Raw genomic sequence first — 115343 nt, forward strand, 5'->3', positions numbered from 1 at the left:
ACCTGCCCGAGAAACGGCTGGCTGCCGTCCAACGCGCGGAATTGGCCCTGGCCCAGCACTTGCCAGGCGCAGCTGTCGTAGTTGCCGATACGCCCGCCGCCAGCGGCGAAGACGGCGGTTTTCACCGTCTCCACATGGCTTGCGGGCACAAAGAAGCTGAGCTTGTACACCGCCTTAGTTCACCCACACGCGCGCGTTACGGAACATGCGCATCCAGGCGCCGTCTTCGTTCCACTCTTCCGGGCGCCACGAGTTCTGTACGGCGCGGAAAACACGCTCCGGGTGCGGCATCATGATGGTCACGCGGCCGTCGCGGCTGGTAAGGCCGGTGATCCCGCGCGGCGAGCCGTTCGGGTTGGCCGGGTAGCTTTCGGTGACCTTGCCGTGGTTGTCGACGAAACGCATGGCCACGCAGCCGGACAAGTCGGCTTCGAGCAGGGCTTCTTCGCTTTCGAACTCGGCATGGCCTTCACCGTGGGCGATGGCGATTGGCATGCGCGAACCGGCCATGCCTTGCAGGAAGATCGAGTTGGACTCTTGCACCTGCACCATGGCGACACGGGCTTCGAACTGCTCGGAACGGTTACGCACAAAGTGCGGCCAGAACTCGCTGCCCGGGATCAGTTCGCTGAGGTTGGACATCATCTGGCAACCGTTGCACACGCCCAGGGTGAAGCTGTCGTTGCGCTCGAAGAAGCCTTGGAATGCGTCGCGGGCACGGCTGTTGAACAGGGCCGATTTGGCCCAGCCCTCACCGGCACCCAGCACGTCACCGTAGGAGAAACCACCGCAGGCGACCAGGCCTTTGAACGCGTTGAGGTCAACGCGACCGGCGAGGATGTCGCTCATGTGCACGTCGATCGCATTAAAGCCGGCGCGGTCGAACGCGGCCGCCATTTCCACTTGGCCGTTGACGCCCTGCTCACGCAGTACGGCAACCTGTGGGCGAATGCCTTTTTTGATGTAAGGCGCGGCGATGTCCTGGTTGACGTCGAAGCTGAGCTTGGTGCTCAGGCCCGGGTTGTCTTCTTCCAGGATCACGTCGAATTCCTGTTCGGCGCAGTCGGCGTTATCACGCAGGCGCTGGATCTGGTAGCTGGTCTCGGCCCACTGGCGTTGCAGCAAGCGGCGCTGGCCGGCAAACACGGTGTCGCCGTTGAACGAGATGTTGATTTCGCCGTTGTTGATCGGCTGGCCGATCACCGCCACGCAATCGTCCAGGCCAGCAGCGCTGAACTGTGCGAGTACGTCCGGGGTAGCGTCCTGGCGAACCTGGATCACGGCGCCCAACTCTTCGTTGAACAGGATGCCGTTGATTTCGGATGCATCCTCGGCAACGCTGTCGAGCACGATGTTCAGGCCACAGTGACCGGCGAAGGCCATCTCTACCACGCTGGTCAGCAAACCACCGTCGGAACGGTCGTGGTAAGCCAGCAGGTGGCCGTCGGCGTTCAGGCCCTGGATCACGGCGAAGAAGGCTTTCAGGTCTTCGGCGTCATCCACGTCCGGCGCGTGCTTGCCGAGCTTGCCGTGGGTTTGCGCGAGGATCGAGGCGCCCATGCGGTTCTGGCCACGGCCCAGGTCGATCAGGATCAGATCGGTGGTGCCTTTGTCCATGCGCAGTTGCGGGGTCAGGGTCTGGCGGATGTCGGTAACCGGCGCAAAGCCGGTGACGATCAGCGACAGCGGCGAAGTGACGCTCTTGTCGGTGCCGTCTTCGTTCCAACGGGTGGCCATGGACATGGAGTCCTTGCCCACCGGAATGGTGATACCCAGCTCCGGGCACAGCTCCATGCCGACAGCCTTGACGGTGTCGTACAGGCGCGCGTCTTCACCGGGGTGACCGGCAGCGGACATCCAGTTGGCCGACAGTTTGATGTCGGACAGCTTGCCGATGCGCGACGCAACGATGTTGGTGAGGGTTTCACCAATGGCCATGCGGCCCGACGCCGGGGCGTCCAGCAGGGCCAGCGGCGTGCGCTCGCCCATGGCCATGGCTTCACCGGTGTACACGTCGAAGCTGGTGGCGGTGACGGCAACGTCAGCCACCGGAACTTGCCATGGGCCAACCATTTGGTCACGGGCCACAAGACCGGTGATGGTGCGGTCGCCGATGGTGATCAGGAAGCTTTTGCTGGCCACGGCCGGGTGGTGCAGCACGCGCTCGATGCTGTCGGTCAGGTCGAGGCTGCTTGGGTCGAAGTCATCGCCCAACTCGGTTTCACGCACGGCCGAACGGTGCATGCGCGGGGCTTTGCCCAGCAGCACTTCGAGTGGCATGTCGACCGGACTGTTGCCGAAGTGGCTGTCGGTCACCGTCAGCTGTGGCTCGGCAGTGGCTTCGCCGACTACCGCAAACGGGCAACGCTCACGTTCGCAGATGGCCTGGAAGCGCGCGAAGTCTTCAGGGCCAACGGCCAGTACGTAACGTTCCTGGGATTCGTTACTCCAGATTTCGTGCGGGGCCATGCCCGGCTCGTCGTTTGGAATGTTACGCAGTTCGAAACGGCCACCACGGTCGCCATCGTTGACCAGTTCCGGGAAGGCGTTGGACAAACCACCGGCGCCGACGTCGTGGATGAAGCTGATCGGGTTCTTGTCACCCAACTGCCAGCAACGGTCGATAACTTCCTGGCAGCGGCGTTCCATCTCTGGGTTTTCGCGCTGTACGGACGCGAAGTCCAGGTCCGCCGAGCTGGTGCCGGTGGCCATGGAAGAGGCTGCGCCGCCGCCCAGGCCGATCAACATCGCCGGGCCGCCGAGGACGATCAGCTTGGAGCCGACCAGGATCTCGCCTTTCTTGACGTGTTCTTCGCGGATGTTGCCCATGCCGCCGGCCAACATGATTGGCTTGTGGTAGCCGCGCACTTCATCGCCACGCGGGGTGGTGATGGACTGCTCGAAGGTACGGAAGTAACCGGTCAGCGCCGGGCGGCCGAATTCGTTGTTGAACGCGGCGCCGCCCAGTGGGCCTTCGATCATGATGTCCAGCGCGGTTACGATGCGCTCAGGCTTGCCGTACGGCACTTCCCACGGCTGTTCGAAGCCTGGAATCTGCAGGTTGGACACGGTGAAACCGGTCAGGCCCGCCTTTGGCTTGGCGCCACGGCCGGTTGCGCCCTCGTCACGAATTTCACCGCCGGAACCGGTGGCTGCGCCCGGGAACGGGGCAATCGCGGTTGGGTGGTTGTGGGTTTCAACCTTCATCAGGATGTGCACCGGTTCCTGTACCGCACCGTATTGGCGGGTTTCAGGGTCCGGGAAGAAACGGCCGGCGACGGAGCCGACGATCACCGAGGCGTTGTCCTTATAAGCAGAAAGAACACCTTCGCTGTGCATCACGTAGGTGTTCTTGATCATGCCGAACAGGCTTTTTTCCTGGCTTTCGCCGTCGATGTCCCAACTGGCGTTGAAGATCTTGTGACGGCAGTGCTCGGAGTTGGCCTGCGCAAACATCATCAGTTCGATGTCGTGGGGGTTGCGCTTCAAGCCGTTGAAGGCGTTGACCAGGTAGTCGATCTCGTCTTCGGCCAGGGCCAGGCCCAGTTCGGTGTTGGCCTTCTCGAGGGCGGCGCGGCCACCGCCGAGCACGTCAATCGCGGTCAGCGGTTTTGGCTCGGCATGGCTGAACAGACCGGCAGCCTGTTCCAGCTGGCTGACGATGATCTGGGTCATGCGGTCGTGCAGGCTGCTGGCGATCAACTCGGCGTCGGCATCGCTGAACTGGCCGGCGACGTAGAAAGCGATACCGCGCTCCAGGCGCTGGATTTTTTCCAGGCCACAGTTGCGGGCGATATCACTGGCCTTGCTCGACCAGGGCGAGATGGTGCCGAACCGTGGCAGAACCAGGAACAAGCGGCCATTAGGCTCTTGAACGGGAACGCTTGGGCCGTACTTCAGAAGGCGTGCCAGCACTTGCTGTTCGTCGGCGGTCAATACGCCGGTAACGTCGGCGAAGTGAGCAAATTCAGCATACAAGCCTGTAACCGCTGGAACCTTTTGGCTCAGTTGCTCAAGGAGTTTGCTGTGGCGAAAGGCAGAAAGGGCAGGAGCGCCGCGCAGGATCAACATCTTCGGGACAGCCTCGGGAAGGGGGTGTGCTTTGAGGCCGTGCATTCTAGCGTAAACCGCCGCCAACGGCACCCGAAACGGCACGGCTGGCCGTTGCCGAACGTCAGTTGGCACGCTTTGCACAGTATCGGGGCGTTTTTCACCGGGTTGCGCGCAGTTATTTTAACCGTCACAAACCCTCGTCAACCCGCGTTTCTGCGGGCTGCAGCCCAGTTTCAGGGGTGCTAGCAGACAAGTCCCCCGCTGTCGATATATGGCGCCGTGGGTCGTTTGCGTATACTGCGCAGATGTTCTCCCCTACTGCTTTGCGCCCGCGATGTGCCAAATGGCTCATCGCAACCGGACTCTTCCTGATGCTCAGCGCCTGTGTTGATAAGCCCAGCACGCTCGAGCGAATCAAGGAGGATGGCGTATTGCGGGTGATTACCCGGAACAGCCCGGCGACTTATTTCCAGGACCGCAACGGTGAAACCGGTTTCGAGTACGAACTGGTCAAGCGTTTTGCCGATGACCTGGGGGTAAAGCTGGAGATTGAGACCGCCGACAACCTCGATGACCTGTTCGGCCAGTTGGGCAAACCCAACGGTCCGGTATTGGCCGCCGCCGGCCTGGTCAGCAGCGAGCAGCGCGCGCAACAGGTGCGTTTTTCCCATCCTTATCTGGAAGTGACGCCGCAGATCATCTACCGCAACGGCCAGTCCCGCCCGACCACGGCGGCGGACCTGGTGGGCAAAAAGATCATGGTGCTCAAGGGCAGCACCCACGCCGAGCAACTGGCGGCGCTTAAAAAGCAGAACCCTGCGATTGAATACGAAGAATCCGACGCCGTTGAGGTGGTCGACTTACTGCGCATGGTCGACGAGGGGCAAATCGACCTGACCCTGGTGGACTCCAACGAAGTCGCGATGAACCAGGTGTACTTCCCCAACGTGCGCGTGGCGTTCGACCTCGGCAATGCCAGCAATCAGAGCTGGGCCGTGGCGGCGGGTGATGACAACAGCCTGCTCAACGAGATCAACAGCTACCTGGATAAAGTTGAAAAGAACGGCACCCTGCAGCGTCTTAAAGACCGCTATTACGGGCATGTCGATGTACTCGGCTACGTCGGCGCCTACACCTTTGCCCAGCACTTGCAGCAACGCTTGCCCAAATACGAGAAGCACTTCCGTACCTACGCCAAGGAAGAAAAAGTCGATTGGCGCCTGCTCGCCGCCATCGGTTATCAGGAGTCGCTGTGGCAACCGGCCGTGACCTCCAAGACCGGCGTACGTGGCCTGATGATGCTGACCCAGAACACCGCCCAGGCCATGGGCGTGTCCAACCGCCTGGACGCCAAGCAAAGCATCATGGGCGGCGCCAAATACCTGGCCAAGATCAAGGATGAGCTGGACGACAGCATCGCCGAGCCGGACCGCACCTGGTTCGCCCTCGCGGCCTACAACGTCGGCACCGGTCACCTGGAAGACGCGCGCACGTTAGCGAAGAAGGACGGCCTGAACCCGAACAAGTGGCTGGACGTGAAGAAGATGCTGCCGCGCCTGGCGCAGAAGCAGTGGTACAGCAAGACTCGCTACGGTTATGCGCGTGGCGGTGAGCCGGTGCATTTTGTGGCGAACATCCGGCGGTATTACGACATTCTGACTTGGGTCACGCAGCCGCAGTTGGAAGGCAACCAGGTGGTCGAAGGCAACTTGCATGTGCCGGGTGTGGATAAGACCAAGCCGCCGGAAGATAACCCGCAGCTGTAACCCCAATCTCCCCCACAACACATAACCCTGTGGGAGCCGGGCTTGCCCGCGATGGCGGCCGGCCAGTCAACCTATTCGTTACCTGACACACCGCTATCGCGGGCAAGCCCGCTCCCACATTTTGATCTGCGCCTGGCTTCAGAAGCCGATGAGCAGGTGCACCACGCCGCCCGTCAACACCATCACCCCTGGCACACCCGCCGCTTTCAGCGCCTGCGCATCCAGCCGCCCCGCATCCTGCAGTTGCACACGCACCCGTGTCAGCGCCACGCGCTGTTGTGACTTGAGATTATCCGCGCCACCCAATGCCTTCAGTACATCGGCCGACAACAGGCTCGGCGTCGGCGCCGTTACCGTCTCGGCAATCAAATCCGGGGTCAGGGCTTTCCAGAACGCGCGCTGTAATTTCTCGAACATGCTCAGTGCTCCACAACAGGTGAGGTTTCAACCGTAGCCGCGTGATACAGACGCAAGGCCTCGCGAACCTGGGCTGCTTCTTCCAGACCCAGTACCTGGCGGGCGATGCTTTGGCAGTCCGCCAGGTCCAGCTCGCGCACGGTGGCCTTGATGGTCGGGATCAGCGGTACGCTGACTGACAACTCATCCACGCCAAGCCCGATCAACACCGGCACCGCCAGCGCTTCGGACGCCAGCGCGCCGCACACACCGACCCATTTTCCATGGGCGTGCGCGGCCTTGACGGTGGTTGCAATCAGGCGCAACACCGAGGGGTGAAAGCTGTCGGCCTGGCTGGCCAGGCGCGGGTGGTCGCGGTCCATGGCCAGGGTGTATTGGGTCAGGTCATTGGTGCCGATGGAGAAAAAATCCACGTGCGGGGCGAAGACATCGGCCATCAAGGCCGCAGACGGCACCTCGATCATGATCCCCAGCTTCGGCAGTTCCTTGAGCCCCAGCGCCAGCGCTTCCTCTTCAAGAATCGTGCGTGCCAAGTGCAGTTCCGACAACAGGCTGACCATCGGCAACATGATATGCAGCCGCGCGAAACCGGCGCTGGCGAGGATTGCGCGGAACTGTTCGCGCAACAGTTCCGGGCGCTCCAGGCACAGGCGAATACCGCGCAAGCCGAGGAACGGGTTGGTCTCGCTTTCCATCGGCACATAGGCCAGCGGCTTGTCGCCGCCGACGTCCAAGGTGCGCACCACCAAATTGCGCTCGGAGCCCAGGGCGCGAGCGATGGCGCTGTAGGTGCCGGCTTGTTCTTCAGGGCTGGGCGCGCGGTTGCGGTCCAGGTAGAGGAACTCCGAACGCAGCAGGCCGACACCTTCACCGCCCAAGCTCAAGGACTGCTCCACCTCCTGCAACGAGGCAACGTTGGCCGTGACCTCGACGTGGTGGCCGTCGCGGGTGATGGCCGGCAAAGCAGCCTGCGCCACTTCCCGCTGGCGCCGCAACACCTGCTGTTGGCGGGCAGCTTGCAGCTGCTCGATTTCGGCCAGGTCCGGGTCCAGGTGCAGCTCGCCCTTATCGGCGTCGAGCAGCACCTGCTTGCCGTTAGCCAGGGTCAGCACGTGCACCGGCACACCGCAAATCGCCGGCAGGCCGAGTGCGCGGGCGAGGATCGCGACATGGCTGGTCGCACCGCCACCGACGGTGACAAACCCCAGCACCTTGCGCGTGTCCAGGCTGGCGGTTTGCGATGGAGTCAGTTGCTCGGCAATCAGGATGGCTTGCTCGGGCAAGTCCCAGGCACGGTCCTCGATACCGAGGATCAGCTTGAGCACACGTTGGCCGACGTCGGCCAAGTCCGCCGCCCGTTCGGCGAGCAGCGCGTTGCCCATGCCCTGGAACAAGGTGGCGGTGGCCAGCGTGGCGCGGTTCCAGGCAAAGGCAGCGCTTTTGCCATTGGCCAGTTGGGCGTGGGCTTGTTCAAGCAAGGTGGGGTCTTCGAGCAGTTCTTGATGGGCACGGAAGATCTCGGCCTGGGCAGTGCCAGCCGCCTTGGCTTGCAGGGCTTGCAGTGCCTCGGTGGCCGCCAGCAGGCCACGCTCCAGTGCGGCACGCTCGATCGCTTCGCCAGCGCCGGCTTCGGTAATCTTCAACGCTGGCTCGGCCACTTGCACCACCTGGCCAAACGCCGAACCAGGGGACGCACACACGCCACGCAGCAAGCTGGCCGACGACAGCGGCGCGACCGGTTCCGCCACCGCAGCAACTGCCGCGACCGTCTCGCCACAGCCTTCGGCCAACAACGCCACCAAGGCGTTGATCGCCGCGTCGGCGTCATCACCTGCCGCGCTCACTTGCACCGTATCGCCCCTCACGGTTTGCAGCGCCATGATCGCCACCATCGACTTAGCGTTGGCGCTCTGGGTTTGCTTGTGCAGGTAAATGCTTGCATTGAAACCCTTGGCCGCCTGGGCAAACACCGCCGCAGGGCGCGCGTGCAAACCGTTGGCGTTGGGCAGGGTCAGCGGCTTGGAAAACAGCGCTTCGCCCTCCTCCTCATTCGCCGTTTCAGCTGCTTCGCCTGTTGCGACTCGCAACAGCGGCTGGCCCACATCCACCACGCCACCGTCCGGCGTCAGCAGCGTAAACGGCTCGCCGCTGACCACCAGCATCAAGGTCAGCAAACTGCGTGCATGGAGCGCTACGTAGTCGGCATCGAATTCAATCAGCGGCTGCCCGACCGCCACGCACTGGCCTTCCTTTACCAACGGCGTGAAGCCTTGGCCTGCCAGGTTTACGGTGTCCAGGCCGATATGCATCAGCACCTGGACGCCGTTGTCATCGGTAACGCTGACCGCATGACCACTGTCCTGGATGCTGCTGATCACCCCGGCCAGCGGCGCGCAAAGCGTCTGCGAGGTGGGATCGATGCACAGGCCGTCGCCGATCATGCGACTGGCGAACACCGGGTCGGGCACCTGATCCAGCGCCAGCAGCACACCGGACAGCGGCGCGAGCAGTTCCAGGGGTTGAGTTGTGGTCATGACTTCACCTGCTGTTTTGTTCTGTAAAAATCATAGGGCGAACGAAGATCAAATGTGGGAGCTGGCTTGCCTGCGATGCCGGCGACTCGGTTTCTGAGTAAGACCGAGGTGTTGCTATCGCAGGCAAGCCAGCTCCCACATACAGCTCGTTCACTTAAATCCGAGCTATTTCCACCAGTATTCGACCTGCACACCCACATTCGACCCATGCCGCGCGGTGCCGTAGGCGCCGGTGTCGGACAACGCCGAGCCCGCCGCCAGTTCATTCGCCGCGCGTTTGGCCGCTTCGTTCCAGGTTGCGTAGGTGTAGTACAAACGCACTTCCGGCCGCGCCCAGAAATCCGGGCCGTTGGGCGACCAGGTCGGGGCGAAGGTAAATTTGCTCAGCTTGCGTGTTCCGCCAGCAGCGTCGACTTGATCATGCCCAAGTTCGGTGACCAGCTTGAACTGCTCGCTGATGGCATAGGCCGGGCGCACGCCGATGGACATCCAGGTCTGGTCCTGGCTGCCTGGGCGAATGTCTTTCTGGTACACCGCCTCGACCTGCCCGCCAAAACGCGGGGTGACCTGCCAGTCGAAAAACTCCACGGCGCGGTAGCTTTTGCTGCTGTTATCCAGGGCGGTATTACCGGTGTAGCCCAGGCCAGTGCCGGGGCCTTCGCCGTACTGCAAGGCGAATTTGTTTTTGCCGCCGAGAAACGGTTTTTGCACATGCTGCGCCGTGATCGCCCACCCGCTGTTGGCGTCGCGGCCGCCAGCTTTTTCGATATAGCTCAGGCCGAACTCCAGCTCACCGCCGGGGTTGGTCTTGAAGCCCGCAACGTTGAAGTCGTGACGGGTGGCGTATTCCTTCTGGTACAGGTTGTCCTTGCGCGACAAGGCGTAGCTGTATTTGAGGTCGCCGATTTTCACGTCCTCGACACCACCGCCGGTGGCGCTCTGGTTCCAGTAGTAGAAGTCGGAAATATGGATGTCGTTACGTTTGTAGTAACGCCGACCCGCCCACAGCGAGCCGCCATTAAGGCTGGGCAGGTTGGACCACTGCGCATACATCTGCGGCATGCGCGCCGAGCCGTTGTCTTCGCCCTGGAACTTCAGGGCGCGGTCGTACTTGTTATAAAGCGATGCCATCGCATCGACGCTGAGCACCGAGCCGTCGTCGAGGGTCAGAAGGTCCTGGCGCAATTCCAGTTCGGCGTATTGCTCGCATTCGTTACCCAAACGGTACTTCGTTTGCGCCCCCGGCAGTTGGAAGCATTGCTGCTTGCCACTGCCCGTTGAAGTGCCCGCGCCGCTGCGCAAGTAACCGGCAAACTCCAGCGCCTGAGCGCCAAAAGGTGCAGTCAGACATGAGGCAATGAGGCCCAGCTTTATTGTTGTTTTCATGAAGCACTCCAAATATTTTTATTATTGTTATTACGTGACGCGCCCCTTGTAGGAATCGGCTTGCCGACGCCTGCAAGGGAAGTGTTTCAGTCCTTGAGGTGCAGGACGAAAGATTCATAAGGGCGCAATACCACGGCGCCCGTACGTAATGGGCAGTCGGGGTAGTTGCTGATCAGCAGGCGTTGCTCGCTCGTCGCGTTGATGACGCCTTCGGGCAGTTGGATTTCGCAGGGCGTGCCATAGAAGTTGTTCAGCACCAGCAAGCGCTCGCCCTGCCCTTCGCGCAGGTACGCCCAAACCTGGCGATGGTCTTGCAGCAGTTGGCGATAAACGCCCTCCTGGATCAGCGGCTCGTGGCGACGCAACGCAATCAGCGCACGGTAGTGATGCAGCACCGAATCAGGGTCATCCAATTGGCTTTCGACGTTGATCTGCGCCGCGTTGGCCGGAATACCGATCCACGGTTCGCCGCTGCTGAAGCCGGCATTGGCTTCGCGGCTCCACTGCATCGGCGTGCGACCGTTGTCGCGCGACTTCTGCATGATCGCCGCCATGCTCGAGGCCTCGGGCTCACCGGCATCACGCTTGAGCCGGAAGATGTTCAAGGTCTCGACATCGCGGTACTGCTCGATCTTGTTGAAGCCAGGGTTGGTCATGCCCAGCTCTTCGCCCTGGTACACATACGGCGTGCCCTGGAGAAAGTGCAGCGCGGTGGCGAGCATCTTGGCCGAGACCACACGGTGTTCGCCGTCGTCACCGAAACGCGAGACCACCCGCGGCTGGTCGTGGTTACACCAGAACAGCGCGTTCCAGCCGCCACCGGCCTGCATACCCAGTTGCCAGTCAGAGAAAATCTGCTTGAGCTGCAGGAAGTCGAAGTCGGCTTTCACCCACTTCTGCAGGTTCGGGTAATCGACTTTCAGGTGATGAAAGTTGAAGGTCATCGACAGCTCTTTCGACGCCGGATTCGAGTAGCGAATGCAGTGCTCCAGGCTGGTCGACGACATTTCGCCGACGTTGATCAGGTCATGCCCTTCGAAGACTTCGCGGTGCATTTGCTGCAGGTATTGGTGCACGTTCGGGCCGTCGGTGTAGAAGCGACGACCGTCAGTGTTGTCCTCGGGGAAATCGGCAGGCTTGGAGATCAGGTTGATCACGTCCAGGCGGAAACCGCCCACGCCTTTGTCGCGCCAAAAGCGCATCAGCTTGAACACCTCGGCGCGCACCTTGGGGTTGTCCCAATTCAGGTCGGCCTGGGTGTGGTCGAACAGGTGCAGGAAGTACTGGCCGGTTTGCGCTTCGTATTCCCAGGCCGAGCCGCCGAACTTGGATTCCCAGTTGTTCGGCTGGTCGCGCCAGATGTAGAAGTCACGGTACGGGTTGTCGAGGCTGCTGCGCGCTTGCTGGAACCACTCATGTTCGATGGAGGTGTGGTTGACCACAATGTCGAGCATCAACTTAATGCCGCGTTTGCCCGCTTCGCTGATCAGCAGGTCGCAGTCGGCCATGGTCCCGTAGCTCGGGTCGATGGCGTAGTAGTCGCTGATGTCGTAGCCGTTGTCGCGCTGCGGCGAGCGCAGGAACGGCGTGATCCACAGGTAATCCACGCCCAGCCATTTGAGGTAATCGAGCTTGTCCACGATGCCAAGCAGGTCACCGGTGGCGTTACCCGCGTGGCTGTGGAAGCTTTTAGGGTAGATCTGGTAGATCACCGAGTGTTGCCAGTTTTGCATGGTGGGTTCCTTCAATTAAATTGTGTACTGGCCGTGCGGGCCTCATCGCGGGCAAGCCCGGCTCCCACAGGGGAAAGCATTTCAAGTGTGGGAGCTGGCTTGCCTGCGATAGCGATTGATCAGGCGACCCGGTATCCAGGCCGAACAATTTTCATGCTCAACGCACAGGTCAGAACAAACGGCACCACAATCGCGATGACCATCCCGATCACAAAAACCGGGATGTACTGCGGCAGGATTGAGATAAACGCCGGCAAACCACCGACGCCGATGGCCGAGGCGGTCACCTTGTTCAACGACAGGAAAATGCTGCCCAGCGCAGAGCCCAGCAGCGCGGCATAAAACGGAAACTTGAAGCGCAGGTTCACCCCGAACATCGCCGGCTCAGTGATGCCGAAGTAAGCGGAAATCGCCGAGGTCGACGCCATGCTTTTGTCCCGCGCATTACGGGTCATGTAGAACACGCCCAGTGCGGCACTGCCCTGTGCGAGGTTGGACATGACGATCATCGGCCAGATAAACGTGCCGCCCTGGGTGGAGATCAGCTGCAGGTCGACGGCAAGAAACATATGGTGCATGCCGGTGATCACCAGCGGCGCATACAGCAGGCCGAATATCGCCCCGCCGACCATCGGCGCCAGGTCAAACAGGGTGACCACGCCTTCGGTGATCAGGATACCGAGGTGACGCGTGACCGGGCCGATGACCGCCAGGGCCAGCACGCCGGTGACGACGATGGTGGTGATCGGCACCACCAGCAGTTGGATCGCGTTAGGCACACGTGCCCGCAGCCATTTCTCGATGACGCTCATCACATACGCCGCCATCAGGATCGGCAGGATCTGCCCCTGATAACCGACTTTCTCGATCTTGAACCAGCCGAAGATATCGAAGTACGGCAGGCTCTGGCCGTCGAGGCCGGCGACGGCCTTGCCGTAGTTCCAGGCGTTGAGCAGGTCGGGGTGTACCAGCATCAGGCCGAGCACGATGCCGAGGATTTCGCTGCCGCCAAACCGCTTGGCCGCCGACCAACCCACCAGCGCCGGCAGGAACACAAACGAAGTGTTGGCCATCAGGTTGATCAGGCTCCACAGGCCATCCAGGTTCGGGTAGGCCTCGAGCAGCGTCTTGCCCTCGATGAACATGCCCTTGGCGCCCATCAGGTTGTTTATGCCCATCAGCAGGCCGGCGATGATCAGCGCGGGCAGGATCGGCATGAACACGTCGGAGAACACCCGCACCAGACGCTGCATGGCGTTGGTCTTGTCGGCGCCCTTCTTCTTCACGTCGGCAATGGTGGCGGCGGCAAGGCCGGTCTGTTCGCGCAAGGCGGCGTAGACCTTTTCCACTTCGCCGGGGCCGATCACCACTTGGAACAGGCCACCGGTGAAGAACGAACCCTTGACCAGGTCGACCTGGTTCAACGCACTGCTGTTGACCAGGCTCGGGTCCTTGAGCGCCAGGCGCAGGCGGGTCACGCAGTGGGCAGCTTGCTCAAGGTTGTCGCTGCCCCCGAGGTTCTCGAGAATCTCGCGGGCAATAGCTGAATAGTCGTGGCTCATGCTTGGTTTCCACTTTGATTTTTTTATTTGGGGGCAGTCATTGGCAGCACGCCGAGGCCAAAAGTACTCGTCTGTACGAGTTAAATCAACAACTCGTCTGTACGAGTCACAAATTGTTTATATTTCTGAATTTTGAGTCAGGCATTTCCTTTTCTTCCACTGGGGTCGAATGGACAAACCTCACCTCTGCCACTAAGGTTCCTGCCTTGAACGCGCCGTTCACCTTCATCACGTCGGGCATAGAGCCAAACCATGAGCAAATACAACCAGATCTATACGGATCTGCTTGCCAGCATCACCACTGAACGCCTGCAACGCGGCACGCGCCTTCCCTCCGAAACCGAACTGATGGACGCCTACCAGGCCAGCCGTGGCACCGTGCGTCGGGCCATTGAGCAGTTGCAGGAACGTGGCTTTGCACAAAAAATCCACGGCAAGGGCACCTTTGTGTTGTCGCCAAACCCCATCGAGTTCCAACTGGGCGGCATCGTCAGCTTCCACGAAACCCACGCTGACCTGGGCGATGACGTACGCACCGAAGTCGTCGAATTCAGCCAATTCCCACTGGAAGGTTCACTGCTGCAACACGTCGAAGCCGAACCCGGCACCGTGATAACGCGGATAAAACGGGTACGGCGCATCGGCGGCAAACGGGTGATTCTCGACATCAACCACTTCGTCGCCGACCTGATCCCAGGCCTGGACCGCGACATCGCCGAACAGTCGATCTACGCGTTTATCGAACAGACGTTGCAGCTGCAGATCAGCTACGCGCAACGCACCATCGAGGCACTGCCGCGCAGCAAGGATGATCAGACCCATCTGGACCTCGAAGGTCAGAGCCATGTGATTGTGGTGAGCAACCAGACGTTTTTGCAGGATGGAAGGCAGTTCGAGTACACCGAATCGCGGCATACGTTGGATAAGTTTTACTTTTCGGATATCGCGCGGCGCTAGAAGACAAACAGAGATCAAATGTGGGAACGGGCTTGCTCGCGAATACGGTAGATCAGCCAATAAATTTATTGACTGACACACCGCCTTCGCGGGCAAGCTCGCTCCCACATTTTGATCGCACTTCAAAACACAAAACCCCGGCACATGGCCGGGGTTTTGTTATTCAGCGTTCACCTGCTATCGCAGGATCACTCCCACTCTATTATAAACAACCTATAAAAGTCTTTATATATCAATGGATTGGCATATGAGCAGCCTCTAAAGCCATGAAATATGCCATAACTGGTAACATAGACAGTCGTCTTGGTTCCCAATCGGAAAAATCTTTGTCCCGCGTCTTGCCCAAATGCATCAGCTATTTGCCGTAATAAGATGGCGAGCTCTCCAGAGTCTCCCTCTCGACCAATTTCAGCCAGCAGCTCGGCTACATAGTTCGGATCAGAGCAGAACGTCTCAGCCATAGCTTGATCGTGACTACGACTTTTCATTTGTAGCATCCTCATTGCTGAACGAACGCTCCAAGGATACGCGATACAACGTACAGGCGCGGAATTCGACTTTGCCATCACCCACATAGCGACGGACTCGTCAACTGAATCCGCGCCGACCAATTGGTTTATGCGGCGGCTTGACGACACCCGCAATATCATAGGCTAGAGAAAGTGCCGCATTTTTTTTCCTCTTCTATTCATATTGTGAGGGTCGTTATGCCTACTCGTTTATCTCTAGAACACGTGTGAGAGGATGACAGTTAGTCTCATGTCGAAGACCTGTTCTAAGAAAATTAAAACACTTTTTGGGTAGAGACTGATACCTAGCCACAAGATTGGTATTATTTATTTCATCTTCGACGGAAAGTGTCGTTTGCTTGAATACTCGAATCGTATCGAGATGATCAAATAACTCCTGCATAACTCCAAGATCTCTCAAGAAACCTCGAATTAGGTTCTTGTCTTGCTCGCCTATCCTGGTAGTAGAACCAAACAATGCATCGTCGCCAATATCCTTCCCGCAGATTAATTTGACTGATAGGTGAGGACCTATTAACTTCTTTAACTCGACTTCTATTTTTTTCACGCCAGCAGATGTGTATAAAATAGTACAGATATTTATAACACTTAGACCTTTGAGGCGTTTAACCAACTCTTCCTGCTGATGTTTAGCCACCTCAAAATTGTTTGAAGCAGACCTAGTCTCAACACCTAGAAGATAAAACCTCATCGAAGAAATTATTTGCGCACCCGAAATTATATTATCAGTAACTAAAGTGGCATGATTTGCACCTGGAGAAATATTTAATGGCGATAGCCGGTCAACATCTCTTCCAAGAGTCGTAAACTTAAATAGAACTCTGTGTGTTCCATTATAATCCCCAATACGCTTTATAAGGAACGGGTTAGAACCTTGATCTTGCAACAACCCCTCGACTTTTCTTGAAAAAGCATCTATGTCATCTTTTCGCATAACTACATGAGCAGATATCAAAGTTATCAACATCTGATGAAACTTTTTCGGTAGCGCTCCAAGCCACTTTATTAGGTTTTTCTGCGCCTCTATTCTAGTAACATCACGATGTTGCGAAATAACATCAATTGCAGAGTCAAAATTATTTAACGAAGAAATAGCAGCCGCATCAAAAGTCGAGGCCGGGTAGCTTCTTATTGTAATGCCAGTAGAAGTGGTCTTCCCTGCTCTTTTTACGACAGAGTCATAAACCTTACTGATTGAACTATTGATTGATGCAACGTAAATATCTGGCGAGCCTTCAAAAAAATAAATATGTTCCGAAGAGCTTATTGCGACTGTGTGCCTAGCTTCAAACGGAACCACCTCATTAGTGGTAATATTTATCAGCTTTATATTTTTGAACTTATAGTCCCTACCATTTATATTTAAAGATTCATTTAAAGGCGAAATCCTTGGATAGACACGTACAAACTTATCAATATCAAGAGCTGGTAACTCCGAGTCATGAAACTCAACCAACCTGCTCAAACGATATCTGTATTGTTCAATATCTTTATGAAGATATAGCGACAGAGATGGAGACACTTCAGTGGGTATGATTTTGAGGGAAGCCTCGACCGTTTCTAGTAATTGTATAGGGGTTTTGTCACGGGGCTTTGTGTTTTGATCTACCGCATAAATATGCCGATCTTCAGTGGACTGATTGCATCGATGATATTGATTTATAAATTTATCAATCCTCCTAACCGGTTCAGCTTCTTTCATACATAAATATAGAGCAGCTGCTGCGGCAATATCAAAATGAAAGTCATCTTCGATATCATTTATTTCTTCCAACTGAAGTGAGAAGTATTTTATAAAATTCACGACAACCAAGTCGTCATCAAGATTATCAATATATTTCTCTTTAATCGAAAGTAAGCTTTTTTTATCATCTGGCTCAGAGCGAAAATAGCTTCGAATGAAGTTTTTCTGATTATTAACGAGAGGCTCAACGTTTTCAGTTCTGTCTTCAAATATTATCGCCCTTGAATTCATCAGTTCGTTACTAAAAGGGAGCAAAGTGTTATTGCTTAAAATTCGATCACGGCAAAAGATATTGGGGTACGTGTCTCCGCTGCTACAGAAACTTATGATACTGAGCAATTGCTTCAATTTCTGCGATGTACTCTGGCCTGCAAGAAGTCCTGCTAAATTATTTAAGGACGATGAATTATACTCAACAATAACTTCACTGTAACCGTTATGTTCACTTGCTGGCATACTTGACGGATGGAAGTGGGCAGTGGGCTTCCTAAAAAGGACAAGATTGCCTTTTTTCAACATAATCGAGCTGTTCTCTATTATGTTTTTCTCGAACCATGACTTATTGGTCGTGGGAAATAACAGCGTATCGTCTTTCTCGATAAGCCACTTATAAAACACTGCTTTATGTTTTATTGCCTCAAGTGCTTTTTCGACGTTGGCACTCTTCAGACTTCCATCTTGAAAAGTTATGTAAATCAATAGCAAATTATGAAACTTTTCAAACACCTTCCTTTTATCATCAAGCCCGCGAAATATATTTCCATCTATAATCGCAGAAATTATTAGGAGAGCTTTTTCTTCGCTATACTCAATATCGACTATCTTGCTGAACCAGTCAGGAGACTTATGTGTAATTTCCGCATCACAACTATTAAAAACATGCGCACAGTACTTCCAGGCACTTGCTAAAAGCTCAGGTGATTTGTTTTTGCTAGAAATGGAGAACAGACAAAGCAAATAGTAATATTTCGAAGCGATTGAGGGAGAATCGATTTCTGGCGAAACTGTAGTCGATAGTTTTCCGTTACTTTCATCAGTCGAAAGCTTAGCGTAAAAAGTAATAGCTAAGTTATTAAGATCAGCACGACTTATTTTGGTACTAGCACAGAGAGGATACATCGCCTCAACAAAATCTGGCAGTGACTTTATATCATTAAGAGATGTATTTATCTGATTAACAAGCGGAGTTGTAACACTAAGAAGACTTACACTCTGCATTGCTTTAAGACTATTTATTATAACATTTGGAGATATATTCTTAATATCAATGTCAGCACCGAATACTATAGCAAGGTACGCTAGATTTTCGTTGGTTAGCTCACTAGGTGAAAGCTTACTTTCCAGGTCTACGATTAAGCGCTTTAGGGGCTCGGCAACCGATTTACTGGACTCTAGTACAGTAATGATGCAAGCGGTTAACACCTCTGATTGAAGTTCATCAAACCGTGCTACCTTATAAAGTTCAGCCCAGTTTTCCTGTGAATCCAAGACGAAATTGAATAAGTGCTTATACAAGCTGCCTCTACCAATTCCTTCTTTTAAAGTAGGCTCAACCTTTTCCCTTTTCCATGTATCTAGCTGCGGCACTCCAGCCAAATGAGAAAATATAAACGCCAGATCATTATCACAACTATCTGATTGAACAAGATTCATAAACTCAGTAATGGCTAGATTTTTTTGCGTATCGGTTGAGTCAGCATAGTTTTTCGAAACTTTGTCAACTGCGTACTTTGATTGCGAGCGATAGCTATCGAAGTCCTCAGAAAAGTTTTTTATCTGTGTTACTACTGTTTTTTCGTTGTTAATTTCCAAGCCTAGAAGGCTAAGCTCTGTTCGCAATTCGTTGAGTACACTTTTCGCCGCCTCCTCGTTAGGTGCAATGAAAAAAATATCATCGACATAACGTTGATACAGATATAACTCTTCTTTTTGAATTTTTGTATCGAATAACTGATCGAGGTTATCAAGATATATCTCAGCAAGATATCTCGCATAAGCCGGGCCTTGAGGCAACCCTATTTTAGAATCAACGGTTTTTTCTGTTATATCAAAAAGAGTATCAATATGTGCTTTATAAGAAGCTTTAGACGACTCGGATAATGCACTAGATTTAGCTTCTATCCGTGAGTTTGTTCCTCCAAGAAGCATCCTTTTTAGATTGTCATGCGGAATCATATCGTAAAAGCTTTTGATATCAGTTTTAACGATGTAGCATTCCTGGTTGCCTGCATCTTCGATAGCCTCGCTTATGTTAGATACAAACTTTATCCAAAGGTACAGCCATGGTTGAAATATATACCCTCCACTAAATCCCTTATTAGGTCTATAGCCATGAGAGTTAATACTCGGCTGGAAGTTTAAAAAATATATGAGTTGCTTAAGAATACACGAAGTAGCTATCCTCTCAGGCGCCTTCAACGTGACCAGTAATCTTATTTTATTTTTTTCATTTCTTAAGTGCTTATAAAACCCAGCCGCCCTAGGATTACTTATTACATCGCAAACCAGATTGTACAACCTATCATTGTCATCAGAAGCAAGTTCATTAATTATGTTTTTTGACTGAGCCTCGTCATTCAGAAAAAGATAGCTTAGCTCAGCCGCTTTGGTAATCTCTATATCAGCCCTCGATATTTCAAATGTAGCATCTTCATACTGAACAAATTTCGGTATACAGGCGGTTAATAATTCACCAACTGAAAGAGTGGTACTGAAGCTAACCTTTGTTGCTCTCTCTATTTGCTCTTGCGAGGGGAAGTTAAATGAAGAAAGCTTTTTTAATGCGCGGTTGGTTACATCCGAGTCATAATTCTCAGCCTTGCTAAAAATCTCATGCAAAATACACGACCCAGCATTTATTATATTTTTAGCTTGAATGTTACAGAGAAGACCGACCAACAGCTTTCTCTCCTCATGATTAAGTTTTGCGTTTTCTTCTATTTTTCTACCGAGTGCGTTCAGCGGCGCGTAGGCTTCCCAATGCGAAAGTAACTCACACAGCGAGAAGCCATTGTTCTGAACTTTTATAGATTTAATCCTTGCGGGATGAAACTCCTCGTCATGTGCCGTTTCAAAAAAAACCCCCATTGAGTTTTCAATTTCCGACTTACTTGTGCTTTTATGAGCTAATAGTATTTGTAGGTTTTTTCTAACTATCTCATCATCCAGCTCTGTGAACCTTGCAAGCGACGGCATATCATTCGGAGAACCCAATAAAGTTGCATATTGCTTAGACTTCGTATGCTTAGACAAAGGCGATTTGACACCCATGCCAACCCCATCGGTTGGCGTGGGTGTGCTCGGAAAAAGATCTATAGCTATTAGATCTTTATTAAAACTTAGTTCAGCAGCATCTAATAGGGCTTGTTCAATTTCGAATCCAGTGCGATAGCTTATTTTTTCCCTGAACGTGATCCATATGTGAAATCCTCTATTACCAGAAAACTCAAGCAGGTAGGGAACACCAAGAGAGTCTAGTGACTGACAAAAAACATCAACGCTCCGTTCAAGTTCGGCTTGAGCGGCTGATCGATTTTCATCATTCAAGTTAGACTTCAATATATCAAAGTCGAAGCATATCCACTTGATAGTTAAATCAGTGTTTTTCTGATAAATTGCAAGCGAAGCACCATCTTTTATATTTTTCTCTAATAGTTTTGAGGTAATTGCGCCTGCTCTTTTTCTATAAGTTCCGTCGGATTGTTGCTGTGCATGATAGCTTTGATCTGTAGCTAAGAAACCATGGAGCAACTTGGCTAGCTCGTTTAGCATAATCGACCTCACAAAAAATTCATGAAAAACGTTTGTTTACGTTCCTCGACTCAATAGAGTTATATTGCTACCAGCAGAGAAAAAACGAATCTAATGACATTAGCACTTAGCAACTTAACTGGCAGCAACTCAGTCACTTTTAAACTCCGAAAAATTCAGTTAAATATTGATTTTGATTAAAGCCAATAGCTGAGCCGAGCATAGTTATAGAACCGTACGTGCGTCAGGCACGATCTTAAATGACTGGAACGCTAACCTAGACCTAAATACGATGGCGCTGGGAAAATTCTGTTTAACTTTAAGCCTTACCGATTCGATAGGTTCTTCGCACAGTGCGCCCAAGATGACCTCTACCAGTTTAATATCCTCATTGAAAGACCAGAAATGAAGAAGTTCTTCAGCAGACGCCTCATTCAGATTCACGAAGCGGCGGTACTCTTCCTCATACCTCCATCCTGCGGACTTGGTACGCAGTAACTCTTGCTGCAACTCCTCACTCAAGTCGTGAGGAGTTGATGTTGATGTCAGAGCGGCGCGGATCCGATTATCTTGGTAGCTAACCTGCTGAACGGTGTCACGACTGACGTCGAATCCCAAACAGATTCCTGTGTGTTTCTCAGCATAATGGCTCCACATCACAGGTTCTGACCAGTCACCGGCAAAACACAGTAGGCCCATCAGCGAATGGCTCTTATCTTTCCAGTTCCTAACAACCTGGCGGGTTTTGTGTTCTTTAAAGTTAGCTGCAAGTAGCTCGAAGGGATCATTCAGATCGGCAAGCCTAGAAACTTTAATACGCCGAAGTTGTATGTTGCTAAGTGCGTGGCGGACACTAGTGAGGTTGTACAGGCGAATTGCCGAGGGATCGGCGGGCGGACTGCAGGCTATCGCGCTGCCCATATCTGATTTATAGCCTGCTGAGATCCATTCGTTTCTCAGTCTTTCATGAGTGGCCATACCTGCTTCCTTACCCTGATTTTTGTATTTTCCAGCTGCGCAATATGCACCTGACTCAATTTCAGCCTCCCATACAGATCGGCTCGACATTGCCACCCTAATATCCTAGACCACTCCGGCGTCTACTCTTGGCGTTTTCTGCCTTTTGCACAAAAACTCAATCAACGCCAAAGCGAATTTCGGTCCGGGTAGAAGGTAACATTCGCACCCGTCCCTCTCCCGCAAGATTCGATTTTTGCTTTTCAAATCGGCCGCGGCAGTCAGGTTAACAATCGGCCGCATAGGCATCGTCAAACCGGAGGGTCGAAAGTAGCCCATCCCCCCCGCCCTCTTAGCCGCGCTCGGTGTTCGACACCTTCCTCAGCAAACCAACACTCGATAGGCTTGCTGCTTTAGCGTGTCTTTTTTCGCCCATCAGGGGCGCTTCTGTGGTCGCTGTGTTTTGGCTCTCAGACGCGGCAGCGAATGCGCGCGTCGCGGAGCAAGATCCGTCGAGCCGCAGGCGAGTAAGGGTAGGTGGTGGAGGCCCTAGCTGCGGAGCAGCGTAGGCCTACAACACACATCTTGCCGTCCGATTCGACGCAAATACATGCGTATTTTTGCGAACGGTTCATATCTAGCATACCTACGCATATCTGCGCATCTTTGAGCTAGATTACGCATGGTAAGTAGACAATTTTTTGCGCATACTTGCGTAATCATGCTTAAGCGGAGGTTTGATGATGAGGACACCAAAAGAAGGGCTTACTGGCGCGGGGCGAGTGGCGTTTTTAGCGCGCCTCGATGAGTTTCGGGGTCTCATTCAAGCCGGGTGGCCGGTGACGGTCGTTTATGAGAACCACGGCGGAGATAACACGGGGCTGAGCTACAGCCAGTTCGCTCGGTACGTAGGAAAGTACATCCGCAAGCCGACCAAACGTGGCGCCCAGCAGCCCACAATTCCTGACGAAATAACAACTCCGGTAGCGCCGGTGCCAGAACAAATGCAGTCCGGCACCCCAACGGTACCAGCCCCTATGTCGAAGCCCCGACCTGGGTTCCGGCATGACCCAAGTAGCGGCAACAACCGTGATGATCTTATATAGCCTTCTAACGGTTTAGCCTTTTCGCTGCACATCTTTCAAGCGGCCCGAAGTACCTACTGGAAGTAGAAGCCCAATATTCGGTACATTCCGAACAGGTCGGATTGAACAAATAATCGCCACGAATTGATCTTCCCTATGTCAACCTAATTAGCCAATCATTCCATCGATGCAACCGGCATGTCCGGGCACGATCAGGCACTGACCCAAGTGACTGATAGAGGCCGGGAAATGCACCAAAAAATCACAACGTCCATTATCGCCAAAACGCCGCTGGCAACAATTCCCCTGCGCGAAACGACCATTTCTCCTGCTTGGAAACTCCGTCGTCAGGCGGCCTATGGTGCCAAAATTGCCGTATCGGTCTTTTTCGGATTGGCCATGTACATCGCTCCACCCCCGGCTAACGCCATCTATTGCTCGAACTGCTCGACGTTCTATCAGCAGATGTTCGAGTACGTCGAGGCCGTTAATACCGCCTTGAACACCGCCGAGACGTTACAGACGCAAATTCAGCAGTATCAGAACATGGTCACTCAAGGCACCGGCTTGCCTAGCTCAATGTTCGGCAGCGTCGCGGCCGATCTCAAAAAAGTGGCCAACATCTACACCCGCTCGCAGTCTCTAGGCCGCCAGATCCATAACATGGACTCGCAGTTCAATACGGCTTTTCCCGGCTTTCAATCCTACCTGAATCAAGCTGCAAACTCGGCAGAAGTACCGTCGGGCGAGCGCTATCAGAAGTGGTCAGAGCAAAACCGCGACAGCGTGAAAATGGCGCTTGAGGCGGCGAACCTCAACACCAGCACTTTCGAGTCTGAGGATACCCAGCTCGATCACATGGTGGCTCGCTCACAGTCGGCCGTAGGCCGGATGCAGGCCATTCAGGTAGGCAACGAGATAGCCTCTCAGAACGTTCAGCAGTTGCAAAAGCTGCGCGATCTACTGGCCACGCAAATAACCATGCAAGGTAACTATATGGCTCAGCAGGGCGACCGGAAGGCTGCTAGCGAAGCCGCCGAGCAAAAGTTTGAGGCCCGTAAAAATAACTGGGGGCCTTCCGAGGATTTCTAACCATGTTCATATCTAAAAATCTGATCGTTGGGTTATGCATCGCCTCTGCTCTTGGAGGCTCTGCTCTATCTGGATTCATTGTTTCTATCCGCACCGATTGCGTGGCTGTTGAGCGGTCGATGCAATCAGACACGGATAAGAACTTTGAAGCACGGAAAAACAACTGGGGCCAGTCTGAGGATTTCTAACTATGCAACGCTCAGCATTTGTAGCACTGATTATTGCAGTACTTTTGCTTTCGGCCGGTAGCGCGATGGCAGCAGGAGATGTAACTCAAAGCAATGAAATGAACGGGCTTTTGCGGATGCTCTATCAAGCCGCAAGCGAATGGTCACCACGGCTACAGGGTTATGCACTCAAATTACTGGCATCTCTCGCTCTCATCCAATTGGTTTGGACGTTCATGCCTTTAGTGATGAGACAAGCTGACTTAGGCGAAATTGTCGGAGAGCTGATCCGCTTCTTCATGACCATTGGCTTTTTCTACGCAGTCATCGAACATTCCGTGCCATGGGCGACAGCCGTAGTGGACAGTTTCCGAGAGGCTGCGGGCACGGCTAGCGGCTTGGGCCGTGCGCTTCAGCCCGGTGATATGTTCGCGGTGGCTGTCAACTTCTCACGCACCATCGTGGAAGGCATTTCACTTTTTTCTCCGGGTAAAGCAATTCTTATCGCGCTTGTTGGCTGCTTGGTTTTACTGTGCTTCGCCTTTATCGCGGCATTTATGTTTGTGACGCTTGTAGAGTCGTACGTCATCATTAATGCCTCCGTACTGTTCTTCGGTTTCGGTAGTTCGCAATGGACTCGCGATTTTGCAATTGCACCACTCCGCTTCGTTGTTGCAGTGGGTGCCAAGCTGTTCGTCTTAACATTGATCGTAGGAATTATTGTCACGTCGGCTAAGTCCTGGTTAGCCGCTTATACCAATGACGAAGCATCTCTGATGACATTGGCAGGTTTGGCTTTGGTATGCGCCTACCTGACCAAGACTATTCCCGAACTGATTGGCGGGATGATCAGCGGCACGTCAATGGGTGGAGGTTCGGCCATCGGTGGAATGGCAGCGGCTGGCGCTGCCGGTGCTGCTGCCGCAGTCGCCACCATCGCCACGGCCGGTGCCGCTGCGCCCGCTGCCGCTGGGGCGCTTGGCGCTGCCAGTGGTGGTGCAAGTGCCGCAGGGGCGGCTGGTAGCGGAGGATTGGCTGGCTCTATCAACTCCAGCTTTGCCGGTGCGGCAAACTCCGGTATCGGTGCATCGGCCTCAATGGGCAACGCCGCGTCCTATGGAGTGGGTGCCAGCAATGGTGGCGGTGCAGCCATCAAAGTCTCTACATCAGCAGGGTCGAGCGTGGGTGGCGGTACAACTAAAGCGACGCCCAGCCCTGCCCAGCCACTTAACAGCGGCGTGCAGCAGGCCGCCAAGCAGGCTGGAAAGGTAGTGCAAGACAACGGCGACAAAGACAAACAACAAGAGACACCCAAAAGGGGTACTGAAGTGTCGGAAAATTCCCTATCTAAAGCGGCGAATGGAGGTGCGAAGGTGCTCGGGGTGATGGCTTCAATGGCTGTACCGGGCATGGAGAATGCGCACGGCCTATCCCTTGGTGCTGGATCAACCCCACCTTCAAATAGCGAGGCCAATTCGGCCGCTCCAAACAGCGGCGGAGAGTTAGCCGCTGATTCCGAGCAGGGGGATTCCAACGTGATCCGTCCAGCCTCAGACGCAAGCCCTACTACTGGTCGCCTAGCCTCGCTGAGTGTGCCGGGTACGGCCTCCAACAACGAAAAAACGGAGAAATAATCATGATGGGCTTTCTGATGCTCGCTGGATTCGTAGTATTCGCCTTTACGTTCGCCGTTGGCATGTGGGCACTCGGCCGGTGGCTGCGAAGCAAAGGTTACGGGCCGCAGCTGGACAAGCTGGATCGGCAGTACACGGCGTTGCAGCTTCGCGTTAGCCCGCTCGCACTGTCCGCTTCATATCGCATGTTTGTCGGGGCAGAGGCTGTAAATCGCCTACCTTTGCTGGGCAGCAAGACTAACGCGAACTTGAACCGGCAAGTTTTGTTGTCCATTCGAAGCGTGCAGCAAGCACAGCAGCAGCAGAAATCTGATAAACGCTGATTACTACACGGTTTCAGAGATAATGCTGCTCAAGTGCAGGATTTGTTTGCCGTAACCTAAAACCGCCTCAGATATGCATTTGCTCCAAGACGAATTTCAACAGCTAGAGAAAATTATAAGCTTACTGCCTCCTACGATGCTTCATGCAATCGCAAGAGCCGGATGACTGCTCTCCCACCGCTCTCCCTTTTGGTGTCTAACAGCAGCAGGCCAAATTGTATGGATGTCCATCAAGCAGTACCCGCGTTATCACCGCTATCAAGACCAAAAACCAGATTCGTTGGAATACGCGCTCCGTCGACAAAGGCCGCGCTGTCCCACCTACCTTACGGTGTGATCAAGATATTTCACCATAAAAGTTGCTCCCTGCTGAGTAAAAGCATGGAGCGACTACTCTTTTCGCATTAGCTATGACCAGAAAATCACATTCGATTGTGTACTCACCCGACGTTTACAGCTGACGACCTGTACATGTGACAGGGGCCAATGACACATATAAATCACCCTCCTCAGTCGGCCATGGAAACATGCCCACCGTCCACAAGAGACGCTCAACATGTTGTGAAAGCGCAAGGATGCTCTCGATTGTGAACTGGTCATCTGCATCATAGAGCCGTCGTAAATCGCGCCCAAAAAGCTCAATCCAATCGCGAAGACCCTGGTTTTTCAAGTTTTCTGGAAGCGAGGATCCGGGGAACGACTCTTGCGATGGAAGCCCATCCCGGTGCCCAAGCCATTCGGCTGCATGATCGAGTACTGAAGATATATGCGTAAGGGCTACGTCTAGCAATTGGTCCATTGCTAGATCAACAAGGTATGTCTGCTTCGCGCATTGGATCGCTTGTTGTGCTGAGGACAGGCTATCCAAAAATAAAGTGGCAAATCGCTCACCGGCACCGTTATCGGCAAAAGCGCTAGTTTTCGCCGAAAAATACATGCCAGGACAGGAAGAAGAGGCTACATGCAGGCGCCCTGAGACGATGTCAAATTGGATATCTGACATGCTAGGAAGACCCTGCTCGTAAAGCGCGCTGTGTGCGACATTTGCGAGCATCCCCACAACGACGTGTAGAGCCCAAGCGTTGTTTTCATCTTCCGTATCAAATAGCGCTCTTGCAACAACTGCGCTGAGCACAATATGCTCTTTACGCTTCCCGTCGCGGATAACATGAACGCATTTGGCTATGGCTTGACCATAATTTCGAGGGCGGGTCCTGTCCGCGAGGAGCGCTGGATCTCCCCTATCTAGGCTCTCAAGAGCTGCCGCGTAGTCTGCCGCGAACGTAATACCATCTAGATTTGAGAGTGGTAAATCCCGGCTCATTTCCTTGGCTATACCCCGCATAACGTTACCAAGTTTGGTCGCAGTTTCGGAATCGGCAAACCCTTGGCACGTTAGAGAGAAGCTAAAGCTACTGCTGTGATTGGCTGAGACAACGGGATCCATCCCAGTCCTTGCGATTGACTGCGAGGAGTCACGTTGTCTAACTTCAGATATCGCCTCTGCGACAACTTTTTTTATTGATAGGGAGCAGCGCTGACCGATCAGGCTGGCAAAATCGGTAGAGTTGTAGGAGTTGCGGGCAATAAAGAAGCTGTCGCTGCAAGCAGCGCTTGCGGCGTTGATTTTTTCGATATTAATTTCTTTTATTTCTTCCTTGGATCCCACAAGTAAAAGATCGTGAGCGATGGGCAAAATTATGATGTTAGGTATTTTTTCTTCTCTCAAAGTTAGAGCGGTTATCGAGTCAGAGCCGCTCTGCGCCAAAGCAATGCAGTCTGGAAGAATAGCCCCCTCAACACTGTACGTTCGCCATGACAGCTGCGCTAGATCCGCCTCCCATTTACTCTCTTGGGATATTCTCAATGCCTTGTTATGACCGTCCCGGGTCATAGCGGGAAGCGCATTTATAAGTTTTGTGAAAGCGTCGGCGACCACTGGCATTTGAAATGAGTAGAACTCGTTGAACGACTCGCGTAGCGAGAAGGCTAGAGCTCTCTTGGCGAAAGGACGCGGAAATAATTCTCCAAGGGGAGACGAATTCAATTCTTCCTCGATTGCAGACAGGGGCAGACTCATGCCCACACTATCTATCCCCATCAATTTACGCAGTTGATCCGAGTCAGAGATTATTACGGACAACTGATCTAACAATTGCTCAGCGCCTTGAAGGAAGGTCGAGCGTACATGCGCCGTCCTTAACGTAAGGTGCGTCGTAACGCGGGCAGGAATTCGTGAGTCGGCGATAGGCCCTCGGGGAGCACGTTGGAGCTCTTGGAGACTGGTGTGGATATCCCACTCAATCGATGTAATGAGATCGTCTAGTCTTTCTTCGTCTGCAGGCCCTAGCTTCGAGTAGAAGAACTCGCCGACTCCGACATCTTTTATACCGACCAGTCGTGCTGCGGTACCTCGCCGATGCAGCCACGTCCGCTCAGCTTCGCCGGTTTGCTCAGCGAGAAAACCTCGCTGTAGGAATCTGGGAATGTAATGTTGCCGTTTTCCTGCCATGTCGCGCCTATAACGATCTCGTTCAACCGAAGACCGTTCCTCTATTGTTGATTATTTGCGCGCAGCATCGTGGCGCCCAAAAACATGTCGCATGTCATTCGCATAAGCGCCCTTTGATGCCAGTTCGAACGACTGCCTTTGCTACCAATAGCACATTCTGGCGCGACTTTTCGCGGGTAGCATCCGCTGCTACGCATTAATCAATCTGACTCATCGAGCTCCCGCTTTAGAGATTAGTAATACGCACGGACCTATGACACCTGCTGATACCTCCATTGCCAAACCTCAACCCCTTGGATCAGCGCGAACGGACGGACGTCAAAAGCGCGGAGGCTTCGCCATTAGTAATACGGACGGACCTGGGACACCTGTGACCGTCCCTCAGGACTAGACCCCTTCCCCGTAGGGCAACGCTAAAGGGGTATTGGCAAAAATGCAGATGCTTTGCCGTTCGTAAAATTCACGGACATGGGACGCTCACACAATCACTGAGATAGCGTCCTACCGCCGTCTTGCTTACTGCCATGAGGGCTGCAATAGCACGGATACTTAATCCCTCAGCTCGCAGCATTCGTGCTTGCGCACGGCGGCTCTCGGCCGCCTCTAAGAAAGTTTCTCTATCGACCGCCCCAGCGGCGCGCCTACGAACCTCGTGGCGCTTTCTATCACGCTCCTGGGCCACCCGCACACTGATGATCGTCTTGAGCTGCCGTTGCTCGTCTGCGGTGATCCTGAACAGGTTGATAAGGGTGTCATTCTTGGGAGTGTAGAGCGGCGCGTAGTCCTTGCCGCCGAAACTGACCCTTTCCCCGGACTCATAGGCCTTAGCCTTGCTGAACAGGGTCATCAGCTCTTTGGAGCGGCTATTCCATTGCGGATCTAGCTCGCGGGCCAGCGCCGAGGCTTCGTGGTACATCTGTTTGCTGTTGGTCGCGCCCGACAGTAGCAGGAAGTTCAAGCGCCAAAACAGGTGTTGCATCCGGCTGCCTTCGTTGACACCGCCGCGCAGGTAGGCGAGCTTGCGGAGGTCTTCGAGCCGATCCCAAGCAAGCTGGCGGCCGGAGAATCCGCGGAGATTGTCAGCTTTACCGCCGGGCACCAAAAGGAAGGGCTTAAGCTTGCGTTTGACCCGCTCGGCCTGATCCTGCCGCTGTTGCTCGATTGTCCAACGGGAAGTTGGTAGCAGGGCCTCGGCCATATACTCGAAGTTGTAGCGGACGGGCTGGCCATCGGTGTCGTTCGTGACGTGAACAACGCGACAGACTTCGCCACTCTTGCTGTTGACTGTCTGGATGGTTCGCAAAACGCGGCTTGCGTCTTTGGCCATCGGATCGGCCCCGACATGTGCGAGGCGATCCACTAGGTAGCGTTGGCACGCATTCCAGCGTGGCAATGCCTGACGCGGGATAGTACCGTCGAGTAGCCATTTCGCCTGGATACCCCGGCCGCTGTAGATCAGTACGGACGGTGCCGGTAATCCTTCTTCAGTGCAGAAATACAGCACCGACATCGCCAGTTGGTCAGGCGTGCGACCGGCGAGAGAAGGTATGCGGTAAGTGTCAAGATCGGTGAACAACAGCCCCAACCGGGCAAGGTTCACGACCCGCCGGTTGGGCCGGATGAACTCTGCCTGAGACATCCATGTGTCGCGGTTTTTATCCACCAAATTGAGAATGGCGGGCATGTCCGCTAACCGGTGGGAGGACTGGCGTTTTTCGCCACGTACGTCAACCAACAGCGAGAAAAACCCGCTCCTGTTGCTGTCGTGGTACATCTGCGCCTCGTCCTGAGAACTGAATAGCGCAAGCTGTGGACATTGGTGGCGACCGCAAGCCGTTCTAGCATGCTGCTGCGACATGGGCCCTGCGTCGGGCCCGATCTGCACCGCTCAGACTCCAATTCCGGGCCTGGGCGCAGGGCCGGAGTCCTTACATGCGTCAATCCAATCTTCGACCTCAGCCAAATCCCATACTACTTTGCGACTGCTGATCGCAATGCGACGCGGGAACTTACCTTTGATTTCAAAGTTGTAGATCGTCCGCTCACACAGCGGGATCATCGCTAGTAGCGTCTTTTTATCGATAAGCGTTCTGTTCGTTGATACCTGCATACCCTTGCCTCAATCAGTTACATTGGATGTGTGCCTGATCGTGCCCGGACGTGCCGCTTGCTTCGACGAGATGATTGGCTAAAATGGTTGACATGAAAAATAGATCAACCATCGCCATTTGGAAGGGATGCGACCCAACCGTCGCAGATGCCATTCGACGGTTTCGGGATTGCTGGGAGCCGTACTCTGCAGCATCCAAGCGCTACCCTATCGCTCGACTGGTAGAAGAACTCATCGACCCCGTTGTAGCTACGTACACGACAACACTCCCGTCGCGCTATTTGGGGCACGTGCCAGGAGCCGGTACCGGCGTAGCATTCAGTGAGATCATGCGATTGGTCGGTGCTGAAGCAATGGTCCGCGTACAGCGCCGATTGCTGCGAGCTTTTGTTCTAACAGAAGATCAGCAGTCCAAGAGAGACCAGCAATTTATCGCCACACTCGAAACGCTCATCGAGCTGGTATGGGCATGCAAGCGCAAGCAACCGGCGAACAGAAATGTTCGCGGCTTAAATGGCCAACGCTTAAAAGTTTTTTGTAGATTTTGCGGCTCGCTTGCGGAGCTGGCCTCGTTCGCTGAATCCGTCAAAGACGAAGGCCAACGCGGCATCGATGAAAAACTACGCTTAAGCAACCTGTACTGCGCGGCTCATCGCCCTAAGTTGCCGGATGACGATTGGAATCCCGAGTACAGGAAAGCAAAACGGTCTGTAGCGCAGTTTGACCTCGAACTAATTAGGCTCAGCCGACAATGCGCCTCGCGAGGCACCCCGCAAGCGAAATCAGGTGACGAGTTGGTTGACAGCTACATACACAACTACATGCTTGGCCAAACGCTAACGCTAGCAGAGGAAGCAGAGTTACGGGACCTAGCGCGGCTCATGGTGGACTCAAGATTATCTGATAGAAAAAAACAGATACTCATGCTCCAACGGCTTGGTTTCAATCAATCAGCGATTGCGCGCAGGCTGGGTATCGAACGCCAAGCGGTATCCAAAGCAATTGCCTCAATCCCAGAGATATTTTGGTTGAGTCAGCCACAACGATCCGGTTAGTGGCTCTTTTTAGTGTCAACCCAAATACACAATCAATAGAGGTTCACGCGGCCGAACCGGACTCTTAAATCAAACCTTCGCACGTGGTTTTTTTAGCGTCCATTCGTCAATCATATCCGCCCAATCCTGCAACATCGCCCGACGCTGATCGCGGTATTCAGCCTTGTTGTAAACGGCCCGTACCCCCTTCTGCTCGTGCGCAAGGCACTTCTCAATCCAGTCTGAGTTGTAACCCGCCTCATGCAGCAGCGTGCTTGCTGTGCGCCTCAAATCATGCGGTCCGAACTTGCTCAGCGGCTGTCCTTCTTTCTGCGCAAGCCGATAGGTCAGCGTCAGCACCTGATTGATCGTCGCGGTGCTCATTGGCAAATCAGAATCGTACCGGGAGGGAAAGACGTAATCTGAACCACCGGCGAATGTCTTTAGCGCAATGAAGAAATCCAAAGCCTGCTGAGATAAGAACACCAAATGGGGGTTGCGGCGCTTCATCCGCTCTTTCGGAATGGTCCACAGGGCTTCGGTGAAATTGATTTCGCTCCAGGTGGCATTGGTCAGCTCACTTTTGCGCACCATGGTCAGCAACAACAGCTTAGCGGCCACCCTCACGGAGGAGGCGGTGCCGATGCGGTCCAGGTACTGATACATCAACGCGATTTCGTCAGGCCCTAAAGCGCGGTCACGTGGCTCGAATTTAGCGATGCTTGCAGGACGCACCAGATCAGCCGGGTTCTCGACCTTCTGACCACGCTCAATCGCCCATCGAAACACCTGCATCACAATCTCGCGGGAGTGCACGGCCGTCGCTGGAGCTCCACGCTCCACGATTGCATCAGTCAGCGTTCGCAGGTCCTCATGATTGATTTCCACCAGTTTCTGATTACCGAATTGCGGCTTGAGCTCCCGCTCGTAAACAGATCGGCGCATGTCACGAGTCGAATCAGCCATCTGATACCCACGCAGCCATTTCTCAGCCCACGCATCAAACGTCTCTGCCCCTTTGGTGCGTGCCTTGGCACGGGCTTTCTCCTTGGCAGGTGACTTACCCGCCGAAACCATTTTTTTAGCCTCGCCCAGGCGCTCTCTGGCTTCCGCAAGTGTGATGCCACCCACGCCATAACGACCGAACGTGATGGTCTCCTGACGGCCGTTGACTGAGTAGTTGTAGCGAAATGAGATGGAACCGGCAGCAGTGACGGCCACATACAGCCCGTCGCGGTCGTTCACCTTGTAGAGCTTTTCTTTCGGTTTGAGGTTACGCAGTTTGGTATCGGTCAGCATGGCAGTCACGGATTCCATGGAAAAAATACCATGCTCAGAGAAGCACTCATCCATCACGGAAAAACCCAATGAAACCGGGCTTATGATGAGACTTGATACCATGTCCTTCCCTACTAAGGCGACATGGTATCGAGCACCAAGCATGGCATTTGGCTCAGTCAATGCCCCGTACCATGCCATATAAACACGGTGCTTGGCGATGCACAAAGCTGCCAGAATTTGCCAGACCCAAAAAGCCAAAAGCCCGAAATTACGCGGGCTTCAGGGCATTTCTTGCTAGATCGTGCCGGACAATGCCGGACGTCGGATCATTCCCACTCAATCGTCGCCGGCGGCTTGCTCGACACGTCATACGTCACGCGCGAAATACCTTCGATCTCATTGATGATACGGCCGCTGACAGTCTCCAGCAGTTCGTAAGGCAGGTGCGCCCAACGCGCGGTCATGAAGTCGATAGTCTCTACGGCACGCAGCGCAACAACCCACGCGTAACGACGGCCATCGCCTACAACGCCCACCGATTTAACCGGCTGGAACACCACGAAGGCCTGGCTGACTTTGTGATACCAGTCGGCCTTGCGCAGTTCTTCGATGAAGATGTGGTCGGCGCGACGCAGCAGGTCGGCGTATTCCTTCTTCACTTCACCGAGGATCCGCACGCCCAGGCCCGGGCCTGGGAATGGGTGGCGGTAGACCATGTCGTACGGCAGGCCGAGTTCCAGGCCCAGGCGGCGGACTTCGTCCTTGAACAGTTCGCGCAGCGGTTCTACCAGCTTGAGGTTCATTTCCTCAGGCAGGCCACCCACGTTGTGGTGGGACTTGATCACGTGGGCCTTGCCGCTCTTGGCGCCGGCCGACTCGATCACGTCCGGGTAGATGGTGCCCTGGGCGAGGTACTTGATGTTGTCCAGTTTGTTGGACTGGGCATCGAATACGTCGATGAAGGTGCGGCCGATGATCTTGCGCTTCTTCTCTGGGTCGGACTCGCCGGCCAGGTTGTTGAGGAACTGGTCCTCGGCGTTGGCACGGATCACCTTGACGCCCATGTTCTCGGCAAACATGGCCATCACTTGCTCACCTTCGTGCAGGCGCAGCAGGCCGTTGTCGACGAACACGCAGGTCAGCTGGTCGCCGATGGCTTTGTGCAGCAGCGCGGCAACGACCGAGGAGTCAACGCCGCCGGACAGGCCAAGCAGCACGTTGTCGGTGCCGACCTGGGCGCGAACCTGGGCGATGGCGTCTTCAGCGATTTTCGACGGGGTCCACAGGGCTTCACACTCACAGATGTCGAGGATGAAGCGCGACAGGATGCGGCCACCTTGTTTGGTGTGGGTCACTTCCGGGTGGAACTGTACGCCGTAGTAACGACGCTCGTCGCTGAACATGCCGGCGATCGGGCAGCTCGGGGTGCTGGCCAGGATGTGGAAGTCTTCCGGCATCTTGGTGACCTTGTCACCGTGGCTCATCCACACGTCGAGGCCGAACAGGCCATCGGCGTCGATGTGGTCTTCGATACCGTCCAGCAGGCGGCTCTTGCCGACTACGTCGACACGGGCGTAACCGAATTCACGCAGCTCGGAACCTTCAACCTTGCCGCCCAGTTGCTCGGCCATGGTCTGCATGCCGTAGCAGATACCGAAGACGGGCACGCCCAGGTCGAATACGGCTTGCGGGCAGCGCGGGCTGTTGGCTTCGTGCACGGACTCGGGGCCGCCGGCGAGGATGACGCCTTTAGGGGCGAATTCGCGAATCGCTTCGTCATCCATGTCGAACGGGTGCAGTTCGCAGTACACGCCGATTTCACGCACGCGGCGGGCGATCAGTTGGGTGTACTGGGAACCGAAGTCGAGGATCAGGATGCGGTGGGCGTGAATGTCGAGGGCCATGGGGTCAGTCTCGTCTATGCAATTCGGTGAAGAAAATCAGAAACAACTCGGGGCTGAAAACAGCCCCGGTTACTTAACGTTTTGCTGGAAGCCTCAACCTACGCGGTAGTTTGGCGCTTCCTTGGTGATCTGCACGTCGTGGACATGGGATTCAGCCATGCCGGCGCCGGTGATCCGTACGAACTCTGGCTTGGTGCGCATTTCTTCGATGTCGGCGCTGCCGGTGTAGCCCATCGAGGAACGCAGGCCGCCCATCAGTTGATGGATGATCGCACTGAGGGTGCCTTTGTACGGCACACGGCCTTCGATGCCTTCCGGTACGAGCTTCTCGGCGCCTGCCGAGGAGTCCTGGAAGTAACGGTCGGAAGAGCCTTGCGCCTGGGACATGGCGCCCAGCGAACCCATGCCGCGGTAAGCCTTGTACGAACGGCCCTGGAACAGTTCGATCTCGCCCGGCGCTTCTTCAGTACCGGCGAACATCGAGCCCATCATCACGCAGGAAGCACCGGCAACGATGGCCTTGGACAGGTCACCGGAGAAACGGATGCCGCCGTCGGCGATCAACGGAACGCCAGTGCCTTCAAGGGCAGCGGCAACGTTGGCGATGGCGCTGATTTGCGGCACGCCCACACCGGCGACGATACGCGTGGTGCAGATCGAGCCAGGGCCGATACCGACCTTGACCGCATCCGCGCCCGCTTCGGCCAGGGCCTTGGCGGCTGCGCCGGTGGCAATGTTGCCGCCGATTACTTGCACTTCAGGGAAATTCTGTTTGACCCAGCGAACGCGGTCGATCACACCTTTGGAGTGACCATGGGCAGTGTCGACCACCACCACGTCAACACCGGCAGCGACCAGGGCCGAAACGCGGTCACCGGTGTCTTTACCGGTGCCGACCGCAGCGCCAACGCGCAGACGACCTTGGTCATCCTTGCTGGCCAGCGGGTAAGCCTTGGCTTTTTCGATGTCGTTGACGGTCATCATGCCTTTGAGGGCGAATTTGTCGTCGACGATCAACACGCGCTCGATGCGGTGCTTGTGCAGCAACTCGCGCACATCGTTCTTGTCGGCGCCTTCCTTGACAGTCACGAGGCGCTCTTTAGGCGTCATCACTTCGCGGACGGTGACTTCAAGACGGTTCTCGAAACGCACGTCACGGGAAGTGACGATGCCGACCAGGTCGCCATCGTGCAGCACCGGAACACCGGAGATGTTGTGCAGGCGGGTCAGGTCGAACAGGTCACGCACGGTGGCGTCGGCTTCGATGGTGATGGGATCTTTCACCACACCGGCTTCGTAACGCTTGACCTTGCGCACTTCGGCAGCTTGCTGCTCGATGGTCATGTTCTTGTGGATGATGCCGATGCCGCCTTCCTGAGCCATGGCAATTGCCAAACGGGCTTCGGTGACGGTGTCCATGGCAGCGGAAACCAGGGGAATATTCAGCTCGATGCCACGGGTTAGGCGGGTCTTGAGACTGACTTCGTTAGGAAGCACCTCGGAATAACCGGGCACTAGGAGAATGTCGTCGAATGTCAGAGCTTCTTGGCTGATACGCAGCATCGCGGGGGCTCCCGAGCGGGAAAATGGAAGCGCGCCATTATATACATGCACCCTGTCGGGCTCAATGTAAAACTCTGACAAACTTGGTAATACTGATAGATGGGTAATTGATCGTTCCCACGCTCTGCGTGGAAACGCCTCCCTGGACGCTCCGCGTCCTGCCCCCGCGCAAGGGTGACGCGGAGCGTCACGGGGTGCATTCCCACGCAGAGCGTGGGAACGATCGGCGATCGGATTAAAGCTCGACTTTGACCCAACTCATCTTCTGGTCCAGCCAGTCGGCAAATTCGTCGATAAAGCTCTGCTTGAACCCCGCCTCCGCCCAGTTGTTGAAGATGAACCCCAGGTTGGAAAACCCGCATTCCTGCAGGAACAGAAACCCGTTGATGTCATCTTCGTGCCCACACAGCGGGCAGGTGAAGTTGTCGGTGTGGCCGGGCATCCAGTCTTCCAGGCTTTCGAACAGCGCCTCGCCGACTTCCTTGAGGCATTCCGGGCAGCCGGCTTCTTCGAGAAAGCCTTTGGCTGGCGTGTAGATACAGCGCTTGTAGATGATCTCCAGGCCATTGATCGGCTCGTTGAACGGCAGCGCTTCCGGGTGCAGCACCACGGCGCGGGCGCCATCGGCCAGGGCATAGGCCATGCGGTTGCCGGTGCGCCCGCAAGTGGTCAGTTCTTCCTTGATGATGTTCTTGCGCACCAGCCAACGCACGATAGCCCGCGCGCGGGGTTCGTGGACGGGCAAGGTGGAGATTTTCGGAACAAGGATGCTTTGGGAGTTCATGGGTGTCCTGCGGTGTGGCTACTGGCCCCATCGCGGGCAAGCCCGCTCCCACATTGAAATGCAATCACTTGTGGGAGCGGGCTTGCCCGCGATGAGGCCCTGAAGGCTGGCAGCTTAATCCCTGCCCCACACAGGTCAAGTGCTCAAGTACCGCCCGATCAACGCAATCCCACTGGCCAACACCAACCACGTCACCAACCGCACAAAGGCCTCACGCGACATACGCATCGTCAGCCTGCGCCCCACCCACAGCCCCAAGGCCATCGCCGGCAACAAGCACAGCGCCAATATCAGCAGCGGCAAATCCGCGTAAACCCCGGCGATCAGGAACAGGCTCAAGCGCACCACCGTGCTGCAACTGATCAACGCACTCTGGGTTGCCCGCGCCGCCTCCTTGGGCAAACGGCTGTTCAGGTAGATCGCATATAAAAAGCCGCCACTGCCAAACAGCGCACCAAACAACCCGCCGACGGTGCCCATGGGAATCGACCAGGCCGCCGCCAGCTGCGTTGGCCGCGCTTTCACCGCCAGGCTGTAAATCGCGTAGGCACTGATAAACAGCCCCATTAATAGCAACAACAGGTCCGAATGCAGGTTGAGCAAAAACACCACGCCCAGTGTGCAACCGATTGCCATGCACGGCAGCAATCGCAACAGTTCGGGCTTGTTCACGTCCCGCCGCGATTGCAGCAGGTTGCCAAAGGCGGCGACAAAATCCAGCAGCACCAGCAGCGGGATGATCTTCGACAGGGGCATAAACACAATCAGGATCGGCCCCGCGACCAGCGCCGTGCCAAAGCCTGCGATACCAAACACGATGTAGGCCACGACGATGCCGAGGCCGATCACCAGCCAATCAACGCCGCCAAACGACCACTGATTCATCAGCTCGACCGGGCTCATGGGCACTTCCTTGAAAGAGTTGGCAATCACTTTAGCGATGAGCGAGTGTTGCGACTAATATCATCAAAGCCCTCTACCCATCTCGAAAAGGCATGACGCGTGATCTCCACTCGCCAACTGCGCTACTTTGTCGAAATCGCCGACAGCGGCAGCTTCAGCGCTGCGGCCGAACGCCTGTTTGTGGCGCAATCGGCATTGAGCCGGCAGATAAAAGAGCTGGAAACCCAGCTGCAAACCCCGCTGTTCGAACGCACCGCGCGCCAACCCCGGCTGACGGCGGCCGGTGAAGCCTTTTACCCTCGGGCGCGCAACCTGTTGAGTGAGTTGCTCAAGGCGAGCGAAATGGCCACGCAAGTCGGCAATGGGCAATTGGGCACGCTGCGCCTGAGCCATTCGAGCACCGTGCCGATGAGCGGCGCCTTGCTGCAAGGCATCAGCACCTGGCTGGAGCACTGCCCCGGTGTGTCGATGGACATCGTCAAACTGTCTTCCGAAGCGCAGCTTGAGGAGATTGCCGACGGTCGCCTCGACGTCGGGCTGTTGCGCTTGCCGGTGCTGCGCCAACGCGAGGGCGTGCGGGTGGTGCCGATATACAGTGAAAAATTGCTGCTGGCGGTGCCGCCGAATCACCCGCTGGCACGCCGCAATACGCCGGTGGAGTTGGCGCAACTGAAGGACGAAGCGTTTATCTCGATTCCCCATCCGCAGCGCGGTGGTTTGAGTTATCTGTCAGCTGAATTGTGCATGCGTGCAGGATTCTTCCCCAAGGCGGCGCGGGTGATGTCGCGCAAGACCACGCAGTTGCAACTGATCCAGGCCGGTTTCGGTATTGCCTTGTTACCAAAGTCCATGCAGGACATTGCGCCCGCCAACGTGCACTTTTTGCCTCTGGCCGACCCGGACGGCCTCAGCACCGTGGCCCTGGCCTGCGCGCAGACGCCGAGCGCGCTGGTCGAGCAATTCTGCCAAACCTTGCACGAATGCCTATAAACTGCCGCCCATGATTAAAGATCGCTCCTCATGATTAAAGACCCGTTTGCCCGCCTGGGCCTGGACCGCGAAGTCCTGACTGTCAGCCAGCTCAACGGCCGCGCGCGGGTGTTGCTGGAAGACGTGTTCACCAATATCTGGGTCGAAGGCGAGATCTCCAACCTCGCCCGCCCGGCCTCCGGCCATGTGTATTTCACCCTCAAGGACAGCGGCGCCCAGGTGCGTTGCGCGCTGTTCCGCAACAACGCCGCGCGGGTGCGCCAGGCGTTGAAGGATGGCCTGGCGGTGAAGGTGCGCGGCAAGGTCTCGCTGTTCGAGGGCCGTGGCGACTACCAGTTGATCCTCGACACCGTGGAGCCTGCCGGTGATGGTGCGCTGCGCCTGGCCTTCGATGCCTTGAAGGAAAAGCTCAGCGCCGAAGGCCTGTTCAGCGCCGAGCGCAAGGTGCCGCTACCGGCCCATCCTCGACGCATTGGCATTATCAGTTCGCCGACGGGCGCGGTGATCCGCGACATCATCAGCGTATTCGGCCGCAGAGCGCCGAACGTTGAGCTGACATTGATCCCCACAGCCGTACAAGGCCGCGAAGCCGTGTCGCAGATCGTGCGCGCGCTGAAGCTGGCCGACGCGCGTGGTTTTGACGCGCTGATCCTGGCCCGTGGCGGCGGTTCGCTGGAAGACCTGTGGTGTTTCAACGAAGAAGCGGTGGCGCGTGCAGTCGATGCCTGCGTTACGCCGATCGTCAGCGCCGTCGGGCATGAAACCGATGTGTCGATCTGCGACTTCGTCGCCGACGTGCGTGCGCCTACGCCATCGGCCGCCGCCGAATTGCTCGCCCCCGACGCCAGCCACTTGGTGCGCCAAGTCGAAAACCTGCATCGCCGTCTGGTGATGCTGATGCGCAATCGCCTGAGTCATGACCGTCTGCGCCTGGAAGGCATGGCCCGCCGTCTGCGCCACCCCGGCGAGCGTCTGCGCCAGCAGGCCCAGCGCCTGGATGACCTGGACATGCGCATGCGCCGCGCCTTCGAGCGCAGCCTTAATACCCGCCGCGAACGCCTGATCCGCCTGGAAACCCGTCTCGCCGGTCAGCACCCCGGCCGTCAGTTGGCCCTGCTGCGCCAGCGCCTGGACAGCCTCGCCGAACGCCTGCCGCGCGCCATGCGCGAAGGCCTCAAGGCCCGCCGCCTGCAACTGCAAAGCCAGGTGCAGACGCTGCACGTGGTCAGCCCGCTGGCGACCCTGGGCCGTGGTTACAGCATCTTGCTGGATGAACGCGGCCAGGCGATTCGCAATGCCGCGCAAACCCACACCGGCCAGCGCCTGACCGCGCGCCTCGGTGAAGGCCAATTGCAGGTGCGGGTGGAAGATAACCACCTGACGCCCGTCACCCTTTCGTTATTGGATTGATTGATGCCTCGTCTATTTAGCCTGCTGATGCTGTTGTGCCTAACCTTCAACGCCCATGCCGACAGCTACATCACTCGGCTGTTGAACAAGCCGGTGCCGGGTGGCGTCGCAGTGGTCGACCTCGGCGTTTCAGCCGCGGCGCCAAAAGCCACCTACCAGAACAGGCCGGTGCTGGTCGTCAAGGAACAGAACAACTGGCTGGCGATTGTCGGGATTCCGCTGACGGTTAAGCCCGGCACCCAGCGCATCACCAGTGGCGGGCAAAGCCTGCCGTTTGTGGTGGGGTTCAAGAAGTACCCCGAACAACACATCACGCTCAAGAACAAAAGCCAGGTGAACCCGGACCCGGCACAGCTCAAGCGCATCGAGGGTGAACTGGCGGTGCAGCTCAAGGCTTACCGCAGTTTCAGCCCGAACACGCCGAGCAACCTGCTATTGGACAAGCCGGTCAACGGGCCGCTGTCGAGCAAGTTTGGCGTGCGCCGCTTCTTTAACGGCGAGGAACGCAACCCGCATTCGGGCCTGGACTTCGCCGTCGGTGCCGGCACGCCGATCAAGACTCCGGCGGCAGGTAAAGTGATCCTGACCGGCAACTACTTCTTCAACGGCAACACCGTGTTCGTCGACCATGGCCAGGGCTTTATCAGCATGTTCTGTCATATGTCGAAGATCGACGTGAAGGTCGGTGACCAACTGGCACGCGGTGCTGTGGTCGGCAAGGTCGGTTCGACCGGCCGGGCGACCGGGCCGCATATGCATTGGAACATCAGCCTCAACGACGCGCGGGTCGACCCGGCGATCTTTATCGGCGCGTTCCAGCCTTGATTTAAACATTGAACATACCGGCCTCATCGCGGGCAAGCCCGGCTCCCACAGGTGAGCGCGATTCCCTGCGGCAGCCGGGCTTGCCCGCGATGGCGCCAGGTCTGCCAACACAATTGCGCACCCAATAAAGGCCGCGCAATTAAAATCAACTCTCAGCTCGATAACCGCCATAAAATCTCGCCTTTGCGTCAGATAGCAGAACCTCTATCAATTTTTCTCGACTGCTTGCCATCTTTCACCCCTGCGGTTAGGGTTGAGCTTATGAAAACCTCTCACACCCTCATTCAGCTCCGCCAGCACCGCAGCCTGTGCCTTGTCAGCGCACGACTGCCAGGCTGAATCGATCTGCCTCGTCTTCCTGCTTTATCCCTAAAAACAGTTCTACGGCAGGCCGCCTTTTCTCGGCCCCTACAACAAAGGATTTCCCGATGAGCATGCTCAAAGACCCGTCTTCGAAGTACCGCGCGTTCCCGACCATCGATATCCCGGACCGCACCTGGCCTTCAAAAACCATCACCGAGGCGCCGATCTGGTGCAGCTCCGACCTGCGTGATGGCAACCAGTCGCTGATCGAGCCGATGGACGCGGTGAAAAAGCTGCGCTTCTGGAAGACCCTGGTTGCGGTCGGCGTGAAGGAAATCGAAGCCTCGTTCCCGGCGGCTTCGCAAACCGACTTCGACTTCGTGCGCACCCTGATCGAAGACAATCACATCCCCGAGGACACCACCATCCAGGTGCTGACCCAGGGCCGTGAAGACTTGATCGCACGCACCTTTGAATCCCTGCGCGGCGCAAAAAAGGCCATCGTGCACTTGTACAACGCGACCTCGCCGTCGTTCCGCCGCATCGTGTTCAACCAGGACAAGGACGGCATCAAGGCCATCGCGGTCAACGCCGCCAAGCTGTTCGTCAAATACGCCGCCCAGCAGCCGGAAACCCAGTGGACCTTCGAATACTCCCCGGAAACCTTCAGCGCCACCGAGCTGGAGTTCGCCAAGGAAGTCTGTGACGCGGTGATCGAGGTGTGGAACCCGACGCCTGAGCACAAGATGATCCTCAATCTGCCGGCCACCGTTGAATGCGCCACGCCGAACATCTATGCCGACCAGATCGAATGGTTCGGTCGCCATATCAACCGTCGTGACAGCGTGATCATCAGCCTGCACACCCACAACGACCGTGGCACCGGCGTGGCCGCCACCGAGCTTGGCCTGATGGCCGGCGCCGACCGTGTCGAAGGCTGTCTGTTCGGCAACGGTGAGCGCACCGGTAACGTCGACCTGGTCACCGTGGCACTGAACATGTACACCCAGGGCCTCGACCCACAGCTGGACTTCTCCGACATCGACGGCGTGCGCAAAGTCGTCGAGGAGTGCAACCAGATTCAAGTGCACCCACGTCACCCTTACGTCGGCGACCTGGTGCACACCGCGTTCTCCGGTTCCCACCAGGATGCGATCCGCAAGGGCTTCTCCCAGCAGAAAGACGATGCACTGTGGGAAGTGCCGTACTTGCCGATCGACCCGGCCGACATTGGCCGCAGCTACGAGGCGGTGATTCGGGTGAACAGCCAGTCGGGCAAAGGCGGCATCGCCTACCTGCTGGAGCAGGAATACGACATCAGCCTGCCGCGCCGCATGCAGATCGAGTTCAGCCAAGTGGTACAGGCCGAAACCGACCGCGTGGGTCTCGAGATGACCGCGCCACAAATTTACGCGTTGCTGCAGCGTGAATACCTGCAAGCCAACACGCCGTACGCGCTGGTCAGCCATCGCCTGCAGGAAGAGAACGGCAACAGTTTTGTCGAGGTGGAAGTCTCGGGTAAAGGCCAGGGCGAAACCAACCTGCACTGGAAAGGCAAAGGCAACGGCGCCCTGGAAGCACTGGTGGCCGGCCTGCCGATTGGCGTGGAGATCATGGACTACAACGAGCATGCCATCGGTGCCGGCACCAACGCCAAGGCGGCGGCCTACATCGAGCTGCGCGTGAATGGCGAGCGTCCGGTGCATGGCGTGGGCATTGATGAAAACATCACCACGGCCAGCTTCAAGGCGTTGTTCAGTGCGCTGAACCGCTCGTTGAGCCAGCAGGAAGCGAAGGCGGCGTAAACACTTACCGCTGAAATGCAAAAGGCCCCTGGGTGAGAATCCAGGGGCCTTTTTGTTGGGCTTTAAAAATGCGGGGCCTGGAAGGGCCTCATCGCGGGCAAGCCCGCTCCCACATTTTGATTTGTGAACACAGTCAAAAGTGGGAGCTGGCTTGCCTGCGATAGCGGTCTGTCAGACAAACTCAAACCTGTCGGCATCCAGATTCGCCGGGAACTTGCTGCGATACGCCGCCAACTCCGCCGCCTCCAGGCACACCTGAAACACCCCATCCGCCTCCCCGGCACTGAGTAACGTCTCACCCTGGAAATCCAGCACCTGGCTGTCTCCCGTGTAGGCAAAGCCTTTGCCATCCGTACCGACCCGATTCACCGCCGCCACGTAACACAGGTTTTCGATGGCCCGCGCCGGCAACAGCCGATTCCAATGTTGACGCCGCGCACCCGGCCAGTTGGCGGTATACAGCAGCAAATCCGTGTCCTGAGCATCTCGACTCCACACCGGAAAGCGCAGGTCGTAGCAAATCAACGGCCGAATACGCCAGCCCTTCAATTCGAACTGCACCTGGCGCTCACCCGGTGTGTAGTGGTCGTGCTCACCCGCCATCCGGAACAGATGGCGTTTGTCGTAATGCAACACTTCGCCGTCCGGCCGCGCCCACAGCAGGCGGTTGCGATGGCTGCCGTCGGCGGCCTGGATGATCACACTGCCGGTGATCACGGCGTTGTATTTCGCCGACTGGGCCTGCAGCCACTCATGGGTGGGGCCATGTTCCCGCTCGGCGAGCAGGGCCGATTCCATTGAGAAGCCGGTGGTGAACATCTCCGGCAATACAATCAGATCGGCGCCCTTGGCTTGCTCCAGCAGCAGTTCGAAATGCTCCAGGTTGGCCTGACGGTCATGCCACACCAGGCTGGTCTGGACCAGGGCAATGTTCAGGTCGGGCAGCGCACTCAAATCACGCATAGTTTCTCCGCCGCTTGTTGCAGCGTCTCCTCGCGTTTGGCAAAGCACAGGCGCACCAGGCGCTGGCCTTGGGGTGGGTGCTGGTAGAACACCGAGACCGGAATCGTCGCCACGCCGTGTTCGCGGGTCATCCACAGTGACATGGCGACGTCATTCAGGTCCGGGCGAATTTGTGAGTAATCCACCAGTTGGAAGTAAGTACCGGTCACCCGCGTAAAGCTGAAACGCGACGGCGCCAGCAGGTCGCAGAACAGGTCGCGTTTGGCCTGGTAAAAGGCCGGCAGTTCTTCGACGTGTTCCGGGTGTTCAGCCATGAAGTCCGCCAAAGCGTACTGCAAAGGCGTCACACCGCAGAAATTGACATATTGATGCACCTTGCGCAGTTCAGCCGTGAGCGCCGGTGGTGCGACCACGTAGCCGGTTTTCCAGCCGGTAACGTGGTAGGTCTTGCCGAAGGAGCTGACCACGAACGCACGCTGATACAGCTCTTCGTGGGCCAGCACGCTGACATGGGGCACGCCGTCGAACACCAGGTGTTCATAGACCTCGTCGCTGACCAGGTAGATATCACGGTCGCGGATCAGTTCGGCCAATTGGTCCAGTTCGGCCCGACTGATCAGTGCGCCGGTGGGGTTATGCGGCGTGTTGAGGATGATCATGCGCGTGCGCGGTGAGAGCGCGGCCTTGAGCTTTTCGAAGTCCAGCGCAAAGCCTTGCAGGCTTAGTTGCACGTGCACGCAGCGGCCACCGGCCAGGTCGACCGAGGGCTCATAGCTGTCGTAGCTGGGGTCGAAGACGATGACTTCATCACCGTTGCGAATCACGGCCTGAATCGCACAGAAAATGGCCTCGGTGGCGCCAGGGGTGATGGTCACCTCGCTGTCGGCATTCACCGTGGCGCCATAACTGCGGGCGATCTTGGCCGCCACTTGTTGGCGCAGCACGGGCAGGCCAGTCATCGGCGCGTATTGGTTATGGCCGAGGGCGATATGTTTGCCCACCGCATCAAGCAGCGCCTGCGGGCCATTGAAATCGGGAAAGCCTTGGGACAAGTTGAGTGCGCCGGTCTCGGCAGCGAGTTGCGACATGGTGGTGAAAATGGTCGTGCCGACATTCGGCAGCTTGCTGGTGATCATCGGAGGCCCCTGCAGGTGAGCCCCAAGTTTTAAGCTGCCGGCCGCGCGGGGTCAAGGCACAAACCGTCGCGCACAAAAAAGGGCTCCAAAGGAGCCCTCTCTTACAACGTGCAGCTTACAACGTGAAGCGGCGATTATTTCTTGTCGCGGCGCTTCTTGTCGGCCTTCTTGTGGTGAGTCATCAAACGACGCTTCTTGTTCACCTGACGGTCAGTCAAGGTGTTCTTGTTGCCTTCGTACGGGTTCTCGCCACCTTTGAACTCGATACGGATCGGCGTACCGACCAGTTTCAAGACACGGCGGTAGGTGTTTTCCAGGTAACGCACGTAGGACTTCGGCACCTTCTCGATCTGGTTACCGTGGATCACGATAATCGGCGGGTTGGCACCACCCAAGTGGGCGTAACGCAGTTTGATCCGGCGGTTGTTGACCATCGGCGGCGCGTGCTCGCCAACAGCGTCTTCGAGGATCTGGGTCAGACGGTTGGTCGGCCAGCGGGTGACCGCAGACTTGAACGAGTTCTGTACGGACGCGTAGAGGTTGCCCACGCCAGTGCCGTGCAATGCCGAGATAAAGTGGATATCGGCGAACTCAACGAAGAACAGACGACGCTGCAGCTCGATCTTGACGAAATCGCGCTCGCTCGGCGTCATGCCGTCCCACTTGTTGATCGCGATCACCAGGGCGCGACCGGCTTCCAGGGCAAAGCCCAGCAAGTTGAGGTCGTGGTCCACCACGCCTTCGCGGGCGTCCATGACGAAGATCACCACGTTGGCGTCTTTGATCGCTTGCAGGGTTTTGACCACCGAGAACTTTTCAACTTCCTCGTGGATCTTGCCGCGCTTGCGCACACCAGCGGTGTCGATCAGCGTGTACTTCTCGTCGTTACGCTCGAACGGGATGTAGATGCTGTCGCGGGTGGTGCCGGGTTGGTCATACACGATGACCCGGTCTTCACCGAGCATACGGTTAACCAGGGTCGACTTGCCCACGTTCGGGCGGCCGATGATGGCGATCTTGATACCGTCTTTTTCGCTCGGGCCAGGAATGCGCTTGGCTTCCTCACCTTCGGCAACGATCTCCTCTTCGCCCTCTTCTTCCTCGACGTCATCCTTGGGGAAGTCGCGCAGGGCGATTTCCAGCATCTGGGTGATACCGCGACCGTGAGCACCTGCGACCGGAATCGCATCGCCCAGGCCCATCGGGCTGAATTCGGCACGGGCTGCCTCAGGATCGATGTTATCGATCTTGTTGGCGACCAGGTAGGAACGCTTGTTGCGCTTGCGCAGGTGCTCGCCAATCATCTGGTCGGCAGCGGTGTAGCCCGCGCGGGCATCCACCAGGAACAACACGACATCGGCTTCTTCGATAGCGAGCAGCGACTGCTCGGCCATCTTTTCGTCCATGCCATGCTCGTCACCGGAGATACCACCGGTGTCGACAATAATGTAGGAGCGCCCTTGCCACTTTGCCTCACCGTATTGGCGATCACGGGTCAGACCGGACAAGTCGCCGACGATGGCGTCGCGAGTCCTGGTCAGGCGGTTGAACAAGGTGGACTTGCCGACGTTAGGTCGGCCCACCAGGGCGATTACGGGAACCATGCGGCTCTCCACTTCGTTATTTCAGAAAATACAAAAGCCGCTGCAAGGCAGCGGCTGGTGCTCGGGGCAGCATATTCAAATGCCGCATGCCCCGCCGAAGCGGGGCCGCCTGGGTTTTACCCCAAGCATAGTTCTTTACTTGATGGTCAGGGCTTCCAGCTTGCCGCTGTTGCCATACACGTAAAGCATGTTACCCACAACCAGCGGACGGGCACGCAGGCCGTCACTGTCGATACGCTCGCGGCCGACAAAACGACCGTCCACCTGACTCAGCAGATGCAGGTAACCTTCGAAGTCACCTACCGCTACGTAGCTGGAGAACACTTCCGGTGCCGACAGCTGACGGCGGGCCAGGGAGTCGTTGCTCCACAGTGCAGTGGTGGAACGCTCGTCGACACTTTCAACGGTGCCGGACGCCAGGCTTACGTAGACGCTGCCAAACCCTTGGGCGACACCGGCATAGCTGGAAGCATCACGCTGCCAGTTGATGCGGCCGCTTTGCAGGTCCAGCGCCGCAACGCGGCCCTGGTAGGTAGCGACGTAGATAGTTTCGCCCGACAGCAGCAAGCCGCCGTCGATGTCCACAACGCGATCCAGTTCGGAACGACCTTGAGGGATGGCCACACGGGTTTCCCAGGCCGGCACGCCGTTCTGGGTATCCAGGGCGACCACTTTACCGGTCGACAGGCCTGCAACGGCCAGGTTATTGGTCACAATCGGACCACTGGTGCCGCGCAAGGTCAGCACCGCCGGGGTGCTGTCGTACAACCAGCGCTGGTTGCCGGTAGCGGCGTCCAGGCCAATCACACGGTCATCCTGGGTCTGCACCACAACGATGTCGCCGTTGGTGGCAGGGGCCGCGAGCACTTCACTGGTCACGCGAGAGCGCCATTTCTCTTCACCCGTTGCCGAGTCCAGAGCAACCACGTCGCCTTTGAGCGTACCGACCAGCACCATGCCGTAGCCGACACCCACGCCACCGGAAACCGGCAGCTCGAGGTCTTTCTTCCACTTCACGTCGCCATTCATGCGATCCATGGCAATGATCACGCCAGTGGAGTCAGTGGCCACGATGTTGTCGCCGTCAATCGCCGGCTGCAACAGGTTGTACAGGTCACCCTGGCCATCACCCACGGAGCGGCTCCACTGCTTTTGCAGGACCACTTCTTCCTTGAAGCTGGTCAGCTCGGCAGGAGGCAGTTCTTTTTTACTGTTGCTGCTGCAACCCGCGGCCAGAACGGCCAGAGCCAGCAATGCTGCATGTTTCCAACGGATCACGTCACGCATCCCCTTTGGCCAAGTCGTCCAGCTTGATTTGTAAGCCACCGACCGCCGCTTCATCAGACAGCGCCGCCTTGGCTTTTTGGTACGCAGCATGGGCTTCGTCGGTACGACCCAATTGGACCAACAGGTCGCCCTTGAGCTCTTCACGAGTGGCCACAAATGCCTTGTCAGCATCGCCGTCGAGCAGTTTGAGTGCTTCGTCAGCCTTGTTCTGTGCCGCCAACACCTGCGCCAGGCGCTGACGTGCGATTTCACCCAGGGTCGGGTTGGTCGGCTTGTCGGCGATGGCCTTCAGTTCGGTCGCGGCGTCATCCAGCTTGCCGGTGTCGACCGCGACTTTCGCGACGAACAGGCTGCCGTATTGGGCGTAAGTGCTACCGCCGAATTCGCTTTTCAGCTTGCCGGCCAGGTCCGCCACTTGGGCAGGGTCAGGCTTACCGTCCGGCGTCAGCGTGGTTTCCAGCAATTGCTGATAGAGGATCGAGGCGCCTTGGGACTGGTTGGCCTGATACTTGTGCCAGGCTTGCCAGCCGAACACCACCACTAAAGCCAGCAGACCGCCGGTAACCAGGGGCTTGCCGTTACGCTGCCACCAGTCCTTGAACTCGGCCAGCTGCTCATCATCAGTACTCGACACCCCAATACTCCTTAATCGCTAAATTCGGCTGTTCGACAGCTTCAACCCTGCACGACGCAGGTGGCCAAGTGCGCGGCGAGCGCATCAAAGGCAATGTTCTGTTGCTCGCCCTGGCCACGCAGGGGTTTGAAACCTATCACTTGCTGGGCCAGTTCGTCATCGCCGAGGATCAGCGCATACAGCGCACCGCTCTTGTCGGCCTTCTTGAACTGGCTCTTGAAGCTGCCGGCGCCGGCATTGATCTGCAGGCGCAGGTTCGGCAGTTGGTCGCGGACTTTTTCACTCAAGGCCAAGGCAGCCAGTTCGGCGGCCTCGCCAAAGGCGCAAAGATACACGTCCACCTGACGGGAGATTTCTTCCGGGACTTGCTCAAGGGTCTCCAGCAGCAGAATCAGCCGCTCGATGCCCATGGCAAAACCCACGCCCGTGGTCGGCTTGCCGCCCATTTGCTCGACCAGGCCGTCGTAACGGCCACCGGCACACACGGTGCCTTGGGCGCCGAGCTTGTCGGTGACCCACTCGAACACGGTCTTGCTGTAGTAATCGAGGCCGCGGACCAGCTTCGGGTTGATCACGTACGGAATCCCGGCCGCATCCAGTCGAGCCTTGAGGCCTTCGAAGTGGATGCGCGATTCGTCGTCCAGGTAGTCGGCCATTTTCGGCGCGTCGACCAGTACGGCCTGGGTGTCGGCGTTCTTGGTATCAAGCACGCGCAACGGGTTGGTCTTCAGACGGCGCTGGCTGTCTTCATCCAACTTGTCCAGGTGGGCCGACAGGTATTCGACCAAGGCTTCTCGGTAGCGGCCCCGGGATTCGCTGGTGCCCAGGCTGTTGAGCTCAAGTTTGACCGCGTCGCGGATGCCCAGCAGGCCCCACAGGCGCCAGGTCAATACGATCAGCTCGGCGTCGATGTCCGGACCGTCGAGGTTGAACACTTCCAGGCCGATCTGGTGGAACTGGCGATAACGACCTTTCTGCGGGCGCTCGTGGCGGAACATCGGGCCGATGTACCACAGCTTCTGCGGCTGGCCACCACCGGTGAGGCCATGCTCGAGGACAGCGCGCACGCACGCGGCAGTGCCTTCCGGACGCAGGGTCAGGGAGTCGCCGTTGCGGTCTTCGAAGGTGTACATCTCTTTTTCGACGATGTCGGTCACTTCACCGATGGAGCGCTTGAACAGCTCGGTGAACTCGACGATCGGCATGCGGATCTGTTTGTAACCGTAGTTATCCAACAGACGCGCGACCGTGTTCTCGAAGTAGCGCCACAGTGGCGTCTGCTCCGGCAGGATGTCGTTCATGCCACGAATGGCTTGCAGAGACTTGCTCACATCTAATCCTTAAATTCGTTCTTAGCCGCGCGCGATCAGCGCTGCGTCAGCCGCGACCTTCTCGGCCGCTTTCTCGCGGATCAGTCTTTCGAGCTCATCCACCAGATTGTCATTCGTCAACTTCTGCGACGGCTTGCCGTCGATGTAAATCAGGTTCGGTGTACCGCCGGTCAAGCCGATGTGCGCCTCTTTGGCTTCACCCGGGCCGTTGACCACGCAACCGATCACCGCAACATCCAGCGGCACCAGCAAGTCTTCGAGGCGCCCTTCCAGTTCGTTCATGGTTTTCACCACGTCGAAGTTCTGCCGCGAGCAGCTCGGGCAGGCAATGAAGTTGATGCCACGGGAACGCAAATGCAGGGATTTGAGAATGTCGTAACCGACCTTCACTTCCTCTACCGGGTCTGCCGCCAGGGAGATGCGGATAGTATCGCCAATCCCCTCGGCGAGCAGCATACCGAGACCTACCGCAGATTTCACTGTGCCTGAGCGCAAACCGCCCGCTTCAGTGATACCCAAGTGCAGCGGCTGTACGATTTCCTTGGCCAGCAGGCGGTAGGCTTCTACCGCCATGAACACGTCGGAAGCCTTTACGCTGACCTTGAAGTCCTGGAAATTCAGGCGTTCAAGGTGTTCAACGTGGCGCAGCGCCGATTCAACCAGCGCGGCCGGGGTCGGTTCGCCGTATTTCTTTTGCAGGTCTTTTTCCAGGGAACCGGCGTTAACGCCGATGCGGATTGGAATGCCGCGATCACGGGCCGCATCCACCACCGCGCGCACACGGTCTTCGCGACCGATGTTGCCCGGGTTGATGCGCAGGCAATCGACGCCCAGTTCGGCCACGCGCAAGGCGATCTTGTAGTCGAAGTGGATGTCTGCAACCAGCGGCACCTTGACCAGTTGCTTGATGCGGCCAAAAGCTTCGGCAGCGTCCATGTCCGGCACGGAAACCCGCACGATGTCCACGCCGGCCGCTTCCAGACGGTTGATCTGGGCGACGGTGGCGGCCACATCATTGGTGTCGCTGTTGGTCATGCTCTGCACTGCGATGGGGGCATCGCCACCCACCGGCACCGAGCCGACCCAGATCTTGCGCGATACGCGACGTTTGATTGGAGATTCGCCGTGCATGACTATTGTCCCAACTTGAGGCGAGCGGTCTCGCCACTGGTGAACGGCGCTACGTCCACAGGCTGGCCGTTGTAGACCACTTGCGCGCCACGGGCAAAGCCCAGACGCAGCGTCAAAGGAGGCTTGCCGCCTTGGTCAAGCGTATCTCCCTTACGCTTCAAACCGCTGAACAGCACTTTGCCGTTGCCATCGGTGACTTGCGTCCAGCAGTCAGCGATGAAAGTAATCTGGATATGCCCGTCACCGGCGATCAACGCAGGCGTGGTCGGTGGCGAAACCGCTGGCGCTGCCGGAGCGACTGGCGCGGTGGTCGCAGGAGCCTGTGCCGCCGTTGCAGGTGTATGGGCCTGGGCAGTTGGGGCGGCCGGAGTAGCCGGCGCCGGTACGGCGGCGGTAGCAGCCGGCGCAGTGGCGGCTTCGGGTGCTGGCTGCTCGGCAGTGGTCGGCGTCTCAGGCGCGGCCTGACCTTCGACAACGGCCTGGTCTTCCGGCTCATCCAGCGGATGGATCTGGGTGGTGCCGTCGGCGCTTTCGACTTCGACGTGCTCCATGGCGTTGCTGGTCAGGTCCTTGCTGCGCTGGGAGGCCTGGTCTTGCCACCAGACAAAACCACCGCCGATTACGGCGATCAGCAATAACAGGCTGACAATTCGCAAAATCGTGTGGGAAACCCGCACCGGCTCTTCGATGCGACCCAGGCCATGCACATTGCTGCCCTGGGAGTCGGTGCCGGTGAATTGGTCGAATTCCTGTACCAGTACGGTCTGGTCAATGCCCAGCAACTTGGCATAGGCGCGGATATAGCCGCGGGCGAAGGTATGCCCAGGCAGCTTGTCGAACGCGCCGGCTTCCAGGTTGCCCAGCGATGTCGTGGTCAAATTGAGCTTGAGGGCCACTTCTGCCAGCGACCAGCCATTGCTTTCGCGGGCCTGACGCAAGGTCTCGCCTGGGTTTACGCGATTAGCTGCTACAACTTCCGGGTGCGCCGCTTTCATCATTGCTCCGACAGGTATTGCTGATATTCCGGCGTACCGGGATAGAGTCGTTCGAGTTGCTGGCCAAATCGTGCGGCCGTGTCGCGTTCTTCATGAACCGTCGCCAGGCGCACACCGAGCAATAGACTACGTGCATTTTGCCCGCTGAGCAGGCTAAAACGCTCGTAATAGTCACGTGCCGGCACATAATGCCTGTCTTCGTAAGACAACTCAGCCATTTCGAGCAACGCGCGTGGCTGACGACTGTTCAAATGCAGGGCTTTTTCCAGTTGTTGGCGCGCGCTGTCGCGCTGGCCAAGGCGCATCGAGGTGACCCCAAGGTTCTCGAACACCCGCGACCGCTCCGGGTAGAGGGCATCGGCGGAGGCTTGCTGGAAATAACGGGAAGCCTGGTCATAACGTTTCTGCTCGAACAGGAAGCTGCCGTAATTGTTCAGCAGCCGAGGGTCGGCAGGACGCGCGGCCAAGGCCTTGTGGAAATATTCATCGGCCAATGCAGGCTCGGCCTGCGCCTGGAACACCAGGGCCAGCGCCGCATTCGCGTCGGCATCGTCGCCGTCCAGCTCAAGGGCCTTTTTCAACGGCACCTTGGCCTGTTCGCTCATCCCTTGGCGCAGGTAACCCAAGCCCAGTTGCACATAGGCAACTCGCGCCTCATCACGGCCTTTATCAGTGTGCAAAGGGCTGTCGTGGCCCGATGAAACACAACCGGCCACGAGGCCGGTAAACAGTAAAAGCAGCGCAAGGCGCAAGGGCATAGAGATCCTCTCTCAGATTCGATTCACAGCAATCTGCGGCAAATCTTCGGCGGCGTTAAGTTCGCGCACGGCGATATAACGTTCGCTGCGGCGGGTGCGGTCCATCACCTGCCCTACCAATTGGCCACACGCGGCGTCGATGTCCTCACCACGGGTGGTGCGTACGGTGACGTTGTAGCCCGCCTGGTGGAGTTGATCCTGGAAACGGCGGATGGCGTTGTTGCTCGGCCGCTCGTAGCCAGAATGTGGAAACGGGTTAAACGGAATCAGGTTGATCTTGCACGGGGTGTTCTTGAGCAGCTCGATCATCTCGACGGCGTGCTCAACCTTGTCGTTGATGTCCTTGAGCATGGTGTACTCAATGGTCAACACACGCTTCTCACCCAAGGTCGCCATGTAACGCTGGCAAGATTCGAGCAGCATCTTAAGCGGATACTTCTTGTTGATCGGCACCAATTGGTTACGCAATGCGTCATTGGGTGCGTGCAGCGACAACGCCAGGGAGACGTCGATGTGCTTGGCCAGCTCATCGATCATCGGCACCACGCCGGAGGTCGACAGGGTCACACGGCGCTTGGAGATGCCGTAGCCCAGGTCGTCCATCATCAGGTGCATGGCCGCAACCACGTTGTCGAAGTTCAGCAGCGGCTCACCCATGCCCATCATCACCACGTTGGTGATGGCACGGTCGACGGTTGCCGGAACGCTGCCGAAGGATTTGTTGGCAATCCACACCTGGCCGATGACTTCGGCGGCGGTGAGGTTGCTATTGAAGCCTTGCTTGCCGGTGGAGCAGAAACTGCAGTCCAGGGCACAGCCTGCCTGGGACGAAACGCACAAGGTGCCGCGTTTGCCCTGGGGAATGTATACGGTCTCGACGCAGCTGCCGGACGCCACGCGCACCACCCACTTACGGGTGCCGTCGCTGGAGATGTCCTCGCTGACCACTTCGGGGCCACGGACCTCAGCAATGGCCTTGAGCTTGTCGCGCAGGGCCTTGCTGACGTTCGTCATGGCGTCGAAATCGTCGACGCCAAAGTGGTGAATCCACTTCATTACCTGACCGGCACGGAAACGCTTCTCCCCGATTGAGTCGAAGAATTTCTCCATTTCCGGCTGAGTCAGACCCAGCAGGTTGGTTTTTACAGTCGATGTAGTCATGGATTCACCCTCACTCTTTAAGCCGATGCTTAGCGAGCGGTTACTTCAGTAGCAGCGAAAAAGTACGAGATTTCGCGAGCAGCAGCGGCTTCGGAGTCCGAACCGTGAACAGCGTTGGCGTCGATGGACTCAGCGAAGTCAGCACGGATGGTGCCGGCAGCTGCTTCTTTAGGGTTGGTAGCGCCCATCAGCTCGCGGTTCAGAGCGATAGCGTTTTCGCCTTCCAGAACCTGAACAACAACAGGGCCGGAGATCATGAAGGAGACCAGGTCGCCGAAGAAGCCACGAGCGCTGTGCTCAGCGTAGAAGCCTTCAGCTTCAGCTTTGGACAGTTGCTTGAGTTTCGAAGCTACAACCTTCAGGCCGGCTTTTTCGAAACGAGTGGTGATCTCGCCGATGACGTTTTTTGCAACAGCGTCAGGCTTGATGATGGAGAAAGTACGTTGAACAGCCATGGTGTAACTCCAGAAACGGTAATTTACGAAAAATTAAACCCGCGAATTATACGCGGGTTATTGGGTATTGCCTAACTGCGTAAAAAGGCGGCTCAGTCGTCTGCTTCTTCGATCCACAGACCCTGAATCGCTTCCAGAACCTTTTCGCCACCCCGGTCCGGGATATCGTCGAATTCCGGCAGCGCCATTACGAGGTCGCGCAGCTTAACGAAGTTCACGGTAAGAGGATTGACCTCAGGATGAGCTTCAGCAAGTTGTATAGCGATTTCTTGTACATCAACCCATTTCAGGCTCATGACATTTCCTTGAATCAATGCGGCGCTTCGGCTGCATGGTTGAGGGAATATTTCGGAATTTCGACGGTGATGTCTTCAGTCCCAACCTTGGCCTGACAGCTTAGGCGAGAAGTCGCTTCCAGGCCCCAGGCGCGATCCAGAAAGTCCTCTTCCAGCTCATCGGCTTCTTCCAGAGAGTTGAAACCCTCACGAATCACGCAATGGCAGGTGGTGCAGGCGCAGACACCGCCACAGGCACTTTCGATCTCGATGTGGTTGTCATGGGCAACTTCGAGGATGGACTTGCCGGTCTCAGCCTCCACGACCATACCGTCCGGGCAATGCTCGGCGTGTGGCAGAAAAATGACCTGCGGCATTAATTATTCCTCGATTTCATTCAGATTGCGCCCGGCCAGGGCGGCTTTTACCGACTGGTCCATGCGACGGGCGGCAAAAGCATCGGTCACTTGCGACAGACGCTTGGTCTGTTGCTCAATAGCGTAGCCATCGGTGCCTTTCATCAGTTCGGCCAGTTCCTGCATCTGCAGGTCAATAACCATGCGCTCTTCGGCGTCCAACAGGCGCTCGCCGTCAGCATCCAGGGCGCCCTGCACAGCTTCAAGCAGGCGCTGGGCGTCGACTTGCTGCTCGCGCAGTACGCGGGCGACTTTGTCGTCACCGGCATATTGGAACGAATCCTTGAGCATCTTGGCGATTTCGCCGTCGGTCAGGCCATAGGACGGTTTGACCTGAATGCTGGCTTCAACGCCCGAGGCCAATTCACGCGCAGCCACACTGAGCAGGCCATCGGCGTCTACCTGGTAGGTCACGCGAATCTTCGCCGCACCGGCAACCATCGCCGGAATACCGCGCAATTCGAAGCGTGCCAGAGAGCGGCAGTCGCTGATCAGCTCGCGCTCACCTTGCAGCACATGAATCATCATGGCCGTCTGGCCATCTTTATAGGTGGTGAAGTCCTGGGCGCGCGCAACGGGGATGGTGGTGTTGCGGGGAATCACCTTCTCCATCAGGCCGCCCATGGTTTCCAGCCCCAGGGACAGCGGGATCACGTCGAGCAGCAGCAATTCGCCGCCGTCGCGTTTGTTGCCGGCCAATGTGTCGGCCTGGATCGCGGCGCCAATGGCGACCACTTGATCCGGGTCGATTTCGGTCAGCGGCTGGCGACCAAAGGCTTCACCAACGGCTTCGCGAACCCGTGGGACGCGCGTCGAACCGCCGACCATGACCACGGCGGCCACGTCTTCCAGCTCTACGCCGGAATCGCGCACGGCACGGCGGCAGGCTTTCAGGCTGCGGGCAACCATTGGCTCGATCAGCGCATCGAAGGCTTCACGGGTCAGTTGAGCCGACCAGGAACCGTAGGAAACATCGACAGCATTGGCGTCAGTCAGCGCTTCTTTGGCCGCACAGGCGGTTTGCAGCAGGTTGCGCTGCTCGCCCGGGTCCAAATCAGCAGACAAACCGGCGCTGGTGATAATCCAGCCGGCAATCGCGTGGTCGAAGTCATCACCGCCCAAGGCGGTATCGCCACCGGTGGCCAGCACTTCGAACACACCGCCGGTCAGGCGCAGGATCGAAATATCGAAGGTGCCGCCGCCCAGGTCATAAATAGCAACCAGGCCTTCAGCGTGCTGATCCAGCCCGTAAGCCACTGCGGCCGCCGTCGGTTCGTTGAGCAGGCGCAGCACGTTCAGACCGGCGAGCTTCGCCGCGTCTTTGGTGGCCTGGCGCTGTGCGTCGTCGAAATACGCAGGAACAGTAATCACCGCGCCGACCAGTTCGCCGCCCAAGGTCTTTTCCGCACGCTGGCGCAGCACCTTGAGGATATCGGCCGACACTTCCACCGGGCTTTTAGGGCCTTGGACGGTGTCGATAAACGGCATGTGGGATTCGCCGCCGACAAAGCGGTACGGCAGCTGGTCGCCCAATTGCTTGACGTCGGACAGACCACGACCCATCAAGCGCTTGACCGACAGCACCGTATTCAAAGGATCGGTAGACGCCGCCAGCTTGGCCGCCTCGCCGACTTCGGTGCGATCAGCGTGATAGCGCACGGCGGACGGCAGGATAACCTGGCCATCGGCGTCGGGCAGTGGCTCGGACAGGCCGCTGCGCAAGGCAGCAACCAGGGAATTGGTAGTGCCCAAGTCAATCCCGACCGCCAGGCGACGCTGGTGCGGTTGAGGGCTTTGGCCGGGTTCGGCGATCTGCAGTAGAGCCATGGTAATCAGGTCTTATCTGTCTATCAGGCGTGCACGGGCAGCACTGGGTTAATCGTCGAGGCGCTCTTCTAGCTGGCGCACTTCGTAGGTGAGCTTGTCGAGGAACTGCATGCGCCGCATCAGGCGCTCGGCCTGTTCACGTTGCGCTGCATCATCCCAACAGGCTGCGAAGCTTTCGTTGAGCTCATCCTGGGCCACTTTCAGACGGCGCTTGAAGACTGCGACACCGTCCACATCGGCCTCGTCCTGCAAATCTTCGAGTTCTTCGCGCCACTGCATCTGCTGCATCAGGAAGTCCGGGTCGTGCACCGTGACTTCAATCGGCAACTCGCCACCGTTCATCGCGAGCAGGTAGCGCGCGCGTTTAGGCGGATTTTTCAGCGTCTGATAGGCTTCGTTGAGGCTGGCTGATCGCTCCAGCGCCAAGCGTTGCTCACGCTCGGAAGCGTCAGCAAAGCGGTCCGGATGCACCCCACGCGCCAACTCTCGGTAGCGCGTGGCAAGCTGCTCGAGGTCCAGCCGAAAGCTCGGCTGCAGCTCGAATAAAGCGAAATGACAAGGAGTACCCACGAATAGCCTCAGATGTTGAAGCTTTCGCCGCAGCCACATTCACCGCGCACGTTGGGGTTGTTGAACTTGAAGCCTTCGTTCAACCCTTCCTTGACGAAATCGAGCTCGGTGCCGTCCAGGTAGGTCAGGCTTTTAGGGTCGATGATCACTTTCTCGCCGTGACTTTCGAACACCTGGTCTTCCGCAACCACCTCGTCGACAAACTCCAGCACGTAGGCAAGGCCGGAACAGCCCGTGGTGCGAACACCCAGACGAATCCCCTCACCTTTACCGCGCCCATTCAGGGAGCGGCGAATGTGCTGCGCAGCCGCTTCTGTCATGCTGATAGCCATCGTTGACTCCTTACTCGTCGCCAAATGCTTAGATCAAGCCTTTCTTCTGCTTGTAGTCGCGAACGGCCGCCTTGATGGCGTCTTCTGCGAGTACCGAGCAGTGAATTTTCACTGGCGGCAGGGCCAGTTCTTCAGCCAGCTGGGTGTTGCTGATGGTGACAGCCTCATCCAGGGTCTTGCCTTTCATCCACTCGGTGGCGAGGGAGCTGGAGGCAATGGCGGAACCGCAGCCGTAAGTCTTGAACTTGGCGTCTTCGATAACGCCAGCGTCGTTGACCTTGATCTGCAGGCGCATAACGTCGCCGCACGCCGGAGCGCCGACCATGCCAGTGCCGACATCAGGGTCTTCCGCGTTCATCTTGCCGACGTTGCGCGGGTTTTCGTAGTGGTCGATGACCTTTTCGCTGTAAGCCATGGTACTGAATCCTCACTCATCAGGGCCGCTCTGGAACCCTGTAAAAACGCCTGCGTTTTCCGCCACGTTCTTACAGAGCTTGGGTGGCGGCTTCTATAGTTAGTGTGCCGCCCACTCGATCTTGGAAATATCGACACCGTCTTTGTACATGTCCCACAGCGGCGACAGAACGCGCAGCTTGTTGACGGCTTCGCAGACTTTCTGCGCGGCGTAGTCGACTTGCTCTTCGGTGGTGAAGCGGCCGAACGTAAAGCGGATCGAGCTGTGTGCCAGTTCGTCGTTGCGGCCCAGGGCGCGCAGCACGTACGAAGGCTCAAGCGAGGCCGAGGTGCAGGCCGAACCGGACGAAACCGCCAGGTCCTTGAGTGCCATGATCAGCGACTCGCCTTCGACATAGTTGAAGCTCAAATTCAGGTTGTGCGGTACACGGGCGGTCATGCTGCCGTTGATGTACAGCTCTTCAAGGTTCTCGACCTGCTTGTAGAAGCGATCGCTGAGGGCCTTGATGCGGATGTTTTCGGCGGCCATGTCTTCCTTGGCTACACGGAAGGCTTCGCCCATGCCAACGATCTGGTGGGTCGCCAGGGTGCCGGAACGCATGCCACGCTCATGACCGCCGCCGTGCATGGTGGCTTCGATACGTACGCGCGGCTTGCGGCTGACGTAGAGGGCACCAATGCCTTTAGGGCCGTAAGTCTTGTGGGCAGAGAACGACATCAGGTCGACTTTCAGCTTCGACAGGTCGATGTCGACCTTGCCGGTGGACTGCGCCGCGTCAACATGCAGCAGGATGCCCTTGGAACGGGTCAACTCGCCGATGGCCGCGATGTCGTTGATGGTGCCGATTTCGTTGTTCACGTGAATCACGGAAACCAGGATGGTGTCTTCACGCAGCGCGGCTTCGATCATGGCCGGGGTGACGATACCGTCGGTGGTTGGCTCGAGGTAGGTGACCTCGAAACCTTCACGCTCCAGTTGGCGCATGGTGTCGAGGACAGCCTTGTGCTCAATCTTGGTGGTGATCAGGTGTTTGCCTTTGGTCGCGTAGAAATGCGCCGCGCCCTTGATTGCCAGGTTGTCGGACTCGGTAGCACCAGAGGTCCAGACGATTTCGCGCGGGTCTGCGCCCACCAGGTCAGCGACTTGGCGACGAGCGTTCTCGACCGCTTCCTCGGCTTTCCAGCCGAACACGTGGGAACGGGAGGCTGGGTTGCCGAAGTTTCCGTCAACCAGCAGGCATTCGCTCATCTTTTGCGCGACACGCGGATCAACCGGGGTGGTCGCTGAGTAATCAAGGTAAATCGGCAATTTCATGGACTTTCTCCTAAATCAGGCTGGCTGGCGTGCCGTTAGCTCTGCGGCTGTCACTCGACGGCGGACGCTTCGATCTTGTCCAGACGCGGCGCCTTGGTGTTGCAACGGCGCTGGTCCTGACGCTGGGCTACTTCTTGCACCTCACGGCGAGTCACAAGATCAGCCAAGCTGATACCACTCAAAAACTCATGGATCTGCAGGCTCAAGTCACACCACAAGTGGTGTGTCAGGCAGGTGTCGCCGGCGTGGCAATCACCCAAACCCTGGCATTTGGTGGCATCGACGGATTCGTTCACCGCGTCGATCACCTGGGCTACCTGGATACCCTGCATGTCGCGGGACAGTTGGTAGCCGCCACCCGGCCCACGGACGCTGGAAACCAGGTTGCTACGGCGCAACTTGGCGAACAGCTGTTCGAGGTAGGACAGGGAAATGCCTTGGCGCTCGGAGATATCGGCCAGGGACACCGGCCCAGTTTGCGCGTGCAAGGCCAGATCCAGCATGGCGGTTACCGCGTATCGGCCTTTTGTAGTCAGTCTCATGGACAAGTACCAAGGTGTTTCAGAATGGGAGCAAGTATGCGATTCCCGAGTATTTAAGTCAACTATAAGACCTAGTACTTTAGTCAGGATTACCCGTAAAAAGGGCGCGCGAATCATAGCAGGGTGGGGTGGGATCGAACAGCAGGAACAAGGCCACGACTCAATCTCAAGACCAATGGAGATCAAATGTGGGAGCTGGCTTGCCTGCGATTGCGGCGGGTCAGCCACTCAAAGGGTGGCTGGCGGACCGCTATCGCAGGCAAGCCAGCTCCCACAGGCGTTTTTTTACCGACTTTAAGAGCTAGCCAGCCTTGGTGGCGGTTTCGTTCTTGATCTCGGCGAAGTCTTCTTCGCGCAGCTCAGGCAGATCTTTCGCACAGTAGCTGCTGCCCAGCTCTTTCAGCGCACCACACATGCCATCCAGCTTGCCGTCGACCGCTTGCAAGTGGTCAAGCAACTGCCCAATGGCACGCGCCACAGGGTCGGGCATGTCTTCGCTGACGCCGTAGGCATCGAAGCCGATCTTTTCGGCCATGGCCTTGCGCTTGGCTTCCTGCTCGTCGCCTGCTTCCGGCTTGACGATAATGCGCCCCGGAATACCTACAACGGTGGCGCCAGGCGGCACTGCCTTGGTCACTACAGCATTCGAGCCGACTTTGGCACCGGCGCCGACGGTAAATGGACCAAGCACCTTGGCGCCCGCCCCCACCACCACGCCGTCACCCAGGGTTGGATGGCGCTTGCCTTTGTTCCAACTGGTGCCGCCCAGGGTCACGCCCTGATACAGCGTCACATCGTCACCGATCTCAGCGGTCTCGCCAATCACGATGCCCATGCCATGGTCGATAAAGAAGCGACGCCCCACCTTGGCCCCCGGATGAATCTCGATCCCGGTCAGCCAGCGGCCGAAGTTCGACACCAGCCGCGCCACCCATTTCCAGCCCATACCCCATAAGGCGCCGGACAGACGATGGATCCAGATCGCGTGCATGCCGGGGTAGCAGGTCAGCACTTCAAAGGCGTTGCGCGCCGCCGGGTCACGGTGGAAAACACTCTGGATATCTTCTCGCAAACGCTCGAACATTTTTAATCCTTCCGCTTAAGAAGCTCGCCACGGGCCGCTTTTTGGGTTTCCGTGAGGATGCCACGCAATATATTCATTTCCGCTCGGCTCACCGAGCTGCGCCCGTACAGGCGACGCAGGCGCGCCATCAAGTGCCGTGGTTTTTCCGGATCAAGGAATTCAATGGCCACCAGGGTTTGCTCCAGGTGTTCATAGAATCGCTCGAGCTCGTCCATGGTGGCTAACTCGCCACTTTTGGTCGAGGCAACTTCATCCTTTTCAACCTTGCTCGGCTGACCTTCAGCGGCCAGCCAGGCCATGCGCACTTCATAACTCAACACCTGCACCGCCGCCCCCAGGTTCAGCGAGCTGAACTCAGGGTCTGATGGAATGTGCACATGGTAATGACATCGCTGCAGCTCTTCATTGGTCAGGCCGGAATCTTCACGGCCAAATACCAGGGCAATTTCAGCACCGCCGGCGGCCTCTTCCACCACCTTGGTGCCGCACTCGCGCGGATCCAGCAGTGGCCAGGGGATGCGCCGGTCACGGGCGCTGGTACCGAGCACCAGATTGCAGCCGACCAAGGCGTCTTCCAATGTGGCGACGACCTGGGCTTTTTCCAGGATGTCATTGGCGCCGGATGCGCGGGCATCGGCCTCGTGGTGCGGGAACACGCGCGGTTCGACCAGCACCAGGCGCGTCAGCCCCATGTTTTTCATGGCTCGCGCCACCCCGCCGATGTTGCCGGGATGACTGGTATTGACCAAGACGACACGAATGTTTTGCAGCAAGGGAGGCGCTCTCGGACACGGGAAAGGGGAGCAAATCTTACAGAACAGCCTAAGGTTATGCCATGAAAGCTAACGTCGTCCTTCACCTGAAGAAAGTTTCTGCTAGAATGCTCGGCTTTCTTTAACAACCTTAGGTGACACATCCATGCAGCCCATGCTGAATATCGCGCTGCGCGCCGCCCGCAGCGCCAGTGAATTGATCTTCCGCTCCATCGAGCGCCTGGATACCATTAAGGTCGACGAAAAAGACGCCAAGGATTATGTATCCGAGGTGGATCGCGCCGCCGAACAGAAAATCATCGACGCCCTGCGCAAGGCCTACCCTACCCACGGCATCCTCGGTGAAGAAACCGGCTTGCACAAAGGCAGCGGCGAAGGCGAAGACTACCTGTGGATCATCGACCCACTGGACGGCACCACCAACTTCCTGCGCGGCATCCCACACTTCGCTGTGAGCATTGCCTGCAAATACCGTGGCCGCCTGGAACACGCTGTTGTGCTGGACCCGGTTCGCCAGGAAGAATTTACCGCCAGCCGTGGCCGTGGCGCCCAGCTGAACGGTCGTCGCCTACGCGTAAGCGGCCGCACCAGCCTCGACGGCGCCCTGCTGGGCACTGGCTTCCCGTTCCGTGACGACCAGATGGACAACCTGGAAAACTACCTGGGCATGTTCCGCGCTCTGGTTGGCCAGACCGCTGGCATCCGTCGCGCTGGCGCGGCAAGCCTGGACCTGGCTTACGTAGCCGCCGGTCGCTTCGATGCGTTCTGGGAGTCGGGCCTGTCCGAGTGGGACATGGCTGCAGGCGCCCTGCTGATCCAGGAAGCAGGCGGCCTGGTGAGCGACTTCACCGGTGGTCACGACTTCCTTGAGAAAGGCCACGTGGTTGCCGGCAACACCAAATGCTTCAAGGCAGTACTGACGGCGATCCAGCCGCACCTGCCGGCTTCGCTGAAGCGTTAAGCGAGCGAGCACAAAAAAAGCACCCCGAGGGGTGCTTTTTTTATGCCTGGGATTTGGGTAAACCCAATCCCACTGACTCAAACACAATCTAATGTGGGAGCTGGCTTGCCTGCGATAGCGGCCTGCCAGCCAGCTGATTAGCTCCTGACCCACCGCTATCGCCGGCAAGCCAGCTCCCACATTTAGACCGAAGCCAGGCTTTGGATTTACTGCTGGTTCTGGCCCAGAATCAAACGACCTTCCTTGTCGACTGGAATCTGACCACCTGGATCACGGTCCATACGCACCGAACCTTCTTTACCATCCAGGGTGTACCGCACGTCATAGCCGACAACCTTGTCGCTGATGTCGTTGACGGTGTTACAACGGGTTTGCGTGGTGGTGTAGGTATCGCGGTTCTGCATGCCTTCCTGAACCTTGTTACCGGCGTAACCGCCACCGACCGCACCGGCTACCGTAGCCAGCTTCTTGCCATTACCGCCACCGACCTGGTTACCCAACAGGCCACCAGCCAGCGCACCGACCACGGTGCCGACGATTTGGTGTTGATCCTGCACCGGCTTCTGCCGGGTTACGGCGACGTCTTTGCAGACTTCGCGCGGGGTTTTAATCTGGGTTTTCACCGGCTGTACCGCCAGCACTTGCGCATACTCAGGGCCGCTTTTTACCAGGCTGTAGGTGGCAACAGCACCCCCGGCAGTCACACCGACAGCACCCAATACCGCACCAACCAGCAACGACTTGTTCACGTTGAACCTCCTGACCATCACAAACGGACCGAACGATCCGCGCTATACCCAGCCTTGGAGCAAAAAAAAAGGCGCGAGTTCAATACTCGCGCCTTCTTTGTAACAGCGTGTCAACAAACGCCCATCAAGGGCGGTCGTCGACCTCCTTGCCGGTAGCGGCAGGAGGGATCAAGTCTTCGCTGTTGAGGTTCAGCCAAATCAGCACCACGTTGGCGATGTAGATCGACGAGTAGGTGCCCGCCAGAACGCCGATGAACAGCGCCAGGGAGAAGCCCCACAGGTTGTCGCCACCGAAGATCATCAGCGCCGCAATCGCCAGCAAGGTGGAGATTGAGGTCGCCATGGTCCGCAGCAGGGTCTGGGTCGTGGAAACGTTGATATTCTCGATCAGCGACGCCTTGCGCAGTACGCGGAAGTTCTCACGAACCCGGTCGAATACCACGATGGTGTCGTTGAGCGAGTAACCAATGATCGCCAGCACCGCCGCCAATACCGTCAGGTCGAAGGTGATCTGGAAGTACGCGAGGATACCCACGGTCACGATCACGTCGTGGATCAGCGACACAATGGCGCCGACGCCGAACTTCCACTGAAAGCGGAACGCCAGGTAAATCATGATGCCGGCCAGCGCCATCAGCATGCCAAGGCCGCCCTGGTCGCGCAGCTCTTCACCCACCTGCGGGCCGACGAACTCAACGCGCTTGACCGACGCCGGGTTGTCGCCGCCGACCTTCTGCAAGGCCTCGGCTACCTGGTGACCCAGTTGCGGGTCTTCGCCAGGCATACGCACCAGCAGGTCGGTGGTGGCACCGAAGCTCTGCACGATGGCTTCGTGATAGCCGGCCTTGACCAGCTCGTTGCGCACCAGGGTCACGTCGGCGGGCTTCTCGTAGGTCAGCTCGATGAGCGTACCGCCGGTGAAGTCCAGGCCGTAGTTCAGGCCCTTATGGAACCAGCTGAACAACGCCAGAACGGTGAGCACCATGGTGAAGCCGAACGCAACGTTGCGAACGCCCATGAAGTTGATTGTACGTAACATGGCAGCCCCTTAAATCCACAACTTCTTGAAGTCACGCCCGCCAAAGATCAGGTTGACCATTGCGCGGGTCACCATGATGGCCGTGAACATCGAGGTAAAGATACCGAGGGACATGGTCACCGCAAAACCTTTGACGGGGCCTGTGCCCATGGCAAAGAGAATCCCGCCGACCAGCAAAGTGGTCAAGTTGGAGTCGAGAATCGCAGTAAATGCCCGGCCGAAGCCTTCGTTGATTGCACGCTGTACGGTCATGCCCGCCGCGATCTCTTCACGAATACGCGAGAAGATCAGTACGTTGGCGTCTACCGCCATACCCATGGTGAGCACGATACCGGCGATACCTGGCAGGGTCAGCGTAGCGCCCAGCAGCGACATCAAGGCCAGCAGCATCACCATGTTGCCCGCCAGGGCCACGGTGGCAATGATGCCGAAGAAGCGGTAGATGGCGATGATGAACAGCGACACGAACAGCATGCCCCACAAGGCTGCGTCGATACCTTTGGTGATGTTGTCGGCACCCAGGCTCGGGCCAATGGTGCGTTCTTCAGCGAAGTACATCGGCGCCGCCAGGCCACCAGCACGCAGCAGCAGTGCCAGCTCGGACGATTCGCCCTGGCCGTTCAGGCCAGTGATGCGGAATTGAGCACCCAGCGGCGACTGGATGGTCGCCAGGCTGATGATCTTCTTCTCTTCCTTGAAGGTTTGCACCGGCACGTCTTTCTCGACGCCGTCGACCACTTGCTTGGTGTAAGTGGTGACCGGGCGCTGCTCGATGAAGATCACCGCCATGCTACGGCCGACGTTGCTGCGCGTGGCGCGGCTCATCAAGTCGCCGCCGTGGCCATCCAGACGGATGTTCACTTCAGGCGTGCCGTGCTGCGAGTCAAAACCCGCCTTGGCGTCGGTCACCTGGTCACCGGTGATGATCAAGCCACGCTCGATCAACGCTGGAGGACGGTTACCTTCACGGAACTCGAATTCTTCGGCAGTCGCGCGGGAAGCACCCGGCTCAGCAGCCAAACGGAATTCCAGGTTGGCGGTTTTACCCAGGATACGCTTGGCTTCAGCGGTGTCCTGTACGCCCGGCAGTTCAACCACGATGCGGTTGGCACCCTGACGCTGAACGATCGGCTCGGCCACACCCAGCTCGTTGACGCGGTTACGTACCGTGGTCAAGTTCTGCTTGATGGAGTATTCGCGGATTTCCGCCAGCTTGGCCGGGGTCATCGCCAGACGCAGTACAGGTTGGCCGTTCAGGTCAGCCGGTACGATGTCGAAATCGTTGAAGTTCTTGCGCACCAGCGCACGGGCCTGTTCGCGGGTAGCTTCGTCAGAGAAGCCCAGCTGGATGGCACCGTTGAGCTGCGGCAGGCTGCGATAACGCACCTTCTCTTTACGCAGCAGGCTCTTCACGTCGCCTTCGTAGACCTTCAGGCGTGCGTCCAGGGCCTTGTCCATGTCGACTTCCAGCAGGAAGTGCACACCACCGGACAAGTCCAGACCCAGCTTCATCGGGTGCGCGCCAATGCTGCGCAGCCATTTTGGCGTGGTCTGTGCCAGGTTCAGTGCAACAACGTAGTCGTCACCCATGGCCTTGCGCACAACGTCCTTGGCCGGCAATTGGTCTTCTGCCTTGGTCAGGCGCAGCAAGCCGCCCTTCGCATCAGATGCCAATGTTGCCGCTTTAACCTGGATGCCCGCGTCGGTGAGCGCTTTGCTCGCGCGTTCCAGGTCAGCCTGATTGACTTGCAGCGAAGTGCTGGCGCCAGTGATCTGGATCGCAGGGTCATCAGGATAAAGATTGGGAGCGGAATAAATAAAACCGATCGCCAGCACCGCCAGGATCAGTACGTATTTCCACAGAGGGTATTTGTTCAGCATCACGCCGCCCGCTTATAACGCGGGGCGCCTTGCGCGCCCCGTCGATTGGTAAAGGTTGTTACTCAGATCGCTTTGAGCGTGCCTTTTGGCAGCGTGGCGGCGATGGCGCCCTTCTGGAACTTCATTTCTACGGTGTCGGAGACTTCCAGAACCACGAAAGCATCGGAAACCTTGGTGATCTTGCCGGCAATGCCGCCAGTGGTCACAACTTCGTCGCCTTTTTGCAGGCTGCCCAGCAGGTTTTTCTGCTCTTTGGCGCGCTTGGCCTGTGGACGCCAGATCATCAGGTAGAAGATGACCAGGAAGCCGACCAGGAAAATCCACTCAAAACCACCGCCCATAGGGCCGGCAGCGGCAGGCGCAGCGGCGTCAGCCATGGCATTAGAGATAAAAAAGCTCATTTAGCACTCCAGTTGCAAATAGTGAATCTTAGGGTCGGAAAACTCAGTCCAAGGGCGGCACAGGGAGCCCGCGCTTGGCATAGAAGGCATCGACGAAGGCGGCCAATGTACCCTGTTGAATAGCCTCGCGCAAACCAGCCATCAGGGCTTGGTAGTGATGCAAATTGTGGATGGTATTCAACATGCTACCCAGCATTTCCCCGCACTTGTCCAGATGGTGCAGATAAGCACGCGAGAAGTTCTGGCAGGTGTAGCAGTCACAGGTGGGATCCAGCGGCGAATCATCATGGCGATGGAACGCGTTACGGATCTTCAGCACGCCTGTATCGATGAACAGATGCCCATTGCGGGCATTACGGGTTGGCATCACGCAATCGAACATGTCCACACCGCGGCGCACACCCTCTACGAGATCTTCCGGTTTGCCAACGCCCATAAGGTAACGAGGTTTGTCAGCCGGCATCAGGCCTGGCAGGTAATCCAGCACCTTGATCATTTCGTGCTTGGGCTCGCCCACCGACAAACCGCCGATGGCCAGGCCGTCAAAGCCGATTTTGTCCAGACCTTCCAGCGAGCGCTTGCGCAGGCTTTCGTGCATGCCGCCCTGGACGATCCCGAACAGCGCCGCGGTGTTGTCGCCGTGGGCGTTCTTCGAACGCTGGGCCCAACGCAACGACAGCTCCATGGAGATACGCGCGACGTCTTCGTCCGCCGGGTACGGCGTGCATTCGTCGAAGATCATCACGATGTCGGAACCCAGGTCGCGCTGCACCTGCATCGACTCTTCCGGGCCCATGAACACCTTGGAACCGTCGACCGGCGAGGCGAAGGTCACGCCCTCTTCCTTGATTTTGCGCATGGCGCCCAGGCTGAACACCTGGAAGCCACCGGAGTCGGTGAGGATCGGGCCTTGCCACTTCATGAAGTCATGCAGGTCGCCATGCTTCTTGATCACTTCCGTGCCCGGGCGCAGCCACAGGTGGAAGGTGTTGCCGAGGATGATCTCGGCGCCGGTGGCGACGATGTCACGCGGCAGCATGCCTTTAACGGTGCCGTAGGTGCCCACCGGCATGAACGCCGGGGTTTCGACGGTGCCGCGCGGGAAAGTGAGGCGACCACGACGAGCCTTGCCATCCGTGGCCAACAGTTCAAACGACATACGACTCATAGTTGTTCCTCAGGGCCCGCTTCTTTAGGAGCAGTCGGCGCAGGGTTACGGGTGATAAACATCGCATCACCGTAGCTGAAAAAACGGTACTCGTTGGCGATGGCGGCTTGATAAGCGGCCATGGTTTCCGGGTAACCGGCAAATGCCGACACCAGCATCAACAGCGTGGATTCCGGCAAATGGAAGTTGGTGACCAGGCAATCGACCACGTGAAACGGCCGGCCTGGGAAGATAAAGATATCGGTGTCGCCGCTGAACGGCTTGAGCACGCCATCACGCGCCGCACTCTCCAGCGAACGTACGCTGGTGGTGCCCACCGCCACCACGCGCCCGCCGCGCGCCTTGCACGCAGCCACTGCATCGACGACTTCCTGGCTGACTTCCAGCCACTCGCTGTGCATATGGTGGTCTTCGATGTTATCCACACGCACCGGCTGAAACGTGCCGGCCCCCACGTGCAGGGTCACATAGGCGCTTTCGACGCCCTTGGCGGCAATCGCGTCCAGCAGCGGCTGGTCGAAATGCAGGCCCGCAGTCGGCGCGGCCACAGCGCCAAGGCGCTGCGAGTACACCGTCTGATAGCGCTCGCGGTCCGCGTCTTCGTCGGGGCGGTCTATATAAGGAGGCAGCGGCATATGGCCGACGCGCTCCAGCAGCGGCAACACCTCTTCGGCAAACTTGAGCTCGAACAACGCGTCATGGCGCGCGACCATCTCGGCCTCGCCACCGCCATCGATCAAGATGCTCGAACCCGGTTTCGGCGACTTGCTGGAGCGCACATGGGCCAGCACGCGATGGCTGTCCAGCACCCGCTCCACCAGAATTTCCAGCTTGCCGCCGGAGGCTTTCTGGCCAAACAGCCGTGCCGGAATCACCCGGGTATTGTTAAACACCATCAAATCGCCTGGGCGCAAATGCTCAAGCAAATCAGTGAATTGACGGTGTGCGAGGGCACCGCTGACCCCGTCCAGGGTCAGCAGTCGACTGGCGCGACGCTCGGCCAAAGGGTGGCGAGCGATCAGCGAATCAGGGAGCTCAAAAGTAAAGTCAGCAACGCGCATGATGGGGTTCGTCTAGCAGGGCCGGGAAGTCTAGCGGAAATAGTGAAAATTGACCATGAAACGTGATTGACCAACGGTAATCTCATCTCTATACTTCGCCGCCATTGAGCCCTGATGGCGGAATTGGTAGACGCGGCGGATTCAAAATCCGTTTTCGAAAGGAGTGGGAGTTCGAGTCTCCCTCGGGGCACCATCTTAAAGAAAGACCTTGAAATTCAAGGTCTTTTTTTTCGCCTGTAGAAAAGTGAGTAAACACAGGCGAACGCAGACGTTGAGGAGCCGGGACCATGGAATTGATGCTGGAAGCTGTTGCGCTTTTTGCTCTCAAGCTGGTGCATGAGACCGAAGGTGCGAGCACGATTCTGCGGGACGATCTGGTCATGGATGGGTATGAGCGCGAGGTGTTTGGGTTGTTGGTGCGCCAAGGGGATCTGGCTGCGATTCAATTCAAGCTTAATGAGTGCATTGCGTTAGCACTGGAATCCTTGGGTGGCGCCGATACCGTCATGGGCCGCGAGCTGCAACGGCTCGCGGAGGACATGCGCCAAGCGTCGACACTTGAGGAACTAAATACCTCACTCAGCCCACTCAAGGATTACTTGAAAGCTATCTTGTAGAGCCCGACTTACCGCCGCCCTTCAACCGCCATACGCACCGCCAACCCCATCAACACCGAGCCCATCACCCAACGCTGTACCACCTGCCAACTCGGCCGGGTGACGAAGAACACCGCGATGGAGCCTGCCATTATGGCAATGACCGCGTTTACGCTCACGCTGATAGCAATCTGCGTAAAGCCCAGGATCAGCGACTGCGTCAGCACACTGCCATGGCCGTTCGGGTCAATGAACTGCGGCAACAATGACAAATACATCACCGCCACCTTGGGGTTCAGCAGGTTGGTCACAAAGCCCATCATGAACAGCTTGCGCGGGCTGTCCTGGGGCAAATCGCGAACCTGAAAGGGCGAACGGCCACCCGGCTTGACCGCCTGCCAGGCCAGGTACACCAGGTACAACGCACCACCGAGGCGCAGCGCGTCGTACGCAAAGGGCACCGCCATCACCAACGCGGTAATGCCCAACGCCGCGCAAAACATATAAACAAGGAAACCCAACGCAACACCGCCCAGCGAAATCAACCCGGCCGTGCGGCCCTGGCAAATCGAGCGGGAAATGAGGTAAATCATGTTCGGCCCGGGCGTCAGCACCATGCCAAGTGAGATCAGGCCATAAGCAAGCCAGCTGGACAGTTCGGGCATGGTGTCGCTCCTTGAATAGTGTGCTGGGCGCCATGGTAAGGCGCTGAACAGCAGCCCGTTAGATACAGATCCACGAGCAAAACGTCATACACACACGCCGGCGGATACCGCCCCCTTCACCCAAGGACAGGCACATGATCGACTTCAACAACAAAGGCTTCTTCAAACTCAAACAAAACAACGAATACGCCGAACGCGTCTCGGCCCTGCTGCTCGACGGCGAAGAAGTGATCGACGCCTATAAAGCCATGCGCGACGGCGTGGTCTTCACCACCAAACGCATCATCGCGGTGAACGTGCAGGGGATTACCGGCAGCAAGAAGGACTTCACCTCGCTGCCATACAAAAATATCGTCGCGTATTCGGTGGAAACGTCCGGCACGTTTGATCTGGATTCGGAACTGGAGATTTACTTTTCGTCGCTGGGGAAAGTGAAGTTTGAGTTCACCGGGAAGACTTCGATTGTGGAAATTTCGCGGATCATTTCCAAGCACCTGCTGAGCTGATCAGCAGGCAAAAAAAGACCTTGGCGTCCCAAGGTCTCTTTTACTGCTTAACGATTTACACGGATGTACCAAGATCAAAATGTGGGAGCTGGCTTGTCGGGTCGCCGCATCGCTGCGAAGACGCCAGCCCAAACACCATCACCTCACCCGCCTACACACCAACAGCCTCCCCCTCCTCCATCACCCCATTCGGCAACATCCCATTCGCCAAATCATCCACCACCGCCTTCGCCATCTCCCCCAAATAATGCGCCGCCCAGGCATAACGGTCCGCGCTCTTGTCCATGGCGGCATCCAGCGCGAGCATTTTGGAACAGTGCAGCAGCTCGGAGGCATGTTCCAGGGCATCGCGGATGGGTACGCCGGAGTTGACGCGGAATAGGCGGTGGAGGTCGGGCTGTTGGCCACAGGTGGAGAAGGTGATGATGCCGAGGGTTTTGTTGAGGGGTGGGTTGATCATTGGGCACCTCCGGGCTGTGTGGAGGTGGTGACGAGGGCGCTGCGAGGGTACGACCTATCAGAAACGCTCATTGCTTAAGCTCCTAATGTAGTGAGCTGCCACGTTCGTTTCTCATGCGAATGGGTGGCAGCTATGCGCGGGCTGAGAAACCGGGACAATAGGAACCCGGCAGACCCGAAGGTCTCCCACGCATAGCCGCCATGACACAGACATACGAGCACAAAAAAGCGCCAACAGTCTAATGGATGGTGGCGCCTATGCGCCTATTGTTTCTCGGATTCTCAAGTCCGGTCGCTGCGTTGGTAGCGACTGCGGGACGATATCTCGAGCAGGTAGAAATGAGAAAGCACGAGTTTGTTGCGGTAGGTTTCTAGGCGCGGAGAGCAGGGAAGACACCGTATAGCCGCTAAAGCCTCAGACTTCACGCATCAAGTGCTTGCTGCTGCCTAGCGCTGCTTCACGACCGATGCCACTATGACACCACCAATAAATGTAGCGCGTAAAGCACGCTCACAGATCGCTCCCAAAAAATCGGATTATGGATATTTTAGATGTCGTTTAAGAACGAAAAATTTTCAACGCGAGAGTGGATTTTCTTAATATTAATTCTACTATTAATTCAATTCCTAATACATTGGCTATCAATGAAATATGGAGGCAGCTCAAGCGCCCTTGGGTATGTATCTTTTGCCGGAACCGTCGTATCTATTCTGCTCGGTCTGATCGCCATCATTTACTCATTCGTCCAATCAATTTCTCAAAGTAGTTCCGCAGTCGAGATACGAGAACAAATCGAGAGACTTATCAGCGCCGGAGAAAAAATAACTGATTCAAAAAATGAAATCCACAAATCAGCCCAAGAGCTTCGCGAAATAACAACTCATCTCGGCGGACAACTTAACGAGAACACTACCGCCACTAATAAGATCACAGACATCCTGTCAGATGTTTCCAAGACCTCAAGCGTTTTTTCAAAGCCCGAAGACAAAACGGATGAAACCTCATACTCGTTATTTAACAGCAATAAAATTTGGTCCAGCATATCTCTAATCATTATAGGGGAAGCTATAAAGCGTTCTTGGTCAGTAACAGATCTAAAAGAAAATATATTAACACCGCTCTCATCCGAACTTAAAATCTCCTTCGACCTTACAGTGGGAATGACTCTTGGCATGTTGTTTTGCCTAGAAAGCGAAGGCTTTATTGAATACTTAAACGATGACGACAACATAAACTCTCCTATCGTCGACGTGGGTGTATTCCAAACTAAGTTAGAGTCTATAATTCGAGTGACACAAGCGACAAAAGCAAAACAATTCACCTGCCTCTGGAAAATAATTAAAAACATCGACTCAAAATAATCACACCCCAAAAATGGCATATCCACCTATCAAAGTGGACTGCCATTCTTCATTGACAATGCTTCAGTATTTTTAACATCCCTTATGCCCACAACTCCAATTTTTTCAAAGAGATTGCTCGTCAACGCCGAGTCTCGGCCCCTTCACATTGGAAATAACTTGATTATTTAGGCGCAAGCTTCCTTTCCTAAAACGATTTTTATCCCCCTCAAACTAACAACCTCAAAATCATTAATTACACGGATACAAACTAACGAAACCCCCATATTAAGAGGCGGATAAACAACTTCAACTACCCATTTGGAAGCCGCCAGAAACAAGCTGACTCTTCCCACACACACCATCGAACAAAGCCGACATCAACCTCTGCGTCCCCCTCGTACGCTCACTCCCTCGCACAAGGAAGTGAGCCCGTCATGCCAGAACGCTCGTACCCCATCACCGAAGAAGACCAACTCAAACGGCGAATCCTGACTCCGCAGCCGAAACGGGAGCCCTATTCGCCGCCGATAGACTTATTCGACCCAACACCTACCCCAGCGCCTACGCCCGCAACGCTTCCCGGCTGCACCTTCGCCAAGCCTTGCCAGCTCCCCGACGGCATCATTCGCTACAACAACCCCACCGGTTACGTACCGCTGGAGCTGATCAAGGACTACGGCCATTTCAGCCTGTTAGGCGGCCGTGAGGTGGACAGCCGAGGCACGGTTGCCCTGCGCAAGATCAGCGGCAGCGCACTGCCCGCTGGCTTGGGGCAGTTGGCGTTGCGTTCGGCGGTAGTGGAGTCTGCAGCTGCCGCCGCTGGCTCTGTAGCCGGTGGCCTGTTGGCGGGGTTGGTGGCGTTGGCTTGGCCGTCTGAGTTGGGCGACAGCGCGCTTTACAGCGAGGAGCAATTGCGTTCGCTGCAACGGGCGCGGTCGCAGATGCGTTTGCATGTGGAGCAGCGTGAGGACGGCACGCTCAAGGGGTATGGGTTTTACACGGGCAACCATGCCGACTGGCAGATGATTGATGTGGTGCAGTTCCAAAGCCGTGGCGATCAGTTTGTGGCGGATTTGGGTGAGGGCGTGGAGCTGATCTGGACGCCTGCGGTTGATCCGGGCGACACGCTGGGTATTCCGGCGTTGGAGGCTGCGCCGCAAGCGCCGGTGATTTGGATTTATCCGCCGACGGAAAAGGCGGCGCAGATTCTGGTGAACCCGGTTTATCCGCCGGAGTATCGGGATTTTATTCTGGTGTTCCCGGTGGAGTCGGGGGTTCGGCCGCTGTATGTGGTGGTTAGCGTTCGGGCTGGGGATCACAAGTACCACAAGGCGCCTAAGGTGCAGCAAATAACCGGTTTTTTGAACCTGACAAAAGCAAAGCCTAAAACTCCAAAACAGGGAGGCGGTGGATTAAGAGAACGTTGGATTGATGAAAAGGGGCGGACAATCTATGAGTGGGACTCACAGCACGGCGAGCTGGAAGCTTATCTAGCAAGTGATGGAAGTCACCTCGGGGCCTTCAGCCATGTAACCGGCGAGCAGCTCAAACCGGCGAAGAAAAAACGAAATATCTCTAGATACTTGTGAGGCTACATGGGACTTAAAGTGAGATTGGAATGGTTCGACAAAACCACGGAATGGTTGGGTGGCGCGGAAGACTCAAAAGACATGGGAGACAACTACTCCATCGTTACAAAGCTAGGGCTTTCGAAGGAGGAGGCAGTCAATAACGGCATGTTTGAACTGCGCCGGGATTGGCTATCGCATGTGCAACCATTCTTCGCTCATGAAATCGCTTTTTCACAGAGCGACTATTTCATAGCACTCGATTACGAAGATGCACAAATGTGACCTCACTTAAGAGAAATAGGATTCCATGCGCAGACTTTCACTCACAAACAAAAAACTCCGCAACATCCCCAGGCACCTCAGGGCCCTAACCCGCTGGGCCAACAGCTTCGAAGGCTGTTTCTACGAAGAGTTACCGCCACAACCCGACTACGTAACCGAAAGAATCCCCGTCATCGAAAATCTTGTTGAGGGCAAACAAACCACACCAGAAATTCAGGCGCACTGTGCTCAACAGTTAATCAATGTCTCAGGCCATCTGCTTGAAGCACGACCAGACGACGCCCCTGAATGCTGGGTTGTCGCCTGTGTCACGGTTCCGGACATGTTCTCTAGCCGAGTCTGTGTCTACACCGATAAAGCTCGCTATCTTGGGCACACTCAACCTTTCGACTATGACTACTTCTGCCAAACCCGAATCACAGGCAGAAGCCTGGCCAAAGAATGGAAACTGACTATCCCCCCAGGGCTTAACGAAGTCGGCTTTCAGTTCATCCACGAGAATGAAGACGGAGATATTTTCGAGTCAGAGCATTGGTACTTCGGCGAGGTCAGCGCGACCGACGACGATCCAGGCGGTGAGCGCTGGAAGTACCAGACCTTCAGGTCCTTCCAAGCGCAGCACCCACATTTGTTCGGCCCGGCCTCTTAGCCCGCCTTCCCCTCACTCCCCGCCCCCTCAACCACCACCCGATTCGCCGGATCCGTCACATCAAACACCTGCTGCACACACCTATCCCCTTTGAACTGAAATTCCACCAGATACACCTTCGCCCGCTCCGGCACGAAGTTGCTGAACACCGGCCCGCAAACGGAGTAAATACCCGGTCGCGAGGCTCTGGCGGTACTGGATACGGTCAGTTCCTTGCCTGGATCGGCCTGAATTTCCAACTGTGGAAAACGCTTGAACCCGGCACTGGCGACCGTCTGGTTGAGTTTGGCGATCCAGTTGAAAACCCGGCCTTCGCCGGTGTCCATCACGGTGCCGAGGGTTTCCATGCGTTGGTCGGCGTCGCCTTCGCGGCGCACCGCGAATTCCACGGGGGCGGTGCCGCCGTAGGCTTTCATCACGACTTTGGCGTGGTCTGCATCCACGGCCACGGTTTTTTGGCGCAGCTGGATGCCGTCCTTGAGCAAGGTGGGCGATGAGTCGCGCTGGTTGGATTGGCAGGCGCACAGGGCCAAGGCGAGAGAAAGCAGCGCGATTCGCTTCACGGGGGATGTCCTTATCGAGGGTGGGTTTGATGGCAGGAGCGGAGTTTAAACGAATGTTGTGTAACGGAGCAGCGATGCGGGCGCTTGGGTTGGGCAGGTGCACCGAGGTGATGCCATCGTAGCCTCGCTGGGGCTCGACAACTCCCACCGTTGAGCCGGGGTCGCTTCAGGTTTGGTTGAATACCAGCCGTGCGCACAAGCCGCCCTGCGCCAGATTGTGCAACGTTAGCCTGCAGCCGATCTTGCCCACAATCATCTCCACAATCGCCAACCCCAACCCTGCGCCATTGGCGTTGTCGCGGCTGTAAAACCGCTCGAACAAACGGCCCAGCTCCGCCTCATCAATCCCCGGGCCTTGGTCTTCCACGCTCAAGTAATCAGCACCGATGACCACCCGTACTTCACTGCCGGCCGGGGAGAAATTGAGCGCATTGGTCACCAGGTTCTGCAACGCAATCGCCAGGGCTACCGGCTCGGTTTGCACCCAACATTGCTCTTGGCCTTCCAGCACCAGCTCCACGCCCTTCTCCATCGCCAGCGGCGTCAGCTCAGCGAGTTCTTCGCGCACCAGTTCCGTCAGTTGCACAGGCTTGCACACGGGGTTGTTCAGTTGCGGTTCGATACGCGCCATGGTCAGCAATTGGCTGCCAATGCGCGTTGCGCGGTCCACGCCACTCACCAGAAAATCCAGCGCTTCGCGCCGTTGCTCTTCAGTGGCGGCGCTTTGAGCGTTTTGCGCGTGAATGCGCAGGATCGCCAACGGTGTACGCAGTTCATGCGCTGCATCCGCGATAAAGCGGCGTTCGCGCTCCAGCAAATCATCCATCTGCACCAACAGCCGGTTCAGCGCGGTTTGCATCGGTTCCAGGTCACTCGGCAGCGGCTTGAGGTGCAGCGGTTGCAAGGTGTCAGTGTTGCGCCCACGAATCGACAGCACCATGGCGCGCAGGGGTTTGAGGCCCCAGCCGATGGTGAGCCAGATCAACACGGCCAGCAGCGGCACGCCGATCAGGGTGGGCCAGAGGGTGTGGCGCACGATGCGCTCGATCAGGTCCTGGCGAATGTCATCACGCTCGCCCACCCAAATCAGCAAACCCTGTTGCGGGTCGGCGAGGAGGAAGGCGCACCAGTCGTTGCCGTTGTCGATGATGTCGTGGGCGCCAAGGGTGGTCGGCGGTGCCGTCAGTACGGGCGCTTCGGCGGAGCGCACCAACAATTCACCGTCGCTGCGCCATACCTGGAAGGTCAGGCGGGTTTCATACGGGTGGGCGACGCCGTCTTCACCGACGCGGCTCATGGCGTGGTCAAAGGCTTGATACAGGCGGTCCCAATCCGCTTCGCCAGGGTCGCGCTGGCGCAAAACACCTTGCAGCAGGCGCGCACTTTGGGCGAGTTGGGCGTCGTAGACTTCTTCGATCTCGTGGTGGCTGTCACGCAGTACGAGCCAGCTGATCAGCGCGTCGCCGAGCAAAATCAACACCAGCACCGGGATGAGGATGCGCGCGCGCACCGAGCTCATGGTTTAAGCGCCAGCACGTAGCCGACGCCGCGCACGGTGCGGATCAGCTCGGTGGATAACTTTTTGCGCAGGTTATGGATCAGCACTTCCAAAGTGTTGCTCTCCACTCGATCCTGCCAGCCATACAGCGCGCGGGCCAGGCGCTCGCGGGTCACGACTTTGCCGGGGCGCACCATCAGTTGGTGCAGCAGTTGGTATTCCATCGGCGTGACGATGATGTCTTCATCCTGGTAGCGCACTTGCTGGGTGGCCGGGTCGAGGCTGACGCCGGCGTGTTCCAGCATCGGTTGCGCGCGGCCCTGGCTGCGGCGCAGCAGGGCGCGCACGCGGGCCTTGAGTTCTTCGACGTCGAAAGGCTTGATCAGGTAGTCGTCGGCGCCAGCATCCAGGCCGGCGATGCGCTCGGCGGTGCCATCGCGGGCAGTGAGGATCAGCACCGGCAGGTCGTGCTGCCCGGCGCGCAGTTGCTGCAGCAGGTCGAGGCCGTCGAGGCGCGGCAGGCCGAGGTCGAGCAGCAGCAAATCGAAGTTTTCAGTACGCAGGGCGTGCAAGGCACTGAGGCCATCGTGCAGCCAATCCAGCGTGTAGCCTTCGGCGCCCAATGCCACGCGAATGCCCTGGCCGAGGGCACGATCATCTTCGACGAGGAGTAGGCGCATTGCGAAATCTCTGTAGGAAACGGCGGCATCATGCCGGGTTCTAGTGCGGGCTATTCCAGTAAAGATGTTACGGCGCATTGCCAACTAAGGTTGCGCTAAGGTTGGTTTTGCACTGTGAAATCTCCCACATCTGCTGAGAGCTTTTCCATGCGCAAAATTCTCCTGCTGTCTTTGATCATCGCCAGCCCCATGGCCCTCGCCGGCCCGCAGTGCACCACCGCCGAGCGCTCGCAGTGGCAAGACGAAAAAGCCTTCCAGGACAAGCTCAAGGCCGAAGGGTACGAGATCAGCAAGTTCAAGGTCACCGACGGCAACTGCTACGAGATCTACGGTTTCGACAAGGACAAGCGCAAGGTCGAGATCTACCACGACCCGGTGACCGGCAAAGCCGTGAAGACTGAGATAAAAGGCTGATGCCAGGCGAAACCCTGCGCCTGTGGGACCCGTTGGTCAGGCTGTTTCATTTGTCTATCGCCGGAGTCTTTATCGCCAACTACTTCTTCAACGAAGCAGGCGACGACTGGCATGTGTGGCTGGGCTATTACGCCATGGCCTGGCTGCTGGTGCGAGCGGTGTGGGGTTTTGTCGGACCGCGCAGCGCGCGTTGGTCGGATTTCTGGCCGACGCCTGCGCGTCTCGGCGCGCATGTGCGTACGGTGTTCAGCGGGCGAGCGCTGCATCGCCTCGGCCATTCGCCTATCGGCGCGTTGGTGATGCTGTTGATGTTGTCGGCGCTGCTGACCCTCGGCATCAGTGGCTTCCTGATGCAGGAAGTCGACGCGTTATGGGGTGCCGACTGGCCGCTGCAAGTCCACGAAACCGCCGCCAATGTGCTGCTGGGTCTGGTCTGTGTGCATGTGCTGGCCGCCGTGTTTGAAAGTATCCAGGTCAAGGACAACCTGCCGTTATCCATGCTCACCGGTCGCAGGAAGCGCCTGCCGGATGAGCGTGCGCAGTAATCCTTTTCTCTGACAGGTTCTCTATGCGCTCCGCCCTACTGATCTGCAGCCTGCTCGGGGTATTCATCGCCGCCTGGCTGAGCCATCCGCCCCATGTGCTGGCGCCGTTTGCCCAGGCGAGCCCGCCCCCCTCGAAGGTCGCGACGGCACCGCAATACACTAGCCGCTTCGTGTCCTCGCAACTGACTGACTTTGTGCACTCATCTTCCGTCACCGCGCTACCCGGCGGCGACTTGATGGCCGTGTGGTTTGCAGGCTCGCGCGAAGGCGCCGCGGATGTGCAGGTGCGCACCGCGCGCTTTGATGCACGCAGTGGTGAATGGGGCGCCGAACACGTGCTGGCCACGCGGGAAAGCACCCGCGACGGCACCCAGCGTTACATTCGCAAACTCGGTAACCCGGTGATTGCACTGGGGCCGGACAAGCGCCTGTGGATGTTTTATGTGTCGGTGTCGGTCGGCGGTTGGGCCACCAGTGCGATCAACGTGATGGTCTCCGATGACCTCGGCGCGAACTGGTCGGCGCCTCGGCAATTGGTCACTTCGCCGTTCTTCAACATCAGCACCTTGGTGCGTGCCGCGCCGGTATTCCACGCCGACGGCTCCATCGGCTTGCCGGTGTACCACGAGTTCATGGGCAAGTTTGCCGAGTACCTGTACTTGAGCGCGGACGGGGCGGTGATCGACAAATTCCGCATCAGCCGTGGCAAGCATTCGCTGCAACCGACCATCGTGCCGCAGGACGGCCAGCGCGCCGTGGCGATGTTGCGTTATGCCGGCGAAACCCATCACCGCGTGCTCGCCAGCCGCACCGAAGATGCCGGGCGAACCTGGAGCGAGCCGTACCCGTTGGAGCCGGCCAACCCCAATTCATCATTGGCGGCAGTGGCCACCGAGGACGACGGTTTGTTGGTCGCCCTCAACGACCTGCAAGACGGGCGCTTCAAGCTCAGCCTCTACGGCACCAACGCGCAGTTCAGCCAATGGCGCACGGTGATCGAGCTGGACCAATCGCCCGACCCGCTCGGCCAGCCCTTCTCCCACGAGGCGTACAAAGAAATCATCGGCGAAAGCTTCCGCGCTTCCAGCGGCGCCAAACGCCTGCCGCTGGAACAACGCTTTTTGAGCAACCTGGACTACCGCGTGTGCAAACCACGTGGTTGCGATTTTGAGTACGAGTACCCGTATTTCAGCCGCAGCCCGGACGGCACGTACCACTTGGTGTACTCGTGGAATAACACGTTTATCAAACATGTCAGCTTCAACGAAGCCTGGCTGGCGGAGCATCTGTGATGGTTTCTGTGTGGCAAGCCCATTTGAGTTTTGTGCTGCTGGGGTTTGTGCTCTTGAGCATGTTTCGGTTTACCACGCCGTGGCGCCCGTGGCTGCTGCCGCTGTTGGTGGTGCTGAGTGTTATCCCGGTGAATGAACTGCCATTGGCGGCGTATGTGCGCAGCTTTACCGATGACCTGGCGATCAGCACGTTGGTGTTGTTGGCGTGGGTAAGCCTGTGTCGATTGGGGGTGGTGCAGCCGCTTGGTCGTCCACAGCAGGTGCAAGTGCTGGTGCTGTTTGGCGTGCTGAGCCTGTTGTTGTACCCGGCCACGATGGGCCTGACGTATTACGACCCCTACCGCTGGGGCTTTAACCCTCGGCCGATGATTGTGCTGGTGGGCGCGGCGGCCTTGTTGATGCTGTGGCTGCGTAATGCGCTGGCGGTGTGGATGCTGGCGCTGGGCACCTTGGCGTTCGCGCTGCGGCTGAAGGCTTCGGAAAACTATTGGGATTACTTGGTGGATCCGCTTTTAACGGGCTACTGCGTAATCGCTGGATTAATGCAATTCAACCTGTGGGAGCGGGCTTGCCCGCGAATGCGGTGGGTCAGGCGGCACATCTGGCACTGAACCAGCGCTTTCGCGGGCAAGCCCGCTCCCACATGGGCTTTGTGGTGTTTTAGAGATCGAGTCGAGATCAAGGATGGCGCGATCAGACACGCTCGCCACTGGATGAATGCAACTCAAACTGTGGGAGCGGGCTTGCTCGCGAATGCGGCGGGTCAGGCGGCATATCTGTGACTGAACCAGCGCTTTCGCGGGCAAGCCCGCTCCCACATGGGCTTTGTGGTGTTTGTGAGATTGAGTAGAGGTCAATGATGGGTGTGTTGCAATCACGCCGCCTGCGCTACGGCGTGGGCGCGATTGGGTTGGTGTTTGCGTTGCTGGCCGCACTGCGGCTGGTGTTTTTAATCAGCTTTTCCGGTCTGGATTTGAACACGCCGGCGCTGCTGGAAACCCTGGGCATCGGCTTGCGTTTCGACTTGCGCCTGGCAGTGTTGATCCTGCTGCCGCTGGCGCTGCTGGCCTGGTTCCCGCGCTGGAACCTCACCACCTCGCCCGCCCTGCGCTGGCTGGCGCGTGGCTATCTGGTGGTGGCACTGGCAGTGGTCGGCCTGGTGTACATCATCGACTTCGGCCACTACGCCTACCTCGGTGTGCGCATCAACGCGACGGTATTGCGCTACCTGCAAGACGCACAGATTTCTCAGCAGATGGTGTGGGAAACTTACCCGGTGCTGTGGATAACTGCCTGTTGGCTGGCAGCCGTGGCTCTGTGGGTATGGGCGTTGGTGTGCCTGGAACGATTGACCCTGGACCGCGAAGCCAAACCCATCGGCAGATGGGCGGTGGCTTCTGTGGCCGTGGTCGGTGTTGTCGCCGTACTGCTGGCGTTGCTGGGCCGCGTGGCCAACCTCAACCTGGAAAACCCGGTGCCGCTGCGCTGGAGCGATGCGTTCTTTTCCGGCAACAGCCAGGTCGCCGCCGTGGGCCTGAACCCGGTGCTGTTTTTGTACGACACGCTCAAGGTCGGCCAATCGCAATTCGATGAAGGCAAGGTGCGCGAGCATTACTCGCAAGTTGCCGAGTATTTGGGCGTTGATCAACCCGATCCCCAGCGACTGAACTTCACCCGCGAGCAAGGCGTGCAGCCCTATCGCCTGCAAGGCGAGCGCCCGCCGAACGTGGTCTTCGTGATGCTCGAATCCCTCGGCACCAGCGCCGTCGGTGCCTACGGCAACCCGCTGAATCCCACGCCGAACCTGGACAAACTGGCGACGCAAAGCTGGTTCTTCAAACACTTCTACGTGCCCGTCACCGGCACCGCCAAAACCGTGTGGGCGAGCATCACCGGCGTGCCCGATGTCACCCGCCAGGAGACCGCCACACGCAACCCGCTGATCACCCGGCAACATACGTTGATCAATGCCTTCGAGGGCTACCAGAAGTTCTACATGATCAACGGCAATGCCGGCTGGGCGAACATCAATGCGCTGATCCGCCAGAGCATCGACGGTGTGCAGCTGTTTGACGAAAGCCACTGGCGCTCGCCACGGGTGGACGTGTGGGGCATCTCCGACCTGGACCTGTTCAAGGAAAGCGACCAGTTGCTGCGCGCGGTGCCCAAGGACCAACCGTTCTTCGCCTACGTGCAAACTTCCGGCAACCACCGCCCGTTTACCATCCCCAAGCACAACGACGGGTTTGAATTAAGCAACGTAACCCTGGAACAAGCCCAGGCCGCCGGTTCGCGTAGTGTCGAGCAATACAACGCCGTGCGCCTGCTGGACTTCAACATTGGCCGCCTGATGGACATCGCCAAGGCCGGTGGCTGGTACGACAACACCATTTTCGTGTTCTTCGGCGACCACAACACGCGGATCAGCCAGATCCCGCACATGGCGCCGGCCTTCGAGCAACTGGGCCTGGAAAGCAATAATGTGCCGATGCTGATCCACGCCCCGGGCCTGCAACCACGGGTGATCGAAGAAGCGGTGGGCCTGGCGGATTTGCTACCGACCGTGGCCGGCATGGCGGGCGTCCCGTTTCGCAATGGCGCGATGGGCCGCGACATCCAGCAGCCGGCGCCGGAAGGCGAACGCGTGGTGCCGCTGGTGCTGCACGAGGGCACGTTCCCGATTATCGGCGGCGTGACCAAGGACTTCCTGCTGCAGATGCAACACGACGGCAGTTCGCCGACCCTGCATGACCTGGCTTCGCCAACGCCGCGCGACGATGTGGCGCAGCAACACCCTGAAGAGTTTCAACGCCTGCAGGGGCTGACGCGCGGGCTGCATGAGAGTGCGCGGTTGATGCTGTTCAGAAACGTGCGCGAGTGATCATTTGGGCTGGAAGGTTTCGAGGTAGGCCAGGATGTTTTCAATTTTTTCCTGATCACTGATGCCCCAGAAGATCATGCGCGTGCCGCTGACCACTTTCTTCGGCGCCTCTATATAGGCGGCGAGTTTGTCGCGGGTCCAGACCACGCCGGAGTTTTTCATCGCGTCGGAGTACTGGTAATCCGTGGTGGTGCCGGCGGGGCGGCCGATGATGCCGTTAAGCTCTGGGCCGAAGCCGCCGCGCGCGCCTTCGCCGATACTGTGGCAACCGCCGCAGGTCTTGCTGAAGAGCTTGCCGCCCGCCTCGGCATCGCCCGCCGCAAAGGCCGGTGCGGTGTTGAGGATCAGGGCGAGGGTCAGTAAGGCGTACTTCATGGCGGGCTCCACGGCAGGTGTTGCGGCGATTATGCCTGTTTGTCAGGAGCGCATGCCCATCCAGATCACCGTTTCGGTCCACGCCGTGACCACCGGCGTGAGCGCCCTGAACCACGGGTCACGCACATCAATCTGCGCGGCCGAGTGGTCATGGTGGTGCTGTTCCTCTTCGACGATGGAAGCAATCGCCGCCACCGCCAACGGGTCGATGTCGTGCAAGGTGTGAAGCTGATGGGCCAGGTGCTTGAGTACCACGCTTTCAACCGCCACCGTGGTGGCGACAATAGCCTTGCGCCCGCAAAGCCCGGTGAGCAACCCCAGCACCAGCCCACCCAGCCCGCAGAGCCAATAACTGCGGCAACGGCGATAACCACGGCGCTGCAACTCGGCCTGGAACACCGCGCGGTGGCGGCGCTCGTGGGACAAGAACTCCTTCAGCTCGGCGACCATGCTCGGGGCAAACCAGCGCGCCATGAACAGTTGGCCGCTGTAGATACAGATCGCACCATGCTCGCCAGCGTGGTCGACTTTGATCATGCGGTTGCCCAGGTTTGGGTCCAGCAGCAGGGCGGCAGGAGCGTTCATGATTGACGGCCTTGTTCGTTGGCCTGTGTTAGTAAGGCCGGTCCTTGGATGGAAAGCGTCGGTATCGTGCAATATGCCCTGCAGAGGCGCAACCCAGACCCTCTAAATGACCATCCATCGCCTCAGAAACATCCAATCGAACCTATCACCGCGCGCCCCACTCCACCTTACTGAACCCTGATGGTGGAGTAAGGATCATGGCTCAGCCATCGATTTTAGTGCTGGAAGACGACGAGATCATTCGCTCGTTAATGGTGGATGTGCTGGAGGATTTCGGGGCGCAAGTGACGTCGTTTCCTTCGGCGGATGAAGGGATGATTTACCTGGAACGCGGCGATGACCCTGTGGATTTGATTGTCAGCGATATCCAGATGCCAGGTTTGCTCAACGGCTATGACCTGAGCAAGGTGGTGGCGCATCGCTGGCCGTCGGTGCCGGTGGTATTGACCTCCGGTAATACCAAACTGGCAGCACAGCTGGGCGGTTCCGTGCGGTTTTTGCCCAAACCGTGGAGTACCGAACATTTGGTCCAGTGCGTGCAAACGGCGCTGAGCCAGCGGGGATCTTCGCTGCATTGATAGCGCCGCAATATCACTTAAAGCGAACTTGAGGCGCTGCCCCGTGGTCATTAATTACGCAAGGAGCGACTTTTCTGATCCGCCGGTCAGCCTTTTCGCCTTGTGCGTACAGTTGACGGCAATGAGTTGTGTAGAATCGTCGCTATTTACTCGCGTCATTCATGGCCGAAAGGCCCACAGTTCGAGCTCATTGAATGCAGTCACAGGCCCCTGACGTTGGTGCGCCCTCATTACTGGAAGCGTTACGCGCCGGCACCGGCCTGCTGCATGTTGCGCTGGAAGAACGCCTGCCGTTTTTCGCGCCAGACCTGGATGCCGATTGGTATCGGCGCTTGCTCCAGGCGTACTACGGCTTTTACGCGCCCATCGAAGCGGCACTGCACGACAGCGGCTTGATCGCCGGTGGATACGACGCCGTGTTGCGGGTGAAAACGCCCACGCTGCTGAGCGACCTGCACGCCCTCGGCCTGAATGACCTTGCGATCAGTGCCCTGCCCCGTTGCACCGAACTGCCCATTTTTGACGCCCCCGCCGCCTGCCTCGGCGCCCTTTACGTGCTCGAAGGCGCCACCTTGGGCGGCCAAGTGCTGCGCCGGGAAATGGCCCAACGGCTGGGCATCGACGCGAGCAACGGCGGCGCGTTTCTCAATGTTTACGGCGCCAAGACCGGTCGGCGCTGGAAAGACTTTCTCGATTACCTGGGCCGCCAGCCACTCGATGCGCACGCCAAACAGCGTGCCGTGGCGGCGGCCTGTTCGACATTCAGTGGCTTTGAGCAATGGCTCGCCAGCCAGGAGGTACTGCTATGAAACCCGACGATTTTGAAGAGTTGCTTGCCAACTGTGCCGACGAACCCATTCGCTTTCCGGGCGCAATCCAGCCCCACGGTGTGTTGCTGACGCTGTCGGAACCCGACCTGCACATCATCCAGGTCAGCGCCAACGTGGGCACTTTATTCGGCCACGCGCCCCAGACACTGCTGGGTCAGCCGCTGCACACGTTAATTGGCGCAGAACACGCCCAAGCCGTGCGAGCCATGGCTGAACAGAACACGTTTTTCGATGCGCCGCCGCTGCATATCAGCCTCAACGGCGCCCAGTTTGAAGGCCTGTTGCATCGCCATCAAAACGTTCTGGTACTGGAATTCGAGCCGCGCCTTGAAGATTTCAAACCGCGCGCCCTGAATGGCCGCACCAGTGACCTGGGCAAAATGCTGCAACGCCTGCAGTCGGCGAAAACCCTGCAGGCGCTGTACGAAATCAGTGTGAATGAAATCCAGGCCATGACCGGCTATGACCGGGTGCTGATCTATCGCTTTGAAGACGAAGGCCATGGCCAGGTGATCGCCGAAGCGTCGGCGCCGGCCATGGAGCTGTTCAACGGGCTGTTCTTCCCCGCGTCCGACATCCCCGAGCAGGCTCGCGAGCTGTACCGCACCAACTGGCTGCGCATCATCCCGAATGCCGCCTACGAGCCGGTGCCACTGTTGCCCAAACTGCGCCCGGACACCGGCCAGCCGCTGGACTTGAGCTTTGCAACGTTGCGCAGCGTGTCGCCGATTCACTGCCAGTACATGCAGAACATGGGCGTGTTGTCGTCCATGAGCATCTCGTTGATGGCGGGCGACAAGCTCTGGGGCCTGATCAGTTGCGGTAACCGCGAGCCGCTGCTGGTGCCTAACGACCTGCGTGTCGCCTGCCAAACCATCGGCCAAGTGTTGTCATTGCAGATCAGCGCCATGGAAGCGTTGGACCTCAGCCGTCAGCGCGAAGAAAAAGTCGAGGCCCTGGCCCTGCTTGATCGCGCGATGAAAGCCTCTGAGCAAAACGTGTTCGACGGCCTGGCCCAACAGCCGCAAGTGCTGATGGACCTGACCCTGTCGGGCGGCGTGGCGATCATTGAAGACAAACAACTGCACCGTTACGGCAACTGCCCGCATCCGGAGCAGATTCGTGCGCTGCACAAGTGGCTGCAAGCCAGCGGCGAACCGGTGTTTTCCAGCCACAACCTGGTGGCGGTGTACCCGCCCGCCGCCGAGTTCCAGCAAGTCGCCAGTGGCGTGTTGGCCATGAGCCTGCCTAAGCCTGTGGATAACGGTGTGCTGTGGTTTCGCCCGGAAGTGAAAGAGAACATCAACTGGAGCGGCGACCCGAACAAACCCCTGAACCTGGAAACCTCCGACGCCGGTTTACGCCTGCGCCCGCGTACCTCGTTTGAAATCTGGAAAGTGGAAATGGCCGGTATCTCCACCAAGTGGAGTCATGGCGATTTGTTCGCCGCCAACGACCTGCGCCGCTCCGCCCTGGAAAACGACCTGGCCCGCCAAGTGTTGCGCGAGCAGCAAGCCGTGCGTGCGCGGGATGAGCTGGTGGCCGTGGTGTCCCACGACTTGCGCAACCCAATGACGGTTATCTCGATGCTCTGCGGCATGATGCAAAAGGCTTTCAGCTCGGACGGCCCACACACCTCGCGGCGGATTTCCTCGGCCATCGACACCATGCAGCAAGCTGCCGGGCGCATGAACGTGCTGCTGGAAGACTTGCTCGACACCTCGAAGATCGAGGCCGGGCGTTATGTGGTCAAACCGGTTGCGCTGGACGTCAGCCAGATGTTCGAGGAGGCCTATTCCCTGCTCGCGCCACTGGCGATGGAGAAAGGCATCGACCTGTCGTTCAACACCGAGCCCGGCCTGCAGATTCACGCCGACCCGGAGCGCCTGTTCCAGGTGTTGTCGAACCTGATCGGCAACGCCATCAAGTTCACCCCGCGCCAGGGCAACATCGGTATCAGCGCCATGAGCAATGGCGAAGAGATCGTGTTCTCGGTGCGCGACTCCGGCGAGGGTATTGCGCCTGAACAGTTGCCGCATGTGTTTGACCGCTACTGGACGCAGACCGAGAACAACCCCACTGGCAGCGGGTTGGGGTTGTACATCACGCAAGGGATCGTGCAGGCCCATGGCGGGCGGATAGAAGCTGAAAGTGAAGTGGGCCGAGGCAGTGAGTTCAGGTTTACGGTGCCAAAGCCTGCCTGAGAGACGCCCTGATCCTACAATCCAAACATGCGGATACCTATGGCCGGGAACGTAAACCCGGCCAATGCCACTGAAACGATGCGTAATCAAAGGGAATATTGATGCGAGAACACTCCTTCAATTGAGCAAGAGGTTTTCCCATGATCATTGGTAGCCCATTCCACACCCATAACATCAACCAAGCCATACAGCCCGTCGAGCCGCCCGCCAAGCCTCAGGAAAAACCTGCGAATGACGTCAGCGACCCCCAGCAGCAAAACGCCCAATCTCAGTCGAAAAATAGCTCGTCCCTGGATTCCCTCGGGCAAGGCCGCCTGACTTAACGCCGCAAGCGCCGGCGGATGGCCTGTTAACAAAACACTGACATCCGCTGCGCTACGCTTTCAGTTCTTTCTTCTGTGAGCTGCTTGCTTCATGCCGCAACCCGACACACTGCCCGCTGTCATTACCGGCCCACTGCTACGTCGCCTGGAACCCCGGCGCCTGGTGATCTGGCTGGTGGGCAGCCGTGTCCTGGCGTTGTCCTTGAAGCTGATTATTCCCCAGGGCGAAACGCGCACGATTGATCTGGACACAACGCATTGCCAGGTCGTGCCCGTTGGGCGCCATGCGTTCATCCACCTAATCGACGTACAACTGGACGACGCCCTGCCGTTGGACCTGGCGATCGGCTATGACCTGCTGATCGACAACATCGGCATTGCCGAGTGGGCGCCGCACCTGCTGTACGCCGAAAACCAGCCACCCAATTTCGTGCTGCACAGCCGCATCCGCCAGTTGGTGCACGGCTCCTGCCGCAAGCCCCATCACCGCGCCGACGAAGGCCTGCTGTGCGTCGACCGCCTGCTGGCCGAGGCCCACACGCCGACCGAACGCCCAGCCTTGCTGATGATGAGTGGCGACCAGATCTACGCCGACGATGTTGCCGGGCCGATGCTGCGCGCCATTCATGCGCTGATCGCCCGATTGGGCCTGTTTGACGAATACCTCGAAGGCGCGGTGGTGGATGACAGCGCCAGCCTCTACGGGCATCGCGCCAGTTATTACCATCGCGCCGACCTGCTCCCCGCGCTGGACAGCAACGAGACGCTGCGCGAGCGGTTTTTTGGTGGCGTGAAAAAGCCGATTTTCACCAGTAGCACCGCCGACAATCACTTGGTGACCTTTGCCGAAGTAATCGCGATGTACATGCTGGCGTGGTCGCCGACGCCCTGGACGCTGATCGCACCGCAAGCGCCGCAGCTGAGTACCGAGGAACACCAGCGCTATACCCGCGAGCAGGCGCACATCGATAAATTCCGTGACGGCTTGCCAGGCGTTGCGCGGGTGTTTGCTCACCTTTCGACGCTGATGATCTTCGACGATCACGACATCACCGATGACTGGAACCTCAGCGCACAATGGGAAGAAACCGCCTACGGCCATCCGTTTTCCAAGCGCATCATCGGTAATGCGCTGCTCGCGTACATGCTGTGCCAGGGTTGGGGTAACCAACCGGATGTGTTTGGCGAGTTGCTGAGCCAAACCCAGGCCCTGACCGCCCGCGTGCAAGACAACCATCTGCAGGCGGGTGCACACGATGACCTGCTGGAAACGCTGTTGAAGTTCCAGCGCTGGCATTACGTACTGCCCACCACGCCCGCCCTGGTGGTGCTCGACACCCGCACCCGGCGCTGGCGCAGTGAGCTCGCACTCAAGCAACCCTCCGGCCTGCTGGACTGGGAAGCCTTGAGCGAGCTGCAACAGGAACTGCTCGACCACCCTTCGGCGATCATCGTTTCGCCCGCGCCGATCTTTGGCGTCAAGCTGATCGAGACCGTGCAGAAGGTGTTCAGCTGGTGTGGCTACCCACTGCTGGTAGACGCCGAAAACTGGATGGCCCATCGCGGCGCCGCCCAGGTCATCCTCAACATCTTCCGCCACTCGCGCACGCCGGGAAACTACGTGATCCTTTCGGGCGATGTGCATTACTCGTTCGTCTACGAAGTGCTGATCCGCCACCGCAACGGTGGCCCCAGGATCTGGCAGATCACCAGCAGCGGTATCAAGAACGAATTTCCACCGCGCTTGCTGGAATGGTTCGACCGCCTTAATCGCTGGCTCTACTCGCCGCGCTCGCCGCTCAATGGGTTCACTCGCCGCCGCAGCATGCAAGTGGTGCCGCATATTCCGCAGCATGCCGAGGCAGGTGAACGGCTGTGGAATTCAGCCGGCATAGGCCAGGTGTATTTCAATCAGCAGGGCCAGCCGGAGGCGATTTACCAGCACAACGCAGATGGGAAGCCTCGCACGCGGATGGTGGCGCCGGAGTAAACCAACGCTCACACTCAATTTTTCGCTCGAAATAATGGCTCATAGCCACCAAACTAAAGCCGCACAGCCGCCCTATTCAAACCGCGCAAGCCCCGATGTACAGTAGCGCCAGCCACGGAGTATTGGCGTCAACGAAGACTGGCTGTACAAGCCAGCGCACGCAGGGAAGCGCAAAGATGGACGATCACTCCGGCAATAAACCGCTACGCAATGACTTTTCCGAGCTCAACGCCGACATGTTGCATGCCGTCATGGAGCTGGTCAGCGACGGCATCTGGGATTGGAACGCCAACACCGGTTTTGTCTACCGCAACCCCGGCTGGTACGAAATGCTCGGCTACCCGCGCCACTCCCTGGAGAACAGCGTGTTCACCTGGGAGAACGTGATTCACCCCGAGGATTACCCCCGCGTGATGGTCGTGTTTGATGACTACATCAGCCAACGCGCGCCCCATTACCAAGCCGAATATCGCTGCCAAAAAGCAGACGGCACCTACTTGTGGATCGAAGACCGGGGCTACGTGATTGCCCGTAACCCGGATGGATCGGTGGCGCGCATGGTCGGCGCGCACCGCGATATTCATAGCCGCAAGAATTCCATCGAACAGCTGCAAAAGCGCAACCAATCCCTGGAAGCGCTGGTGGCCGATCGCACCCGTGAATTGTCACGGGTCAATCAGCAACTGCAATTGCAGCTCAATGAAAACCGCCTGCTGGCCGAACAGGACGCCCTGACGCGCATCGCCAACCGTTACCGTCTGGAAAAAGTGCTGCTGGAAGAATGCGAGCGTGCTGAGCGTTTCCGCTTGCCGTTGGCCCTGGTGGCCATGGACATCGATGACTTCAAGCCGATCAATGACCAGCATGGCCATGGCATCGGCGACAGGACCCTGGTCCAGGTGGTGCAAGGCCTGGAAGATTGCGTGCGCCCCGGTGATTTACTGGCACGCTGGGGCGGTGATGAGTTTATGGTGATCCTGCCCAAAAGCACCTTGGACACAGCCAGGCAAATGGCCGAAAGGGTTCGGCTGAAAATCACTGAGATCCCCGCCGTGGGCGATTTCAAAGTGACCCTGAGCCTGGGTGTGGTGGAGCGTCGTATGGGCGAAGCCCCGGCCGCCCTGATGGCCCGCGCCGATCAAGCGCTGTACCGGTCCAAGGCAGCGGGGAAAGATGCCGTGTCGGATTAACCACATTCCCACAGCTGCCACAGTTGATCTTCACTGCCCCCTGAATCATCGGCGTGTTTCCCAATGATCAAGCGGCTAACCGCGATTTAATCAACACAGGTAATCCCCTGTGGGAGCTGTCGAGCCTTGGCGAGGCTGCGAAAGCGGTGGGTCAGGCGACCACTCTCCCAACAGTGCCGCCGCCTTCGCAGCCTCGCTGAAGCTCGACAGCTCCCACAGTTGATCTTCATTGCCCCCTGAATCATCGGCGTGTTTCCCAATGATCAGACGGCTAATCGCAATTTAATCAACACAGGTAATCCCCTGTGGGAGCTGTCGAGCCTTGGCGAGGCTGCGAAAGCGGTGGGTCAGGCAACCACTCTCCCAACAGTGCCGCCGCCTTCGCAGCCTCGCTGAAGCTCGACAGCTCCCACAGTTGATCTTCATTGCCCCCTGAATCATCGGCGTGTTTCCCAATGATCAGACGGCTAATCGCAATTTAATCAACACAGGTAATCCCCTGTGGGAGCTGTCGAGCCTTGGCGAGGCTGCGAAAGCGGTGGGTCAGGCGACCACTCTCCCAACAGTGCCGCCGCCTTCGCAGCCTCGCTAAGGCTCGACAGCTCCCACATTTGATCTTCACTGCGCCCTGAATCATCGGCGTGTTTCCCAATGATCAAGCGGCCAACCGCGATTTAATCAGCACAGGTAATCCCCTGTGGGAGCTGTCGAGCTTTGGCGAGGCTGCGAAGGGATCACCGCGCTGTACCTGTCAAACCGCAGCGCCTGCATCGCAGCCTCGCTGAGGCTCGACAGCTCCCACATCAACGCACAGGCGGCGCGTACTGGATGCCGCCGTTGCTCCACAACGCATTGAGTCCGCGCTTGATCTTCAGCACGCTGCCCTGGCCGATATTGCGCTCGAACACTTCGTCGTAGTTGCCCACCTGCTTGACGATTTGCACCACCCAATCCTTGCGCAGCTTCAGGTCTTTGCCGTAATCGCCATCGGCACCCAGCAGTCGTGCCACGTCGGGGTTCTTCGTGGACTTGGCCTGCTCTTCAACGTTCTGCGAAGTGATGCCCATTTCCTCGGCATTGAGCATGGCGAACAAGGTCCACTTGACGATGCTGAACCACTCATCGTCGCCCTTGCGCACCAGCGGCCCCAGCGGTTCTTTGGAGATCACTTCCGGCAGCACCACGAACTCGTCCGGGTGGGCCATCTTGATACGCTGGGCGTACAGGCCGGATTGGTCGGTGGTCAGCACGTCGCAGCGCCCGGCCTCAAGGCCCTTGGCGCTTTCATCGGCGGTGTCGAAGGTGATCGGCGTGTACTTCATTCCGTGGGTGCGAAAGTAATCGGAAACGTTGAGTTCGGTGGTGGTGCCGGCCTGGATGCAAATGGTCGCGCCATCGAGTTGCTTGGCGGCGGTCACGCCCAGTTTGTTATTCACCAGAAAGCCAATGCCGTCGTAATAGGTCACGCCGGTGAACACCAGGCCCATGCCCGAGTCACGGGAACTGGTCCAGGTGGTGTTGCGCGAGATCAGGTCGATTTCGCCGGATTGCAGCGCGGTGAAACGCTCCTTGGCGGTCAACTGGCTGAACTTCACTTTTGAGGCATCGCCGAATACCGCCGCCGCGACGGCGTGGCACACGTCCACGTCAATGCCGGTCATTTTGCCCTGGCTGTCCGGTACACCAAAGCCTGGCAAACCATCGCTGACGCCGCACTGGATAAAGCCTTTTTTCTGGATCGCGTCCAAGGTCACGCCCGCCTGGGCACTGCTCGCCAGGCCCAGTGCCGCAGCGGCAGTGAGGGCGGCCAAAGTGGTCTTGAGGTTGTTCATGCGAGGCACTCCCTGTCGATCTTTATTATTCGGCGCCGCACAGCCCGCGCCGGTTTATAGTGGTGCCGCGCAGTATCGACGGCTTTACACCCCTGCCACAAACGACCTTTAGGCAAAGGCTCCTTCCGATTTGGAATGAACTGCATGATCTCAAAACGCTTGACCCCTTCGATGACTGCCCTGCAGTGCTTCGAAGCCGCCGCCCGCCACCTGAGTTTCACCCGCGCCGCCGAAGAGCTGCACCTGACCCAAAGTGCGGTGAGCAAGCAGGTGGCGCAGCTCGAAGAAATGCTGTGCCACAATCTGTTCGAACGGGTGCGCCAGCGCCTGTACCTGTCGCCGGCCGGCTCGCTGTACCTGGCCGAAGTCCGCAAGATCCTCACCCAGGTCGACATCTCCAGCCGCTACATCCTCACCTATGGCGGCGAGACCGAAGTGTTGCGCATCGCCACCCAGCCGACATTCGGCGACCGCTGGCTGGTGCCCAAACTCAAGGATTTTGCAGCCAGGCATCCGAACATCCACCTGGATGTGCGCAACGAACTCGAACCCTTCGACGTGTTGCAGGCCAAGGCCGATATCGCGTTTTTCTTCGGCCAGGGCTCGTGGCCGGGGGCGACGTGCATTGAGCTGTTTCGCGAAGCCGTGGTGCCGGTCTGTGCGCCGGGCTTTGTCGCCGAAGGCAGCGATGCTTCGTCGCGCCACACTTTGCTGCAATGCACCTCGCGCCCGGAAGCCTGGCACGAATGGTTCCTGGAACAAGGCCTGCATTCGCAGAACAGCTACCACGGGCCGCGTTTCGACACGTTCTACATGTGCATTCGCGCAGCGCAATCGGGCTATGGCGTCGCGTTGGTGCCGCAGTATCTGGTCGCCGAAGAACTGGCCAACGCCAGCTTGATGATTCCGTGGAATTACACAATGTCCAGCGCCGGCGCGCATTTTATCGCCCACGCCGAACATGCCGGCGAAGTCCCTAAAGTCAAAGCCTTCCTGAACTGGATGGTGGACTACGTAAAAGCACATCCCGACTTTTAATAATGACCCGGCGACTTTATTTCGTTTGCGGCAAGGCCGGGTGCGCGACTTAGATAAAAACACGCCCGCCATTGCCGAGTCCGAGATTCATGAGCCGCGAAACCATCAGCCAGTCGATTTCCATCGTTCACCCCATCAGCCTCAGCCACGGCAAAAACGCCGAGGTCTGGGACACCACGGGCAAGCGCTACATCGATTTTGTCGGCGGCATCGGCGTGCTCAACCTCGGCCATTGCCACCCTGGTGTGGTCGAGGCGATTCAAACACAGGCAACCAAACTGACCCACTACGCGTTCAACGCCGTCCCGCACACGCCCTACCTCGAACTGATGGACCGTCTTGCCGCGTTTATCCCGGTGGACTACCCGGTGAGCGGCATGCTCACCAACAGCGGCGCAGAGGCGGCGGAAAACGCCTTGAAGATCGTGCGCGGCGCCACTGGCCGCACGGCGGTGATCGCCTTTGACGGCGCCTTCCACGGCCGCACCCTGGCCACGCTCAACCTCAATGGCAAGGTGGCGCCCTACAAGCAAAAGATCGGCGTACTGCCCGGCCCGGTGTATCACTTGCCTTATCCCAGCGCGGACAACGGCGTGACCTGTGCCGAAGCACTCAAAGCCATGGACCGCCTGTTCAGCGTGGAAATCGACGTTGAGGATGTGGCCTGTTTCATCATCGAGCCGGTGCAGGGCGAAGGCGGTTTCCTCGCCCTGGACGTTGAATTCGCCCAAGCCCTGCGACGTTTCTGTGATGAGAAAAACATCCTGCTGATTGCCGATGAAATCCAATCCGGATTCGGGCGTACCGGCCAGCGCTTCGCCTTCTCGCGCCTGGGCATTGAGCCGGACTTGATCCTGCTCGGCAAAAGCATCGCCGGTGGCGTGCCATTGGGCGCGGTGGTGGGGCGCAAAGCCTTACTCGACAACCTGCCCAAAGGCGGCCTGGGCGGCACGTATTCCGGCAACCCCATCGCTTGCGCAGCCGCATTGGCCACGTTGGATGCGATGACCGATGAACACTTGAAAACCTGGGGTTCACACCAGGCAGAAGCCATCGTCAGCCGTTATGAAACATGGCGTACGCAAGGTTTGCCCTATGTGGGCCGCCTAACCGGCGTCGGCGCCATGCGCGGCATCGAGCTGGCCAACGCCGATGGCACGCCCGCGCCCCAGCAACTGACCCAACTGCTGAGCCTGGCGCGGGACGCCGGCCTGCTGCTGATGCCCAGCGGCAAGTCGCGGCACATTATTCGGCTGCTGGCACCGCTGACCATCGAACCTGCGGTGCTGGAGGAAGGCCTGGATATTCTCGAGGCCTGCCTCAAACAGCTGACTCAGTAGCGTGCGTCGGCGGGCTTGCCGCCGTTAGGCCAGTCTTTGACCTTGTCGGGGAAATCCGGACGCGGTTGAGTGGAGAAGTACGCCGCCACGTCCACCGCTTCCTGGTCCGACAACCCGCCCTGCCCCAACGGGAATTTCTCGTGGAAGCCGATCGGCATGTTGCGTTTGACGAACGCCGCCGCCGTGTAGGGCCGCGCCATGCCGGCGCCGATGTTGAACGACTGCTCGCCCCACAACGGCGGGTACACCCACTCGCCATCGGCACGCGCCAGGCCCTGGCCGTTGTCGCCATGGCACACCGCGCATTGCTTGGCGTACACCTGTTTGCCGTTCTCAAGGTCCGGTTTGATCGACGGGTCAATCTTGCCCACGCCACGCCCGGCGACTTTGTCTTCGGGGCGGGTGTTGTTTTTCATCCAGTCGAAGTACGCGACCATCGCCTGCATATCCGCCGATTGCGGCGGCAGGGGTTTGCCATTCATCGAACGGCGGAAGCAGCCGTTGATGCGTTCCTCCAAGGTGACCACCTTGCCCGCGCGCGGCGCATAGCTGGGGAAGAACGCCGACACGCCCACAAACGGCGAGCCGTCCGCCACGGTGCCGGCGTTGAGATGGCAGCTGGTGCAATTGAGCGCGTTGCCGACGTTGTTCGGCAGCAGCGCTTTGGTTTGCAGGTGCAGGCGCATGCCGCGAATCACTTGGTCGGCATTCGGCGCAGCGAGTAAATCGGCCAGGCGTGGGGTTTCGAAAGCCGACGAATCAGTGGTGGCGGGGTTGAGTTGGTCACGCAGTTTTTTCACTTGGGCGGCGCTGATCGGCGTGCCCTCGTTGCCCCAGCGGGTGCGCACGAAGCTCAGGATCTCGGCGATTTCCTGGTCCGCCAAGCGGCTGAAACCCGGCATGGTGTAGACCCGCGGGTGGGTGGCGGTTTGTGCGGTTTCCCAGCCGGTCAGGGTGATGTGCAGCAGCGAGGTCGGGTTGTTGGCCGCGATGCTCGGGTTGCCGGCCAGCGGTGGGAACAAGCCTTTCACGCCGCCGCCGTCGCTGCGGTGGCAGTCGCTGCAAAACTGCATGTAACCCAGGCCGCCACGGCTGGTAAACAGGTCCGCCGGTGGCGCAGCGGGGCCGTGGGCGACCGACGGCATCGGCAGATCATCTTTGCCTGGCGGCAGGGATTTGAGGTAGCTGGCAATGGCGGTGAGGTCGTCGTCGCTGAAATGCTGAGTGCTATGGTGAATCACGTCAGCCATATTGCCGGCCACCGTGGCAAAACGGTTCTGCCCGGTCTTGAGCAGTTGCACGGTGTCTTCCACCGTCCACAGGTTGCGCAGGCTCAAGGCACGCCAGTGTTCAACGGTTTCGCCGGCCAGGTAATGCTGGCCGCTGCGGCCGTCATCACGCATGGCTTTTTCCTGGAAGGCAATGCCGCGTGGCGTGTGACAGGAGCCGCAATGGCCCAGGCCCTGGACCAGGTAGGCGCCACGGTTGAGCACCTCGTTACGGTTCGGGTCCGGCTGGAACGGCTGCTTGTCGAGAAAAGCAAAATTCCACAGCGCCAGGCCCCAGCGTTGGTTGAACGGGAAGCCCATGTCGGCTTCGAGGTTGGCCTGCTGCACGGGCTCGACGCCCTGCATCAGGTAGGCGTAGAGGGCGCGCATGTCCTGCTCGCTCATTTTGGCGTAGGACGGGTACGGCATCGCCGGGTAAAGATTCATGCCTGTCGGCGTCACGCCTTCACGCATCACTTTGTCGAACTGCTCGAAGGTGTAGGCGCCGATACCGGTCTCACGGTCGGGGGTGATGTTGCTCGAATAGATCGTGCCCATCGGCGTGCTCAGCTCCAGCCCGCCGGCCATCACCTTGCCTTGCCTGGCGGTGTGGCAGGCGATGCAGTCGCCCAGTTGCGCAACGTATTGGCCGTGTTCGATGTCGGTGGGAGCGGCTTGCAGAGGTAGCGCCAGACACAGCGTCGCCCCCAGCAAGGCCAGGCGTGGCAGGGAGAAGGCCATGGCATTAATCCTTTAATAACCTGGCGTGGAGTGGTCTCCTCGGCGCAGGTAGGTCATCGTTTTTATGGGTTTATCAGGCCTGCGTGTTGTAACGGGTTTTGCGGCGTGGGGTGTTGATGTGGGTCAGGGTCGAATTGATGGACATAACCGTGAAGACTCAAGGATTATCCACCGCCTACCCACACTGCAAGGAAGCACCCCATGCTCGATATCCTCCAAGGCACGCCCCTTTGGGTGTACGCCGTTTACCTGTGGATTTGTTATTACGGCATCAAGGCCGGCCTGGGCGGGCGGGAGAATCGTCGCTCGTTGATGATCCTGCCGGTGGTGTTGGTGGTGTGGTCGCTGATGTCACTGGCGCCGTCGATGCTGTCGAGCAGTGCCTGGGTCGGCGGCGCGCTGGTGGGCAGCCTGGTGGGCATACTGCTGTTCAACGCCGACGGCGCGCAGCTCGCTGCCAATGGCGAAACGCTGGTGTTGCCGGGCACCTGGAAAACCTTGCTGATCTCCCAGCTGTTCTTTGCCGTGAAGTATTACTTCGGCTATCAGCAGGCGGTGCATCCGCTGTTTTTGAGCACGCCAGAGATGCTGGTGGCGGTGGGCGCTGTGTCGGGGTTTACCGTTGGTCTGTTCTGCGGGCGGGCCGTGCGGTTGCAGCGGGCGTTGACGGCGTTGCGCCGCGATAAGGGCGTTGTGCTGCCTTGACCTGATCTGCCTGCCCACTGAAAATGCGCGACGCTTTTTTGTCCCGTTTACTGAAGTAGTGAAATTTCAATGTCCGATTCTTACACCGAACACTCCACCGAAGAATCCGTAACAGCCCTGCGATCCAAGGCTGAATACGAAAACGCCATCAATCTTTCACAGCATGTGCCGGCGGCCAAGATCATCAGCGAGATGGTGCTGGACGCGTTCCACACCTCCAAGGAAAGCGACCAGATCCGCGAGTTGCGCGTGGCCATCCGCCAGGCCCACGACGCCTTTGACGACGACAAGGCCTACGACCTGATGGGCCAGCTCAAGCAGCTCAAAGACGCCGAGGCCGCCGACAACATCGCCCTGGAAGACCTCAGCAGCAAATTCTCGATCAGCCGCATCCTGTCCAGCTTCAAGGACGACCCCGAGTTTCAGGAGCTGGTCTACGGCCTGGCGCTCAAGGTGCTGAACCAGTCCCACCAGGCGATCAGCAACCCAAGCGCCGGCAAGAGCAAGGCCTCGCGGCCGAAGAAAGAAGCCGAAGTGTTTGTGATCAGCAAGGACGGCATCAGCGTTACGCTGCCGCTGCGCACGCCGCGTTCCAAGTTGAACGTCGACCGTGAGGCGTTGGAGTTCCTGGGCTTTACGTTTGTGGGTGAAGGCAGCGAGGCGGAACTGGAAAGTGAAACCTTCGTCGACAACAGTGGCGAAGAGCAGCCGGTCACGCGTAAAAGCATCGTCACCGCGCTGCAACAGCAAAGCGCCTTTGACGGCTACGCCATCGCCGCGCAGTAAGCGGCTGACGCAATAAGGCGCGCGCGCAATGCGTTGCGCCTGGTGGCGTTTACGCCTCCTTGTTCCATAACACCGCCGAACCTTTCATCACGCCCACCGCGACCGCGAACAGCAGCAAGACAAACCCTGCCAGCAACCACGGCGACGGCAAGGATGGCTGCGAGACCAGCATAAACGCCAACGACGGCGCGACCATCACGCCGATATTCACGCCCGCCGCGTAATAACCCAGGTTGCGGTCCACGGTATGGCGGCTGGAAATGCTGCTGACGTAGTGGGTGATGCCCGGGAACACGATCATCTCGCCCAGGCTCCACAGCACCGTGGCCAGCATCAACAGTGCCCCGACCTGACCAAACCCCATCAAGAAAAAACCGACGCCAGCCAGCAGGAAACCGGCGATCAGCGCGCGGCAGCTCGACAGGTGCGCCATGCGCAGGTTGATCGGCACTTCGAACACAATCACCAGCAACGCGTTGATGAGGAAGATGATGCCCACGTAATACGCCGGCAGTTCGGTGTAGTTGATGATGTACGCCGACAGAAAGGTCGGTGGCAATGCGTAGGCCACGTGAACCGGCAGTGCCGCCAGCAGAATCACCAGCAGCCGCGAGCGCTCATGGGGCGCGGCCTCCGGTAAGCCCTCGCCTTTGCCGGCCACCGGCGCGCCGTGTGCCACGGGCTTGGAGCGCGCGAGATACAGGCAGGCGGCGAAGGCCAGCAGGGACAACAACGCATTGATGTAGAACACCGCATCGGGATGGCTCAGGAACACCAGGCTGCCCAGCAATGGCCCGATGGCCATGCCGACGTTGATCGCCAGGCGGTTGCAGGAAAACGCCACTTTGCGCGTCTCCAACGTGCTATGGGCCACGGTTTCGGAAAACGTCGCCGGCGTGAAGGCCTCGTAGCAGGCGCCCCACAGAAACGACAACACCAACAGTGCGAGCGGGTTTTCCACCGACGGGATGACCAGCAGCAGCAAGGCATTGAGCAGCAATGCGCCGAGGATCACGCGGTTGGCGGAAAAGCGCTTGATCACCGCACCGATGATCAGGTCGGTGCACAGCGCCCCCGCACCGTACACGCCCACCAACACGCCTGCGGTGGCTGCCGACACGGCGTGCTGGTGAATCAGGTACGCCGCGTAGAAAGGAAACGCCAGGGTGCCCATGCGGAACACCAGCGTAATCACGAACAAGGCCTGCAGCCGGGCATTCAGGCCGCGTAATGCGCGATAGGTGCCCATCAGCAAGGCCCGCTGCAACGGATGTCGACCAAGGCTGCGTAACGTTTCATGCGGCTGTCCCTTCGCAATGGTGATGCCGGTTGATCCGGCGTCACACTCAAGGCTTGGGAACGTAATGCAGCACTGCCGGGCCAACAAGCTGCCCATAAGGACAGGTAAGGTCAGGACGGGTGGCGGATATAGCCCAGTTGCAGAGCCTTGCGGATCGCCGATTTACCATTGGTAACGTCCAGCTTGGCAAAGATGTTCTTCATATGAAACTTGACCGTGTGCGACGTCATCGACGTCAACAGCGCCACTTCGTTGTAGGTCTTGCCCAGGCTGGCCCAGGTCAGCACTTCGGTTTCGCGTGGCGTCAGCACCGTGTGCGGCTCAACGGCCGGGTGCTGCTCCAAGGCCTCGTCATACACCGAGACCAGCAGCATCTGCAGCTCACTCTGGAAAGCCTGCACGGTTTCGCGAAACTGTTGTTCCTCGCCGAAGCTGCACAGGTTGAGGACCGAGTAGAACCCCCGATTGCCATGCACGATGAAACTTGCGCCCTCGCCCACCGGCTTGCACGGGCCTGGCACCGGCCGCGCTTCGTCGGCCGGAGCGAGCAGGTTTTCATCGCTCCAGAAAAACGGTTTGATGCGCTTACGGGTCAGGGCAACCAGCTCGCCGCGCCGGTAGAAATCATCCGCGGTATCGGAAGGTTCCAGGGCATCGGGGTAATTGGAAATAATCTGCGCTTCGTCCAGCGGCGGCCCGCACTGGTAGACCTCAAAGTGCCCCAGGCCACGGCGGCTCAGCTCGGTATCGAGCAATTGCCGCACCTCTTCGGGTTCCAGGGGCGTGGGCGTGTCGGGGTGTCCATTGCGTCGCATGCGTATCGTCCTTGATCATTCAACACGGTCGAGAATGCGGCATGCCTTGCGCGCCTGTCCAGGCCTTAAGCACTCACCACCTGCGCCGCGAACACCTCGCGAAAGCGCTGCATCTCGTGCTTATTGCCCACCGTCACGCGCACCCAGTGCGGCCAGTCCTTCCAGACTCGCCCGATCAACACGCCGTGTGCGGCGAGCTTCTCGATCACCTGCTCGGCCGGTTGCTTCACATCGATCATGAAGCAGTTGCTCTGCGACGCGGTACAGGTGAACCCCCGGCCCTTGAGCCACGCCACGGTCTCGTCGCGCAACTGGGCATTGAGCGCCTTGCGCTGTGGCAACAGCTTGATGTCTTCCAGACTCGCTCGGGCGCCCAGCAGCGTAGAAGCCGCCGGCACGTTGTCGCCGCCGAACACCGCCAGCCGCTCCAGCAGCGTCTGGTGGCCGATCGCCAGGCCCAGGCGTGCACCGGCCATGCCGTAGATTTTCGAGAAGGTACGCAGCACCAGCAAATCGTCGTGGTCCTTGACCCAACTGACCACGCTTGGCGTGTCGGAAAAATCGATATAGGCCTCGTCCACCACCAGCACACAGCCTTGGGGTTTGTTCACCAGCGCCTGACGGATCGCCTCGGTCGGGGTGATCGTGCCGGTCGGGTTGTTGGGGTTGCACAGGTAGAGCATGCCCGCGTGTGGATCGGCAGCGAGCATCGCCGGTACGTCATGGGCGTGGTGGGCGTCGAGGCTTACTTCATGAACCTGTGTCTTGCAGGATTCGGCGGCCTGGCGCGGCACTTCGTAGGACGGCGTGGCCATGACCAGGCCGCGGGTTGAGCGGGTGAATGCCAGCACCGCGTAGCGCAGGGCGGCCATGGAACCGGCAAACACCGCGACGTTTTCTTCGGTGATGCCTTGCTGCTGGGCAAACAATGCGGCTAACGCGTACATGTCCGGGTAGGGATAACGCCCCGACGTCGCGACCCCGCGCTGCATGGCCTCACGCGCGGCGCCTGAAGGGCCGTAGGGGCTTTCGTTGTAGTTGAGCCGCACCTTGTCAGGCGTCGCCGGGGCAGCGAGCGCCCAATCCAGATGCCCGAGCACGGGCAGGGCCGCACCGAGGGCGAGAAGGGACCGACGACTTACGCTGACCATGGGGCTACTCCTTGTAGACGGGTGATCGATTCGCACAGTGCGTACAAGGAAGTATGACGAGGAAGGTGGCGGCTGATTTAACCGGCTGCTGGGAATCAGGGCTCCGGGGAATCAGCTCTCCAGGTAGTCGGCAATGGGATAGCGCGCGCACAGGGCTTCAACCTCTGAACGCGTCTGCTGGCAAACTGCAGGCTCCAGGTGGTATTCCTGCTCGCCCAGCGGTGTCACACCGTCCAGCACCCGGCAAACCAGCTCGATCACCTGGCGGCAGCCTTCACGATCCAGCCTGCGCTGCGCCATGGAGCCGGTGCCGATACACAACCCGCTGGTCACCAACGACGAGCGTGTCTCGCCCGGCACGCGATGTTTGTTCACGACGATGCCGCACTGCTCCAGCGCCGACTCGGCGATAGCCCCGGTCATGGCGCCTTGCAAGCGGATCAACAGCGTATGGTTTTCACTGCGCCCGCCGACCACGTCGTAGCCATTGGCCTGAAACGCGCAGGCCGCTTCATCGGCAAGTGTACGAACCCGGCCCATGCAGGCGTCGAATTGCGCCGATTTCGCGTAACCCAGCGCGGCGGCTTTTGCCGCGATCAGGTTGACCGCCGGCGCGCCCTGCATGCGCGGGAACACGGCCTGATCGAGTACGCGACTGAAGGTCGAGCGCAAGCCGGGGACTTTGGTGTTGGCGTCGCGGCCCGACAGAATCAGCCCGCCGCGAGGGCCGCCGAGTTGTTTGTGCGTGCAGGTGACGGTGACGTGGGCGGCGTTGATCGGGTTCGGGTGACGCCCCGTCACCACCAGCCCGGCGATATGGGAAATGTCCGCCAACAGGATCGCGCCCGCCTCATCGGCAATCGCGCGAAACCGCTCGAAGTCCACCACCCGCGAGTAAGCCGACGCACCACAGATGATGATGCGTGGTCGATGTGCCAACGCCAGGCTGCGTACCTGCGCGTAATCGATCAGGCCATCGGCATCGGTGCCGTAGCGAATGGCCTTGTAGTAGGCGCCCGTGAACACCGCCGGGCTGCCAAGGGTGAGATCACCGCCGTGGTCGTGGGCCATGCCGAGCAAGGTATCGCCAGGCTCCAGCAGCGCGCTGAGTACTTGGGCAATTGCGTTGGAGGCCGAGTGCGACTGCACACTGGCGTAGTGGGCGTCGAACAGTTCGCGGGCGCGGCGAATGGCCAGGGCTTCGACCAGGTCGACGTTTTCGCAGCCGGCACGCTGACGTTTGCCGGGCATGCCTGCGGCGCTCACATTGACCAATGCCGAGGCACACGCCACCAGCGTCCGTGGTGTGACCGCGCAGGAAGAGGAAACCAGAGACAGGGTGCGGTGCTGGCGCAAGACCTCGGCATCGAGGAGGCTCGCCAGCTCGAAATCTTCAGCGTGCAGATCGGCCAGGCCACGACGCAGCAAGTCGGCCTGGTCTTTGAGGTGTGCGGTGTTGACTGCCATCAGTGCGGGTCCCTTCCTGGGCGTTGCATGCCGGTCCATCCTGAACCGCGGGCTTTTATTAAACAGGAAATTAAACAGGAAATTAAACATTTTCCAAATTTAATGTGCTTTTTTGCCCAGCCGGAACCGAGCGTCGGCGCAGCAACAGCGCACCCGGGACTTTATTGTTAGGGCCCACGCATGCAACACTCCCGCCGCCGCGACGCCGCACGCGCCGCGCACAGGGATGGCATGACTAAAAGGAAGTGGTGAGCACGTGATACACAGACGGGAAAAAACCGAGCACTTGAAGAGCAACATCAAGTACTTGATCAAAAGCCGCGGCGAAACGCAGCTGTCGTTATGCAGTGCCGCCGGCCTGACCAGGACCACCATCTACAACATCCTGGAAGGCAAGGTCGTCAACGTCCAGCAGTCCACCATTCGCAAGATTTCGGATTTCTTCGGCGTCTCTTACGACGAGATTGAAACCATCGATTTTGAAGCCAAGGAAATCATCGAGAGCAGTGTTTCCCCCCAGGGCAACATGAACCCGGCGGCGGTGCCGATCCTCACGGAAAGCCTGGTGATCCAGAACCTGGACAAGCGCATTGGCGAACTGGCGACGCTGTACCCGCTGACCTACTACTTCGGCACCTCGCATAACCTGATCGCGGTGCGCCTGGAACACGCGATCCCCGGCATCAATGAGCCGGGTGATCTATTGATCGTGCAAAAAGGCTCGTCGAGCGACGGCAAAGAAAAGCTGGTGTACGACCGCGCCACCAAACGCATGCTGATCACCCTTGAAGCCTCTGCCTACTCGGACCGCCTGTGCGTGGTCGGCGATATCATCGAGGAGCGCTTCAATGACCACGTCTGAAGCGGGCATCGAAAACAGCAAATACAAACTGCTGGGCTTTGAAAATGACAAGCGCCTGGCCGTGATCATGGTGATCGCCACGGGCAAGGTCATCAAGATGAAACTGAGCGAAGTACTCAACAGCGAAATAATGGACAACCTAAACAAAATGGAAGTTAAGAACATGTACAAGAAGTTTTATTCGCAGGGCGGGGCACTCACCGCCTACGATATAAACGACCGCAATGAAAGCTCCTGGATGATTTACATCATTCTGAACTTGCTGCTCTTCACGTTTTATATCTTCACCAGCATTGCCGCGACTAAGCCGCTTTACCTGGAATCGCTGGGCATCATCGTTACGCCGGGCACGTTTCTGTATCCGTTGACCTTTTTGATCGTGGATTTGCTTAACGAGCAATTCGGCCTGCGCCTGGCCAGAAGGGCCATTTTGTTTGCGTTTGCCAGCAACGCGATGATCATCATCTTGCTGTATGGCTCGACCTTTCTGCCGGGGCTGCCGGGCTGGAAACTGGACGGGCCGTATAACGACGTGATCATTCAAGTGTCTTCGGTTCTGGTCGCCTCCTCGGTGTCGTTCCTGGTGTCGGAGAATATAAACTCGTACTTGCTGTGCAAGATCAAGGAACTGACCAATTCCAAATACTTGTACCTGCGCATTTTCTTCAGCACGTTCTTTGCGGTGATTATCGACAGCTTCCTGTTTTGCTTCATCGCCTTTTATGGCGCGATGCAGACCAGTGACATCCTGAGCATGATCTACGTGCAGATTGCGATCAAAGTGGGTTTTGCGTTTTTCAACATCGCACCGGCCTACGGGGCGCGTGCGTTGTTCAAGCGCTGGATTACCGGTACTGCCAGCTGATGTAATTCGCTCCCACACAAGCCAGCTCCCACAATTGACCGAGTATGGTCCCTACACGCTAGCCCAACTGCAACTTACCTTTCAGGCTCTGCATCACAGCCGCCTTGTCCTGCAAATACTCATTCAAACCGCGTGCACGCAGGTTGCAAGCATCGCAGTTACCGCAGCCACTGCCGATAACGCCGTTGTAGCAGGTCAGCGTCTGGTGACGCACCAGCTCCAACTGGTTGTGGTAGTCGGCCAAGGCCCAGGTTTCGGCCTTGTTCAGCCACATCAACGGCGTGTCCAGGCGCAGCTTGTATTCCATGCCCAGCTCGAGTGCCTTGTTCAACGCTTTGACGAATTCGTCGCGGCAGTCGGGGTAGCCCGAGAAGTCGGTTTCGCACACGCCGGTGATGACGGTTTCGGCCTTCACCTGGTAGGCGTAGATCGACGCCAGGGTCAGGAACAGGATATTGCGGCCCGGCACAAAGGTGCTTGGCAGGCTGCCACCTGAGCTGTCCACGGTCGGTACGGGAATGTTGTCGCGGGTCAGGCTGCTGATGGCCAGCTCGTTGAGCAAGGACACGTCCATGACTTTGTGGACGGTGGCGCCCAACTGCTTGGCGAGCTTCTGGGCCACTTCGATTTCCGCCACATGGCGCTGGCCATAGTCGAAGGTGATGCAGTGTACTTCGTCGTACAGCGGCAGTGCCTGGATCAGACAGGTCGTGGAGTCCTGCCCGCCACTGAACACCATCACGGCTTTTTTAGTCATTACGTTGCTTCCTGCAGGTTAAAAATGTGGGAATAGTTTAAAGGCCCAGCCATAAAAAACCCCGCGCTTCTTTCGAAGGCGGGGTTTTTTAATGCTCGATGACTCAGTGTGCGTAGGTCAGCAACAGCTCTTTCGGCACTTGGAAATCCAGGGACATCATCACGCTGAGCGCGGTGATGGTGAAGATCGAGAACACGAACAGCTTGCGCGCCCAGACGGTGTCGTCCACCGCCTTGTAGCCGGTCCAGGCCATGTACAACCAGTACATGCCCATGGCCGCCGCGACGGCGAGGTAGCTCATGCCGGCGTAGCCACTGAAGGTCAACATCAAGGTCGCCACGAGGAAGGCCAGGATGTAGAGCAGGATGTGTTTCTTGGCTACCTGGATGCCACGTTTGACCGGCAGAACCGGAATCGAAGCAGCCAGGTAGTCATTGAAGCGGAAGATCGCGATGGCATACGAGTGCGGCATCTGCCACAGGCTGAACATCACCAGCAGCACCAGCGCGGCCATGTCGAAGCTATTGGTCACAGCCACATAACCAATCACCGGTGGCATCGCACCCGACAGGCTGCCGACCAGCGTGCCGTGAACCGACTTGCGCTTGAGGTACAGGCTGTAGAGGCCGACGTAGATGACAAAACCGATCACGGCAAACAGCGCCGCCAGCGGGTTGGCCACCTTGTACAACAATGCCACGCCGGCAACACCCAGGACGGTCGCGAACAGCAGTGCCAGTTTCAGGGAGATCAGGCCCTGGACCAGCACACGGTTCTTGGTGCGTTCCATCTTGATGTCGATGTCGCGGTCGATGCAGTTGTTGAACACGCAACCGGAAGCTACCACCAGGGAAGTGCCGATCATTGCAGCCAGGAAAATGGCCAGATCGACATGTCCCTTGGAGGCCAGGAAAAAACCGCCTGCCACAGAAAGCACGTTACCGAAAATGATCCCCGGTTTGGTGATTTGGATAAAGTGCTTAAGCGACATCGGGTTTTACCTCACTTCGCCATCATGAACGTATGGATGCTGAACATGATCCAGATCGACAGACCAACCAGCAGCAGGATCACAAGGCCTGCGAACACAAATGCAATCACGTTATCGCGCTGCTCTTTGGAACGGTCCAGGTGCAGGAAGTACACCAGGTGAACCAGAACCTGAATCACCGCGAATGCCAGAACGATCATCAAGGTGATCGACTTCGGCAGGGTCGGGTACATCACCAGACCGAACGGGATGAGCGTCAGGATTACCGACAGGATGAAGCCGATGGCGTACGACTTAACGCTGCCGTGGCTCGCATCATGGCTGTCATGGTCATGGGAGTGTGCATTAGCCATTACAGAGTCCCCATCAGGTAAACAACGGTGAAGACGCAGATCCAGACCACGTCCAGGAAGTGCCAGAACAGGCTCAGGCAGCTCAGGCGAGTCTTGTTGGTGTTGGTCAGGCCGTGTTTATTGACCTGATACATCATCACCGCCATCCACAGCAGGCCGGCAGATACGTGCAGACCGTGGGTACCTACCAGCGTGAAGAACGCGGACAGGAAGCCGGAACGGTGCGGGCCGTAGCCTTCGGAGATCAGCAGGTGGAACTCGTTGATCTCCATGCCGATGAAGCCCAGACCGAACAGGAAGGTCAGTGCCAACCAGCTCAGTACGCCTTTCTTGCTGCCCTTGTAGAAGGCCAGCATGGCGAAGCCGTAGGTGATCGAACTGAACAACAGCAAGGCGGTTTCGCCGAGCACGTAAGGCAGTTCGAAGATGTCGTGGCCCGACGGGCCACCCGCTACGTTGTTTACCAGTACCGCGTACACCGCGAAGATCGACGCAAACAAGATGCAGTCGGTCATCAGGTAGAGCCAGAAACCGAATACGGTCATTGGCCCCGAGTCGTGGTGATGGTCATCGTGCCCATGGTCATCGACATGGGCGTGTCCAGCATTGGTCACTAAGTTCGACATGGTTTAAGCCTGTTCCAACGAGGTTTCTACACGGTTGGCCGGGATTTTCTTCTCGGCTACCAGGCGAGCGTGTTGCTCGGCTTCGATGCGCTCGATCGTCTCGACCGGCACCATGTAGCCTTGATCATCACGGGCAGCGTGAATGATGAAGTAACCGATGGTGCCTACCAGGCCCACGATTGCCAGCCACCAGATGTGCCAGATCATCGCGAAACCGAACACGGTCAACAGCGCGCCCATCACCACGCCAGTGGCGGTGTTGTTCGGCATGTGGATCGGCTCGTAGTGCTTGGGTTGCTGGTACGCAGTACCGTCTTCCTTGGCTTCGGTGAACGCATCGATCGTGTTCGCAGTAGGAATCACAGCGAAGTTGTAGAACGGCGGAGGCGACGAAGTCGACCATTCCAGGGTGTGGCCATTCCATGGGTCGCCGGATTCGCAAGCGTTCTGCTTACGGTCACGGATACTCACGTACAGCTGGATCAGCTGGCAGGCGATACCGGCAGCGATCATCAACGCACCGAACATGGCGACGTACAGGTACGGCACCCACTCAGGGTTGGTGGTGGCGTTCAGACGACGGGTCATGCCCATGAAGCCCAATGCGTAGAGCGGCATGAACGCGACGAAGAAGCCCGAGATCCAGAACCAGAATGCAGCCTTGCCCCAACCTTCGTGCAGCTTGAAGCCGAACGCTTTCGGGAAGTAGAAGCTGAAACCAGCGATGTAACCGAATACAGCACCACCGATGATCACGTTGTGGAAGTGAGCAATCACGAACAGGCTGTTGTGCAGTACGAAGTCAGCACCCGGAATGGCCAGCAGTACGCCGGTCATGCCGCCGATAGCGAAGGTCACCATGAAACCCAGGGTCCACAGAACCTGGCTGGTGATGCGCAGACGGCCGTGGTAGATGGTGAATAGCCAGTTGAATAGCTTCACCCCCGTCGGGATGGAAATCAACATGGTCGCCAGGCCGAAGAAGGCGTTGACGCTGGCACCCGAGCCCATGGTGAAGAAGTGGTGCAGCCACACCATGAAGCCCAGTACCGAGATTGCGCCCGATGCGTAAACCATCGAGTGGTGACCGAACAGGCGCTTGCCGGTAAAGGTCGAGATCACTTCAGAGAAGATACCGAACGCTGGCAGGATCAGGATGTACACCTCAGGGTGACCCCATGCCCAGAACAGGTTCACGTACATCATTGGATTGCCACCAAGTTCGTTGGTGAAAATGTGGAAATCCAGGTAACGGTCAAGCGACAGCAGCGCCATGGTAGCGGCCAGGATCGGGAACGAAGCCACGATCAGGACGTTGGCCCAGGTGCAGGTCCAGGTGAAGATCGGCATGTCCATCAGTTTCATGCCAGGGGCGCGCATTTTCAGGACGGTGGCCAGGAAGTTGACCCCCGTCAATGTCGTCCCGAGCCCTGATAACTGTAGCGCCCAGATGTAGTAATCCACACCCACGCCAGGGCTGTACTGAATGCCCGACAACGGCGGATACGCAACCCAACCGGTCTTGGCGAATTCGCCGACGCCCAGGGACAGGTTGATCAGTACCACGCCGGAAACCAGCAGCCAGAAGCTCAAGGAGTTCAGGAACGGATAGGCAACGTCACGCGCACCGATCTGCAGCGGCAAGGCCAGGTTCATCAAGCCGGTGAAGAATGGCATCGCCATGAAGATGATCATGATCACACCGTGAGCGGTGAAGATCTGGTCATAGTGTTCAGGCGGCAGGTAGCCAGGCGAACCCTCGGTGGCCATGGCCAACTGGGTACGCATCATGATGGCGTCGGCAAAACCACGCAGCAGCATGACCATGGCAACGATGACGTACATGACACCGATTTTCTTGTGGTCGACAGACGTCAACCACTCGGTCCACAGGTAGGTCCACTTCTTGAAATACGTAATTGCAGCAAACAGTGCCAGACCACCCAGCGCGATCATGGCGATGGTCACCATTACGATCGGCTCGTGGAACGGGACCGCATCCCAACTTAATTTACCAAACATCGTTTACTCCTCTGCCCCAGCAGTTGAATGCGAGCCCGTGTCAGAACCTTCAACCACGGCCACTTCTTTCTTCTCGTGCTTGACCGGTTTGCCTGGCTTCATACCTTCGTACTTGTCGACGATTTTCTGAAACAGGTCCGGCGTGTACGTGGAGTACAGAGCGACTGGGTTGTTCTGGCTTGGTTTGGCAAGGGCGTCGTATTCAGCTTGATCAAGCTGTTTAGGTGCGGCCTTGACTTTGGCGACCCAGGCGTCGAAATCTTCCTGGCTCGTCGAGATCGCTTTGAATTTCATGCCGGTGAAGCCAGCGCCGCTGTAGTTGGCGGAGATGCCTTCCATTTCAGCTTTCTGGTTGGCGATCAGGTGCAGCTTGGTCTGCATGCCTGCCATCGCGTAGATCTGGCCGCCCAGAGCAGGGATGAAGAACGAGTTCATCACGGCGTCGGAGGTGATCTTGAAGTTCAGCGGAGTGTGCTCCGGGAACTGGATTTCGTTCACAGTGGCGATACCCAGGTCCGGGTAGATGAACAGCCACTTCCAGTCCAGCGCGACCACTTCGATGTTGATCGGCTTGACGTCGGATTCCAGCGGACGGTACGGGTCCAGAGCGTGGGTGGACTTGTAGGTCACATAACCCAGGGCAATGATGATGAGGATCGGCACCAGCCAGACTGCAACTTCGATCTTGGTGGAGTGCGACCACTTCGGCGCGTAGGTGGCGCTGGTGTTCGACGCGCGGTATTTCCAGGCGAAGGCGAAGGTCATGATGATCACGGGGACCACGACCAGCAGCATCAGCAGGGTGGCGGTGATGATCAGGTTTCGTTCATCCAGACCGACCTGTCCTTTTGGGTCGAGCAAGGTCCACTTGCAGCCTCCCAGCATTAACAGCATGCCAAGCAGCGGCAAAAAGCCTAGTAATCGGGGGTACCTGTTTTTACTCATCTCACGACCTCTAAAGCAGCTTGCGCAATGCAGTTGGGTTTTGATCGCCAACACTTCACCCTGCCAAGGGTTGGCATTTCTCTTCGATTGAATAAGAGCCTGCCCGGCACGCCATAAATGGACGTTTCACGGACCTGCGGTGAGTTCTTATTCGATTTCGTGGTTAAAGGCCTTGTTACAGACCAATTCCATTTGGTGCGGATAGTTGAAAGGCTTGCCGGAACCTGGGGTCGCACAGAGCCATCCATCTGCCCCTCGACCGCTCCAATGCTCAAATATTGAACAGCACCGGACATTCAGTGCGGGCGATTGTAGTTAGCTAGCGATGTATAAACCATGTCTTATAAAGAAATAATTTTTATCGATTCCAGCAACAATCCTTCACCAATCTTGCAAAGGTTCGGGATCTTATCGTGTTCGATTCTCAACAAAAACCACAAAAATTGCCGTGTTATTGCGTAAAGCACCACAGCCCTTACAGCTTGTAAGGGCATGCAAAACGGATCCAAGTCCCCATAAAACAAGGCATTCGGACATCACCGATTGGCTCGAACTGCGCGACATTCGTGGCATCGCTCAAACGACGAACTGACAGCACATCTTGGCGGTTTTATGCAAATTTAAGCGGTGGCTCGCTGCGTCAGAAACGTCCTGCGACAGTGTCCGTGTGACAACATGTCGCACGCTGCGCGCACCTGATCTTGTCCTTCGTCACGCCCCTTTCACAAATCCCTACCTACAAAAACGCCCCGTCCTTCCTTGAATGAAGAACGGGGCGTTTCAGTGAGTCGGGTCAGGCCTTGCGTTGGCGATTCCGATAGATGCCCAGTGGCACCAGGATCACTGTCAGCACGAACGCCACGAGCGCCCATTGCGCCAGGGACAAGCCCAGGATCGGCGGATACGGCGTGCTGCAGAAGCCGTCCACTTGGAAGCCCAGCGGGAACACCTTGGCCAGTGGCAACTCATCGACGATCGGTTGCAGCACGTCGATGCCGCAGCTGACCTCGGGGAAGAACTGGGTGTACACGTGATGACCCGCCGCCGCCACGCCGCCCAGGGCACTGAGGACCACCAGCCCTTCAAACAGGGTGACCGCGCCTTTGGTGCGCATGGCAGCGCCGATGAAGGCGAAGACCGCGATCAACAGCAACGCATACCGTTGCAGGATGCACAGCGGGCACGGCGCCTCGCCCAGCACCACTTGCATGTACAGCGCACCGCCGATCAGCGCCAGGCAGATGATGCCCAGCAACACCAGAAAGCGCCGCTCCCTGCCTAAACGCAATTCGTCACTCATCCCCGTTTCCCTTTGCCTGATTATGGTTGTGCCTGATGGGCGCAAGTTTACACACAGGGGATGGTTAAAACATTGGGGGGTTAACGGCGGATTAATCTGGAGGAATAGAGAAACAAATGTGGGAGCGGGCTTGCTCGCGAAGGCGGTGTTTCAGTCGACTTATTAAGTGACTGATCCACCGCTTTCGCGAGCAAGCCCGCTCCCACATTTTGAACAGTGTTGTGCCTGGGACGGTTATTCCAGGGCCGATGCGGGGCCGAAGAATTCGTAGCGCGCCTGGTTATCAGGGACGCCCAAAGCCTTCAGGTGGCGCTTGATGGCGGCCATGAAGCCTTTAGGGCCGAGGAAGTAGGCGTCCAGGTCGCGCTGTTCGGGCAACCAGGCGGCCAGTTGCTCCTGGCTCAGCATCCCAACCTTGTCCGCCGCAGGGCTCACGCCATCGTCTTCGGCGTAGCAGTAGAAGCGCTTGAGCTGCGGGTGCCTGGCCGCCAGGGTGTCCACCCAGTCACGGAACGCATGCACGCCGCCGTTACGCGCGCAGTGGATAAAGTGCACCGGGCGCTCGGTGGCCAGGGCTGCTTCGAGCATCGGCAAAGTCGGTGTGATGCCCACCCCGCCGCTGATCAGCACCAGCGGTTTGTCGCTGGCCGCCAGGGTGAACTCGCCGGATGGCGGGAACAGGTCAAGGGTGGCGCCGACGTGCATCTGGTCATGCAGGTAGTTGGACACTCGCCCACCCGCCTCGCGCTTGACGCTGATGCGGTACACGCCCGCGTCACTCAAGGCGGACAGGGAATAGTTGCGGCGCACCTCCTCGCCCTCCAGCACCAGCTTCATGCCGATGTACTGGCCAGGCGCGGCGGCCAGGATCGGGCCGTTATCCACCGGGGCGAAGTAGAACGAGATGATTTCGTCGCTCTCCTCCACGCGTTTCACCAACAGGAACGGCCGCGCCCCGCGCCAGCCGCCTGGGGCCTGGGCCTTTTCGTCGTAGATCGCGGCTTCGGCGCCGATCAGGATGTCGGCCAGTTGGCCGTAGGCCGCACCCCAGGCACTCATCACCTCAGGCGTGGCGATCTCGCTGCCCAGCACTTCAGAGATGGCACGCAGCAGGCACGCGCCCACAATCGGGTAGTGCTCCGGCAGGATCTGCAACGCCACGTGCTTGTTGATGATCTTGGCCACTAGGTCGCCCAACTGGTCGAGCTGGTCGATATGCCGCGCGTACATCAGCACGCCGTTGGCCAGGGCGCGGGGCTGGTCGCCGCTGGCTTGGTGGGCCTGGTTGAACAGCGGGCGAACCTCGGGGTACTCGCTGAGCATCATGCGGTAGAAATGCGTGATCAGGGCTTCACCGCCGCTTTCCAGCAGGGGCACAGTGGATTTGACGATGGCACGGTCTTGGGCACTAAGCATGGCAGACTCCTGAGTCTTTTTACTGATTGCCCTTCTCTACTCAGTATTCGTGCCAATTTATAAATCGTTATTTTTCAATGACTTGAGTATTACCTAGTCAATATGACTTCCTACGCGATATAGTCATTAGGACTATAAGGAGTCAATATGACTGCACAATCCCTGCTCACCACCCTGCTGCCGCTGGTCGCCGACCTGTCCCGCGAGCTGCCCGAAGGCGAGCGCTACCGGCGGCTGCTGCAAGCCATGCGCGCCCTGCTGCCGTGCGACGCCGCCGCGTTGTTGCGCCTGGACGGTGAATGGCTGGTGCCACTGGCGGTGGATGGCTTGAGCGCCGACACCCTTGGCCGGCGCTTCAAGGTCAGCGAGCACCCGCGCTTCGGCGTGCTGCTGAGCAGCCCGGGCCCAACCCGTTTTGACAGCGACAGCGAACTGCCCGACCCCTACGACGGCCTGGTTGATGGCCTGCATGGGCACCTGGAGGTGCATGACTGCATGGGCTGCCCGCTGTTTATCGAAGACAAACCCTGGGGCCTGCTGACCCTCGACGCCCTCGACACCGAGCGTTTCGAGCGCGTCGAACTGGATGCCCTGCAAGCCTTCGCCAGCTTGGCTGCGGCCACGGTCAACGTCGCTGAACGCATCGAGCGCCTGGCGTTGCGCGCCGAAGATGAGCATCAGCGCGCCGAGATCTACCGCCAGGCCAGCGGCCAGCAGCACAAGGAAATGATCGGCCAGAGCAAGGCACACAAGCACTTGGTCGAGGAAATCAAACTGGTGGGCGGCAGTGACCTGACCGTGTTGATCACCGGCGAAACCGGCGTGGGCAAAGAGCTGGTGGCCCAGGCTATCCACGCGGCATCGGACCGCGCGGACAAGCCCTTGATCAGCCTCAACTGCGCCGCACTCCCGGAAACCCTGGTGGAGAGCGAGCTGTTCGGGCATGTGCGCGGGGCCTTTACCGGCGCGTTGAACGAGCGCCGTGGCAAGTTCGAGCTGGCCAATGGCGGCACTCTGTTCCTGGATGAAGTGGGCGAGTTGTCGCTGACCGTGCAGGCCAAGCTGCTGCGCGTGCTGCAAAGCGGCCAGTTACAGCGCCTGGGTTCGGACAAGGAACACCAAGTGGACGTGCGCCTGATCGCCGCGACCAACCGCGACCTGGCCGAAGAAGTGCGCAATGGCCGCTACCGCGCCGACTTCTATCACCGTTTGAGCGTGTATCCGCTGCAAGTGCCGGCGCTGCGTGAACGCGGTCGCGATGTGTTGTTGCTGGCGGGTTTTTTCCTCGAACAGAACCGCTCACGCATGGGCCTGGGCAGCCTGCGCCTGACCAGCGATGCCCAGGCGGCGCTGTTGGCCTACAACT

102 protein-coding genes, 1 tRNA gene and 2 pseudogenes (2 of these 105 cut by a window edge) are annotated in these 115343 nt (G+C 58.0%); 38 read left to right on the forward strand and 67 right to left on the reverse strand.

Features of this window, described 5'->3' with window-relative positions; all coding sequences use genetic code 11:
* Positions 1-170 carry the 5' portion of an NGG1p interacting factor NIF3 gene (locus L8I05_RS19170; RefSeq protein WP_159959633.1) on the reverse strand. 142 nt of this gene lie to the left of the window's left edge, so the window shows 170 of its 312 coding nt (coding positions 1-170); it begins with the start codon at positions 168-170; its stop codon lies beyond the left edge, outside the window.
* A 4-nt stretch (positions 171-174) separates the two neighbouring features.
* Positions 175-4071, reverse strand: coding sequence for a phosphoribosylformylglycinamidine synthase (purL, locus tag L8I05_RS19175; protein ID WP_242170983.1), 3897 nt, complete (start codon positions 4069-4071; stop codon positions 175-177).
* Between the two features lie 287 nt (positions 4072-4358).
* On the opposite strand from purL, the gene mltF reads away from it, so the two are divergent.
* A complete protein-coding gene (gene mltF / locus L8I05_RS19180) occupies positions 4359-5819 on the forward strand; it encodes a membrane-bound lytic murein transglycosylase MltF (RefSeq protein ID WP_242170985.1) in 1461 nt (486 codons plus the stop codon).
* Between the two features lie 138 nt (positions 5820-5957).
* Here mltF and L8I05_RS19185 read toward each other — a convergent pair whose 3' ends face one another.
* From L8I05_RS19185 to treP, 5 genes are all read right to left on the reverse strand, one after another.
* The gene (locus tag L8I05_RS19185; protein WP_242170987.1) at positions 5958-6236 is read right to left on the reverse strand and encodes a PTS transporter subunit EIIB; all 279 of its coding nucleotides are present in this window, start codon (positions 6234-6236) and stop codon (positions 5958-5960) included.
* A 2-nt stretch (positions 6237-6238) separates the two neighbouring features.
* Positions 6239-8770 carry a phosphoenolpyruvate--protein phosphotransferase gene (gene ptsP / locus L8I05_RS19190; RefSeq protein WP_242170989.1) on the reverse strand — a complete coding sequence of 844 codons (2532 nt, stop codon included), beginning with the start codon at positions 8768-8770 and terminating at the stop codon, positions 6239-6241.
* Positions 8771-8935: 165 nt separating this feature from the next.
* Positions 8936-10156, reverse strand: a complete 1221-nt coding sequence (locus L8I05_RS19195) for a carbohydrate porin (protein ID WP_159959641.1) — start codon at positions 10154-10156, stop codon at positions 8936-8938.
* Between the two features lie 86 nt (positions 10157-10242).
* On the reverse strand, positions 10243-11889 hold the full coding sequence (gene treC, locus L8I05_RS19200; protein ID WP_242170991.1) for an alpha,alpha-phosphotrehalase: 1647 nt from the start codon (positions 11887-11889) through the stop codon (positions 10243-10245).
* 119 nt (positions 11890-12008) lie between these two features.
* Entirely contained in the window at positions 12009-13451 is a 1443-nt protein-coding gene (gene treP, locus L8I05_RS19205; RefSeq protein ID WP_242170993.1) for a PTS system trehalose-specific EIIBC component, read from the reverse strand.
* Positions 13452-13703: 252 nt separating this feature from the next.
* Between treP and treR the strand changes: the two genes are divergently transcribed.
* Positions 13704-14408: a trehalose operon repressor gene (gene treR, locus L8I05_RS19210; protein ID WP_242170995.1), complete on the forward strand. Its 705-nt coding sequence runs from the start codon at positions 13704-13706 to the stop codon at positions 14406-14408.
* Positions 14409-14743: 335 nt separating this feature from the next.
* On the opposite strand, the pseudogene L8I05_RS19215 reads toward treR, so the two are convergent.
* The 3 genes and pseudogenes from L8I05_RS19215 to L8I05_RS19225 form a co-directional block, all read right to left on the reverse strand.
* A pseudogene (locus tag L8I05_RS19215) lies at positions 14744-14896 on the reverse strand (transcriptional regulator); the annotation flags it as partial.
* A 223-nt stretch (positions 14897-15119) separates the two neighbouring features.
* Positions 15120-20453 carry a reverse transcriptase domain-containing protein gene (locus L8I05_RS19220; RefSeq protein WP_242170998.1) on the reverse strand — a complete coding sequence of 1778 codons (5334 nt, stop codon included), beginning with the start codon at positions 20451-20453 and terminating at the stop codon, positions 15120-15122.
* 204 nt (positions 20454-20657) lie between these two features.
* Complete coding sequence (locus tag L8I05_RS19225; RefSeq protein WP_242171002.1) at positions 20658-21410, reverse strand: DUF2971 domain-containing protein; 753 nt, start codon at positions 21408-21410, stop codon at positions 20658-20660.
* A 1313-nt stretch (positions 21411-22723) separates the two neighbouring features.
* Here L8I05_RS19225 and trbJ point away from each other — a divergent pair.
* The 4 genes from trbJ to L8I05_RS19245 are packed head-to-tail and all read left to right on the forward strand — an operon-like array spanning position 22724 to position 25690.
* Complete coding sequence (gene trbJ, locus L8I05_RS19230; RefSeq protein ID WP_242171003.1) at positions 22724-23566, forward strand: P-type conjugative transfer protein TrbJ; 843 nt, start codon at positions 22724-22726, stop codon at positions 23564-23566.
* A gap of 2 nt (positions 23567-23568) precedes the next feature.
* Positions 23569-23754, forward strand: coding sequence for a hypothetical protein (locus L8I05_RS19235; protein ID WP_242171006.1), 186 nt, complete (start codon positions 23569-23571; stop codon positions 23752-23754).
* 2 nt (positions 23755-23756) lie between these two features.
* Positions 23757-25367, forward strand: a complete 1611-nt coding sequence (gene trbL, locus L8I05_RS19240; RefSeq protein WP_242171008.1) for a P-type conjugative transfer protein TrbL — start codon at positions 23757-23759, stop codon at positions 25365-25367.
* 2 nt (positions 25368-25369) lie between these two features.
* Complete coding sequence (locus L8I05_RS19245) at positions 25370-25690, forward strand: hypothetical protein (protein ID WP_242171010.1); 321 nt, start codon at positions 25370-25372, stop codon at positions 25688-25690.
* A 451-nt stretch (positions 25691-26141) separates the two neighbouring features.
* Here L8I05_RS19245 and L8I05_RS19250 read toward each other — a convergent pair whose 3' ends face one another.
* From L8I05_RS19250 to L8I05_RS19265, 4 genes are all read right to left on the reverse strand, one after another.
* On the reverse strand, positions 26142-27770 hold the full coding sequence (locus L8I05_RS19250) for a hypothetical protein (protein ID WP_242171012.1): 1629 nt from the start codon (positions 27768-27770) through the stop codon (positions 26142-26144).
* Positions 27771-28075: 305 nt separating this feature from the next.
* On the reverse strand, positions 28076-28228 hold the full coding sequence (locus tag L8I05_RS19255) for a hypothetical protein (protein ID WP_242171014.1): 153 nt from the start codon (positions 28226-28228) through the stop codon (positions 28076-28078).
* Between the two features lie 434 nt (positions 28229-28662).
* Positions 28663-29976 (reverse strand): replication protein, encoded by a 1314-nt coding sequence (locus L8I05_RS19260; RefSeq protein ID WP_242264498.1) that lies wholly within the window; start codon positions 29974-29976, stop codon positions 28663-28665.
* Positions 29977-30090: 114 nt separating this feature from the next.
* Entirely contained in the window at positions 30091-30312 is a 222-nt protein-coding gene (locus L8I05_RS19265; protein WP_103363074.1) for an AlpA family phage regulatory protein, read from the reverse strand.
* A gap of 83 nt (positions 30313-30395) precedes the next feature.
* Between L8I05_RS19265 and L8I05_RS19270 the strand changes: the two genes are divergently transcribed.
* Entirely contained in the window at positions 30396-31367 is a 972-nt protein-coding gene (locus L8I05_RS19270) for a hypothetical protein (protein ID WP_242171021.1), read from the forward strand.
* Between the two features lie 69 nt (positions 31368-31436).
* On the opposite strand, the gene L8I05_RS19275 is transcribed toward L8I05_RS19270, so the two are convergent.
* The 5 genes from L8I05_RS19275 to L8I05_RS19295 form a co-directional block, all read right to left on the reverse strand.
* Entirely contained in the window at positions 31437-32645 is a 1209-nt protein-coding gene (locus L8I05_RS19275) for a site-specific integrase (protein ID WP_242171179.1), read from the reverse strand.
* A 308-nt stretch (positions 32646-32953) separates the two neighbouring features.
* Positions 32954-34531: a glutamine-hydrolyzing GMP synthase gene (guaA, locus tag L8I05_RS19280; RefSeq protein WP_015885725.1), complete on the reverse strand. Its 1578-nt coding sequence runs from the start codon at positions 34529-34531 to the stop codon at positions 32954-32956.
* 93 nt (positions 34532-34624) lie between these two features.
* The gene (guaB, locus tag L8I05_RS19285) at positions 34625-36094 is read right to left on the reverse strand and encodes an IMP dehydrogenase (RefSeq protein WP_010207937.1); all 1470 of its coding nucleotides are present in this window, start codon (positions 36092-36094) and stop codon (positions 34625-34627) included.
* Between the two features lie 235 nt (positions 36095-36329).
* A complete protein-coding gene (locus L8I05_RS19290; RefSeq protein WP_015885727.1) occupies positions 36330-36878 on the reverse strand; it encodes a hypothetical protein in 549 nt (182 codons plus the stop codon).
* Positions 36879-37013: 135 nt separating this feature from the next.
* The gene (locus tag L8I05_RS19295) at positions 37014-37781 is read right to left on the reverse strand and encodes a sulfite exporter TauE/SafE family protein (RefSeq protein WP_242171024.1); all 768 of its coding nucleotides are present in this window, start codon (positions 37779-37781) and stop codon (positions 37014-37016) included.
* Positions 37782-37880: 99 nt separating this feature from the next.
* On the opposite strand from L8I05_RS19295, the gene L8I05_RS19300 reads away from it, so the two are divergent.
* The 4 genes from L8I05_RS19300 (at position 37881) to leuA (ending at position 43114) form a co-directional block, all read left to right on the forward strand.
* Positions 37881-38771, forward strand: coding sequence for a LysR family transcriptional regulator (locus L8I05_RS19300; protein WP_242171026.1), 891 nt, complete (start codon positions 37881-37883; stop codon positions 38769-38771).
* A 30-nt stretch (positions 38772-38801) separates the two neighbouring features.
* The gene (gene xseA, locus L8I05_RS19305; protein WP_242171028.1) at positions 38802-40181 is read left to right on the forward strand and encodes an exodeoxyribonuclease VII large subunit; all 1380 of its coding nucleotides are present in this window, start codon (positions 38802-38804) and stop codon (positions 40179-40181) included.
* A 3-nt stretch (positions 40182-40184) separates the two neighbouring features.
* On the forward strand, positions 40185-41006 hold the full coding sequence (locus tag L8I05_RS19310) for a peptidoglycan DD-metalloendopeptidase family protein (protein ID WP_177017086.1): 822 nt from the start codon (positions 40185-40187) through the stop codon (positions 41004-41006).
* Between the two features lie 428 nt (positions 41007-41434).
* Positions 41435-43114, forward strand: coding sequence for a 2-isopropylmalate synthase (gene leuA / locus L8I05_RS19315; RefSeq protein ID WP_016977678.1), 1680 nt, complete (start codon positions 41435-41437; stop codon positions 43112-43114).
* 171 nt (positions 43115-43285) lie between these two features.
* Here leuA and L8I05_RS19320 read toward each other — a convergent pair whose 3' ends face one another.
* From L8I05_RS19320 to trmJ, 21 genes are all read right to left on the reverse strand, one after another.
* On the reverse strand, positions 43286-44077 hold the full coding sequence (locus tag L8I05_RS19320) for an amidohydrolase (RefSeq protein WP_242171031.1): 792 nt from the start codon (positions 44075-44077) through the stop codon (positions 43286-43288).
* The gene (locus L8I05_RS19325; RefSeq protein ID WP_242171034.1) at positions 44065-45213 is read right to left on the reverse strand and encodes a pyridoxal phosphate-dependent aminotransferase; all 1149 of its coding nucleotides are present in this window, start codon (positions 45211-45213) and stop codon (positions 44065-44067) included. Before L8I05_RS19325 ends, L8I05_RS19320 begins: the two co-directional genes overlap by 13 nt.
* A gap of 134 nt (positions 45214-45347) precedes the next feature.
* A complete protein-coding gene (gene der / locus L8I05_RS19330) occupies positions 45348-46817 on the reverse strand; it encodes a ribosome biogenesis GTPase Der (RefSeq protein ID WP_005791167.1) in 1470 nt (489 codons plus the stop codon).
* A 135-nt stretch (positions 46818-46952) separates the two neighbouring features.
* Positions 46953-48104, reverse strand: coding sequence for an outer membrane protein assembly factor BamB (gene bamB, locus L8I05_RS19335; protein WP_242171035.1), 1152 nt, complete (start codon positions 48102-48104; stop codon positions 46953-46955).
* Positions 48097-48738 (reverse strand): tetratricopeptide repeat protein, encoded by a 642-nt coding sequence (locus L8I05_RS19340; protein ID WP_159959663.1) that lies wholly within the window; start codon positions 48736-48738, stop codon positions 48097-48099. The genes bamB and L8I05_RS19340 overlap by 8 nt, the downstream gene beginning before the upstream one ends.
* A 41-nt stretch (positions 48739-48779) precedes the next feature.
* Positions 48780-50069 carry a histidine--tRNA ligase gene (gene hisS / locus L8I05_RS19345; protein WP_177017088.1) on the reverse strand — a complete coding sequence of 430 codons (1290 nt, stop codon included), beginning with the start codon at positions 50067-50069 and terminating at the stop codon, positions 48780-48782.
* A 21-nt stretch (positions 50070-50090) separates the two neighbouring features.
* Positions 50091-51200, reverse strand: coding sequence for a flavodoxin-dependent (E)-4-hydroxy-3-methylbut-2-enyl-diphosphate synthase (ispG, locus tag L8I05_RS19350; protein ID WP_025859271.1), 1110 nt, complete (start codon positions 51198-51200; stop codon positions 50091-50093).
* Positions 51201-51202: 2 nt separating this feature from the next.
* On the reverse strand, positions 51203-52195 hold the full coding sequence (locus L8I05_RS19355; protein WP_242171036.1) for a RodZ family helix-turn-helix domain-containing protein: 993 nt from the start codon (positions 52193-52195) through the stop codon (positions 51203-51205).
* Positions 52195-52953 carry a type IV pilus biogenesis/stability protein PilW gene (gene pilW / locus L8I05_RS19360; RefSeq protein ID WP_177017090.1) on the reverse strand — a complete coding sequence of 253 codons (759 nt, stop codon included), beginning with the start codon at positions 52951-52953 and terminating at the stop codon, positions 52195-52197. The genes L8I05_RS19355 and pilW overlap by 1 nt, the downstream gene beginning before the upstream one ends.
* A gap of 12 nt (positions 52954-52965) precedes the next feature.
* Positions 52966-54114, reverse strand: coding sequence for a 23S rRNA (adenine(2503)-C(2))-methyltransferase RlmN (gene rlmN, locus L8I05_RS19365; RefSeq protein WP_177017091.1), 1149 nt, complete (start codon positions 54112-54114; stop codon positions 52966-52968).
* Positions 54115-54143: 29 nt separating this feature from the next.
* Complete coding sequence (gene ndk / locus L8I05_RS19370; RefSeq protein WP_083356869.1) at positions 54144-54569, reverse strand: nucleoside-diphosphate kinase; 426 nt, start codon at positions 54567-54569, stop codon at positions 54144-54146.
* Between the two features lie 92 nt (positions 54570-54661).
* The gene (gene iscX / locus L8I05_RS19375; protein WP_017135947.1) at positions 54662-54865 is read right to left on the reverse strand and encodes a Fe-S cluster assembly protein IscX; all 204 of its coding nucleotides are present in this window, start codon (positions 54863-54865) and stop codon (positions 54662-54664) included.
* 14 nt (positions 54866-54879) lie between these two features.
* Positions 54880-55221: an ISC system 2Fe-2S type ferredoxin gene (gene fdx, locus L8I05_RS19380; RefSeq protein WP_015885743.1), complete on the reverse strand. Its 342-nt coding sequence runs from the start codon at positions 55219-55221 to the stop codon at positions 54880-54882.
* 3 nt (positions 55222-55224) lie between these two features.
* A complete protein-coding gene (gene hscA / locus L8I05_RS19385; RefSeq protein WP_242171037.1) occupies positions 55225-57087 on the reverse strand; it encodes a Fe-S protein assembly chaperone HscA in 1863 nt (620 codons plus the stop codon).
* 48 nt (positions 57088-57135) lie between these two features.
* Positions 57136-57657, reverse strand: a complete 522-nt coding sequence (hscB, locus tag L8I05_RS19390) for a co-chaperone HscB (RefSeq protein WP_242171038.1) — start codon at positions 57655-57657, stop codon at positions 57136-57138.
* An 8-nt stretch (positions 57658-57665) separates the two neighbouring features.
* Positions 57666-57989, reverse strand: coding sequence for an iron-sulfur cluster assembly protein IscA (gene iscA / locus L8I05_RS19395; protein ID WP_003175963.1), 324 nt, complete (start codon positions 57987-57989; stop codon positions 57666-57668).
* 28 nt (positions 57990-58017) lie between these two features.
* Complete coding sequence (gene iscU, locus L8I05_RS19400) at positions 58018-58404, reverse strand: Fe-S cluster assembly scaffold IscU (protein ID WP_003175965.1); 387 nt, start codon at positions 58402-58404, stop codon at positions 58018-58020.
* Positions 58405-58503: 99 nt separating this feature from the next.
* The gene (locus L8I05_RS19405; protein WP_017135944.1) at positions 58504-59718 is read right to left on the reverse strand and encodes an IscS subfamily cysteine desulfurase; all 1215 of its coding nucleotides are present in this window, start codon (positions 59716-59718) and stop codon (positions 58504-58506) included.
* Positions 59719-59768: 50 nt separating this feature from the next.
* On the reverse strand, positions 59769-60260 hold the full coding sequence (gene iscR, locus L8I05_RS19410; RefSeq protein WP_003194020.1) for a Fe-S cluster assembly transcriptional regulator IscR: 492 nt from the start codon (positions 60258-60260) through the stop codon (positions 59769-59771).
* Positions 60261-60561: 301 nt separating this feature from the next.
* The gene (cysE, locus tag L8I05_RS19415; RefSeq protein WP_242171039.1) at positions 60562-61344 is read right to left on the reverse strand and encodes a serine O-acetyltransferase; all 783 of its coding nucleotides are present in this window, start codon (positions 61342-61344) and stop codon (positions 60562-60564) included.
* A gap of 2 nt (positions 61345-61346) precedes the next feature.
* Positions 61347-62117: a tRNA (cytosine(32)/uridine(32)-2'-O)-methyltransferase TrmJ gene (gene trmJ / locus L8I05_RS19420; protein WP_003210307.1), complete on the reverse strand. Its 771-nt coding sequence runs from the start codon at positions 62115-62117 to the stop codon at positions 61347-61349.
* Positions 62118-62262: 145 nt separating this feature from the next.
* Here trmJ and suhB point away from each other — a divergent pair, with 145 nt between their 5' ends.
* The gene (gene suhB, locus L8I05_RS19425) at positions 62263-63078 is read left to right on the forward strand and encodes an inositol-phosphate phosphatase (RefSeq protein WP_003175971.1); all 816 of its coding nucleotides are present in this window, start codon (positions 62263-62265) and stop codon (positions 63076-63078) included.
* 206 nt (positions 63079-63284) lie between these two features.
* Here the strand turns inward: suhB and L8I05_RS19430 are convergent, their stop codons facing one another.
* From L8I05_RS19430 to queA, 6 genes are all read right to left on the reverse strand, one after another.
* On the reverse strand, positions 63285-63827 hold the full coding sequence (locus L8I05_RS19430; RefSeq protein ID WP_053257883.1) for a glycine zipper 2TM domain-containing protein: 543 nt from the start codon (positions 63825-63827) through the stop codon (positions 63285-63287).
* Between the two features lie 124 nt (positions 63828-63951).
* The gene (gene secF / locus L8I05_RS19435; RefSeq protein WP_159959679.1) at positions 63952-64866 is read right to left on the reverse strand and encodes a protein translocase subunit SecF; all 915 of its coding nucleotides are present in this window, start codon (positions 64864-64866) and stop codon (positions 63952-63954) included.
* Between the two features lie 9 nt (positions 64867-64875).
* On the reverse strand, positions 64876-66747 hold the full coding sequence (gene secD / locus L8I05_RS19440) for a protein translocase subunit SecD (protein WP_159959681.1): 1872 nt from the start codon (positions 66745-66747) through the stop codon (positions 64876-64878).
* A gap of 62 nt (positions 66748-66809) precedes the next feature.
* Positions 66810-67148 carry a preprotein translocase subunit YajC gene (yajC, locus tag L8I05_RS19445; protein WP_003175975.1) on the reverse strand — a complete coding sequence of 113 codons (339 nt, stop codon included), beginning with the start codon at positions 67146-67148 and terminating at the stop codon, positions 66810-66812.
* 43 nt (positions 67149-67191) lie between these two features.
* Positions 67192-68307 (reverse strand): tRNA guanosine(34) transglycosylase Tgt, encoded by a 1116-nt coding sequence (tgt, locus tag L8I05_RS19450; protein ID WP_242171181.1) that lies wholly within the window; start codon positions 68305-68307, stop codon positions 67192-67194.
* A 5-nt stretch (positions 68308-68312) separates the two neighbouring features.
* The gene (queA, locus tag L8I05_RS19455) at positions 68313-69377 is read right to left on the reverse strand and encodes a tRNA preQ1(34) S-adenosylmethionine ribosyltransferase-isomerase QueA (RefSeq protein WP_119736825.1); all 1065 of its coding nucleotides are present in this window, start codon (positions 69375-69377) and stop codon (positions 68313-68315) included.
* Between the two features lie 108 nt (positions 69378-69485).
* Here queA and L8I05_RS19460 point away from each other — a divergent pair.
* Positions 69486-69570: transfer RNA gene (locus tag L8I05_RS19460), tRNA-Leu, on the forward strand.
* Positions 69571-69664: 94 nt separating this feature from the next.
* Positions 69665-69994, forward strand: coding sequence for a hypothetical protein (locus L8I05_RS19465; protein ID WP_242171040.1), 330 nt, complete (start codon positions 69665-69667; stop codon positions 69992-69994).
* Positions 69995-70002: 8 nt separating this feature from the next.
* Here the strand turns inward: L8I05_RS19465 and L8I05_RS19470 are convergent, their stop codons facing one another.
* On the reverse strand, positions 70003-70638 hold the full coding sequence (locus L8I05_RS19470) for a LysE family translocator (protein ID WP_242171041.1): 636 nt from the start codon (positions 70636-70638) through the stop codon (positions 70003-70005).
* Positions 70639-70772: 134 nt separating this feature from the next.
* Between L8I05_RS19470 and L8I05_RS19475 the strand changes: the two genes are divergently transcribed.
* Positions 70773-71144 (forward strand): PH domain-containing protein, encoded by a 372-nt coding sequence (locus L8I05_RS19475; protein WP_053257892.1) that lies wholly within the window; start codon positions 70773-70775, stop codon positions 71142-71144.
* Positions 71145-71295: 151 nt separating this feature from the next.
* On the opposite strand, the gene L8I05_RS19480 is transcribed toward L8I05_RS19475, so the two are convergent.
* Positions 71296-71604 carry a DUF3077 domain-containing protein gene (locus L8I05_RS19480; protein ID WP_159959697.1) on the reverse strand — a complete coding sequence of 103 codons (309 nt, stop codon included), beginning with the start codon at positions 71602-71604 and terminating at the stop codon, positions 71296-71298.
* A 551-nt stretch (positions 71605-72155) separates the two neighbouring features.
* On the opposite strand from L8I05_RS19480, the gene L8I05_RS19485 reads away from it, so the two are divergent.
* The 4 genes from L8I05_RS19485 (at position 72156) to L8I05_RS19500 (ending at position 75449) form a co-directional block, all read left to right on the forward strand.
* Positions 72156-72965, forward strand: a complete 810-nt coding sequence (locus L8I05_RS19485; protein WP_242171042.1) for a hypothetical protein — start codon at positions 72156-72158, stop codon at positions 72963-72965.
* A gap of 416 nt (positions 72966-73381) precedes the next feature.
* Positions 73382-74536 carry an S-type pyocin domain-containing protein gene (locus tag L8I05_RS19490; protein WP_242171043.1) on the forward strand — a complete coding sequence of 385 codons (1155 nt, stop codon included), beginning with the start codon at positions 73382-73384 and terminating at the stop codon, positions 74534-74536.
* 6 nt (positions 74537-74542) lie between these two features.
* Positions 74543-74800 carry a colicin E3-like toxin immunity protein gene (locus L8I05_RS19495; RefSeq protein ID WP_242171045.1) on the forward strand — a complete coding sequence of 86 codons (258 nt, stop codon included), beginning with the start codon at positions 74543-74545 and terminating at the stop codon, positions 74798-74800.
* A 25-nt stretch (positions 74801-74825) separates the two neighbouring features.
* Positions 74826-75449: a DUF3916 domain-containing protein gene (locus tag L8I05_RS19500; RefSeq protein WP_242171047.1), complete on the forward strand. Its 624-nt coding sequence runs from the start codon at positions 74826-74828 to the stop codon at positions 75447-75449.
* On the opposite strand, the gene L8I05_RS19505 is transcribed toward L8I05_RS19500, so the two are convergent.
* From L8I05_RS19505 to L8I05_RS19515, 3 genes are all read right to left on the reverse strand, one after another.
* Positions 75446-76012 carry a hypothetical protein gene (locus L8I05_RS19505; protein WP_242171049.1) on the reverse strand — a complete coding sequence of 189 codons (567 nt, stop codon included), beginning with the start codon at positions 76010-76012 and terminating at the stop codon, positions 75446-75448. The genes L8I05_RS19500 and L8I05_RS19505 overlap by 4 nt on opposite strands.
* Positions 76013-76178: 166 nt before the next feature.
* A complete protein-coding gene (locus L8I05_RS19510; RefSeq protein WP_242171051.1) occupies positions 76179-77531 on the reverse strand; it encodes a sensor histidine kinase in 1353 nt (450 codons plus the stop codon).
* Positions 77528-78190, reverse strand: coding sequence for a response regulator (locus tag L8I05_RS19515; protein ID WP_177017110.1), 663 nt, complete (start codon positions 78188-78190; stop codon positions 77528-77530). Before L8I05_RS19515 ends, L8I05_RS19510 begins: the two co-directional genes overlap by 4 nt.
* A 147-nt stretch (positions 78191-78337) precedes the next feature.
* On the opposite strand from L8I05_RS19515, the gene L8I05_RS19520 reads away from it, so the two are divergent.
* The 5 genes from L8I05_RS19520 (at position 78338) to L8I05_RS19540 (ending at position 83322) form a co-directional block, all read left to right on the forward strand.
* Positions 78338-78604: a PepSY domain-containing protein gene (locus L8I05_RS19520; protein WP_159959721.1), complete on the forward strand. Its 267-nt coding sequence runs from the start codon at positions 78338-78340 to the stop codon at positions 78602-78604.
* Entirely contained in the window at positions 78604-79149 is a 546-nt protein-coding gene (locus L8I05_RS19525; RefSeq protein WP_242171054.1) for a cytochrome b/b6 domain-containing protein, read from the forward strand. Before L8I05_RS19520 ends, L8I05_RS19525 begins: the two co-directional genes overlap by 1 nt.
* A gap of 23 nt (positions 79150-79172) precedes the next feature.
* The gene (locus tag L8I05_RS19530) at positions 79173-80441 is read left to right on the forward strand and encodes a sialidase family protein (protein WP_242171055.1); all 1269 of its coding nucleotides are present in this window, start codon (positions 79173-79175) and stop codon (positions 80439-80441) included.
* Positions 80441-81052, forward strand: coding sequence for a hypothetical protein (locus L8I05_RS19535; protein WP_242171056.1), 612 nt, complete (start codon positions 80441-80443; stop codon positions 81050-81052). The genes L8I05_RS19530 and L8I05_RS19535 overlap by 1 nt, the downstream gene beginning before the upstream one ends.
* Before the next feature lie 248 nt (positions 81053-81300).
* On the forward strand, positions 81301-83322 hold the full coding sequence (locus tag L8I05_RS19540) for an LTA synthase family protein (RefSeq protein ID WP_242171057.1): 2022 nt from the start codon (positions 81301-81303) through the stop codon (positions 83320-83322).
* Here the strand turns inward: L8I05_RS19540 and L8I05_RS19545 are convergent, their stop codons facing one another.
* Both L8I05_RS19545 and L8I05_RS19550 read right to left on the reverse strand, forming a co-directional pair.
* Positions 83323-83697 carry a cytochrome c family protein gene (locus L8I05_RS19545; protein WP_242171058.1) on the reverse strand — a complete coding sequence of 125 codons (375 nt, stop codon included), beginning with the start codon at positions 83695-83697 and terminating at the stop codon, positions 83323-83325.
* Between the two features lie 42 nt (positions 83698-83739).
* Positions 83740-84282, reverse strand: a complete 543-nt coding sequence (locus L8I05_RS19550; RefSeq protein ID WP_242171059.1) for a demethoxyubiquinone hydroxylase family protein — start codon at positions 84280-84282, stop codon at positions 83740-83742.
* 197 nt (positions 84283-84479) lie between these two features.
* Between L8I05_RS19550 and L8I05_RS19555 the strand changes: the two genes are divergently transcribed.
* The 6 genes from L8I05_RS19555 to L8I05_RS19580 all read left to right on the forward strand — a co-directional run bounded on the left by L8I05_RS19555 (position 84480) and on the right by L8I05_RS19580 (position 91397).
* Positions 84480-84860, forward strand: coding sequence for a response regulator (locus L8I05_RS19555; protein ID WP_242171060.1), 381 nt, complete (start codon positions 84480-84482; stop codon positions 84858-84860).
* Between the two features lie 194 nt (positions 84861-85054).
* The gene (locus L8I05_RS19560; RefSeq protein ID WP_242171061.1) at positions 85055-85669 is read left to right on the forward strand and encodes a biliverdin-producing heme oxygenase; all 615 of its coding nucleotides are present in this window, start codon (positions 85055-85057) and stop codon (positions 85667-85669) included.
* A complete protein-coding gene (locus L8I05_RS19565; RefSeq protein WP_242171064.1) occupies positions 85666-87894 on the forward strand; it encodes an ATP-binding protein in 2229 nt (742 codons plus the stop codon). The genes L8I05_RS19560 and L8I05_RS19565 overlap by 4 nt, the downstream gene beginning before the upstream one ends.
* 140 nt (positions 87895-88034) lie before the next feature.
* Positions 88035-88217 carry a hypothetical protein gene (locus L8I05_RS19570; protein ID WP_242171066.1) on the forward strand — a complete coding sequence of 61 codons (183 nt, stop codon included), beginning with the start codon at positions 88035-88037 and terminating at the stop codon, positions 88215-88217.
* A 91-nt stretch (positions 88218-88308) separates the two neighbouring features.
* Positions 88309-90207: an alkaline phosphatase D family protein gene (locus L8I05_RS19575; RefSeq protein ID WP_242171067.1), complete on the forward strand. Its 1899-nt coding sequence runs from the start codon at positions 88309-88311 to the stop codon at positions 90205-90207.
* Between the two features lie 176 nt (positions 90208-90383).
* Positions 90384-91397, forward strand: a complete 1014-nt coding sequence (locus tag L8I05_RS19580; protein WP_242171068.1) for a sensor domain-containing diguanylate cyclase — start codon at positions 90384-90386, stop codon at positions 91395-91397.
* An 803-nt stretch (positions 91398-92200) separates the two neighbouring features.
* Here L8I05_RS19580 and L8I05_RS19585 read toward each other — a convergent pair.
* On the reverse strand, positions 92201-93229 hold the full coding sequence (locus L8I05_RS19585) for an amino acid ABC transporter substrate-binding protein (RefSeq protein WP_242171069.1): 1029 nt from the start codon (positions 93227-93229) through the stop codon (positions 92201-92203).
* A gap of 147 nt (positions 93230-93376) precedes the next feature.
* Between L8I05_RS19585 and L8I05_RS19590 the strand changes: the two genes are divergently transcribed.
* Complete coding sequence (locus L8I05_RS19590; RefSeq protein ID WP_242171183.1) at positions 93377-94267, forward strand: LysR substrate-binding domain-containing protein; 891 nt, start codon at positions 93377-93379, stop codon at positions 94265-94267.
* Between the two features lie 89 nt (positions 94268-94356).
* Positions 94357-95607 (forward strand): aspartate aminotransferase family protein, encoded by a 1251-nt coding sequence (locus L8I05_RS19595; RefSeq protein WP_242171070.1) that lies wholly within the window; start codon positions 94357-94359, stop codon positions 95605-95607.
* Here the strand turns inward: L8I05_RS19595 and L8I05_RS19600 are convergent.
* Positions 95601-97616, reverse strand: a complete 2016-nt coding sequence (locus tag L8I05_RS19600; protein WP_242171071.1) for a c-type cytochrome — start codon at positions 97614-97616, stop codon at positions 95601-95603. The genes L8I05_RS19595 and L8I05_RS19600 overlap by 7 nt on opposite strands.
* Before the next feature lie 201 nt (positions 97617-97817).
* Here L8I05_RS19600 and L8I05_RS19605 point away from each other — a divergent pair, with 201 nt between their 5' ends.
* Both L8I05_RS19605 and L8I05_RS19610 read left to right on the forward strand, forming a co-directional pair.
* Positions 97818-98321 carry a hypothetical protein gene (locus L8I05_RS19605; RefSeq protein ID WP_242171073.1) on the forward strand — a complete coding sequence of 168 codons (504 nt, stop codon included), beginning with the start codon at positions 97818-97820 and terminating at the stop codon, positions 98319-98321.
* Between the two features lie 69 nt (positions 98322-98390).
* A complete protein-coding gene (locus tag L8I05_RS19610; protein WP_242171076.1) occupies positions 98391-99107 on the forward strand; it encodes a hypothetical protein in 717 nt (238 codons plus the stop codon).
* A 49-nt stretch (positions 99108-99156) separates the two neighbouring features.
* On the opposite strand, the gene L8I05_RS19615 is transcribed toward L8I05_RS19610, so the two are convergent.
* From L8I05_RS19615 to L8I05_RS19630, 4 genes are all read right to left on the reverse strand, one after another.
* The gene (locus L8I05_RS19615; protein ID WP_242171079.1) at positions 99157-100356 is read right to left on the reverse strand and encodes an MFS transporter; all 1200 of its coding nucleotides are present in this window, start codon (positions 100354-100356) and stop codon (positions 99157-99159) included.
* Between the two features lie 161 nt (positions 100357-100517).
* Positions 100518-101222, reverse strand: a complete 705-nt coding sequence (locus L8I05_RS19620; RefSeq protein ID WP_242171082.1) for a LuxR family transcriptional regulator — start codon at positions 101220-101222, stop codon at positions 100518-100520.
* Between the two features lie 65 nt (positions 101223-101287).
* Positions 101288-102373: a pyridoxal phosphate-dependent aminotransferase gene (locus L8I05_RS19625; protein WP_242171084.1), complete on the reverse strand. Its 1086-nt coding sequence runs from the start codon at positions 102371-102373 to the stop codon at positions 101288-101290.
* Positions 102374-102484: 111 nt separating this feature from the next.
* Complete coding sequence (locus L8I05_RS19630; protein ID WP_242171085.1) at positions 102485-103840, reverse strand: serine hydroxymethyltransferase; 1356 nt, start codon at positions 103838-103840, stop codon at positions 102485-102487.
* A gap of 256 nt (positions 103841-104096) precedes the next feature.
* Between L8I05_RS19630 and L8I05_RS19635 the strand changes: the two genes are divergently transcribed.
* On the forward strand, positions 104097-104702 hold the full coding sequence (locus tag L8I05_RS19635; protein WP_242171086.1) for a helix-turn-helix transcriptional regulator: 606 nt from the start codon (positions 104097-104099) through the stop codon (positions 104700-104702).
* Entirely contained in the window at positions 104689-105567 is an 879-nt protein-coding gene (locus tag L8I05_RS19640) for a queuosine precursor transporter (protein WP_242171087.1), read from the forward strand. Before L8I05_RS19635 ends, L8I05_RS19640 begins: the two co-directional genes overlap by 14 nt.
* 58 nt (positions 105568-105625) lie before the next feature.
* Here L8I05_RS19640 and queC read toward each other — a convergent pair whose 3' ends face one another.
* From queC to cyoA, 6 genes are all read right to left on the reverse strand, one after another.
* A complete protein-coding gene (gene queC, locus L8I05_RS19645) occupies positions 105626-106324 on the reverse strand; it encodes a 7-cyano-7-deazaguanine synthase QueC (RefSeq protein ID WP_242171088.1) in 699 nt (232 codons plus the stop codon).
* Positions 106325-106427: 103 nt separating this feature from the next.
* Positions 106428-107315 (reverse strand): heme o synthase, encoded by an 888-nt coding sequence (cyoE, locus tag L8I05_RS19650; protein WP_016971085.1) that lies wholly within the window; start codon positions 107313-107315, stop codon positions 106428-106430.
* A gap of 11 nt (positions 107316-107326) precedes the next feature.
* Positions 107327-107668, reverse strand: coding sequence for a cytochrome o ubiquinol oxidase subunit IV (gene cyoD, locus L8I05_RS19655; protein ID WP_010206434.1), 342 nt, complete (start codon positions 107666-107668; stop codon positions 107327-107329).
* On the reverse strand, positions 107668-108294 hold the full coding sequence (locus L8I05_RS19660) for a cytochrome o ubiquinol oxidase subunit III (protein ID WP_056858318.1): 627 nt from the start codon (positions 108292-108294) through the stop codon (positions 107668-107670). Before L8I05_RS19660 ends, cyoD begins: the two co-directional genes overlap by 1 nt.
* A 3-nt stretch (positions 108295-108297) precedes the next feature.
* Positions 108298-110316 (reverse strand): cytochrome o ubiquinol oxidase subunit I, encoded by a 2019-nt coding sequence (cyoB, locus tag L8I05_RS19665; protein WP_053257915.1) that lies wholly within the window; start codon positions 110314-110316, stop codon positions 108298-108300.
* 3 nt (positions 110317-110319) lie between these two features.
* Positions 110320-111261 (reverse strand): ubiquinol oxidase subunit II, encoded by a 942-nt coding sequence (gene cyoA, locus L8I05_RS19670; RefSeq protein ID WP_177019165.1) that lies wholly within the window; start codon positions 111259-111261, stop codon positions 110320-110322.
* A gap of 27 nt (positions 111262-111288) precedes the next feature.
* Here cyoA and L8I05_RS29555 point away from each other — a divergent pair.
* Positions 111289-111543 (forward strand): annotated as a pseudogene (locus tag L8I05_RS29555) (hypothetical protein).
* Positions 111544-112054: 511 nt separating this feature from the next.
* Here the strand turns inward: L8I05_RS29555 and L8I05_RS19675 are convergent.
* Both L8I05_RS19675 and hmpA read right to left on the reverse strand, forming a co-directional pair.
* Entirely contained in the window at positions 112055-112561 is a 507-nt protein-coding gene (locus tag L8I05_RS19675; protein ID WP_242171089.1) for a disulfide bond formation protein B, read from the reverse strand.
* Positions 112562-112795: 234 nt separating this feature from the next.
* On the reverse strand, positions 112796-113977 hold the full coding sequence (hmpA, locus tag L8I05_RS19680) for an NO-inducible flavohemoprotein (protein ID WP_242171090.1): 1182 nt from the start codon (positions 113975-113977) through the stop codon (positions 112796-112798).
* A gap of 147 nt (positions 113978-114124) precedes the next feature.
* Between hmpA and norR the strand changes: the two genes are divergently transcribed.
* On the forward strand, positions 114125-115343 hold the 5' portion of the coding sequence (gene norR, locus L8I05_RS19685) for a nitric oxide reductase transcriptional regulator NorR (protein WP_242171093.1). It continues 329 nt past the right edge of the window; the window shows 1219 of its 1548 coding nt (coding positions 1-1219); its start codon is at positions 114125-114127; the stop codon falls past the right edge of the window.

The organism is Pseudomonas sp. MONT-RG-20F-20-E-7-02 (assembly GCF_022662395.1).
GTDB lineage: Bacteria > Pseudomonadota > Gammaproteobacteria > Pseudomonadales > Pseudomonadaceae > Aquipseudomonas.

Bases quoted from the DNA above. Each gene is read 5' to 3' on its own strand.
- purL (WP_242170983.1), bottom strand. From the start codon at position 4,071: ATGTTGATCCTGCGCGGCGCTCCTGCCCTTTCTGCCTTTCGCCACAGC.
- mltF (WP_242170985.1), top strand. From the start codon at position 4,359: ATGTTCTCCCCTACTGCTTTGCGCCCGCGATGTGCCAAATGGCTCATC.
- L8I05_RS19185 (WP_242170987.1), bottom strand. From the start codon at position 6,236: ATGTTCGAGAAATTACAGCGCGCGTTCTGGAAAGCCCTGACCCCGGAT.
- ptsP (WP_242170989.1), bottom strand. From the start codon at position 8,770: ATGACCACAACTCAACCCCTGGAACTGCTCGCGCCGCTGTCCGGTGTG.
- L8I05_RS19195 (WP_159959641.1), bottom strand. From the start codon at position 10,156: ATGAAAACAACAATAAAGCTGGGCCTCATTGCCTCATGTCTGACTGCA.
- treC (WP_242170991.1), bottom strand. From the start codon at position 11,889: ATGCAAAACTGGCAACACTCGGTGATCTACCAGATCTACCCTAAAAGC.
- treP (WP_242170993.1), bottom strand. From the start codon at position 13,451: ATGAGCCACGACTATTCAGCTATTGCCCGCGAGATTCTCGAGAACCTC.
- treR (WP_242170995.1), top strand. From the start codon at position 13,704: ATGAGCAAATACAACCAGATCTATACGGATCTGCTTGCCAGCATCACC.
- L8I05_RS19220 (WP_242170998.1), bottom strand. From the start codon at position 20,453: ATGCTAAACGAGCTAGCCAAGTTGCTCCATGGTTTCTTAGCTACAGAT.
- L8I05_RS19225 (WP_242171002.1), bottom strand. From the start codon at position 21,410: ATGGCCACTCATGAAAGACTGAGAAACGAATGGATCTCAGCAGGCTAT.
- trbJ (WP_242171003.1), top strand. From the start codon at position 22,724: ATGCACCAAAAAATCACAACGTCCATTATCGCCAAAACGCCGCTGGCA.
- L8I05_RS19235 (WP_242171006.1), top strand. From the start codon at position 23,569: ATGTTCATATCTAAAAATCTGATCGTTGGGTTATGCATCGCCTCTGCT.
- trbL (WP_242171008.1), top strand. From the start codon at position 23,757: ATGCAACGCTCAGCATTTGTAGCACTGATTATTGCAGTACTTTTGCTT.
- L8I05_RS19245 (WP_242171010.1), top strand. From the start codon at position 25,370: ATGATGGGCTTTCTGATGCTCGCTGGATTCGTAGTATTCGCCTTTACG.
- L8I05_RS19250 (WP_242171012.1), bottom strand. From the start codon at position 27,770: ATGAGTCTGCCCCTGTCTGCAATCGAGGAAGAATTGAATTCGTCTCCC.
- L8I05_RS19260 (WP_242264498.1), bottom strand. From the start codon at position 29,976: ATGTACCACGACAGCAACAGGAGCGGGTTTTTCTCGCTGTTGGTTGAC.
- L8I05_RS19265 (WP_103363074.1), bottom strand. From the start codon at position 30,312: ATGCAGGTATCAACGAACAGAACGCTTATCGATAAAAAGACGCTACTA.
- L8I05_RS19270 (WP_242171021.1), top strand. From the start codon at position 30,396: ATGGTTGACATGAAAAATAGATCAACCATCGCCATTTGGAAGGGATGC.
- L8I05_RS19275 (WP_242171179.1), bottom strand. From the start codon at position 32,645: ATGCTGACCGATACCAAACTGCGTAACCTCAAACCGAAAGAAAAGCTC.
- guaA (WP_015885725.1), bottom strand. From the start codon at position 34,531: ATGGCCCTCGACATTCACGCCCACCGCATCCTGATCCTCGACTTCGGT.
- guaB (WP_010207937.1), bottom strand. From the start codon at position 36,094: ATGCTGCGTATCAGCCAAGAAGCTCTGACATTCGACGACATTCTCCTA.
- L8I05_RS19290 (WP_015885727.1), bottom strand. From the start codon at position 36,878: ATGAACTCCCAAAGCATCCTTGTTCCGAAAATCTCCACCTTGCCCGTC.
- L8I05_RS19295 (WP_242171024.1), bottom strand. From the start codon at position 37,781: ATGAGCCCGGTCGAGCTGATGAATCAGTGGTCGTTTGGCGGCGTTGAT.
- xseA (WP_242171028.1), top strand. From the start codon at position 38,802: ATGATTAAAGACCCGTTTGCCCGCCTGGGCCTGGACCGCGAAGTCCTG.
- L8I05_RS19310 (WP_177017086.1), top strand. From the start codon at position 40,185: ATGCCTCGTCTATTTAGCCTGCTGATGCTGTTGTGCCTAACCTTCAAC.
- leuA (WP_016977678.1), top strand. From the start codon at position 41,435: ATGAGCATGCTCAAAGACCCGTCTTCGAAGTACCGCGCGTTCCCGACC.
- L8I05_RS19320 (WP_242171031.1), bottom strand. From the start codon at position 44,077: ATGCGTGATTTGAGTGCGCTGCCCGACCTGAACATTGCCCTGGTCCAG.
- L8I05_RS19325 (WP_242171034.1), bottom strand. From the start codon at position 45,213: ATGATCACCAGCAAGCTGCCGAATGTCGGCACGACCATTTTCACCACC.
- der (WP_005791167.1), bottom strand. From the start codon at position 46,817: ATGGTTCCCGTAATCGCCCTGGTGGGCCGACCTAACGTCGGCAAGTCC.
- bamB (WP_242171035.1), bottom strand. From the start codon at position 48,104: ATGCGTGACGTGATCCGTTGGAAACATGCAGCATTGCTGGCTCTGGCC.
- ispG (WP_025859271.1), bottom strand. From the start codon at position 51,200: ATGCACGGCGAATCTCCAATCAAACGTCGCGTATCGCGCAAGATCTGG.
- L8I05_RS19355 (WP_242171036.1), bottom strand. From the start codon at position 52,195: ATGAAAGCGGCGCACCCGGAAGTTGTAGCAGCTAATCGCGTAAACCCA.
- pilW (WP_177017090.1), bottom strand. From the start codon at position 52,953: ATGCCCTTGCGCCTTGCGCTGCTTTTACTGTTTACCGGCCTCGTGGCC.
- rlmN (WP_177017091.1), bottom strand. From the start codon at position 54,114: ATGACTACATCGACTGTAAAAACCAACCTGCTGGGTCTGACTCAGCCG.
- ndk (WP_083356869.1), bottom strand. From the start codon at position 54,569: ATGGCTGTTCAACGTACTTTCTCCATCATCAAGCCTGACGCTGTTGCA.
- iscX (WP_017135947.1), bottom strand. From the start codon at position 54,865: ATGAGCCTGAAATGGGTTGATGTACAAGAAATCGCTATACAACTTGCT.
- fdx (WP_015885743.1), bottom strand. From the start codon at position 55,221: ATGCCGCAGGTCATTTTTCTGCCACACGCCGAGCATTGCCCGGACGGT.
- hscA (WP_242171037.1), bottom strand. From the start codon at position 57,087: ATGGCTCTACTGCAGATCGCCGAACCCGGCCAAAGCCCTCAACCGCAC.
- iscA (WP_003175963.1), bottom strand. From the start codon at position 57,989: ATGGCTATCAGCATGACAGAAGCGGCTGCGCAGCACATTCGCCGCTCC.
- iscU (WP_003175965.1), bottom strand. From the start codon at position 58,404: ATGGCTTACAGCGAAAAGGTCATCGACCACTACGAAAACCCGCGCAAC.
- L8I05_RS19405 (WP_017135944.1), bottom strand. From the start codon at position 59,718: ATGAAATTGCCGATTTACCTTGATTACTCAGCGACCACCCCGGTTGAT.
- iscR (WP_003194020.1), bottom strand. From the start codon at position 60,260: ATGAGACTGACTACAAAAGGCCGATACGCGGTAACCGCCATGCTGGAT.
- cysE (WP_242171039.1), bottom strand. From the start codon at position 61,344: ATGTTCGAGCGTTTGCGAGAAGATATCCAGAGTGTTTTCCACCGTGAC.
- suhB (WP_003175971.1), top strand. From the start codon at position 62,263: ATGCAGCCCATGCTGAATATCGCGCTGCGCGCCGCCCGCAGCGCCAGT.
- secF (WP_159959679.1), bottom strand. From the start codon at position 64,866: ATGTTACGTACAATCAACTTCATGGGCGTTCGCAACGTTGCGTTCGGC.
- secD (WP_159959681.1), bottom strand. From the start codon at position 66,747: ATGCTGAACAAATACCCTCTGTGGAAATACGTACTGATCCTGGCGGTG.
- yajC (WP_003175975.1), bottom strand. From the start codon at position 67,148: ATGAGCTTTTTTATCTCTAATGCCATGGCTGACGCCGCTGCGCCTGCC.
- tgt (WP_242171181.1), bottom strand. From the start codon at position 68,307: ATGTCGTTTGAACTGTTGGCCACGGATGGCAAGGCTCGTCGTGGTCGC.
- queA (WP_119736825.1), bottom strand. From the start codon at position 69,377: ATGCGCGTTGCTGACTTTACTTTTGAGCTCCCTGATTCGCTGATCGCT.
- L8I05_RS19465 (WP_242171040.1), top strand. From the start codon at position 69,665: ATGGAATTGATGCTGGAAGCTGTTGCGCTTTTTGCTCTCAAGCTGGTG.
- L8I05_RS19470 (WP_242171041.1), bottom strand. From the start codon at position 70,638: ATGCCCGAACTGTCCAGCTGGCTTGCTTATGGCCTGATCTCACTTGGC.
- L8I05_RS19475 (WP_053257892.1), top strand. From the start codon at position 70,773: ATGATCGACTTCAACAACAAAGGCTTCTTCAAACTCAAACAAAACAAC.
- L8I05_RS19480 (WP_159959697.1), bottom strand. From the start codon at position 71,604: ATGATCAACCCACCCCTCAACAAAACCCTCGGCATCATCACCTTCTCC.
- L8I05_RS19485 (WP_242171042.1), top strand. From the start codon at position 72,156: ATGTCGTTTAAGAACGAAAAATTTTCAACGCGAGAGTGGATTTTCTTA.
- L8I05_RS19490 (WP_242171043.1), top strand. From the start codon at position 73,382: ATGCCAGAACGCTCGTACCCCATCACCGAAGAAGACCAACTCAAACGG.
- L8I05_RS19495 (WP_242171045.1), top strand. From the start codon at position 74,543: ATGGGACTTAAAGTGAGATTGGAATGGTTCGACAAAACCACGGAATGG.
- L8I05_RS19500 (WP_242171047.1), top strand. From the start codon at position 74,826: ATGCGCAGACTTTCACTCACAAACAAAAAACTCCGCAACATCCCCAGG.
- L8I05_RS19510 (WP_242171051.1), bottom strand. From the start codon at position 77,531: ATGAGCTCGGTGCGCGCGCGCATCCTCATCCCGGTGCTGGTGTTGATT.
- L8I05_RS19515 (WP_177017110.1), bottom strand. From the start codon at position 78,190: ATGCGCCTACTCCTCGTCGAAGATGATCGTGCCCTCGGCCAGGGCATT.
- L8I05_RS19520 (WP_159959721.1), top strand. From the start codon at position 78,338: ATGCGCAAAATTCTCCTGCTGTCTTTGATCATCGCCAGCCCCATGGCC.
- L8I05_RS19525 (WP_242171054.1), top strand. From the start codon at position 78,604: ATGCCAGGCGAAACCCTGCGCCTGTGGGACCCGTTGGTCAGGCTGTTT.
- L8I05_RS19530 (WP_242171055.1), top strand. From the start codon at position 79,173: ATGCGCTCCGCCCTACTGATCTGCAGCCTGCTCGGGGTATTCATCGCC.
- L8I05_RS19535 (WP_242171056.1), top strand. From the start codon at position 80,441: ATGGTTTCTGTGTGGCAAGCCCATTTGAGTTTTGTGCTGCTGGGGTTT.
- L8I05_RS19540 (WP_242171057.1), top strand. From the start codon at position 81,301: ATGGGTGTGTTGCAATCACGCCGCCTGCGCTACGGCGTGGGCGCGATT.
- L8I05_RS19545 (WP_242171058.1), bottom strand. From the start codon at position 83,697: ATGAAGTACGCCTTACTGACCCTCGCCCTGATCCTCAACACCGCACCG.
- L8I05_RS19550 (WP_242171059.1), bottom strand. From the start codon at position 84,282: ATGAACGCTCCTGCCGCCCTGCTGCTGGACCCAAACCTGGGCAACCGC.
- L8I05_RS19555 (WP_242171060.1), top strand. From the start codon at position 84,480: ATGGCTCAGCCATCGATTTTAGTGCTGGAAGACGACGAGATCATTCGC.
- L8I05_RS19560 (WP_242171061.1), top strand. From the start codon at position 85,055: ATGCAGTCACAGGCCCCTGACGTTGGTGCGCCCTCATTACTGGAAGCG.
- L8I05_RS19565 (WP_242171064.1), top strand. From the start codon at position 85,666: ATGAAACCCGACGATTTTGAAGAGTTGCTTGCCAACTGTGCCGACGAA.
- L8I05_RS19570 (WP_242171066.1), top strand. From the start codon at position 88,035: ATGATCATTGGTAGCCCATTCCACACCCATAACATCAACCAAGCCATA.
- L8I05_RS19575 (WP_242171067.1), top strand. From the start codon at position 88,309: ATGCCGCAACCCGACACACTGCCCGCTGTCATTACCGGCCCACTGCTA.
- L8I05_RS19580 (WP_242171068.1), top strand. From the start codon at position 90,384: ATGGACGATCACTCCGGCAATAAACCGCTACGCAATGACTTTTCCGAG.
- L8I05_RS19585 (WP_242171069.1), bottom strand. From the start codon at position 93,229: ATGAACAACCTCAAGACCACTTTGGCCGCCCTCACTGCCGCTGCGGCA.
- L8I05_RS19595 (WP_242171070.1), top strand. From the start codon at position 94,357: ATGAGCCGCGAAACCATCAGCCAGTCGATTTCCATCGTTCACCCCATC.
- L8I05_RS19600 (WP_242171071.1), bottom strand. From the start codon at position 97,616: ATGGCCTTCTCCCTGCCACGCCTGGCCTTGCTGGGGGCGACGCTGTGT.
- L8I05_RS19605 (WP_242171073.1), top strand. From the start codon at position 97,818: ATGCTCGATATCCTCCAAGGCACGCCCCTTTGGGTGTACGCCGTTTAC.
- L8I05_RS19610 (WP_242171076.1), top strand. From the start codon at position 98,391: ATGTCCGATTCTTACACCGAACACTCCACCGAAGAATCCGTAACAGCC.
- L8I05_RS19615 (WP_242171079.1), bottom strand. From the start codon at position 100,356: ATGGGCACCTATCGCGCATTACGCGGCCTGAATGCCCGGCTGCAGGCC.
- L8I05_RS19620 (WP_242171082.1), bottom strand. From the start codon at position 101,222: ATGCGACGCAATGGACACCCCGACACGCCCACGCCCCTGGAACCCGAA.
- L8I05_RS19625 (WP_242171084.1), bottom strand. From the start codon at position 102,373: ATGGTCAGCGTAAGTCGTCGGTCCCTTCTCGCCCTCGGTGCGGCCCTG.
- L8I05_RS19630 (WP_242171085.1), bottom strand. From the start codon at position 103,840: ATGGCAGTCAACACCGCACACCTCAAAGACCAGGCCGACTTGCTGCGT.
- L8I05_RS19640 (WP_242171087.1), top strand. From the start codon at position 104,689: ATGACCACGTCTGAAGCGGGCATCGAAAACAGCAAATACAAACTGCTG.
- queC (WP_242171088.1), bottom strand. From the start codon at position 106,324: ATGACTAAAAAAGCCGTGATGGTGTTCAGTGGCGGGCAGGACTCCACG.
- cyoE (WP_016971085.1), bottom strand. From the start codon at position 107,315: ATGTCGCTTAAGCACTTTATCCAAATCACCAAACCGGGGATCATTTTC.
- cyoD (WP_010206434.1), bottom strand. From the start codon at position 107,668: ATGGCTAATGCACACTCCCATGACCATGACAGCCATGATGCGAGCCAC.
- L8I05_RS19660 (WP_056858318.1), bottom strand. From the start codon at position 108,294: ATGTCGAACTTAGTGACCAATGCTGGACACGCCCATGTCGATGACCAT.
- cyoB (WP_053257915.1), bottom strand. From the start codon at position 110,316: ATGTTTGGTAAATTAAGTTGGGATGCGGTCCCGTTCCACGAGCCGATC.
- cyoA (WP_177019165.1), bottom strand. From the start codon at position 111,261: ATGAGTAAAAACAGGTACCCCCGATTACTAGGCTTTTTGCCGCTGCTT.
- L8I05_RS19675 (WP_242171089.1), bottom strand. From the start codon at position 112,561: ATGAGTGACGAATTGCGTTTAGGCAGGGAGCGGCGCTTTCTGGTGTTG.
- hmpA (WP_242171090.1), bottom strand. From the start codon at position 113,977: ATGCTTAGTGCCCAAGACCGTGCCATCGTCAAATCCACTGTGCCCCTG.